This window comes from Rhizobium binxianense (assembly GCF_028994275.1).
Lineage (GTDB): Bacteria > Pseudomonadota > Alphaproteobacteria > Rhizobiales > Rhizobiaceae > Rhizobium > Rhizobium binxianense.
Genome location: NZ_CP118713.1, coordinates 1,295,625 through 1,405,666 on the forward strand (window position 1 = coordinate 1,295,625; position 110,042 = coordinate 1,405,666).

118 protein-coding genes, 4 tRNA genes and 2 pseudogenes (2 of these 124 cut by a window edge) are annotated in these 110,042 nt (G+C 61.1%); 87 read left to right on the forward strand and 37 right to left on the reverse strand.

Going from position 1 to position 110,042, the window contains the following annotated elements; genetic code table 11:
- The 4 genes in view from dprA to PO860_RS06430 are tightly spaced (at most 39 nt apart) and all read right to left on the reverse strand, a layout consistent with a single transcriptional unit that may run on beyond the window.
- Nucleotides 1-922 carry the 5' portion of a DNA-processing protein DprA gene (gene dprA, locus PO860_RS06415; RefSeq protein ID WP_183606553.1) on the reverse strand. 221 nt of this gene lie to the left of the window's left edge, so the window shows 922 of its 1,143 coding nt (coding positions 1-922); its start codon is at nucleotides 920-922; its stop codon lies off the left edge, out of view.
- Complete coding sequence (gene plsY / locus PO860_RS06420; protein ID WP_273884010.1) at nucleotides 922-1,542, reverse strand: glycerol-3-phosphate 1-O-acyltransferase PlsY; 621 nt, start codon at nucleotides 1,540-1,542, stop codon at nucleotides 922-924. Before plsY ends, dprA begins: the two co-directional genes overlap by 1 nt.
- A 39-nt stretch (nucleotides 1,543-1,581) precedes the next feature.
- A complete protein-coding gene (locus PO860_RS06425) occupies nucleotides 1,582-2,871 on the reverse strand; it encodes a dihydroorotase (RefSeq protein WP_273884009.1) in 1,290 nt (429 codons plus the stop codon).
- On the reverse strand, nucleotides 2,868-3,824 hold the full coding sequence (locus PO860_RS06430; RefSeq protein WP_183606556.1) for an aspartate carbamoyltransferase catalytic subunit: 957 nt from the start codon (nucleotides 3,822-3,824) through the stop codon (nucleotides 2,868-2,870). Before PO860_RS06430 ends, PO860_RS06425 begins: the two co-directional genes overlap by 4 nt.
- 178 nt (nucleotides 3,825-4,002) lie before the next feature.
- Here PO860_RS06430 and PO860_RS06435 point away from each other — a divergent pair, with 178 nt between their 5' ends.
- The gene (locus tag PO860_RS06435) at nucleotides 4,003-5,661 is read left to right on the forward strand and encodes an acyl-CoA dehydrogenase family protein (protein WP_273880723.1); all 1,659 of its coding nucleotides are present in this window, start codon (nucleotides 4,003-4,005) and stop codon (nucleotides 5,659-5,661) included.
- A gap of 124 nt (nucleotides 5,662-5,785) precedes the next feature.
- On the opposite strand, the gene PO860_RS06440 is transcribed toward PO860_RS06435, so the two are convergent.
- Nucleotides 5,786-5,878, reverse strand: a complete 93-nt coding sequence (locus PO860_RS06440; protein WP_246718227.1) for a type II toxin-antitoxin system VapB family antitoxin — start codon at nucleotides 5,876-5,878, stop codon at nucleotides 5,786-5,788.
- A 204-nt stretch (nucleotides 5,879-6,082) separates the two neighbouring features.
- On the reverse strand, nucleotides 6,083-8,971 hold the full coding sequence (locus PO860_RS06445) for an Rne/Rng family ribonuclease (RefSeq protein WP_273884008.1): 2,889 nt from the start codon (nucleotides 8,969-8,971) through the stop codon (nucleotides 6,083-6,085).
- Between the two features lie 624 nt (nucleotides 8,972-9,595).
- Between PO860_RS06445 and PO860_RS06450 the strand changes: the two genes are divergently transcribed.
- The 3 genes from PO860_RS06450 (at nucleotide 9,596) to prfB (ending at nucleotide 14,908) form a co-directional block, all read left to right on the forward strand.
- On the forward strand, nucleotides 9,596-10,852 hold the full coding sequence (locus PO860_RS06450) for an N-acetylmuramoyl-L-alanine amidase (RefSeq protein WP_273884007.1): 1,257 nt from the start codon (nucleotides 9,596-9,598) through the stop codon (nucleotides 10,850-10,852).
- A 362-nt stretch (nucleotides 10,853-11,214) separates the two neighbouring features.
- On the forward strand, nucleotides 11,215-13,674 hold the full coding sequence (locus tag PO860_RS06455; protein WP_273884006.1) for a penicillin-binding protein 1A: 2,460 nt from the start codon (nucleotides 11,215-11,217) through the stop codon (nucleotides 13,672-13,674).
- Nucleotides 13,675-13,776: 102 nt separating this feature from the next.
- A protein-coding gene (gene prfB, locus PO860_RS06460) for a peptide chain release factor 2 (protein WP_273884004.1) occupies nucleotides 13,777-14,908 on the forward strand; the annotation gives its coding sequence in 2 pieces (ribosomal slippage) (nucleotides 13,777-13,845 and nucleotides 13,847-14,908; 1,131 coding nt in all).
- A gap of 55 nt (nucleotides 14,909-14,963) precedes the next feature.
- Here prfB and PO860_RS06465 read toward each other — a convergent pair.
- From PO860_RS06465 to PO860_RS06475, 3 genes are read right to left on the reverse strand one after another with little or no spacing between them, the layout of a single operon-like run.
- The gene (locus PO860_RS06465; protein ID WP_183606562.1) at nucleotides 14,964-15,983 is read right to left on the reverse strand and encodes an alpha/beta hydrolase family protein; all 1,020 of its coding nucleotides are present in this window, start codon (nucleotides 15,981-15,983) and stop codon (nucleotides 14,964-14,966) included.
- A 34-nt stretch (nucleotides 15,984-16,017) separates the two neighbouring features.
- Nucleotides 16,018-16,527, reverse strand: coding sequence for a hypothetical protein (locus tag PO860_RS06470; RefSeq protein WP_183606563.1), 510 nt, complete (start codon nucleotides 16,525-16,527; stop codon nucleotides 16,018-16,020).
- 4 nt (nucleotides 16,528-16,531) lie between these two features.
- Nucleotides 16,532-17,305, reverse strand: a complete 774-nt coding sequence (locus PO860_RS06475) for an NAD kinase (RefSeq protein ID WP_183606564.1) — start codon at nucleotides 17,303-17,305, stop codon at nucleotides 16,532-16,534.
- Nucleotides 17,306-17,460: 155 nt separating this feature from the next.
- Here PO860_RS06475 and PO860_RS06480 point away from each other — a divergent pair.
- Nucleotides 17,461-17,536 (forward strand) — tRNA-Thr (locus PO860_RS06480).
- Between the two features lie 142 nt (nucleotides 17,537-17,678).
- A complete protein-coding gene (locus PO860_RS06485) occupies nucleotides 17,679-18,074 on the forward strand; it encodes a hypothetical protein (RefSeq protein ID WP_183606565.1) in 396 nt (131 codons plus the stop codon).
- Between the two features lie 31 nt (nucleotides 18,075-18,105).
- Here PO860_RS06485 and PO860_RS06490 read toward each other — a convergent pair whose 3' ends face one another.
- On the reverse strand, nucleotides 18,106-18,243 hold the full coding sequence (locus tag PO860_RS06490) for a hypothetical protein (RefSeq protein ID WP_183606566.1): 138 nt from the start codon (nucleotides 18,241-18,243) through the stop codon (nucleotides 18,106-18,108).
- A 64-nt stretch (nucleotides 18,244-18,307) separates the two neighbouring features.
- Complete coding sequence (locus PO860_RS06495; RefSeq protein WP_179874082.1) at nucleotides 18,308-18,466, reverse strand: hypothetical protein; 159 nt, start codon at nucleotides 18,464-18,466, stop codon at nucleotides 18,308-18,310.
- A 169-nt stretch (nucleotides 18,467-18,635) separates the two neighbouring features.
- Between PO860_RS06495 and PO860_RS06500 the strand changes: the two genes are divergently transcribed.
- Nucleotides 18,636-19,412 (forward strand): hypothetical protein, encoded by a 777-nt coding sequence (locus PO860_RS06500; protein WP_246718228.1) that lies wholly within the window; start codon nucleotides 18,636-18,638, stop codon nucleotides 19,410-19,412.
- Nucleotides 19,413-19,430: 18 nt separating this feature from the next.
- On the opposite strand, the gene PO860_RS06505 is transcribed toward PO860_RS06500, so the two are convergent.
- The 3 genes from PO860_RS06505 to PO860_RS06515 are packed head-to-tail and all read right to left on the reverse strand — an operon-like array spanning nucleotide 19,431 to nucleotide 21,211.
- The gene (locus PO860_RS06505) at nucleotides 19,431-20,123 is read right to left on the reverse strand and encodes an AprI/Inh family metalloprotease inhibitor (RefSeq protein WP_183606567.1); all 693 of its coding nucleotides are present in this window, start codon (nucleotides 20,121-20,123) and stop codon (nucleotides 19,431-19,433) included.
- Between the two features lie 24 nt (nucleotides 20,124-20,147).
- The gene (gene rlmB / locus PO860_RS06510; protein WP_183606568.1) at nucleotides 20,148-21,038 is read right to left on the reverse strand and encodes a 23S rRNA (guanosine(2251)-2'-O)-methyltransferase RlmB; all 891 of its coding nucleotides are present in this window, start codon (nucleotides 21,036-21,038) and stop codon (nucleotides 20,148-20,150) included.
- Nucleotides 21,035-21,211, reverse strand: a complete 177-nt coding sequence (locus tag PO860_RS06515; protein WP_183606569.1) for a hypothetical protein — start codon at nucleotides 21,209-21,211, stop codon at nucleotides 21,035-21,037. The genes rlmB and PO860_RS06515 overlap by 4 nt, the downstream gene beginning before the upstream one ends.
- A gap of 30 nt (nucleotides 21,212-21,241) precedes the next feature.
- Between PO860_RS06515 and PO860_RS06520 the strand changes: the two genes are divergently transcribed.
- The 14 genes from PO860_RS06520 (at nucleotide 21,242) to rpoC (ending at nucleotide 36,963) form a co-directional block, all read left to right on the forward strand.
- Nucleotides 21,242-21,326: transfer RNA gene (locus PO860_RS06520), tRNA-Tyr, on the forward strand.
- Between the two features lie 24 nt (nucleotides 21,327-21,350).
- Nucleotides 21,351-21,424 (forward strand) — tRNA-Gly (locus PO860_RS06525).
- Between the two features lie 335 nt (nucleotides 21,425-21,759).
- Entirely contained in the window at nucleotides 21,760-22,935 is a 1,176-nt protein-coding gene (gene tuf, locus PO860_RS06530; RefSeq protein WP_003573803.1) for an elongation factor Tu, read from the forward strand.
- A 204-nt stretch (nucleotides 22,936-23,139) separates the two neighbouring features.
- Nucleotides 23,140-23,274 (forward strand): hypothetical protein, encoded by a 135-nt coding sequence (locus tag PO860_RS06535; RefSeq protein WP_272783439.1) that lies wholly within the window; start codon nucleotides 23,140-23,142, stop codon nucleotides 23,272-23,274.
- Between the two features lie 199 nt (nucleotides 23,275-23,473).
- A complete protein-coding gene (locus tag PO860_RS06540; protein WP_183606570.1) occupies nucleotides 23,474-24,367 on the forward strand; it encodes an NAD-dependent epimerase/dehydratase family protein in 894 nt (297 codons plus the stop codon).
- Between the two features lie 179 nt (nucleotides 24,368-24,546).
- Nucleotides 24,547-24,622 (forward strand) — tRNA-Trp (locus PO860_RS06545).
- Between the two features lie 194 nt (nucleotides 24,623-24,816).
- Complete coding sequence (secE, locus tag PO860_RS06550; RefSeq protein ID WP_003547514.1) at nucleotides 24,817-25,017, forward strand: preprotein translocase subunit SecE; 201 nt, start codon at nucleotides 24,817-24,819, stop codon at nucleotides 25,015-25,017.
- Between the two features lie 17 nt (nucleotides 25,018-25,034).
- Nucleotides 25,035-25,565, forward strand: coding sequence for a transcription termination/antitermination protein NusG (nusG, locus tag PO860_RS06555; protein WP_003547516.1), 531 nt, complete (start codon nucleotides 25,035-25,037; stop codon nucleotides 25,563-25,565).
- 176 nt (nucleotides 25,566-25,741) lie between these two features.
- Nucleotides 25,742-26,173, forward strand: coding sequence for a 50S ribosomal protein L11 (gene rplK, locus PO860_RS06560; protein WP_047620024.1), 432 nt, complete (start codon nucleotides 25,742-25,744; stop codon nucleotides 26,171-26,173).
- A 4-nt stretch (nucleotides 26,174-26,177) separates the two neighbouring features.
- Nucleotides 26,178-26,879 (forward strand): 50S ribosomal protein L1, encoded by a 702-nt coding sequence (gene rplA / locus PO860_RS06565; RefSeq protein WP_085736907.1) that lies wholly within the window; start codon nucleotides 26,178-26,180, stop codon nucleotides 26,877-26,879.
- 329 nt (nucleotides 26,880-27,208) lie between these two features.
- Nucleotides 27,209-27,727, forward strand: coding sequence for a 50S ribosomal protein L10 (gene rplJ, locus PO860_RS06570; RefSeq protein WP_028757410.1), 519 nt, complete (start codon nucleotides 27,209-27,211; stop codon nucleotides 27,725-27,727).
- Nucleotides 27,728-27,785: 58 nt separating this feature from the next.
- On the forward strand, nucleotides 27,786-28,163 hold the full coding sequence (rplL, locus tag PO860_RS06575; protein ID WP_028757409.1) for a 50S ribosomal protein L7/L12: 378 nt from the start codon (nucleotides 27,786-27,788) through the stop codon (nucleotides 28,161-28,163).
- A gap of 261 nt (nucleotides 28,164-28,424) precedes the next feature.
- Nucleotides 28,425-32,564, forward strand: coding sequence for a DNA-directed RNA polymerase subunit beta (gene rpoB / locus PO860_RS06580; RefSeq protein ID WP_183606596.1), 4,140 nt, complete (start codon nucleotides 28,425-28,427; stop codon nucleotides 32,562-32,564).
- Nucleotides 32,565-32,754: 190 nt separating this feature from the next.
- Nucleotides 32,755-36,963: a DNA-directed RNA polymerase subunit beta' gene (gene rpoC / locus PO860_RS06585; protein WP_183606597.1), complete on the forward strand. Its 4,209-nt coding sequence runs from the start codon at nucleotides 32,755-32,757 to the stop codon at nucleotides 36,961-36,963.
- Nucleotides 36,964-37,123: 160 nt separating this feature from the next.
- On the opposite strand, the gene PO860_RS06590 is transcribed toward rpoC, so the two are convergent.
- Nucleotides 37,124-37,417 (reverse strand): hypothetical protein, encoded by a 294-nt coding sequence (locus PO860_RS06590; protein ID WP_028757598.1) that lies wholly within the window; start codon nucleotides 37,415-37,417, stop codon nucleotides 37,124-37,126.
- A 498-nt stretch (nucleotides 37,418-37,915) separates the two neighbouring features.
- Between PO860_RS06590 and rpsL the strand changes: the two genes are divergently transcribed.
- From rpsL to PO860_RS06750, 32 genes are all read left to right on the forward strand, one after another.
- A complete protein-coding gene (gene rpsL / locus PO860_RS06595) occupies nucleotides 37,916-38,287 on the forward strand; it encodes a 30S ribosomal protein S12 (protein WP_003547537.1) in 372 nt (123 codons plus the stop codon).
- A gap of 76 nt (nucleotides 38,288-38,363) precedes the next feature.
- A complete protein-coding gene (gene rpsG, locus PO860_RS06600) occupies nucleotides 38,364-38,834 on the forward strand; it encodes a 30S ribosomal protein S7 (RefSeq protein ID WP_003573807.1) in 471 nt (156 codons plus the stop codon).
- A gap of 29 nt (nucleotides 38,835-38,863) precedes the next feature.
- Nucleotides 38,864-40,963, forward strand: coding sequence for an elongation factor G (gene fusA, locus PO860_RS06605; RefSeq protein ID WP_183606598.1), 2,100 nt, complete (start codon nucleotides 38,864-38,866; stop codon nucleotides 40,961-40,963).
- Nucleotides 40,964-41,031: 68 nt separating this feature from the next.
- Nucleotides 41,032-42,207 (forward strand): elongation factor Tu, encoded by a 1,176-nt coding sequence (gene tuf, locus PO860_RS06610; protein ID WP_003573803.1) that lies wholly within the window; start codon nucleotides 41,032-41,034, stop codon nucleotides 42,205-42,207.
- Nucleotides 42,208-42,361: 154 nt separating this feature from the next.
- Nucleotides 42,362-42,670, forward strand: a complete 309-nt coding sequence (gene rpsJ / locus PO860_RS06615) for a 30S ribosomal protein S10 (RefSeq protein ID WP_003547547.1) — start codon at nucleotides 42,362-42,364, stop codon at nucleotides 42,668-42,670.
- 39 nt (nucleotides 42,671-42,709) lie between these two features.
- Nucleotides 42,710-43,351: a 50S ribosomal protein L3 gene (gene rplC, locus PO860_RS06620; RefSeq protein WP_003573801.1), complete on the forward strand. Its 642-nt coding sequence runs from the start codon at nucleotides 42,710-42,712 to the stop codon at nucleotides 43,349-43,351.
- A gap of 13 nt (nucleotides 43,352-43,364) precedes the next feature.
- Nucleotides 43,365-43,985, forward strand: coding sequence for a 50S ribosomal protein L4 (rplD, locus tag PO860_RS06625; RefSeq protein WP_003578669.1), 621 nt, complete (start codon nucleotides 43,365-43,367; stop codon nucleotides 43,983-43,985).
- Nucleotides 43,982-44,275 carry a 50S ribosomal protein L23 gene (locus PO860_RS06630; RefSeq protein ID WP_003547550.1) on the forward strand — a complete coding sequence of 98 codons (294 nt, stop codon included), beginning with the start codon at nucleotides 43,982-43,984 and terminating at the stop codon, nucleotides 44,273-44,275. Before rplD ends, PO860_RS06630 begins: the two co-directional genes overlap by 4 nt.
- 11 nt (nucleotides 44,276-44,286) lie before the next feature.
- Nucleotides 44,287-45,123, forward strand: coding sequence for a 50S ribosomal protein L2 (gene rplB / locus PO860_RS06635; RefSeq protein ID WP_003573799.1), 837 nt, complete (start codon nucleotides 44,287-44,289; stop codon nucleotides 45,121-45,123).
- Nucleotides 45,124-45,138: 15 nt separating this feature from the next.
- Nucleotides 45,139-45,417 carry a 30S ribosomal protein S19 gene (rpsS, locus tag PO860_RS06640; RefSeq protein ID WP_003573797.1) on the forward strand — a complete coding sequence of 93 codons (279 nt, stop codon included), beginning with the start codon at nucleotides 45,139-45,141 and terminating at the stop codon, nucleotides 45,415-45,417.
- A 2-nt stretch (nucleotides 45,418-45,419) separates the two neighbouring features.
- Complete coding sequence (gene rplV, locus PO860_RS06645) at nucleotides 45,420-45,809, forward strand: 50S ribosomal protein L22 (protein WP_003573794.1); 390 nt, start codon at nucleotides 45,420-45,422, stop codon at nucleotides 45,807-45,809.
- A complete protein-coding gene (gene rpsC / locus PO860_RS06650; protein ID WP_003587196.1) occupies nucleotides 45,809-46,540 on the forward strand; it encodes a 30S ribosomal protein S3 in 732 nt (243 codons plus the stop codon). Before rplV ends, rpsC begins: the two co-directional genes overlap by 1 nt.
- A gap of 36 nt (nucleotides 46,541-46,576) precedes the next feature.
- Complete coding sequence (gene rplP, locus PO860_RS06655; protein ID WP_003573792.1) at nucleotides 46,577-46,990, forward strand: 50S ribosomal protein L16; 414 nt, start codon at nucleotides 46,577-46,579, stop codon at nucleotides 46,988-46,990.
- Nucleotides 46,991-47,002: 12 nt separating this feature from the next.
- Entirely contained in the window at nucleotides 47,003-47,203 is a 201-nt protein-coding gene (gene rpmC / locus PO860_RS06660; protein ID WP_003547556.1) for a 50S ribosomal protein L29, read from the forward strand.
- Nucleotides 47,204-47,215: 12 nt separating this feature from the next.
- Entirely contained in the window at nucleotides 47,216-47,455 is a 240-nt protein-coding gene (gene rpsQ / locus PO860_RS06665) for a 30S ribosomal protein S17 (RefSeq protein ID WP_003573791.1), read from the forward strand.
- A gap of 259 nt (nucleotides 47,456-47,714) precedes the next feature.
- Complete coding sequence (gene rplN, locus PO860_RS06670) at nucleotides 47,715-48,083, forward strand: 50S ribosomal protein L14 (protein ID WP_003573790.1); 369 nt, start codon at nucleotides 47,715-47,717, stop codon at nucleotides 48,081-48,083.
- Nucleotides 48,084-48,094: 11 nt separating this feature from the next.
- Nucleotides 48,095-48,403 carry a 50S ribosomal protein L24 gene (rplX, locus tag PO860_RS06675; RefSeq protein WP_097622109.1) on the forward strand — a complete coding sequence of 103 codons (309 nt, stop codon included), beginning with the start codon at nucleotides 48,095-48,097 and terminating at the stop codon, nucleotides 48,401-48,403.
- Entirely contained in the window at nucleotides 48,396-48,953 is a 558-nt protein-coding gene (rplE, locus tag PO860_RS06680; RefSeq protein WP_003573788.1) for a 50S ribosomal protein L5, read from the forward strand. The genes rplX and rplE overlap by 8 nt, the downstream gene beginning before the upstream one ends.
- Before the next feature lie 32 nt (nucleotides 48,954-48,985).
- Nucleotides 48,986-49,291 (forward strand): 30S ribosomal protein S14, encoded by a 306-nt coding sequence (gene rpsN, locus PO860_RS06685; RefSeq protein ID WP_003573787.1) that lies wholly within the window; start codon nucleotides 48,986-48,988, stop codon nucleotides 49,289-49,291.
- A 12-nt stretch (nucleotides 49,292-49,303) separates the two neighbouring features.
- Nucleotides 49,304-49,702 carry a 30S ribosomal protein S8 gene (gene rpsH / locus PO860_RS06690; protein WP_003547562.1) on the forward strand — a complete coding sequence of 133 codons (399 nt, stop codon included), beginning with the start codon at nucleotides 49,304-49,306 and terminating at the stop codon, nucleotides 49,700-49,702.
- A 42-nt stretch (nucleotides 49,703-49,744) separates the two neighbouring features.
- Nucleotides 49,745-50,278 (forward strand): 50S ribosomal protein L6, encoded by a 534-nt coding sequence (gene rplF, locus PO860_RS06695; protein ID WP_003578670.1) that lies wholly within the window; start codon nucleotides 49,745-49,747, stop codon nucleotides 50,276-50,278.
- Between the two features lie 12 nt (nucleotides 50,279-50,290).
- Nucleotides 50,291-50,653: a 50S ribosomal protein L18 gene (gene rplR / locus PO860_RS06700; RefSeq protein WP_097615811.1), complete on the forward strand. Its 363-nt coding sequence runs from the start codon at nucleotides 50,291-50,293 to the stop codon at nucleotides 50,651-50,653.
- A gap of 130 nt (nucleotides 50,654-50,783) precedes the next feature.
- Nucleotides 50,784-51,353 carry a 30S ribosomal protein S5 gene (gene rpsE, locus PO860_RS06705; RefSeq protein WP_003573784.1) on the forward strand — a complete coding sequence of 190 codons (570 nt, stop codon included), beginning with the start codon at nucleotides 50,784-50,786 and terminating at the stop codon, nucleotides 51,351-51,353.
- Between the two features lie 14 nt (nucleotides 51,354-51,367).
- The gene (gene rpmD / locus PO860_RS06710; RefSeq protein ID WP_003547566.1) at nucleotides 51,368-51,577 is read left to right on the forward strand and encodes a 50S ribosomal protein L30; all 210 of its coding nucleotides are present in this window, start codon (nucleotides 51,368-51,370) and stop codon (nucleotides 51,575-51,577) included.
- A 16-nt stretch (nucleotides 51,578-51,593) separates the two neighbouring features.
- Nucleotides 51,594-52,070 (forward strand): 50S ribosomal protein L15, encoded by a 477-nt coding sequence (gene rplO, locus PO860_RS06715; protein ID WP_097622107.1) that lies wholly within the window; start codon nucleotides 51,594-51,596, stop codon nucleotides 52,068-52,070.
- A gap of 233 nt (nucleotides 52,071-52,303) precedes the next feature.
- A complete protein-coding gene (gene secY / locus PO860_RS06720; protein WP_183606600.1) occupies nucleotides 52,304-53,644 on the forward strand; it encodes a preprotein translocase subunit SecY in 1,341 nt (446 codons plus the stop codon).
- Complete coding sequence (locus PO860_RS06725; protein ID WP_273884003.1) at nucleotides 53,641-54,291, forward strand: adenylate kinase; 651 nt, start codon at nucleotides 53,641-53,643, stop codon at nucleotides 54,289-54,291. Before secY ends, PO860_RS06725 begins: the two co-directional genes overlap by 4 nt.
- A 221-nt stretch (nucleotides 54,292-54,512) precedes the next feature.
- Complete coding sequence (rpsM, locus tag PO860_RS06730) at nucleotides 54,513-54,881, forward strand: 30S ribosomal protein S13 (protein WP_003573772.1); 369 nt, start codon at nucleotides 54,513-54,515, stop codon at nucleotides 54,879-54,881.
- A 133-nt stretch (nucleotides 54,882-55,014) separates the two neighbouring features.
- Complete coding sequence (gene rpsK, locus PO860_RS06735) at nucleotides 55,015-55,404, forward strand: 30S ribosomal protein S11 (protein ID WP_003547577.1); 390 nt, start codon at nucleotides 55,015-55,017, stop codon at nucleotides 55,402-55,404.
- 97 nt (nucleotides 55,405-55,501) lie between these two features.
- Nucleotides 55,502-56,512, forward strand: coding sequence for a DNA-directed RNA polymerase subunit alpha (locus PO860_RS06740; protein ID WP_003547579.1), 1,011 nt, complete (start codon nucleotides 55,502-55,504; stop codon nucleotides 56,510-56,512).
- A 177-nt stretch (nucleotides 56,513-56,689) separates the two neighbouring features.
- Complete coding sequence (gene rplQ / locus PO860_RS06745; protein WP_003573769.1) at nucleotides 56,690-57,112, forward strand: 50S ribosomal protein L17; 423 nt, start codon at nucleotides 56,690-56,692, stop codon at nucleotides 57,110-57,112.
- 82 nt (nucleotides 57,113-57,194) lie between these two features.
- Nucleotides 57,195-57,587, forward strand: a complete 393-nt coding sequence (locus tag PO860_RS06750) for a ribosomal maturation YjgA family protein (RefSeq protein ID WP_273884002.1) — start codon at nucleotides 57,195-57,197, stop codon at nucleotides 57,585-57,587.
- A gap of 18 nt (nucleotides 57,588-57,605) precedes the next feature.
- On the opposite strand, the gene msrQ is transcribed toward PO860_RS06750, so the two are convergent.
- Entirely contained in the window at nucleotides 57,606-58,268 is a 663-nt protein-coding gene (gene msrQ, locus PO860_RS06755; protein ID WP_183606602.1) for a protein-methionine-sulfoxide reductase heme-binding subunit MsrQ, read from the reverse strand.
- A complete protein-coding gene (gene msrP, locus PO860_RS06760; protein ID WP_273884000.1) occupies nucleotides 58,268-59,215 on the reverse strand; it encodes a protein-methionine-sulfoxide reductase catalytic subunit MsrP in 948 nt (315 codons plus the stop codon). The genes msrQ and msrP overlap by 1 nt, the downstream gene beginning before the upstream one ends.
- Nucleotides 59,216-59,548: 333 nt before the next feature.
- On the opposite strand from msrP, the gene ilvD reads away from it, so the two are divergent.
- On the forward strand, nucleotides 59,549-61,387 hold the full coding sequence (gene ilvD / locus PO860_RS06765; RefSeq protein WP_273883999.1) for a dihydroxy-acid dehydratase: 1,839 nt from the start codon (nucleotides 59,549-59,551) through the stop codon (nucleotides 61,385-61,387).
- Between the two features lie 58 nt (nucleotides 61,388-61,445).
- Here the strand turns inward: ilvD and PO860_RS06770 are convergent, their stop codons facing one another.
- Both PO860_RS06770 and PO860_RS06775 read right to left on the reverse strand, forming a co-directional pair.
- Nucleotides 61,446-61,799 (reverse strand): lysozyme inhibitor LprI family protein, encoded by a 354-nt coding sequence (locus PO860_RS06770; protein WP_273883998.1) that lies wholly within the window; start codon nucleotides 61,797-61,799, stop codon nucleotides 61,446-61,448.
- Nucleotides 61,800-61,820: 21 nt separating this feature from the next.
- Nucleotides 61,821-62,201: a YkvA family protein gene (locus tag PO860_RS06775; RefSeq protein WP_183606606.1), complete on the reverse strand. Its 381-nt coding sequence runs from the start codon at nucleotides 62,199-62,201 to the stop codon at nucleotides 61,821-61,823.
- A 133-nt stretch (nucleotides 62,202-62,334) separates the two neighbouring features.
- On the opposite strand from PO860_RS06775, the gene PO860_RS06780 reads away from it, so the two are divergent.
- Together PO860_RS06780 and PO860_RS06785 are read left to right on the forward strand one after the other, a co-directional pair.
- Nucleotides 62,335-63,738 carry a DegQ family serine endoprotease gene (locus PO860_RS06780; protein ID WP_183606607.1) on the forward strand — a complete coding sequence of 468 codons (1,404 nt, stop codon included), beginning with the start codon at nucleotides 62,335-62,337 and terminating at the stop codon, nucleotides 63,736-63,738.
- A complete protein-coding gene (locus PO860_RS06785; protein WP_273883996.1) occupies nucleotides 63,735-65,051 on the forward strand; it encodes a replication-associated recombination protein A in 1,317 nt (438 codons plus the stop codon). The genes PO860_RS06780 and PO860_RS06785 overlap by 4 nt, the downstream gene beginning before the upstream one ends.
- A 32-nt stretch (nucleotides 65,052-65,083) precedes the next feature.
- On the opposite strand, the gene PO860_RS06790 is transcribed toward PO860_RS06785, so the two are convergent.
- The 3 genes from PO860_RS06790 to PO860_RS06800 all read right to left on the reverse strand — a co-directional run bounded on the left by PO860_RS06790 (nucleotide 65,084) and on the right by PO860_RS06800 (nucleotide 66,685).
- Nucleotides 65,084-65,758, reverse strand: coding sequence for a VIT1/CCC1 transporter family protein (locus tag PO860_RS06790; RefSeq protein ID WP_183606681.1), 675 nt, complete (start codon nucleotides 65,756-65,758; stop codon nucleotides 65,084-65,086).
- Nucleotides 65,759-66,010: 252 nt separating this feature from the next.
- Nucleotides 66,011-66,322, reverse strand: a complete 312-nt coding sequence (locus tag PO860_RS06795) for a DUF1883 domain-containing protein (RefSeq protein ID WP_183606609.1) — start codon at nucleotides 66,320-66,322, stop codon at nucleotides 66,011-66,013.
- Nucleotides 66,323-66,529: 207 nt separating this feature from the next.
- Nucleotides 66,530-66,685, reverse strand: a complete 156-nt coding sequence (locus PO860_RS06800; protein ID WP_272783442.1) for a hypothetical protein — start codon at nucleotides 66,683-66,685, stop codon at nucleotides 66,530-66,532.
- Between the two features lie 67 nt (nucleotides 66,686-66,752).
- Between PO860_RS06800 and PO860_RS06805 the strand changes: the two are divergent.
- Nucleotides 66,753-66,959 (forward strand): annotated as a pseudogene (locus tag PO860_RS06805) (alpha/beta hydrolase); the annotation flags it as partial.
- 43 nt (nucleotides 66,960-67,002) lie between these two features.
- Here the strand turns inward: PO860_RS06805 and PO860_RS06810 are convergent.
- Complete coding sequence (locus PO860_RS06810) at nucleotides 67,003-68,007, reverse strand: ketopantoate reductase family protein (RefSeq protein WP_273883994.1); 1,005 nt, start codon at nucleotides 68,005-68,007, stop codon at nucleotides 67,003-67,005.
- 148 nt (nucleotides 68,008-68,155) lie between these two features.
- Entirely contained in the window at nucleotides 68,156-69,007 is an 852-nt protein-coding gene (locus PO860_RS06815; RefSeq protein ID WP_273883993.1) for an oxidoreductase, read from the reverse strand.
- 121 nt (nucleotides 69,008-69,128) lie between these two features.
- Here PO860_RS06815 and PO860_RS06820 point away from each other — a divergent pair, with 121 nt between their 5' ends.
- Nucleotides 69,129-70,016 carry a LysR family transcriptional regulator gene (locus PO860_RS06820; protein WP_273883992.1) on the forward strand — a complete coding sequence of 296 codons (888 nt, stop codon included), beginning with the start codon at nucleotides 69,129-69,131 and terminating at the stop codon, nucleotides 70,014-70,016.
- On the opposite strand, the gene PO860_RS06825 is transcribed toward PO860_RS06820, so the two are convergent.
- Nucleotides 69,991-70,581, reverse strand: coding sequence for a nucleoside 2-deoxyribosyltransferase (locus PO860_RS06825; protein ID WP_183606613.1), 591 nt, complete (start codon nucleotides 70,579-70,581; stop codon nucleotides 69,991-69,993). The genes PO860_RS06820 and PO860_RS06825 overlap by 26 nt on opposite strands.
- Before the next feature lie 251 nt (nucleotides 70,582-70,832).
- On the opposite strand from PO860_RS06825, the gene PO860_RS06830 reads away from it, so the two are divergent.
- A complete protein-coding gene (locus PO860_RS06830; RefSeq protein WP_430523300.1) occupies nucleotides 70,833-71,873 on the forward strand; it encodes an alpha/beta hydrolase in 1,041 nt (346 codons plus the stop codon).
- 67 nt (nucleotides 71,874-71,940) lie between these two features.
- Here the strand turns inward: PO860_RS06830 and PO860_RS06835 are convergent, their stop codons facing one another.
- On the reverse strand, nucleotides 71,941-72,564 hold the full coding sequence (locus tag PO860_RS06835) for a carboxymuconolactone decarboxylase family protein (protein ID WP_275038226.1): 624 nt from the start codon (nucleotides 72,562-72,564) through the stop codon (nucleotides 71,941-71,943).
- A gap of 62 nt (nucleotides 72,565-72,626) precedes the next feature.
- A complete protein-coding gene (locus tag PO860_RS06840; protein ID WP_273884176.1) occupies nucleotides 72,627-74,180 on the reverse strand; it encodes a sensor histidine kinase in 1,554 nt (517 codons plus the stop codon).
- 358 nt (nucleotides 74,181-74,538) lie between these two features.
- Here PO860_RS06840 and PO860_RS06845 point away from each other — a divergent pair, with 358 nt between their 5' ends.
- The 12 genes from PO860_RS06845 to PO860_RS06900 all read left to right on the forward strand — a co-directional run bounded on the left by PO860_RS06845 (nucleotide 74,539) and on the right by PO860_RS06900 (nucleotide 90,548).
- Complete coding sequence (locus tag PO860_RS06845; RefSeq protein WP_183606615.1) at nucleotides 74,539-75,612, forward strand: LacI family DNA-binding transcriptional regulator; 1,074 nt, start codon at nucleotides 74,539-74,541, stop codon at nucleotides 75,610-75,612.
- A gap of 5 nt (nucleotides 75,613-75,617) precedes the next feature.
- The gene (locus tag PO860_RS06850; protein ID WP_275038327.1) at nucleotides 75,618-77,231 is read left to right on the forward strand and encodes an acyl CoA:acetate/3-ketoacid CoA transferase; all 1,614 of its coding nucleotides are present in this window, start codon (nucleotides 75,618-75,620) and stop codon (nucleotides 77,229-77,231) included.
- Entirely contained in the window at nucleotides 77,224-78,003 is a 780-nt protein-coding gene (locus PO860_RS06855) for an enoyl-CoA hydratase/isomerase family protein (protein ID WP_275038227.1), read from the forward strand. Before PO860_RS06850 ends, PO860_RS06855 begins: the two co-directional genes overlap by 8 nt.
- Nucleotides 78,003-79,523: an aldehyde dehydrogenase family protein gene (locus PO860_RS06860; RefSeq protein ID WP_183606616.1), complete on the forward strand. Its 1,521-nt coding sequence runs from the start codon at nucleotides 78,003-78,005 to the stop codon at nucleotides 79,521-79,523. The genes PO860_RS06855 and PO860_RS06860 overlap by 1 nt, the downstream gene beginning before the upstream one ends.
- 88 nt (nucleotides 79,524-79,611) lie before the next feature.
- The gene (locus PO860_RS06865; RefSeq protein ID WP_275038228.1) at nucleotides 79,612-80,874 is read left to right on the forward strand and encodes an ABC transporter substrate-binding protein; all 1,263 of its coding nucleotides are present in this window, start codon (nucleotides 79,612-79,614) and stop codon (nucleotides 80,872-80,874) included.
- Between the two features lie 120 nt (nucleotides 80,875-80,994).
- Complete coding sequence (locus PO860_RS06870; RefSeq protein ID WP_275037924.1) at nucleotides 80,995-81,948, forward strand: carbohydrate ABC transporter permease; 954 nt, start codon at nucleotides 80,995-80,997, stop codon at nucleotides 81,946-81,948.
- Nucleotides 81,945-82,925 carry a carbohydrate ABC transporter permease gene (locus tag PO860_RS06875; protein ID WP_273885865.1) on the forward strand — a complete coding sequence of 327 codons (981 nt, stop codon included), beginning with the start codon at nucleotides 81,945-81,947 and terminating at the stop codon, nucleotides 82,923-82,925. The genes PO860_RS06870 and PO860_RS06875 overlap by 4 nt, the downstream gene beginning before the upstream one ends.
- 3 nt (nucleotides 82,926-82,928) lie before the next feature.
- Complete coding sequence (locus PO860_RS06880) at nucleotides 82,929-84,044, forward strand: ABC transporter ATP-binding protein (RefSeq protein ID WP_275038229.1); 1,116 nt, start codon at nucleotides 82,929-82,931, stop codon at nucleotides 84,042-84,044.
- A 15-nt stretch (nucleotides 84,045-84,059) separates the two neighbouring features.
- Entirely contained in the window at nucleotides 84,060-85,610 is a 1,551-nt protein-coding gene (locus PO860_RS06885; RefSeq protein WP_272784389.1) for an FAD-dependent oxidoreductase, read from the forward strand.
- Nucleotide 85,611: 1 nt separating this feature from the next.
- Complete coding sequence (locus PO860_RS06890; RefSeq protein ID WP_272784390.1) at nucleotides 85,612-87,267, forward strand: GMC family oxidoreductase; 1,656 nt, start codon at nucleotides 85,612-85,614, stop codon at nucleotides 87,265-87,267.
- Nucleotides 87,268-87,291: 24 nt separating this feature from the next.
- Complete coding sequence (locus tag PO860_RS06895; RefSeq protein WP_272784391.1) at nucleotides 87,292-88,470, forward strand: Gfo/Idh/MocA family protein; 1,179 nt, start codon at nucleotides 87,292-87,294, stop codon at nucleotides 88,468-88,470.
- Entirely contained in the window at nucleotides 88,467-90,548 is a 2,082-nt protein-coding gene (locus tag PO860_RS06900; RefSeq protein WP_273885238.1) for an FAD-dependent oxidoreductase, read from the forward strand. The genes PO860_RS06895 and PO860_RS06900 overlap by 4 nt, the downstream gene beginning before the upstream one ends.
- Before the next feature lie 31 nt (nucleotides 90,549-90,579).
- Here PO860_RS06900 and PO860_RS06905 read toward each other — a convergent pair whose 3' ends face one another.
- The 3 genes from PO860_RS06905 to PO860_RS06915 all read right to left on the reverse strand — a co-directional run bounded on the left by PO860_RS06905 (nucleotide 90,580) and on the right by PO860_RS06915 (nucleotide 92,169).
- A complete protein-coding gene (locus PO860_RS06905; protein ID WP_183607659.1) occupies nucleotides 90,580-90,762 on the reverse strand; it encodes a hypothetical protein in 183 nt (60 codons plus the stop codon).
- 86 nt (nucleotides 90,763-90,848) lie between these two features.
- On the reverse strand, nucleotides 90,849-91,643 hold the full coding sequence (xth, locus tag PO860_RS06910; protein ID WP_273885239.1) for an exodeoxyribonuclease III: 795 nt from the start codon (nucleotides 91,641-91,643) through the stop codon (nucleotides 90,849-90,851).
- A gap of 28 nt (nucleotides 91,644-91,671) precedes the next feature.
- Entirely contained in the window at nucleotides 91,672-92,169 is a 498-nt protein-coding gene (locus PO860_RS06915; protein ID WP_273885309.1) for a hypothetical protein, read from the reverse strand.
- Between the two features lie 280 nt (nucleotides 92,170-92,449).
- Between PO860_RS06915 and PO860_RS06920 the strand changes: the two genes are divergently transcribed.
- Nucleotides 92,450-92,989, forward strand: coding sequence for a hypothetical protein (locus PO860_RS06920; RefSeq protein WP_272784395.1), 540 nt, complete (start codon nucleotides 92,450-92,452; stop codon nucleotides 92,987-92,989).
- A gap of 108 nt (nucleotides 92,990-93,097) precedes the next feature.
- On the opposite strand, the gene PO860_RS06925 is transcribed toward PO860_RS06920, so the two are convergent.
- The 3 genes from PO860_RS06925 to PO860_RS06935 all read right to left on the reverse strand — a co-directional run bounded on the left by PO860_RS06925 (nucleotide 93,098) and on the right by PO860_RS06935 (nucleotide 95,364).
- Nucleotides 93,098-93,721 carry a response regulator gene (locus tag PO860_RS06925; RefSeq protein WP_272784396.1) on the reverse strand — a complete coding sequence of 208 codons (624 nt, stop codon included), beginning with the start codon at nucleotides 93,719-93,721 and terminating at the stop codon, nucleotides 93,098-93,100.
- Between the two features lie 2 nt (nucleotides 93,722-93,723).
- Nucleotides 93,724-95,112: a sensor histidine kinase gene (locus PO860_RS06930; RefSeq protein WP_272784397.1), complete on the reverse strand. Its 1,389-nt coding sequence runs from the start codon at nucleotides 95,110-95,112 to the stop codon at nucleotides 93,724-93,726.
- A gap of 75 nt (nucleotides 95,113-95,187) precedes the next feature.
- The gene (locus PO860_RS06935; protein ID WP_272784398.1) at nucleotides 95,188-95,364 is read right to left on the reverse strand and encodes a hypothetical protein; all 177 of its coding nucleotides are present in this window, start codon (nucleotides 95,362-95,364) and stop codon (nucleotides 95,188-95,190) included.
- 134 nt (nucleotides 95,365-95,498) lie between these two features.
- Between PO860_RS06935 and PO860_RS06940 the strand changes: the two genes are divergently transcribed.
- Nucleotides 95,499-96,389, forward strand: coding sequence for a class I SAM-dependent methyltransferase (locus PO860_RS06940; protein ID WP_273885241.1), 891 nt, complete (start codon nucleotides 95,499-95,501; stop codon nucleotides 96,387-96,389).
- A gap of 75 nt (nucleotides 96,390-96,464) precedes the next feature.
- Here PO860_RS06940 and PO860_RS06945 read toward each other — a convergent pair whose 3' ends face one another.
- Complete coding sequence (locus tag PO860_RS06945) at nucleotides 96,465-96,734, reverse strand: hypothetical protein (RefSeq protein ID WP_273881964.1); 270 nt, start codon at nucleotides 96,732-96,734, stop codon at nucleotides 96,465-96,467.
- A 199-nt stretch (nucleotides 96,735-96,933) separates the two neighbouring features.
- Between PO860_RS06945 and PO860_RS06950 the strand changes: the two genes are divergently transcribed.
- The 7 genes from PO860_RS06950 to PO860_RS06980 all read left to right on the forward strand — a co-directional run bounded on the left by PO860_RS06950 (nucleotide 96,934) and on the right by PO860_RS06980 (nucleotide 101,529).
- A complete protein-coding gene (locus PO860_RS06950; protein WP_273881963.1) occupies nucleotides 96,934-97,332 on the forward strand; it encodes a DUF1236 domain-containing protein in 399 nt (132 codons plus the stop codon).
- Nucleotides 97,333-97,447: 115 nt separating this feature from the next.
- Nucleotides 97,448-98,269, forward strand: coding sequence for a DUF1236 domain-containing protein (locus PO860_RS06955; RefSeq protein WP_272784400.1), 822 nt, complete (start codon nucleotides 97,448-97,450; stop codon nucleotides 98,267-98,269).
- A gap of 49 nt (nucleotides 98,270-98,318) precedes the next feature.
- The gene (locus PO860_RS06960) at nucleotides 98,319-98,486 is read left to right on the forward strand and encodes a hypothetical protein (RefSeq protein WP_183607649.1); all 168 of its coding nucleotides are present in this window, start codon (nucleotides 98,319-98,321) and stop codon (nucleotides 98,484-98,486) included.
- The gene (locus tag PO860_RS06965) at nucleotides 98,483-99,076 is read left to right on the forward strand and encodes a BA14K family protein (RefSeq protein WP_272784401.1); all 594 of its coding nucleotides are present in this window, start codon (nucleotides 98,483-98,485) and stop codon (nucleotides 99,074-99,076) included. The genes PO860_RS06960 and PO860_RS06965 overlap by 4 nt, the downstream gene beginning before the upstream one ends.
- Before the next feature lie 103 nt (nucleotides 99,077-99,179).
- On the forward strand, nucleotides 99,180-99,494 hold the full coding sequence (locus PO860_RS06970; protein ID WP_273881962.1) for a hypothetical protein: 315 nt from the start codon (nucleotides 99,180-99,182) through the stop codon (nucleotides 99,492-99,494).
- A 107-nt stretch (nucleotides 99,495-99,601) separates the two neighbouring features.
- Nucleotides 99,602-100,483 (forward strand): hypothetical protein, encoded by an 882-nt coding sequence (locus PO860_RS06975; RefSeq protein WP_273881961.1) that lies wholly within the window; start codon nucleotides 99,602-99,604, stop codon nucleotides 100,481-100,483.
- A gap of 44 nt (nucleotides 100,484-100,527) precedes the next feature.
- Nucleotides 100,528-101,529: a L,D-transpeptidase family protein gene (locus PO860_RS06980; protein ID WP_273885242.1), complete on the forward strand. Its 1,002-nt coding sequence runs from the start codon at nucleotides 100,528-100,530 to the stop codon at nucleotides 101,527-101,529.
- 32 nt (nucleotides 101,530-101,561) lie between these two features.
- Here PO860_RS06980 and PO860_RS06985 read toward each other — a convergent pair whose 3' ends face one another.
- Complete coding sequence (locus tag PO860_RS06985) at nucleotides 101,562-102,353, reverse strand: phenylalanine 4-monooxygenase (RefSeq protein WP_273881959.1); 792 nt, start codon at nucleotides 102,351-102,353, stop codon at nucleotides 101,562-101,564.
- Nucleotides 102,354-102,476: 123 nt separating this feature from the next.
- Here PO860_RS06985 and PO860_RS06990 point away from each other — a divergent pair, with 123 nt between their 5' ends.
- A complete protein-coding gene (locus PO860_RS06990) occupies nucleotides 102,477-102,938 on the forward strand; it encodes an Lrp/AsnC family transcriptional regulator (protein ID WP_272784405.1) in 462 nt (153 codons plus the stop codon).
- Between the two features lie 27 nt (nucleotides 102,939-102,965).
- Here the strand turns inward: PO860_RS06990 and PO860_RS06995 are convergent, their stop codons facing one another.
- Nucleotides 102,966-103,466, reverse strand: a complete 501-nt coding sequence (locus PO860_RS06995; RefSeq protein WP_097622179.1) for an Lrp/AsnC family transcriptional regulator — start codon at nucleotides 103,464-103,466, stop codon at nucleotides 102,966-102,968.
- A gap of 129 nt (nucleotides 103,467-103,595) precedes the next feature.
- Between PO860_RS06995 and hppD the strand changes: the two genes are divergently transcribed.
- From hppD to maiA, 4 genes are read left to right on the forward strand one after another with little or no spacing between them, the layout of a single operon-like run.
- On the forward strand, nucleotides 103,596-104,705 hold the full coding sequence (gene hppD / locus PO860_RS07000; RefSeq protein WP_183607644.1) for a 4-hydroxyphenylpyruvate dioxygenase: 1,110 nt from the start codon (nucleotides 103,596-103,598) through the stop codon (nucleotides 104,703-104,705).
- A 41-nt stretch (nucleotides 104,706-104,746) separates the two neighbouring features.
- Nucleotides 104,747-106,108 (forward strand): homogentisate 1,2-dioxygenase, encoded by a 1,362-nt coding sequence (gene hmgA, locus PO860_RS07005; protein WP_272784406.1) that lies wholly within the window; start codon nucleotides 104,747-104,749, stop codon nucleotides 106,106-106,108.
- Nucleotides 106,109-106,148: 40 nt separating this feature from the next.
- Nucleotides 106,149-107,174 (forward strand): fumarylacetoacetate hydrolase family protein, encoded by a 1,026-nt coding sequence (locus PO860_RS07010; RefSeq protein WP_273885243.1) that lies wholly within the window; start codon nucleotides 106,149-106,151, stop codon nucleotides 107,172-107,174.
- Entirely contained in the window at nucleotides 107,171-107,803 is a 633-nt protein-coding gene (maiA, locus tag PO860_RS07015) for a maleylacetoacetate isomerase (RefSeq protein ID WP_273885244.1), read from the forward strand. The genes PO860_RS07010 and maiA overlap by 4 nt, the downstream gene beginning before the upstream one ends.
- Nucleotides 107,804-107,806: 3 nt before the next feature.
- Here the strand turns inward: maiA and PO860_RS07020 are convergent, their stop codons facing one another.
- Entirely contained in the window at nucleotides 107,807-108,277 is a 471-nt protein-coding gene (locus PO860_RS07020; RefSeq protein WP_273881957.1) for an MEKHLA domain-containing protein, read from the reverse strand.
- Nucleotides 108,278-108,669: 392 nt separating this feature from the next.
- Between PO860_RS07020 and PO860_RS07025 the strand changes: the two are divergent.
- Nucleotides 108,670-108,923: pseudogene (locus PO860_RS07025) on the forward strand (hypothetical protein); the annotation flags it as partial.
- Between the two features lie 93 nt (nucleotides 108,924-109,016).
- Nucleotides 109,017-110,042: the 5' portion of a patatin-like phospholipase family protein gene (locus PO860_RS07030; protein ID WP_273881956.1), read on the forward strand. Its footprint extends 243 nt past the window's final position; the window shows 1,026 of its 1,269 coding nt (coding positions 1-1,026); its start codon is at nucleotides 109,017-109,019; its stop codon lies beyond the right edge, outside the window.

The window sequence follows — 110,042 nt, forward strand, 5'->3', positions numbered from 1 at the left end:
CCAACGACGACGGGAAGAGCTCGAATTGCGTCAGCGGCGCCAAAGCCTCGACGACATCGGCGGGTGTGGTGACGATCGAAGCACCGTCCTTCAGCAACCCGTTGGTGCCGTGGCAACGCGGGTCGAGCGGTGAGCCGGGCACGGCAAACACCAGCCGGCCGAACTCGCCGGCAAGCCGTGCGGTGATCAGCGAGCCCGAGCGTGTCGCTGCTTCGATGACCACAAGGCCGAGCGCGATGCCGGCGATCAGCCGGTTCCGGCGCGGAAAATCGCGGGCGCGGGGCTCCCAGCCGAAGGGCATTTCGCTCACCGCCAGGCCGTTGCCGCCGGTGATCTCCTGGAGCAGGCCGATATTCTCCGGCGGATAGGGCTGGTCGAGACCACCGGCAAGGGCGGCGATCGTGCCCGTATCGAGGCTTGCCCGATGCGCCGATGTGTCGATGCCGCGCGCCAGACCCGAGACTACGGTATATCCTGCCCGGCCGCAGTCGCGCGCCACCATTGCCGCGAATTTCGCGCCGGCGGCCGAGGCATTGCGTGAGCCGACGATGCCGACGGCCGGTCGTTTGGTGGCGGCAAGCGCGCCCTTGACGGCCAGAAGTGGCGGCGCCCCGTCGATCTGCTTCAGCGCTTGCGGGTAGTCCGGCTCGCCGATGCCGACGAAGCGGGCGCCGAAGCGATGCGCCGCCTCGAGTTCCCGATGCGCCTCGGCCTCGCTGGCGATGCGGATTGCTCGCGTGGCGCCGCCGCGCGCCGAAAGCTCCGGCAGTGCGGCAAGTGCTGCCTCGGCCGAACCGAAATGATTGATGAGGTCGCGAAAGGTGGCAGGGCCGATATTGTCGGAACGGATGAGGCGCAGCCAGGCAATTCTTTGCCGTTCGGTCAGAACAACGCCTTTTGGTCCGGCGCTCAGCGCATCCATTATCCCTTTGCCCCGATCTTGCTTTCCGTCCCGCTCATCAGGCGCGAAATATTCGCCTTGTGCTTCCAGTAGGAGATGAGGGTCATGATCGCCATCACTGCCGCAACCTTTTCGTTACCCAGTATCCACAGCGCAACCGGAATGACAAGCATGGCAATCAGCGCCGACAGCGAGGAGTAGCGGGTGGTGAAAGCGACCGCCAGCCAGACGGCAGCGAAGAGCACGACCATGATCGGCGCGACGCCGAGCAGGGTGCCGATATAGGTGGCGACACCCTTGCCGCCCTTGAAGCCGATCCAGACCGGGAAGAGATGACCGATGAAGGCGAAGAAGCCGGCGATGATCGCTGCCTCCTCACCGAGGAAATAACCGACGACCCAGGCCGCCGCCGATGCCTTCAGCGCATCGAGCAGCAGCGTCGCAGCCGCGAGTTTCTTGTTGCCGGTTCTCAGCACATTGGTCGCGCCGATATTGCCGGAGCCGATGCTGCGCACGTCGCCAAGGCCGGCGGCGCGCGTCAGGATCAGGCCGAAAGGGATCGAGCCGAAGAGATAGCCGATGACGGCGGCGGCCAGCGCGATCGGCAGTGTGATCTGCCATGACATCAGATTGGATAACATATGCCCCCTCGGCCCTCCGTGACCTAGCCCAGCCGTCTCCTAGAGCGCGTGGACAAGCTTTCCCGAGACGTATGTCGCGACCGCCCGTCCGCTGAAGCGTGCATCTTCGAACGGCGTGTTCTTGGAACGGGAGAGAAGCATGTCTTTGGCGACAAGCCAAGGCTCATCGAGATCAATCAGGGTGATATCGGCCGCCGCACCCGGCTTCAGCGTGCCGGCATCAAGGCCGAAAATCTGCGCCGGGCGGGTGGACATGGCGTCGATCAGGCGCATCAGGCTCACCTGACCGCCATGGTGGAGTCTGAGCGCTGCTGCCAGCATGGTTTCGAGGCCGACCGCGCCATCCTCCGCCTCGCCGAACGGCAGGCGCTTCGTGTCGACGTCCTGCGGGTCATGCGAGGAGACGATGATGTCGATCGCACCGCTGGCAAGGGCCCCGACCATGGCCTTCCGGTCGTCTTCCGGGCGTAGCGGCGGGTAGAGCTTGAAGAAGGTGCGGTATTCGCCGATGTCGTTTTCGTTGAGCGCCAGATTGTTGATCGAGATGCCTGAGGTCACCTTGGCGCCGCGACCGCGGGCGCGTTCGATCGCCTCGACCGATTGCGGCACCGAGATCATCGCGGCGTGATAGCGTCCGCGCGTCAACTCGGCGACCCTGAGATCGCGTTCGAGCGGGATGAGCTCGGCTTCCCTTGGAATGCCGGAGAGCCCGAGCCAGCTGGCGAAAAGCCCCTCATGCATGACGCCGTTGGCGCCGAGATATTTGTCACGCGTTTCACACGAGATGACGGCGCCGAATTCGCGCGCATAGGTCATGATTCGGCGCAGCACCTGCGTGTCGTGAACGCTCGAATGGGCATCGGTGAAGGCGACGGCGCCCGCCTGCATCAACAGGCCGATCTCGGTCATCTCCTCGCCGGCAAGGCCCTTGGTGATGGCGGCTGCCGGATAGACGTTGACAGCGGCGGTATCGCGCGCGGTCTTCTTGACGAATTCGACGAGCGCGATGTCGTCGATGATGGGATCGGTGTCCGGCATCATGATGATCGAGGTGACGCCGCCGGCCGCCGCTGCCCGGCTCGCCGAGGCGATCGTCTCGCGGTGTTCGCCGCCGGGTTCGCCGATATGGACGCGCGCATCGACGAGGCCGGGTGTGGCGACAAGGCCGGTGCAGTCGCGGATGACCGCGCCATCAGGCGCGCCCTGGTTCTGCGCCGCATGGCCGGCTGCCAGGATCACGCCGTTTTCGGTGATGATCGTGCCCACCTCGTCGAGATTGCGCGAGGGATCGACGATGCGGACGTTCTTGAGGACGATCGGGTTGCTCATGCCATCATTCCATCGCTTCGGGGACCCTGGTTCTGCGAGACGAGCAGCGTCTCCATGACGGCCATGCGCACCGCGACCCCCATTTCCACCTGTTCGGCGATCACGCTCTGCGGCCCGTCCGCCACTTCCGAAGCGATTTCGACGCCGCGGTTCATCGGGCCGGGATGCATGACCAGCGCGTCGTCCTTCGCCGCTTTCAGCGTTTCGGCGTCGAGCCCGTAGAAGTGATAGTATTCGCGCACCGAAGGCACGAAGGCGCCGGACATGCGCTCGCGCTGCAGCCGCAGCATCATCACGACGTCGGCGTCCTTCAGCCCTTCCGACATCGAATGAAAGACCTCGACGCCCATCTCGGCGATGCCGGCGGGCAGGAGGGTCGCAGGCGCGACGACACGGACACGGGCGCCCATGGCGTTGAGCAGCAGGATATTGGAGCGCGCCACCCGCGAATGCAGCACGTCGCCGCAGATCGCCACGATGATGCGCGAAAGCTTGCCCTTGGCGCGCCGGATCGTCAGCGCGTCGAGCAGCGCCTGGGTCGGATGTTCATGCTGCCCATCACCGGCATTGACGACCGAGCAGGAGACCTTCTGGGCGAGAAGGGCAGCCGCACCGGCGCTTGAATGGCGGATCACCAGCACATCGGGGCGCATCGCATTCAGCGTCATCGCCGTGTCGATCAGCGTTTCGCCTTTCTTAACCGAGGAATTGCCGACCGACATGTTCATGACGTCGGCGCCGAGCCGCTTGCCGGCAAGCTCGAAGGAGGCCTGCGTGCGGGTCGATGCCTCGAAGAAGAGGTTGATCTGCGTCAGCCCGCGCAGCGTCGACGTCTTCTTTTCTCTCTGGCGGCTGATCTTGACGGCCTCATCCGCCTTGTCGAGAAGATAGGTGATATCCTGCTCGGTGAGGCCCTTGATGCCGATGAGGTGGCGGTGGGGGAAAAAGACCATGACCCTGCCTCTTACTGTCTCTGGCGGGTCTATAAAGAGTGCTGCCCGCCGGGGCAAGCATGCGCTGTGGGCAAAGGCTTATGTCCCCATGCATTTTCGCCCGAATTCCGATAGAGCAGAGTGACCGAATCATAACTTCCGGTTTCCCTTTGCCGGGTTCTTACACTAGAAGCGAATTATGACCTCCGCCAACCGGACTGACGACAAACTCGCAGAACTCAACCAGCCGAGCCTGTGGTCCGGCATCAACGCCTATCGATCCGATCCGCTGATCGTCGATCTGACGGCGGCCCTGCCGCGCGGCATCCGTGAAGACCTGGAAAACATGGGCCGCTATGTCACCTCGCCGGAGGCGCAGGAGCTGGCGCGCATGGCGAACCAGGGCGCGCCGCAGCTGCGCACCCACGGGCCGCGGGGCGAGCGCCTCGACGTTGTCGAATTCCATCCCGCCTGGCATGCGCTGATGCGCCGCTCCATGTCGGTCGGCCTGCATTCCTCCGTCTGGGATCCGCAGGCCGATACCGAAGCCAAGGACGAGGCCCACAAGATTCGCGCCGCGCGCTTCTATCTGACGTCACAGCTGGAATCCGGCCATCTCTGCCCGCTGACGATGACCAGCGCCTCGGTTGCCGCGCTCTCGGCCTCGCCCGCTGTGCAAAAGGACTGGGCGCCGAAAATCCTTTCGCGCAAATATGATTCGTCGAACAAGCCCGCCATGCAGAAATCCGCCGTGACCATCGGCATGGGCATGACGGAAAAGCAGGGCGGCACGGATGTGCGGGCCAATCGCAGCGCTGCCGAAAAGGTCAGCGAAGGCATTTACCGGCTGTCCGGCCACAAATGGTTCATGTCCGCGCCGATGAGCGATGCCTTCATCATGCTGGCGCAGACGAAGGAGGGCATGGGCTGCTTCCTGGTGCCGCGCCTGCTGGAAGATGGTTCCGCCAATGGCCTGCAGTTCCAGCGGCTGAAGGACAAGGTGGGCAACCGCTCCAACGCCTCTTCCGAGGTCGAATTCTCAGACACATTCGGTTTCCTGCTCGGCGGTGCGGATGCCGGCATCCGCACCATCCTCGACATGGTGACGCTGACCCGGCTCGATTGCGCGTTGGCCTCGTCGGGCATGATGCGCGCCTCCCTGGCTGAGGCCGTGCACCACACCCGCGGCCGCAGCGTCTTCGGCAAGATGCTCGTCAACCAGCCGATCATGACGCGCGTGCTCGCCGACATGGCGCTCGATGTCGCCGCCGCGACGGCACTATCCTTCCGCCTAGCCGACGCCTTCGACAAGGCGCGCGGCAATGCCGAGCAAGCGGCCTACGCCCGCGTCATGACGCCGGTCGCCAAATACTGGTGCTGCAAGATCGCGCCTGCGCTGATCTACGAGGCGATGGAATGCATCGGCGGCAATGGTTACGTCGAAGAGCGTCCGATCGCCCGCCATTACCGCGAGGCCCCTGTCAACGCCATCTGGGAGGGCTCCGGCAACGTCATGGCGCTCGACGTGCTGCGCGTGCTCAACCGCGGCAAGGATCTGTTCGAAACGGTCTTTTCAGGCCTTGCGCGCGATCTCGGCCCTGCCGGCAAGAAGACGATCGACGTGCTGCGTGCGGCAATCGCATTGTGTGAACAGGACGAGGGCGCCGCGCGCCTGCTCGTCGAACAGCTGGCGCTGGCCGCCGGTGCCGCCGAACTCTATCGGCTGGGCGCTGGTCGCATCGCCGATGCCTTCATCGAGACGCGCCTTGCCGGCGGCTGGCGCTCCACCTACGGCATGCTCGATTCCCGCTTCGACGCCAGCTACATCGTCGACCTGCTCTATCCTCCGGCGGCCTGATCGCAATCGGGCTCAGAGGATACTTGAGGCCGAGACGCTCGGCCATCGGATTGACCTGTCGACGACGATTACCGTTTACCGTCCGGCCGGTCGCGACGTATCGCGCCGAGGTCGCCTTCCCAGCCTATCCCTGCGAGATCTGCGATCGCATTTTCCGGCGGTGTCTCTCAACGAGACTTCGCAAGGCCTGGTCGACGGTGGCCTCTTTTGTCGCCAATCCCGTGGTGTCATTGCGGCGTCGAGCAAGGCATCATCGATAGCGATAGTCGTCCGCATGATCGCGCCCCATGGGTATGATTATCATAGAGATACGCATCCACATCTCTGCGGTTCAAGCTCGGCGACGATGTCATCGCCATAAACGAAAATCCGGCCGCGTCGCCGCGGCCGGATTTCAGGGTTTACGTCCGAAAATCAGCGTTCAGAAGAAGCCACGGCGCTGCCACCAGCCGGCTTTCTTCGGCTTGCCGTCGTCGCCGTCGGCATTCTCGGCGCGGGTGGTCGATTTCACCGTCGGCTCGGAGGAGGAGATATTGGATTCGCGGTTGGCGCGAACCGGCTTTGCCTCTTCCTGGGCATCTTCCCGAGCGGGCGTTCCGAGATCGGCGGAGGCTTCGACCAACTCCGGTTCGGCCTCGGCCACAGGGGCCGTCTCGGCTACCGGTTCTTCGACCGGCGCTGCGGCCGGTTTGCGGCGGCCGCGGCCGCGGGCGGGCTTCACATCCTCGGTGACGACGGCCACACCCTCGACGGCGGCCGCTGCGGCCTGACCTTCGTCAGCCTGCAGGGCAACCGCTTCGACAGTTTCGGCTTTACCAGCAGCGCCGTCGTTCGAAACGTCCTCGCCTTCGTCCTCGCCGCCGCCATTGCCTTCACCGGCTTCGCCGGCCGTCAGTTCGGAACCATCCTCGGCGCGGTTGCGACGACCGCCGCGCTTGCCGCGACGGCGGCGCTTGCGGCGCTGCGATTCCTCGCTTTCAGCCAGTGTCTCAGGCGTGCCTTCGGCGTTTTCATCGCCTTCGCCGGCCTCGTCGTCACCGTCCTCATCCTCGTCGCCGGCTTCACCTGCAGCCGATACCGGCTGCTCGGCATTGCCGTTGCGGCCGCGGCGGCGCCTGCGGCGCTTGCGCTTGCGGTTGCCTTCACCTTCGCCTTCCGAGCGTGCAGCGACGGGGCGCTCGGTAGCGGCCGGCTTTTCCTCGAGTTCCTCGTCTTCGTCCTCATCCGCCTCGATAACGATGTCGTCATCGTCATCCTCGGGAATGGCAGCGAAGTTGAAGAGCGTTTCGATCTTGACCGGGTTTTCCACCGGCTCACCGCGATCGATCGCGAAATGCTGCGCGCCGACCGAGCCGTCCGCGTCGATGATGATCGCAACGCCGAAGCGGTTCTCGTAATCGACGATCGTCTGGCGCTTGTGATTGAGCAGGTAGAGAGCAATATCGGGCGTCGTGCGCACGGTGATATTGTGCGTGGTGTTCTTGAGCAGATATTCCTCGATGCCGCGCAGGACATGCAGTGCGACGGAGGACTGCGAACGCACATGGCCGCTGCCGCCACAATGCGAGCAGACCTGCGTGGTCGATTCGAGAACCGACGCGCGGATGCGCTGGCGCGACATTTCAAGCAGGCCGAAATGCGAGATCCGGCCGACCTGGATGCGGGCGCGGTCGTTCTTCAGGCATTCCTTCAGCTTTTTCTCGACAGCGCGGTTGTTGCGCTTCTCTTCCATGTCGATGAAGTCGATGACGATCAGGCCGGCAAGGTCGCGCAGGCGAAGCTGGCGGGCGATTTCTTCCGCAGCTTCGAGGTTGGTCTGCAGCGCGGTGTCCTCGATCGAGTGTTCGCGCGTCGAACGGCCGGAGTTGACGTCGATCGAGACCAGCGCTTCCGTCTGGTTCATGATCAGGTAGCCGCCGGAACGCAGGGTCACTTGCGGCTGCAGCATGCGGTCGAGCTGGGCTTCGATGCCCGAGCGCGAGAAGATCGGGTGGATGTCGCGATAGGGCTGAACCACCTTGGCATGGCTCGGCATCAGCATCTTCATGAAGTCTTTCGCTTCACGATAGCCTTCTTCGCCGGCAACGATGATCTCGCTGATATCCTTGTTGTAGAGGTCGCGGATCGAGCGCTTGATCAGCGAGCCTTCCTCATAGACGAGGCAGGGAGCGGTGGACGCCAGCGTCAGCGTGCGCACGTTCTCCCAGAGGCGCATCAGATATTCGAAGTCGCGCTTGACCTCGACCTTGGTGCGATTGGCGCCGGCGGTACGCAGGATGACGCCCATGCCCTGCGGCACTTCGAGCATGCGCGCGATTTCCTTCAGGCGCTTGCGGTCCGCAGGGTTGGTGATCTTGCGGGAAATGCCGCCGCCGCGCGCCGTGTTCGGCATCAGCACCGAATAGCGGCCGGCGAGCGAGAGATAAGTGGTAAGGGCGGCACCCTTGTTGCCGCGCTCCTCCTTGGCGACCTGCACGAGCAGGATCTGGCGGCGCTTGATGACTTCCTGGATGCGGTACTGCTTGCGCGGCTTGCGCTGCACGCGGTCCGGCACTTCTTCCATGGCGTCTTCGGCGCCGACCGATTCGATGACTTCCTCTTCGCCGTGATCGTCATCGTCGTCGTCATCATCGTGGCGACGCTTGCTGGTATCGACGTCCTCGGAAATCTCGTCGGTTTCCACCATGGCGGCCATCGCGCCGCCGGTCGAGCCGTCATCCTCATTGTCGACGCTCGAAGCGCCTTCGGCTTCGACGTCCGTGGGAACGGCGTCTTCGGTCATGGTCGTCTCTGCAACCGGCTCGGCGGCCTTCTTGCGGCTGCGGCGCGGCCTTGCCTTCTTGGCAGGCGCTTCCTCGGTGGCCTCCGGCGATGCCGCGGCTTCGACCGCTGCCGGTTCTTCCGTTATGGCAGCCGTTTCCGGCGCCTCTGCCGGCACGATGCCGACATCCGGCTGATCCTGCTTGGACAGATCGACCATCGGCGCGGTTTCGACATGCTCGACATCTTCGTCGCGGCGATGCTCCTCGGCCTCGGCCCGAAGCAGCGCCTGACGGTCGGCGAGCGGTATCTGATAATAGTCGGGATGGATTTCGGCGAAGGCCAGGAAGCCGTGCCGGTTGCCGCCGTAATCGACGAAGGCGGCTTGCAGCGAGGGCTCGACCCTCGTTACCTTTGCAAGATAGATGTTGCCGCGGATCTGCTTCTTGTGCTGCGACTCGAAGTCAAATTCTTCTATGCGGTTCCCGCGAACGACAACGACGCGCGTTTCTTCCTCGTGAGACGCATCGATAAGCATTTTGTCTGCCATGTAAGCTGTGCTCCTCGGCGTGGCCGCAAGAGCGCATTCCCGACTGCTGTTGAAACAGAAAGAATGCGGTCCACTGTAGCCGCGCCGGATAATGAAAGTCGCGCCTGATGCGAGGGGGAGGGCAGCAGCCAGACCGCAGCCGGAACCATGTCGGTCCGGGGCCTGTACACTTCAGATAAAACCTGCTGCGAAACCATCAACAACCAAGCGTGATCGACAAATACGAAGACCCGTTCGGGTCCGATGAGTTTGCTCCCTGAGAGCGTGGTGGCTGATCCACCAATGAATTCCGACAATAAGCCGGAAAATCAGGATCCAGTTCTAGGGATGAAGCGCATGAGACGGCGGACGATGACCGGTGTGGCGCCAGGTCCTGATCTGGCTGGCAGCCTTTGCGGCGACTCTATCCCGTCAACACTTTACCCTAAAATTCGTTGTATGTTTTCTGTGTCACAATAGCAAGGGAAAAGCCAAATGTGCCATAATATTGATGGATTTCAGAACGCATAGAAGCTGGGGATAAAGTGATCGCGATTCGGCAGGCCGCAACGTGTGTTTCGTCACAGCGACGATCGACGCGGCCGCGGCGGCTCCATCGCAGTACAGATAGGGTGTGGCGGTTTATTGTTTAAGAGGGCTCGGATCACGGCGAAATCTGCGGGTTGGCGATCGACATTCGCAAGGCGGGTTCTGACGGCGTTTCTGGCCGTTAGTCTCCTGCCAGCCGTCGCTGGCTCCGTCGAGGCCAGCGATCCGCTGCTTGCCTATGGCGCGCGCATCGTCGGCGACGACGCACGAACGCGCATCGTCATCGATTTCGATCGCGAGCCGCGCTTCTCCGTCCACTATATCGCCAATCCGGAACGCATCGTCATCGACCTGCCGGCGACCGCCTTCGGCTTTCCGGCCAAGGATCTCGCCGCCCGTGGCCTGTTCAAGGATATCCGTTACGGCAAGATGGACGAGGAAAGCGCCCGCATCGTGCTGACGACGGCAGGGCCGGTGAAGCTGGCGCTCGCCAAGGTGCAGGCCGACGAGGCCGGCAAGGGGCATCGTCTCGTGCTCGATGCGGAGATGATCGACAAGCAGGCCTTTGCCGAACTGGTGAAGACGCAATCCTGGAGCGACCGGACTGAGGCGGCCCAGACGACGAGTGCCATTCCGGCACCCGAGAAAGCCGCCCCCGGCGATTTCGTCATCGCCGTCGACGCCGGCCATGGCGGCATCGATACCGGTGCGATCGGCGTCGACACCAAGACCGAGGAAAAGCAGGTGACGCTCGCCTTCGCCAAGGCTTTGACCCACCGGCTGAACAAGGAGCCGGGGATCAAGGCTTTCCTGACGCGTGAGGATGACGAGTTCCTGTCGCTGTCGCAGCGCGTGCTGATTGCCCGCCAGAACCATGCCGGCCTGTTTATTTCACTGCACGCCGATACGCTGAAGCAGAAGGATATCCGTGGCTCGACCGTCTATACGATCTCTGACAAGGCCTCCGACAAACTTGCAGCCGACCTTGCTGAACGCGAAAATCTCTCCGACCAGATCGCCGGCAAGGAGACGGTCACCGAGCCGCCCGAGGTCGCCGATATCCTGCTCGACCTGACACGGCGCGAGACGCAGGCCTTCTCGATTTCGCTCGCCGAGAGCGTGCTGAATTCCTTCAGGGATCAGGTCGGCACCATCAACAATCCGCATCGCCATGCCGGCTTCCGCGTGCTGCAGGCACCTGATGTGCCGTCGATTCTTCTCGAACTCGGCTTCCTCTCGAACGCCGATGATGAGAAACTGCTGCTCGACGAGACCTGGCGCGGCAAGATCGCCGATCTCCTGACCGACGCCGTGAAGCGATACCGCACGGGCGTCATGGCGAATGGCGGCTGATGCCTGCCGCCCGGAATTCCGAGCGGCCTTGGGACGGTGGTTTACCCAGAAAACAAACACTTAGGCGCGTCGTATGAATCAAGTCCCGAGCAAAGTGCTTCAGATTGGCGGCGGGAAGGGGCGTTGCTTGTATGTGACACTGCTGATGAAACGCTGATATAGCGGTGAATGCGGCGGGGAGGGCCCTATTTTCCTCACATTCGCGCCGTTACTCCGGCTTATGTTTCATAGCCTGAGGCGCGGAAACGGCTTGTGGCGGTAGCGCTCATGGAGTAAGCCGCGCGCAACGTGCAAATTGCCTTGATCTATGCAATCGTTGCGTCCGCGCCGATTGAAGATCGAAGAGACCGGTAGCTGAAAATATGGTTAGACTTCTTGGATATTTCTTCGGAATGGCCTGCGTCCTGTTTCTGGTCGCGGCGGCGGGTATTGCCATCTATCTCGCCAATGTTGCGAAGGATCTTCCGGACTATGCCGTTCTGAACAGCTATGCGCCGCCGGTAACCACCCGTGTCCACGCCGGCAACGGTGCACTGATGGCCGAATATGCCAAGGAAAAGCGCCTCTTCCTGCCGATCCAGGCCATTCCCGACCGCGTGAAGGCCGCTTTCCTTTCGGCCGAAGACAAGAATTTCTACAATCATCCGGGTGTCGACCTAACCGGTCTCGGCCGCGCAATCCTCGTCAACCTGCAGAATTTCGGCTCCGGCCGCCGCCCGGTCGGCGCCTCCACCATCACCCAGCAGGTGGCCAAGAACTTCCTTTTGAGCTCGGACCAGACGATCGACCGCAAGATCAAGGAAGCGATCCTTTCCTTCCGGATCGAGCAGGCCTACAGCAAGGACAAGATCCTCGAACTCTACCTGAACGAGATTTTCTTCGGCATGAATTCCTACGGCATCGCCGGCGCCGCACTCACCTATTTCAACAAATCCGTGACAGAACTGACCGTCGCCGAGGCGGCCTATCTCGCCTCGCTGCCGAAGGGGCCCGCCAATTACCATCCCTTCCGCCATCCGGAGGCTGCGCTCGAGCGCCGCAACTGGGTCATCGACCGCATGGTCGAGAACGGCTATGTCAGCCAGAGCGACGGCGTGGAAGCCAAGAAGCAGCCGCTGGGCGTCACCGCCCGCTCGACCGGCCCCTCGCTTTTCGCTTCGGACTATTTCGCCGAAGCGGTGCGTCGCCAGCTGATCGACCAATATGGCGAAAAGGTCCTCTATGAGGGCGGCCTTTCGGTGCGCACGTCGCTCGATCCGCAGATGCAGCTGGCTGCCCGCAAGGCGCTGCAGGACGGCCTTGTCACCTATGACGAGCGCCGCGGTTTCCACGGCCCGATCAAGCAGATCGATGCAAGCGGTGACTGGGGCAAGGCGCTTGCCGATATTCCCGCACTCTCCGACGTGCCGGAATGGCGGCTTGCCGTCGTGCTCGCCGTGTCCGACACCACCGTCGACATCGGCCTGCAGCCGGCCAAGGATGGAAGCGGCAAGGTTTCAGCCGAGCGTCAACGCGGCACCATCGACGCCAAGAACATGCAGTGGGCTTTCCGTTCGTCCGACGGCGCCCGCAAGACCACGAAATCGCCGGTCGGCGCCGTCGCCCCTGGCGACGTGGTCTACGTCGCAAAGCTCGGCGACGACGCGTCGACCTCCTATCGCCTGCAGCAGCCGCCGAAGGTACAGGGCGGCCTGGTCGCCATGGACCCGAAGACCGGCCGCGTGCTCGCCATGGTCGGCGGCTTCTCCTATTCGCAGTCCGAATTCAACCGCGCCACTCAGGCGATGCGCCAGCCGGGCTCCTCGTTCAAGCCCTTCGTCTATGCCGCGGCGATGGACAATGGCTATACGCCGGCTTCCGTCATCATGGACGCGCCGATCGAGATCGTCTCGGGCGGCCAGGTCTGGAAGCCGGAAAACTACGGCGGCGAAGTCGGTGGCCCGTCGACGCTGCGCTCGGGCATCGAGCATTCGCGCAACCTGATGACGGTGCGCCTCGCCAACGATCTCGGTATGAACATCGTCGCCGAATATGCCGAGCGCTTCGGCATCTACGATCACATGCTGCCGGTTCTCTCCATGTCGCTCGGCGCCGGCGACACGACGGTGTTGCGCATGGTCTCGGCCTATTCGGTCATCGCCAATGGCGGCAAGCAGATCAAGCCGACCTTGATCGACCGCATCCAGGACCGCTACGGCAAGACGATCTTCAAACATGAGGAGCGTCTCTGCGAGGGCTGCAATGCCGGTGACTGGCAGAACCAGGAAGAGCCCAACGTCGTCGACAACCGCGAAACCGTTCTCGACCCGATGACCGCCTACCAGATCACTTCGATGATGCAGGGCGTCATCCAGCGCGGCACGGCTGCCGGCAAGATCGATCTCGGCGGCCGCGACGTCGCCGGTAAGACCGGCACCACCAACGACGAGAAGGATGCCTGGTTCGTTGGCTTCACGCCGGATCTGGTCGCCGGCCTCTATATGGGCTTCGATACGCCGGCCCCGCTCGGCCGCGGCGGCACCGGCGGCGTTCTCTCCGCCCCGATCTTCAACGAATTCATGCAGGCTGCCGTCAAGGATGCGCCGGAATCGAAATTCGTCATCCCGCCGGGCATGAACCTGATTTCGATTGACCGCAAGACCGGCATGGCCGCCGCGGACGGCGATCCGAACACCATTGTCGAGGCCTTCAAGCCCGGCACCGGCCCGGCCGACAGCTTCTCCGTCATCGGCATGGACAGCACCATGGCGCCGGAAGAGATCCTGAAGACCTCGCCGCAGGCCAACCAGGCCGTCCAGACCGGTACGCCGGGCCTGTTCTGACCTTCGCCGAATTTTTCGACGCCCGCCGCGACCCTTTACATCCGCGGCGGGCGTCTCTATGTCACCAGCACCTGAAGAAGACCGAGACAGAGAAGCAGGAAAATGCGAGCCGAAATCGAAAACGTGGTCGATGAAACCAAGCAGGCTATCACCCTGCTGAGGAGGCATCTTTGACTGGGACCAGGCGATAAGACGACTGGACTGGTTGAACAACAAGGCAGAGGACCCGAACCTCTGGAACGACGCTTCCGAAGCGCAGAAGCTGATGCGCGAGCGCCAGCAGCTCGATGACGGCATCAGCGGCGTCAAGCAGCTTGAACAGCAGCTGAACGACAATATCGAGCTGATCGAGCTCGGCGAGGAAGAGGGCGACCAGAGCGTCGTTAAGGAAGCCGAGGACACGCTGAAGGCCTTGAAGGCCGAAGCCGCCCGCCGCCAGGTGGAAGCCATGCTCTCCGGTGAAGCCGATAGCAACGACACCTATCTCGAAGTGCATTCCGGTGCCGGCGGCACCGAAAGCCAGGACTGGGCGAACATGCTGCTGCGCATGTATACCCGCTGGGCCGAACGTCAGCGTTTCAAGGTCGAGCTTCTCGAAGTCCATGACGGCGAAGAGGCGGGAATCAAATCGGCGACCCTGCTCGTCAAGGGCCACAATGCCTATGGCTGGCTGAAGACGGAATCGGGCGTGCACCGGCTGGTGCGCATCTCGCCCTACGACAGCAACGCGCGTCGCCATACCTCCTTCTCGTCGATCTGGGTCTATCCCGTCGTCGACGACTCGATCCAGATCGAGATCAATGAAAGCGACTGCCGCATCGATACCTATCGTTCGTCGGGCGCCGGCGGCCAGCACGTCAACACCACCGACTCGGCCGTGCGGATCACGCATATCCCGACCGGCATTGTCGTGCAGTGCCAGCAGGAGCGTTCGCAGCACAAGAACCGCGCCAAGGCCTGGGACATGCTGCGCGCCCGCATGTACGAAGCGGAATTGAAGAAGCGCGAGGACGCCGCCAACGCCGAAGCCGCCTCCAAGACGGATATCGGCTGGGGCCACCAGATCCGCTCCTACGTGCTGCAGCCCTACCAGTTGGTCAAGGACCTGCGCACCGGTGTCGCCAGCAGCGCCCCGGACGACGTTCTCGACGGCGATCTGAACGAGTTCATGGAAGCAGCCCTTGCCCACCGCATCAGCGGCGCCGCCGACGCGGTCGTCGAGGATGTCGACTGATAAGGTGCCGCAGGATCGAGACGCAAAAGCCCCGGAAACGGGGCTTTTCTTTTGCTCAGACCATTGCGCTGATGTCCATGTCCTCAAACAGCGCTGCCGACAGATCGGCAATCTCGTCATGAACGGCGGCGCGCTCGATCCCCGGAGGATCGGTAAAGAGTTCTGCCGCAAAGGCGAGGCCAAGCGCCGAGCCCTCCGGCACGAAGACATAATGTCCAAGGCCGCCGCCGAAGATTTTAAGTGCGCTGCGCTTGAGCCGCGCATGCAGCCATGCCGAACATTCCTCAGCCGGTGCCGCCCTGTCGGCATCGCCGACCAGGATAAGGGCGGGCGCCTCGACGGCTTTCAGGCTTTCCTCGCTGAATCCGAGAACCGATCGCCCCGGCGCGCAGACGAGCGCGGCCTTGATTCTCTCGTCCCGGTACGATTTCGACATGCGCGACCATGAATCACGAAACACCTCGCTGGTGCGAAGCAGTGTGGGGATATGATCGGCAAGGTCAGGAAATTCCCTTGGTCCGCGTGCGCCACCCGGCTTCATCCTGGACGGTTCGAACTGAGAGAACCGGGCGACGGCGCCAAGCAGCAGCATCACGCTATAGGCTCCGGCCGAAAATCCGGCGGCAAACACACGCGTCGTATCGATATGGCCGGAGAGATCGCCGAGCCAGTCATCATGCCGGTCGAGCATGTAGCTCAGATCCGGCGCCCGCTCCCAAAGACAGGCGAAGCCTTCAGCGCGATAGGGCTCGATGCCGGTATTGCCGTGATGGCTGACGCCGAGCGCGGCAAACCCGCGATCGACCAGGCGTCGCGCCAGCCACTCCAGCCCGGCCGCAGATCCGCCCGTGCCGTGCGACAGAAGTACCAAGGGATAGGGTCTGGCCGCCGGCCGAATGGGTGCATCGCGAGCGATCGCCGCCTTCTGGAACCAGCTTCTTTCCGCCGTATCGCTTTCCCGCGCGTCATCGGCAGTGGGATACCACAGCGACCAGCTGATGGGTCTGGGGCCGTCTGCGTCCCAGTTCGACCTGTTCTCGTCGTAGAGGACGCCGTCGCGAAAGCCGAGTTTCATCGCCTGGATGCCTCTCCGAACAGCTCCCGGCCGTTCAATTCGTCGCCTTCTCCACGGTGATGTCACCGAATTCATCGATCAGCACGGTCCAGCCATCCGGCTCGGCGGCAGGGTCGGTCTTCAGATAGATCGTGGCGAACAGCCCCGGCTCCTTGATGATGCCGTTCGAATTCTCGGGGCGTATATCCGTTACGTAAGGCTTGAGATCGCTGATCTCCTGCAGCTCGACGGTCGAGGTGATCGCCGGGCCGGTGTCGGTCTGGGCAATCTGCTGCAGATAGACCTTCGAGGTCCTGTCCGCCTGGCGGACGGCAAAGAGCTTGTAATAGCCGTGGCGCTGCGTGGCCTTTACCTCGGGGTTGGCAACGCTCTCGGCGCCCCCGGGCGCCCGCTCGACATCAGGTGCGTTGCCGTCGTCCTGCCAGTAGCCGGTGCTGGTCGCGAAAATCACCGATGCCGGCAGGATGGCGTCCTGCGCCGGTAAGGCTGCGGCCGACCACCCGATGAGAAATACGGTGGTCATCAATGTCAGACGCATTGCCATTGTCTCAATCCTTGAACTGCTCGGCAAGAATACGGTCGGACCAGGAGCGGTCGGGATCGGAAAGGATGCGCGCCGTCATATGCTCCGACTGGGCGATGCGGACATGCAGCACCGATTTGACCTCGGTATTGTCGGCCACCGCGTTCACCGGCCGCTTCACCGGTTCGAGGACGTCGATATCGACGGTCACCCTGTTCGGAAGCAGTGCGCCCCTCCAGCGCCGCGGCCGGAAAGCACTGACCGGCGTCATGGCGAGTAGCGGCGCCTCGAGTGGCAGGATCGGGCCATGGGCGGAAAGATTATAGGCCGTCGACCCGGCAGGGGTCGCCACCATCAGCCCGTCGCAGATCAGTTCCTCCAGGCGCACGCGCCCGTCTATCGTGACCCTCAAATTGGCCGCCTGATAGGACTGCCGGAAAAGATAGACCTCGTTGATGGCGAGCGCCGTCGAATTGGTGCCGTCGGCGTTGGCCGTCGTCATCTGCAATGGGTGAAAGACGTTTTCGACGGCGAGGCAGATTCGCTCCTGAAGGTGTTCGCTGCGATAATCGTTCATCAGGAAGCCGACCGAACCGCGATTCATGCCGTAAACCAGCTTGCCGGAGTTCATGGTGTGGTGCAGCGTCTGCAGCATGAAACCGTCGCCGCCGAGCGCGACGATGACATCGGCTTCATCAGCGGGGACGTCGCCATAGATGCGAATCAACTCCTCGCGCGCGGCAAGCGCCTCCGTCGTGGGTGAGGCGAGAAAGGAAAGCGTCTGAAATGAACGGCCCATGCAATGCCCTTTGTGATGCTGCTCTAGCTAAAGGATAAAGGGCTGGCGCGACAAGGCCGTTTTCTCTAGCCAAGCCTTTTGAGGGCCAGCCGACCTCCACACAGACACGAATTTTCCTTTACAGAATCATAGAATCTGCTAGTTGGGCAATTATTGCCCTTGTAGCTCAGTTGGTAGAGCACCTGATTTGTAATCAGGGGGTCCCGGGTTCGAACCCTGGCGGGGGCACCAGCCTACGCTCCGTGAGCTTTGGCTCGGCAAGCCGGAGGGCGCAGCTAAGCGGAGGCACACCGCTTTCTCCAGGTTCGACGTTGTCGCTTGATCGCACTCGGCAGATTTTTTCAAATAGCAAGTATCGCTTGATGAACCGCGCGTGAAGGGTTGCTTCAGCGCCAATTCAGCCGCATCCGCCTATCTTCGCCTCATCATCAATGAGGAAACAGCCATGAAGCTCGCACATCTCTTTCTCGCCGCAACCATATCCGTCGGTGCGGCTTTCGCTTCCGTCGCTCCGGCAGCGGCCATGCCGGCCGAGCGGCCCGCGGTGACGGCGCAGGGCGATATCATTCAAGTTCGTGATGGCTGGCGACGGGATCGCGACCGCGACGACCGTGATGACGGTGGCTGGCGCGATGAGCGCGATTGGCGCCGCTCCGATTGGCGCGATGACCGCCGTCATTGGCGGCGGTGGCGTGCCGAGCGTTGGCAGGAACGTCGCGAGTGGCGTGATTACGATCGCGGCATCCCGTTCTGGCTCTACCGCGGCTGACGATAAAGGCCCGGATCATCCGGGCCTTTTTTCAATGCGTGACGGGTTCGTTGACGCTTGCTTCGATCCTGTCGCCATTGCCGGTCTGTCCGGCGCCCGACGGCGACATCATCGCGATGCTGAGCACAGAGACGATCATGAAGGCGACGACGGCGATCATTATGCGCATAGGCGTTCAATCCTCGTTCGATTCCGGGATTAACGCGTGATTGCGGTCCGCGTTCCTGCCGGGGTTATTGCACTGGTCCCGGCTGCGCGGCGCCGGGCGCCGTCGGCGACAGGGGATCGGGCTGGTGGATGGGATGCGAGGTGTCCACCCAGATGATACTGAGAATAATCACGACGAAGACCGAGACAAAGAGGATACCGAAAATCAGCGGTCGAATGGCCATGATGGGGATGGTTCCTTCTTGCTTCTGACCGGTCGCTGCAACCGTTCATCGCCCGATCATAGTGTTCCGGAAGGTCTTTCCAAGGCAAAAGTGGATTTCTCCGGCATCGGGCAGGCGCTGCGGCGGCTTTGCCGGCACCGGTTTTCCCTCTGTCGCAAGGGATCGAACCATGCCAGAGATACCGAAGGATTCGGAGGCGGGAACTCTCATGAAGCGGACGATCACCACGTCGATTATCCTTGCGGCACTGATTTCCTGCGCCGGAGCGTCCGAAACACCAGCCCCTTTCGACAGGCCGGTGAAAGTGGATGTCGTCGCGCTGCCGAAGGACGAACTCAATCCCGATGCAAAGCCGAAGATCACCTGCAGCCGCTATCCCACCTTCATGGTCAAGGAGGTCGATCTCGGCGAGGTCGGCGCCGAAAGGCTGGCGCTGCTGGCCGCCGATGCGCCCTGTGAGCGCGCCGGCGACCGCGAGCGGGTGATCGACGACGATACTGCCGGTTACCTCATGGGCGTCAGCGGCGGCTTCGTCTTCTTCCGCGCGGCGGATGGATGGAACGGCGGGCTGCCCTTCGTCGTCTACGACGCGGCGACGGGCGAGCGGCTGCTGGATGATTCCTTCGAGGGCGATAATTTTACCGCGATCAGGAGCGGGAAGGGGGAGCTGACTCTCGATTTCCGCCGCGTCTACACCGCTTCGTGTTCGCTCTATCTCGATACTGCCTGCGCCAAGGCGATTGCGGCCGACATCGGCCTGTCACTGACGCAACTGCCGGATTGCGCCGCAGCCTACAAGGCGGAAATGAAGCGCAGCCCCGATCACGCCAGCGAAATCGAGAAACTGCCGAGCGTGATCGTCTACCCTGTCGAGGTTGCCTATGCGGCGGGCGAAACGACTCGCCGGTCCATGGATGGACGAACCACTTGCGGGACGCCCGACTGATCAGAAAAGACTCTGGGATTAGCGGCGCACCAGCGAAAGCGGTTTGCCGCCTTCCTCCTTCGACTTGTCGAAATTGCCGTCGGCGCGCATGGTAAAGCCAAGCGACGAACCGTCCTGACTCATCAGCGTCAGCCCGAAACCGTCGATATGCCAGACCGCGAGCTTCAGCTTAGCGACATTGGCGGCGCAGTCCCCCGAAAGTGACAGCGGCGCATTGCCCTGCGCATCGGCATGGCCATCGAGCGTCACGCCGCAGAGCCTTTCGCCGTCCGGCCTTTGCATCGTCCATGTTCCGGCCAGGCTGTCGAAGCTCGGCAGATGATCGACGCCATCGGGTGCTGATATCAGCAAAAGCGGCGTACCGTCTTGCGTCTTCATCGGCGAGCCCTCGTTCTCAATGAAACGGGCAAGCACCTTGCGCGTCGCATCGATCAGGATGACGCCGCCATTGCCGTCGAAATTCCAGGCATAGGCTTCGGCAAGCGAAGGCAGCGGCTTGCTGCAGGCGTCCTGGCCGGAGAGCGAATAGCCGCCGATCGTCTGATCGGTTTGCAGCGTCATCCGGCATCCGGCTTGGCCGTTTTCCGGGGCAATGAGATAGGTTCCGGCCTGCGCTTTGAGAATATCGGAATCGATATCCTGGCCGTATGCCAGTCCGCAGGTAAGCAACACCGCTGCCGAAGCCGTGAGTCGAGGGATGAGACGGATCATGACATTCCCTTTGCCGCAGCCAGCCTATGCCTTCAGGTGGAGCCGCGCCGCATACAGCGCGATCGCCGCCGCATTCGAGACGTTGAGCGATTTGATCGCGCCCGGCATATCGAGACGGGCAAGGGCGTTGACGGTTTCCCGCGTCTTCTGCCGCAGGCCCTTGCCCTCGGAACCGAGCACCAACGCCAGCTTCTCGCCGGAGAAGGTGCCTTCGAGCGGGGCCGGTCCTTCCGAATCGAGGCCGATGGTGGAGAAGCCGAGCTTATGCAATTCGCCGAGCGCATCGGCGAGATTGGTGACCTGTATATAAGGGATGAGTTCCAGTGCGCCGGAGGCGGATTTGGCGAGCACGCCGGATTCGGTCGGGCTATGTCTCTGAGTGGTGATGACGGCGCCGGCATTGAAGGCAACGGCCGAGCGCATGATCGCGCCGACATTGTGCGGATCGGTGACCTGATCGAGGACGAGCAGGAGAGGGCTGTCCTTCAGCGCTTCGAGCCGGCGGACCGGCAGCGGCCGCGTCTCCAGCATGACGCCCTGATGGATCGCCTCGGGGCCGAGCACCTTATCGATCTCCTGCGGCGAGACGATCTCGAAGGGAATACCGAGCGTTTCCAAGTCGACTTCGAGCCGTGCCAGCGCGTTCTGCGTCGTAAACAGCTTGATCTTCTTGCGCTCGGGATTGTCGAGGGCGGCGCGCACCGTATGCAGGCCGTAGAGATGCACCTGATCGGGCGCCAGCGCCGGCGGCTTCCAGTCCTCGCCCCCACGCCTGCGCTTCTGCGGCTGAGGTGTCGGAATCTCGCCGCGTTCGCGCTTGGCGTCACGGTGCGCGCGCCGCAGCGTGGCGTAATGCGTATCCTTGGCGGATGGGTCTGTCGCGGGCTTGCCGCCGGATTTCTTGTCTTTGCTCATGCGGCTTTATAGCCACGCGGCTCGCCGCCGCATAGGCTTTCTTTCATGTGCCGGCTTTCGGCGAAGAATGAAATTTTTCGTGTTTTTTCCGTTGTCATCGTGTTGACAGACTGAAATGCTCCGGTCATATACGCGGCGCAGACGACAGGCGGCAACGCTTCGAAGTCTGACAAACTTGGTCTTCTAGATCCGGACGAAAAACTGGAGAGATGCCCGAGTGGTTAAAGGGGACGGACTGTAAATCCGTTGGCTCAGCCTACGTTGGTTCAAATCCAACTCTCTCCACCATTCGTCATCGGATCGGACCATCCCGCGGGTATAGCTCAATGGTAGAGCAGCAGCCTTCCAAGCTGAATACGCGGGTTCGATTCCCGCTACCCGCTCCAGTTTTCCCAAGCCCCATTCATACCCGGCGCCGCCGCGACAATTCCGCATGCACCTGTTTTGGAAGAGGCTGGCAATAGCGGCAGGCGAGGGCGCTCGGCCCCGGGGCGCCTGTGGCTCGTCTCCGGCAGTCCACGCGATTTTCTCCAAGGATTTCAGCGTTTTTGAAGGGGGCTTCGGCGAATCGCCTTGCAGGCTGCGAATTGTCCCCCATATGCGCTGTCACACCAAGAATGGCGTCTGCAATTAAGTCTTGCGCAATGTCGCCGAAAGCCTTAAACGGCGGCACTAAACCGGTTCGCCGGGGTCCACTATTTCGTTCACAGGAAGCATTCAAATGGCAAAGAGTAAGTTTGAGCGCAACAAGCCGCACGTCAACATCGGCACGATCGGCCACGTTGACCACGGCAAGACGTCTCTGACGGCAGCGATCACGAAGTACTTCGGTGAGTTCAAGGCGTACGATCAGATCGACGCGGCTCCGGAAGAAAAGGCCCGTGGCATCACCATTTCGACGGCGCACGTCGAATATGAGACACCGGCCCGTCACTATGCGCACGTCGACTGCCCCGGCCACGCCGACTACGTCAAGAACATGATCACCGGTGCTGCCCAGATGGACGGCGCGATCCTGGTGTGCTCGGCCGCCGACGGCCCGATGCCGCAGACGCGCGAACACATTCTGCTGGCCCGCCAGGTTGGCGTTCCGGCGATCGTGGTGTTCCTGAACAAGGTCGACCAGGTTGACGACGCCGAGCTTCTCGAACTGGTCGAGCTCGAAGTTCGCGAACTTCTGTCGTCCTACGACTTCCCGGGCGACGATATCCCGGTCGTCAAGGGTTCGGCGCTTGCTGCTCTTGAAGACAGCGACAAGAAGATCGGCGAAGACGCGATCCGCGAGCTGATGGCTGCGGTCGATGCCTACATCCCGACGCCTGAGCGCCCGATCGACCAGCCGTTCCTGATGCCGATCGAAGACGTGTTCTCGATCTCGGGCCGCGGTACGGTTGTGACCGGCCGCGTCGAGCGTGGCATCGTCAAGGTTGGCGAAGAAGTCGAGATCGTCGGCATCCGTGCGACCTCGAAGACGACGGTGACCGGCGTTGAAATGTTCCGCAAGCTGCTCGATCAGGGCCAGGCCGGCGACAACATCGGCGCTCTGGTTCGCGGTGTGAACCGTGACGGCGTCGAGCGTGGCCAGATCCTGTGCAAGCCGGGCTCTGTCAAGCCGCACAAGAAGTTCATGGCTGAAGCCTACATCCTGACGAAGGAAGAGGGTGGCCGTCATACGCCGTTCTTCACCAACTACCGTCCGCAGTTCTACTTCCGCACGACCGACGTGACGGGCATCGTGACGCTGCCGGAAGGCACGGAAATGGTTATGCCTGGCGACAACGTCACGGTTGCCGTCGAGCTGATCGTTCCGATCGCGATGGAAGAAAAGCTGCGCTTCGCGATCCGCGAAGGCGGCCGCACCGTCGGCGCCGGTATCGTTGCTTCGATCGTCGAGTAATCCTGGATTACCTTCAATTCATGAAAAACCCCGCTGGAAACAGCGGGGTTTTTTCGTTTTGATGCCTCTCGGTTGGCTTAACAGGTGTTGTAAAAATATCGTTAAATGGGCCTGTCACAGTATTTTGTTCATCTAGCGTTCAGAAACCGGTTTGTGAATTGCCCAGTTTAGTCCAGACTCCTTCTTGCAAAGAGGAGAGCCCGGATGATTCCAAAGGCCACATTCGCTGCGACGATATTCGCAATGTATGTTTTCACGATGTTTTTCATCGCTGCAATTCCGCAAGAGGTTGTTCAGGCAGCCGGAGTGCAGATCGACGAGTTAAGCGTCGTCAAGTGACGCCGCTGGAGGTAAGTGTCGTCAAGTGACGACACTCCGGAGCATCGCAGGCTTTTGCGGTGATCGGAACTGATCGGCCAGGTGCTCCGGATAGGGTGCGCCTGGCGATGCGGGGGTGAACCCTTGCCGGACGCTCGCTTGCTCTTCGCGCGGAAGCGTCTAACTATGCCTCCGATGTCATGGCGCGGAGGATTATTCCATGAAGAAGCGAATTCTGTTCACGGGCGGTTCGGGCAAGGCAGGTCGCCATACCGTGCCGTGGCTCGTCAATGCAGGCTACGAGGTTCACAACCTCGATCTCGTGCCGCTGGATAGTCCCGGCGTCACCAATCTCATTGCCGACATCACCGATAGCGGCCAGGTCTTCAACGCGCTCTCGATGCACCGCGATTTTCCCGATCTCGATGCGGGCAGGGGCGTGCAGCCCTTCGACGCCGTCGTACACTTCGCCGCCATCCCGCGCATCCTGATCAAGCCTGACAACGAAACCTTCCGCATCAACACGATGGGCACTTATAATGTCATCGAGGCGGCGGTGAAGCTCGGAATCAGGAAGATCATCGTCGCATCGAGCGAGACGACATACGGCGTCTGCTTCGCCGAAGGCCATCGCGATTTCCACCAGTTCCCGCTGGAGGAGGACTACGACGTCAATCCGATGGATTCCTACGGGCTTTCCAAGGTGGTCAATGAAAAGACGGCCCGCGCCTTTGCCGAACGTTCGGGCTTCGACATCTATGCGTTGCGTATCGGCAACGTCATCGAGCCGCACGAATATGAGCGATTCCCCACCTTTTTCGCCAATCCCGAGATGCGCAAGCGCATTGCCTGGAGCTATATCGACGCCCGCGACCTCGGTCAGATCTGCCATCTCTGCATCGAAAAGGACGGTCTCGGCTATCAGGTCTTCAACGCGGCCAACGACACCGTCTCGGCCAATACCCCGTCGAAGGAGCTTGCGAAGCGATTCTTCCCGAACGTGCCCTTCACCCGCGAGGTCGGCGAATATGAAGGTCTGCTCTCCAATCGCAAGATCCGCGAGGTGTTGGGTTTTAAGGAAGAGCACGATTGGCGGAAATATGTGAAGGTCTGAACGGAGCCCGGTGCGCAATGAGGTGGCGCGATGAAAAGTCGATCGCTCGCATATGCACAGAATGGCTTTGAAAATCGAAAATCGTGCTTGCCAATCCGCTGTCGTCGTCCTAAAGGGAGCGCCATGCTTTTCAACAGCGATTTGCGGGTCTTGGCCCGGACGCTGAATGACCGGTATGAAGGGGTATAGCTCAGTTGGTAGAGCGGCGGTCTCCAAAACCGCAGGTCGTAGGTTCGAGCCCTACTGCCCCTGCCATTTTCCTTGATGCGGGACAGCGCGGACATGCTCGCGGCATTCCGGCCGAGGGATTATGGGTGGTAACTAATTTCGTTAAACTTCGGTTTCCCTCTTGTGTATTCGGAAATCGGTGTTTATTTAGGGTTCAACAGACACGCGGTGCGTGGGGCTGATAGTTTCAGCTTTACGCGCCGTAATTGCGTGGGCAGTCGATGGCATCCAAATCCAATCCGTTTGCGTTTCTGCAGCAGGTTCGCTCCGAGACGTCGAAAGTTACATGGCCGTCGCGCCGCGAGACGATGATCTCGACGGTTATGGTGCTTGTGATGGTGGTTTTCGCTGCGCTGTTTTTCTTTGCCGCTGACCAGCTGATCGGCTGGGCTCTGAGCTTCGTGCTGAATACCGGCAATTGATACGGGTGGAGATGAAAATGGCGGCACGTTGGTACATCGTCCACGCATATTCAAATTTTGAGAAGAAGGTCGCTGAAGACATCGAGAACAAGGCTCGCCAGAAGGGGCTTGAGCACCTGTTCGAGAAGATCCTCGTGCCGACCGAAAAGGTGGTGGAAGTGCGTCGCGGCCGCAAGGTCGATTCCGAGCGCAAGTTCTTCCCGGGCTATGTCATGGTTCGCGCCAATCTGACGGATGAAGCCTATCACCTGATCAAGAATACGCCGAAGGTTACGGGTTTCCTCGGTTCCGACAATAAGCCGGTTCCGATTCCGGATTATGAAGCCGAGCGCATTCTCGGTCAGGTCCAGGAAGGTGTCGAGCGGCCGAAGGCCTCCATTACCTTCGAGATCGGCGAGCAGGTTCGCGTTTCGGATGGCCCGTTCGCTTCGTTCAACGGCACGGTTCAGGATGTGGACGAAGAGCGTTCACGCCTGAAGGTCGAAGTGTCGATCTTCGGCCGCGCAACGCCGGTCGAGTTGGAATACGCTCAGGTCGAGAAGGTCTGATTGCAGAGATTGGAAGCTGGCCCTTGCGGCCTGTTTCCCGCGGACCTTGTCCGCACCCGCGTGGAAGGTGAGGGGTCTTAGCCGGACCCTAATGATCCGCACCACGCAACCGCAGCCGCCGGAGAGATCCGGCATCACGGGCCGGGCGACCGGTCGTTCATGAAAGGCAGAGAGATATGGCTAAGAAAGTTGCAGGCCAGCTCAAGCTTCAGGTCAAGGCAGGATCGGCAAACCCGTCCCCGCCGATTGGTCCGGCGCTTGGTCAGCGTGGCATTAACATCATGGAATTCTGCAAGGCGTTCAATGCCGCCACGCAGGAAATGGAAAAGGGTATGCCGATCCCGGTCGTCATCACCTATTACCAGGACAAGTCCTTCACCTTCGCGATGAAGCAGCCTCCGGTCAGCTACTGGCTGAAGAAGGAAGCGAAGATCACGTCCGGTTCCAAGACGCCTGGCAAGGGCGCCAAGGCCGGCTCCCTCACCAAGGCTCAGATCAAGACGATCGCAGAAGCCAAGATGAAGGATCTGAACGCAGCGGATATCGAAGGTGCAATGGCGATGATCGAGGGCTCTGCCCGCGCCATGGGCCTGGAAGTGGTGGGTTAAGATCATGGCAGGTAAGCGCACGCAGAAGATCAACGAAGGTGTTGATCCCACCAAGCTCTACGCTCTGAGCCTGGCCATCGGCATGGTCAAGGAACGGGCTGTGGCCAAGTTCGACGAAACCATCGAAGTCTCGATGAACCTCGGTGTCGACCCGCGCCATGCGGACCAGATGGTTCGCGGCGTCGTCAACCTGCCGAACGGCACGGGCCGTACGGTTCGCGTTGCGGTCTTTGCTCGTGGCGCCAAGGCTGACGAAGCCAAGGCCGCCGGTGCCGATGTCGTCGGCGCCGAAGACCTCGTCGAGATCGTCCAGGGCGGCAAGATCGAATTCGATCGCTGCATCGCCACCCCCGACATGATGCCGCTCGTCGGCCGTCTCGGTAAGGTGCTCGGCCCGCGCGGCATGATGCCGAACCCGAAGGTCGGCACCGTCACCATGGACGTCGCCGGAGCCGTCAAGGCTTCCAAGGGCGGCGCCGTCGAGTTCCGCGTCGAGAAGGCTGGCATCGTCCATGCCGGCATCGGCAAGGCCTCTTTCGACGCCAAGGCTCTGGAAGAAAACATCCGCGCTTTCGCTGACGCCGTCATCAAGGCGAAGCCGGCTGGCGCCAAGGGCAACTACGTCAAGCGCGTGGCGATTTCCTCGACCATGGGCCCGGGCGTCAAGATCGAAGTCGGCTCGGTCACCGCGGCTCCGACTGCATAAGTTATGGCCGGGCTTTAAAGCCCGGCGACTGAATTTCCGGCCTCGCAAGGGGCCGGAATATTCCGGAGAAATCCGGAATCCTGTCCGAGATTGCAGGTGGTTTTCCCTTAATCACTTTGGCCTGCATGAGACGGGTAAGACCCGAATTGCATGAAGTTCGCTTCTCGTAACTCGGTTCGAGCCTTGGATGCCTTGTGCCTCTTTAGCCTTGATTGGCGCGGAGCGCGGGGGGACAGGATCCTCAAGCGTCGCTTGGGATCTCACATGATCCCAGGAGGCAAAGGCAACCCGGCAGGCCCGTTTTCGGTCCTGCCAACTGGAGATAGGCAGTGGAAAGAGCGGAAAAACGCGAATTCGTCACGGAACTGAACGAAGTCTTCAAGGCTTCGGGCTCGGTTGTCGTGGCCCACTATGCTGGTGCCACAGTCGCGCAGATGAACGATTTTCGTTCGAAGATGCGTGCAGCTGGCGGTACCGTCAAAGTCGCGAAGAACCGCCTGGCCAAAATTGCCCTTCAGGGTACGGAAGCGGAAGGGATTACCAATCTCTTCAAAGGTCAGACGCTGATTGCATACAGCAATGACCCGATCACCGCTCCGAAGGTCGTCATGGATTTCGCCAAGACCAATGACAAGATCATTGTTCTGGGCGGTGCCATGGGAACAACCACGCTCAACGCCGAAGCAGTCAAGTCGCTTGCGACCCTGCCTTCGCTCGACGAGCTGCGTGCGAAGCTGCTGGGCATGATCCAGACACCGGCTACCCGCATCGCTGGGGTTGTTGCAGCACCGGCAAGCCAGCTTGCGCGTGTGTTCGCGGCCTACGCCAAGAAGGACGAAGCCGCTTAAGGCGGTTTTTCGCTGTTTATAATCAACCGGTTCGAACCGAACAAAAGGAACTAGTAAAATGGCTGATCTCGCAAAGATCGTTGACGACCTCTCCTCGCTGACCGTTCTGGAAGCTGCAGAACTGTCGAAGCTTCTCGAAGAAAAGTGGGGCGTTTCCGCTGCTGCTCCGGTAGCTGTTGCTGCCGCTGCCGGCGGCGCTGGCCCGGCTGTCGTTGAAGAAGAAAAGACCGAATTCGACGTCATCCTCGTCGACGCTGGTGCCAACAAGATCAACGTCATCAAGGAAGTCCGCGCCATCACCGGTCTCGGCCTCAAGGAAGCCAAGGACCTCGTCGAGGCCGCTCCGAAGGCTGTCAAGGAAGGCGTCAACAAGGCTGAAGCCGCTGACATCAAGAAGAAGCTTGAAGACGCTGGCGCCAAGGCCGACGTCAAGTAATCTTGAATTGCTTTTGGGAGGCAGTCTCGACTGCCTCCCATTTGCCGTTTTTCTGAACGAATTACCCAAAAGCCGCGTCAAACCGGCTTTTGGGTAATGGGTTCTTCAAAAGGATAGTCTCTCGCCGAGGGCAGCACAGCAATCCGAGCTGAGCGTTTTCGGGAGTCGGACGAGATTGAACTACCCATTGATTGACGGGATCGACTGGCCATCGGTTCCCGTCCGTTGCAGGCCCGGGTGCAAGATTTTGAAGGAGCGACGATGGCTCAGACCCTTTCGTTCAACGGTCGCAGGCGCGTACGCAAGTTTTTTGGTAAGATCCCCGAAGTCGCAGAAATGCCGAACCTCATCGAGGTTCAGAAGGCGTCCTACGACCAGTTTTTGATGGTTGAAGAGCCGAAAGGCGGCCGGCCCGACGAGGGTCTTCAGGCCGTTTTCAAGTCGGTTTTCCCGATCACCGATTTCTCCGGCGCTTCCATGCTGGAATTCGTGTCCTACGAGTTCGAACCGCCGAAGTTCGACGTTGACGAATGCCGTCAGCGCGACCTGACCTATGCAGCGCCCCTGAAGGTGACGCTGCGCCTCATCGTGTTCGATATCGACGAGGATACCGGCGCGAAGTCGATCAAGGACATCAAGGAACAGTCCGTTTACATGGGCGACATGCCGCTCATGACCAATAACGGCACGTTCATCGTCAACGGCACCGAGCGCGTGATCGTCTCCCAGATGCATCGTTCGCCGGGCGTCTTCTTCGACCACGACAAGGGCAAGAGCCATTCTTCCGGCAAGCTGCTCTTTGCTGCCCGCGTCATCCCCTATCGCGGTTCCTGGCTCGACATCGAATTCGACGCCAAGGATATCGTTTACGCCCGTATCGACCGCCGCCGTAAGATCCCTGTTACGTCGCTCCTGATGGCGCTCGGCATGGACGGCGAGGAAATCCTCGATACCTTCTACACGAAGTCGCTCTACAAGCGCGACGGCGAAGGCTGGCGTATTCCCTTCAAGCCGGAAACGCTGAAGGGTGCCAAGGCGATCACCGAGATGGTCGACGCCGATACCGGCGAAGTCGTCGTCGAAGCCGGCAAGAAGCTGACCCCGCGCCTGCTGCGCCAGCTCTCCGACAAGGGCCTGAAGGCGCTGAAAGCCGCCGATGACGATCTCTACGGCAACTACCTTGCCGGCGACATCGTCAACTACTCGACGGGCGAGATCTATCTCGAAGCCGGCGACGAAATCGACGAGAAGACGCTTGGGGTCATCCTGGCAAACGGTTTCGACGAGATCCCGGTTCTCGGCATCGACCACATCAATGTCGGCGCCTACATCCGCAACACGCTGTCTGCCGATAAGAACGAGAACCGCCAGGACGCTCTGTTCGACATCTACCGCGTCATGCGTCCGGGTGAACCGCCGACCATGGAATCGGCCGAAGCCATGTTCAATTCGCTGTTCTTCGATGCGGAGCGTTACGACCTCTCCGCCGTCGGCCGCGTCAAGATGAACATGCGTCTCGACCTGACGGTGGAAGACACCGTCCGCATCCTGCGTAAGGACGACATCCTGGCCGTGGTCAAGATGCTGGTCGAACTGCGCGACGGCAAGGGCGAGATCGACGACATCGACAACCTCGGCAACCGCCGCGTCCGGTCGGTCGGCGAGCTGATGGAAAACCAGTACCGTCTCGGCTTGCTCCGCATGGAGCGCGCGATCAAGGAACGCATGTCCTCGATCGAGATCGACACGGTCATGCCGCAGGACCTGATCAACGCCAAGCCGGCGGCTGCCGCCGTTCGCGAATTCTTCGGTTCCTCGCAGCTCTCGCAGTTCATGGACCAGGTCAACCCGCTCTCGGAAATCACCCACAAGCGCCGTCTTTCGGCGCTTGGCCCGGGTGGTCTGACCCGTGAGCGCGCCGGCTTCGAAGTCCGCGACGTGCATCCGACCCACTACGGCCGTATTTGCCCGATCGAAACGCCTGAGGGACCGAACATCGGTCTCATCAACTCGCTTGCGACCTTTGCCCGCGTCAACAAGTACGGCTTCATCGAAAGCCCATACCGTCGCATCGTCGACGGCAAGGTGACGAGCGACGTGCTCTACCTCTCCGCCATGGAAGAGGCGAAGTACTACGTCGCCCAGGCCAACGCCGAAATGAACGCTGACGGTTCCTTCGTCGACGAGTTCGTCGTCTGCCGTCATGCCGGCGAAGTCATGCTCGCGCCGCGCGACAGCATGAACCTGATGGACGTTTCGCCGAAGCAGGTCGTTTCGGTTGCAGCCGCGCTCATTCCGTTCCTGGAAAACGACGACGCCAACCGCGCGCTCATGGGTTCGAACATGCAGCGTCAGGCTGTGCCGCTGCTGCGTGCCGAAGCCCCGTTCGTCGGGACCGGCATGGAGCCGGTTGTCGCCCGTGACTCGGGCGCTGCCATCGGCGCCCGCCGCGGCGGTGTGGTCGACCAGGTCGACGCGACGCGTATCGTTATCCGCGCCACCGAAGACCTCGAAGCCGGCAAATCCGGCGTCGATATCTACCGCCTGCAGAAGTTCCAGCGCTCGAACCAGAACACCTGCGTCAACCAGCGTCCGCTGGTCACCGTCGGTGACGTCGTCAACCGCGGCGACATCCTCGCCGACGGCCCGTCGACCGATCTCGGCGATCTGGCGCTCGGCCGCAACGCGCTCGTCGCGTTCATGCCCTGGAACGGCTATAACTACGAAGACTCGATCCTGCTCTCCGAGCGCATCGTTGCCGACGACGTGTTCACCTCCATCCACATCGAAGAATTCGAAGTGATGGCACGCGACACCAAGCTCGGGCCTGAGGAAATCACCCGCGATATTCCGAACGTTTCGGAAGAAGCGCTGAAGAACCTCGACGAAGCCGGCATCGTCTATATCGGCGCCGAAGTTCAGCCGGGCGATATCCTCGTCGGCAAGATCACGCCGAAGGGCGAAAGCCCGATGACGCCGGAAGAAAAGCTTCTGCGCGCCATCTTCGGCGAAAAGGCCTCCGACGTGCGCGATACGTCGATGCGCATGCCGCCCGGCACCTACGGCACGATCGTCGAAGTTCGCGTCTTCAACCGCCATGGCGTCGAGAAGGACGAGCGCGCGATGGCGATCGAGCGCGAAGAAATCGAGCGTCTTGCGAAGGACCGCGACGACGAGCAGGCGATCCTCGACCGTAACGTCTACGGCCGTCTGATCGAAATGCTGCGCGGCCAGGCGTCCATCGCCGGCCCGAAGGGCTTCAAGAAGGGCACCGAGCTTTCGAACGCCGTCGTCTCCGAATATCCCCGCTCGCAGTGGTGGATGTTCGCGGTCGAGGACGAGAAGGTCCAGAGCGAACTCGAAGCGCTCCGCGGCCAGTACGACGAATCCAAGTCGCGCCTTGAACAGCGCTTCATGGACAAGGTCGAGAAGGTCCAGCGCGGCGATGAAATGCCTCCTGGCGTCATGAAGATGGTCAAGGTCTTCGTCGCTGTGAAGCGCAAGATCCAGCCGGGCGACAAGATGGCCGGCCGTCACGGGAACAAGGGCGTCGTCTCGCGCATTGTGCCGGTGGAGGACATGCCGTTCCTCGAAGACGGCACGCATGTCGACGTCGTTTTGAACCCGCTCGGCGTGCCTTCGCGCATGAACGTCGGCCAGATCCTCGAAACCCACCTGGGTTGGGCCTGCGCCGGCATGGGTCGCCAGATCGGCGAGCTGATCGAAGCCTACAAGGCCAATGGCAACATCGAGCCGCTGCGCAAGACCATCGGCGATGTCGTCGGTGACGGTCCGAAGGCCGAACAGGTCCACGAGTTCGACGACGAGTCGGTCCTGCGTCTCGCCGACCAGTGGAAGCGCGGCGTTTCGATTGCGACGCCTGTTTTCGACGGTGCGCATGAAGGCGACGTCAACGACATGCTGCGGCTGGCAGGTCTCAAGGATACCGGTCAGTCGACGCTCTATGACGGCCGTACCGGCGAGCAGTTCGACCGTCAGGTGACGGTGGGCTACATCTACATGCTGAAGCTCAACCACCTGGTCGACGACAAGATCCATGCCCGTTCGATCGGTCCTTACTCGCTCGTGACCCAGCAGCCGCTGGGCGGCAAGGCGCAGTTCGGCGGCCAGCGCTTCGGCGAAATGGAAGTCTGGGCGCTCGAAGCATACGGTGCTGCCTACACGCTGCAGGAAATGCTGACGGTGAAGTCGGACGACGTCGCGGGCCGCACCAAGGTCTACGAAGCCATCGTCCGCGGAGACGACACGTTCGAAGCCGGTATTCCGGAAAGCTTCAACGTTCTCGTCAAGGAAATGCGCTCGCTGGGCCTCAGCGTCGAGCTCGAAAACACCAAGCTTGACGAGGCGCAGGCAGCTCAGCTGCCCGACGCGGCCGAGTAAGCACTTGATAGGGCGTGCGCTGCCAATGCAGCGCACGCCGGTCCCGCCGGGCGCCGTATCCATGTCGGCCCGGGAGGGAAGTTTCGCCGCATCTTGCGGTTATTCTCGTTTAAGCGAGGGAGGCGGCTCCCGGGAAATTGCCGCCGACCATCGCATTTTGAGGGCGCTTTAGCCCATGAAGGAGACAGGCATGAACCAAGAGGTCATGAATCTTTTCAATCCGCAGGTGCCTGCACAGAATTTCGATTCCATTCGGATTTCGATCGCGTCTCCGGAGAAGATCCTCTCCTGGTCCTACGGTGAGATCAAGAAGCCGGAAACCATCAACTACCGCACGTTCAAGCCGGAACGCGACGGTCTGTTCTGCGCGCGCATCTTCGGGCCGATCAAGGACTATGAATGCCTGTGCGGCAAGTACAAGCGCATGAAGTACAAGGGCATCATCTGCGAAAAGTGCGGTGTCGAAGTCACGCTGTCGCGCGTTCGCCGTGAGCGCATGGGCCATATCGAGCTCGCCGCTCCCGTTGCCCACATCTGGTTCCTGAAGTCGCTGCCATCACGCATCTCGACGCTGCTCGACATGACGCTGAAGGATGTCGAACGCGTTCTCTACTTCGAAAACTACATCGTCACCGAGCCGGGCCTGACCGCCCTGAAGGAGCACCAGCTCCTCTCGGAAGAAGAGTACATGCTCGCCGTCGACGAATACGGCGAAGACCAGTTCACCGCGATGATCGGCGCTGAGGCGATCTACGAGATGCTGGCCTCGATGAACCTCGAAAAGATCGCCGGCGATCTGCGCTCCGAGCTTGCCGACACCACGTCGGATCTCAAGCAGAAGAAGCTGATGAAGCGCCTGAAGATCGTCGAGAACTTCATGGAGTCGGGCAACCGCCCGGAATGGATGATCATGAAGGTCGTCCCGGTCATTCCGCCGGACCTGCGTCCGCTGGTTCCGCTCGACGGCGGCCGTTTCGCGACGTCGGATCTGAACGATCTCTACCGCCGCGTGATCAACCGCAACAACCGTCTGAAGCGCCTGATCGAGCTTCGTGCGCCTGGCATCATCATCCGCAACGAAAAGCGCATGCTGCAGGAATCGGTTGACGCGCTGTTCGACAACGGTCGTCGCGGTCGCGTCATCACCGGCGCTAACAAGCGTCCGCTGAAGTCGCTGTCCGACATGTTGAAGGGCAAGCAGGGCCGCTTCCGCCAGAACCTGCTCGGCAAGCGCGTCGACTATTCCGGCCGTTCGGTCATCGTCACCGGTCCGGAACTGAAGCTGCACCAGTGCGGCCTGCCGAAGAAGATGGCGCTCGAACTCTTCAAGCCGTTCATCTATGCCCGCCTCGACGCCAAGGGTTACTCCTCGACCGTCAAGCAGGCCAAGAAGCTGGTCGAAAAGGAAAAGCCTGAAGTCTGGGATATCCTCGACGAGGTCATCCGCGAGCATCCGGTTCTCCTGAACCGCGCACCGACGCTGCACCGCCTGGGCATCCAGGCCTTCGAACCTACCCTGGTCGAAGGCAAGGCAATCCAGCTGCATCCGCTCGTCTGCACGGCGTTCAACGCCGACTTCGACGGCGACCAGATGGCCGTTCACGTGCCGCTGTCGCTTGAGGCCCAGCTCGAAGCCCGCGTGCTGATGATGTCGACCAACAACATCCTGCACCCGGCCAACGGCGCGCCGATCATCGTTCCCTCGCAGGACATGGTTCTCGGCCTCTATTACCTGTCGATCCTGAACCAGAACGAGCCGGGCGAAGGCATGGCCTTCTCCGATCTCGGCGAGCTGCATCACGCGCTGGAAAGCAAGGTCGTGACGCTGCACACCAAGATCCGCGGCCGTTTCAAGTCGGTCGACGAGGATGGCAAGCCCTACTCGAAGATCTATGAGACGACGCCTGGCCGTCTGCTCATCGGCGAACTGCTGCCGAAAAACGGCAAGGTGCCCTTCGACATCTGCAACCAGGAAATGACCAAGAAGAACATCTCCAAGATGATCGACACGGTCTACCGTCACTGCGGCCAGAAGGACACGGTCATCTTCTGCGACCGTATCATGCAGCTCGGCTTCTCGCATGCCTGCCGCGCCGGCATTTCGTTCGGCAAGGACGACATGGTCATTCCGGATGCCAAGGCCAAGATCGTGGCCGACACCGAGAGCCTGGTGAAGGAATACGAGCAGCAGTACAATGACGGCCTGATCACCCAGGGCGAAAAGTACAACAAGGTTGTCGACGCCTGGGGCAAGGCGACCGAAAAGGTCGCCGAAGAGATGATGGCCCGCATTAAGGCGGTCGAATTCGACGACAAGACCGGCCGCCAGAAGCCGATGAATTCGATCTACATGATGAGCCATTCCGGCGCCCGCGGTTCTCCGAACCAGATGCGTCAGCTGGGCGGCATGCGCGGCCTCATGGCCAAGCCGTCGGGTGAAATCATCGAGACGCCGATCATCTCGAACTTCAAGGAAGGCCTGACCGTCAACGAGTACTTCAACTCGACGCACGGCGCCCGCAAGGGTCTGGCAGACACCGCCCTGAAGACCGCCAATTCGGGTTACCTCACGCGCCGTCTCGTCGACGTCGCGCAGGATTGCATTGTCACGCATGTCGATTGCGGCACCGAAACCGGCCTCACCATGACCGCCATCGTCGATGCCGGTCAGGTCGTTGCCTCGCTCGGCGCCCGTATCCTCGGCCGCACGGCGCTCGACGATATCGATCATCCGGTCACGGGTGAGCGCATCGTCGATGCCGGCAAGATGATCCTCGAGCCCGATGTCATCGAGATCGAGAAGGCGGGTATCCAGTCGATCCGCATTCGTTCGGCGCTGACCTGCGAAATCCAGACGGGCGTCTGCTCGGTCTGCTACGGCCGCGACCTCGCGCGTGGTACACCTGTCAACATGGGCGAAGCCGTGGGCGTCATCGCTGCTCAGTCGATCGGCGAGCCGGGCACCCAGCTCACCATGCGTACCTTCCACCTTGGCGGTACGGCAACCGTGGTCGACCAGTCGTTCCTGGAAGCGTCGTACGAAGGTACGGTGCAGATCAAGAACCGCAACATCCTGCGCAACTCCGATGGCAACCTCGTTGCTATGGGCCGCAACATGACCGTCCAGATCCTGGACGAGCGTGGCGTCGAACGTTCGTCGCAGCGTGTTGCCTACGGTTCGAAGCTGCATGTCGACGAAGGCGACAAGGTCAAGCGCGGCCAGCGTCTGGCAGAGTGGGACCCCTACACCCGTCCGATGATGACGGAAGTGGCCGGTACCGTTCAGTTCGAAGACCTAGTCGACGGTCTCTCCGTTCTGGAAGCGACCGACGAGTCCACGGGCATCACCAAGCGTCAGGTCATCGACTGGCGTTCGACCCCGCGCGGTTCGGACCTCAAGCCGGCGATCGTCATCAAGGATGCCAGCGGCAATGTCGCGAAGCTGTCCCGCGGCGGTGACGCCCGCTTCCTGCTCTCGGTCGACGCGATCCTGTCGGTCGAACCGGGCACCAAGGTCTCCCAGGGTGACGTGCTTGCGCGTTCGCCGCTGGAAAGCGCCAAGACCAAGGACATCACCGGCGGTTTGCCGCGTGTTGCCGAGCTGTTCGAGGCCCGCCGTCCGAAGGACCACGCCATCATCGCAGAGATCGATGGTACGATCCGCCTCGGCCGCGACTACAAGAACAAGCGCCGTGTCATCATCGAGCCGGCGGAAGACGGTGTCGAGCCGGTCGAATACCTGATCCCGAAGGGCAAGCCCTTCCACCTTCAGGAAGGCGACTATATCGAAAAGGGTGACTACATCCTCGACGGTAACCCGGCTCCGCACGACATCCTGGCGATCAAGGGCGTGGAGGCTCTGGCCTCCTACCTCGTCAACGAGATCCAGGAAGTCTACCGCCTGCAGGGCGTTGTCATCAACGACAAGCACATCGAGGTGATTGTCCGTCAGATGCTGCAGAAGGTGGAAATCACCGATGCAGGCGACTCGACCTATATCGTCGGCGACAATGTCGACCGGATCGAGCTCGAAGACGTCAACGACCATCTGATCGAGCAGGGCAAGAAGCCCGCCTATGGCGATCCGGTTCTTCTCGGCATCACCAAGGCGTCGCTGCAGACCCCGTCCTTCATCTCGGCCGCGTCCTTCCAGGAAACGACCAAGGTGCTGACGGAAGCTGCGATCGCCGGCAAGACCGACGGCCTGCAGGGTCTGAAGGAAAACGTCATCGTCGGCCGCCTCATCCCGGCCGGCACCGGCGGTACCATGACCCAGATCCGCCGTATCGCCACATCGCGCGACGAGCTGATCCTCGAAGAGCGCCGCAAGGGCACCGGTGCTGCCGTTGCCACGCCGATGCTGCAGGACATGGCCGAAAAGGCTCCGGCCGCGGAATAATCCGCGGCTGAAGCCCGCGAATAAAACGCCAATTGAAAAACCGCCCGGAGCGATCCGGGCGGTTTTTGTTTTGGGTCTGATCTGATTGGTCTGGGGGAGGGAAGGCGGCTCGTTCCGCTTAGGCTGCATTGGCGACCGGCAGCGCGAGCGGCGGCCTCCTTCAGTTGAAGCGGATGATCGCAACCTCGCCGTCGACGGCGCCCTGGTAGGCGGAGGCGTGCGGCTCTTCGGCGGGCACTTCGGTCAGCATGCCGATCTGGTCGAGATCGGCTTCGATGAAGCCTTCCTCGGCAAGCGCGTTCAAGGCCTCGCGGACGGCCGTGTCGTCGTCGGGCGCTTTCAGCATGATGTGCAGGTCGATGCCTTCGCTGGCGTCGGACTCGTAGCCCTTGCCGATGATGATGAAGATCATCGGCCCGTCGAAATTATTGTCGTTATCAGGTGTCGTAATCATCGCCTGTCCTTCGGCTCTTTAACGATTCGGTCGCCCGAATCCCGCTGTGAGGGCCGCACGCCGCAATTGCTGATTCCTTAACTGCTTTTGCCGCAATGCCCAAGTTTTTATCTTGGTGCACGGCCGCCATTTCGTCTAGAAGGATGAAATCAGGGCCTCAGGCCCTGAGATCAAGGCGATACGGCGAGTTTATTTCTTAACCGGCCTTGACGAGACAGGTGGAAACCAGTAGTACCCCGGCCATCAGATCCCATGTGAGGCTTGGCTGTTCGGGGCGACGCGCCCTGAAGTTCACCTCAAACAAGGTTCTAAACGCACGTTGAAGTCATGATGCTGCACGCACGACGCATATTTTATGTGTCCTCTGCTCCTTGTGGTCCATCTGCGGAAGCGGATCGGGCCATATTTTGCGCATTGACGGAAAACGTACGTCACTGCCGGAGACGGCGCGAGTTCAAGCCCGCAAGGGTACTGAGATAAAACGTAAGGGATGGTTGAATGCCTACCGTAAACCAGCTGATCCGCAAGCCTCGCCAGGCGAACGTAAAGCGTAACAAGGTTCCCGCACTCCAGGAGAACCCGCAGAAGCGCGGCGTTTGCACGCGCGTCTACACGACGACGCCGAAGAAGCCGAACTCGGCTCTGCGTAAGGTCGCAAAGATCCGCCTGACCAACGGCTTCGAAGTCATTGGTTACATCCCCGGCGAAGGTCACAACCTTCAGGAACACTCCGTCGTCATGATCCGTGGCGGCCGCGTCAAGGACCTTCCGGGTGTCCGTTATCACATCATCCGCGGCGTTCTCGATACTCAGGGTGTCAAGAACCGCAAGCAGCGCCGCTCCAAGTACGGCGCGAAGCGTCCGAAGTAATTCGGTTTTGAATAATCCGGCGCTGCGCGAGGTCCTCCGCGTCATGAAGCGCCTTAACGGTTGAAGAGACAAAAGTATGTCCAGACGTCATAAAGCAGAAAAGCGCGAGATCAATCCGGACCCGAAGTTCGGCGATCTGGTCGTCACCAAGTTCATGAATGCCATCATGCTCGACGGCAAAAAGTCGGTTGCTGAAAACATCGTTTATGGCGCGTTCGACGTCGTCCAGGGCAAGTCCAAGCAGGAGCCGCTTACGGTTTTCCATTCTGCGCTCGACAACATTGCGCCGCACGTTGAAGTTCGCTCGCGCCGTGTCGGTGGTGCGACCTATCAGGTCCCGGTCGACGTTCGCCCGGAGCGCCGCCAGGCTCTCGCCATTCGCTGGCTGATTGCCGCCGCCCGCAAGCGCAACGAAACCACCATGATCGATCGCCTGTCCGGCGAACTGCTCGATGCGTCCAACAACCGCGGCTCCGCCGTCAAGAAGCGCGAAGACACGCACAAGATGGCTGACGCCAACCGCGCGTTCTCGCACTATCGCTGGTAATTCCGAACGGTATCGAAAGGCAGTCCACAATGGCTCGCGAATATAAGATCGAAGACTACCGTAATTTCGGTATCATGGCGCATATCGACGCCGGCAAGACCACGACCACCGAGCGTATCCTTTATTACACCGGCAAGTCGCACAAGATCGGCGAAGTCCACGACGGCGCAGCCACCATGGACTGGATGGAGCAGGAGCAGGAGCGTGGCATCACGATCACCTCCGCTGCCACCACGACCTTCTGGAAGGGTCGTGACGGCAAGATGCGCCGCTTCAACATCATCGACACCCCCGGCCACGTCGACTTCACCATCGAAGTCGAGCGTTCGCTGCGCGTTCTCGACGGCGCCATCGCGCTGCTCGACGCCAATGCTGGTGTCGAGCCGCAGACGGAAACCGTTTGGCGCCAGGCCGAGAAGTACAATGTCCCGCGGATGATCTTCTGCAACAAGATGGACAAGACCGGCGCCGACTTCTACCGCTCCGTCGAGATGATCAAGACCCGTCTCGGCGCAACGGCTGTCGTCATGCAGCTGCCGATCGGTGCTGAAACCGAATTCAAGGGCGTCATCGACCTGATCGAGATGAACGCTCTCATCTGGCGCGACGAGTCGCTCGGCGCCCAGTGGGATGTCGTCGAGATTCCCGAGGACATGAAGGCCAAGGCTGAAGAATATCGCGAAAAGCTGATCGAGACGGTCGTCGACATCGACGAAGCCGCGATGGAAGCTTATCTCGAAGGCATTCTGCCGGACAACGACCAGATCCGTGCGCTGGTTCGCCGCGGCACGATCGACGTCAAGTTCCACCCGATGTTCTGCGGCACTGCCTTCAAGAACAAGGGCGTGCAGCCGCTGCTCGACGCCGTTGTCGACTACCTGCCTTCGCCGATGGACATCCCGGCGATCAAGGGCATCGACTTCAAGACGGAAGCTGAAATCGAGCGTCACGCCGATGACAGCGAGCCGCTCTCCATGCTCGCCTTCAAGATCATGAACGACCCCTTCGTCGGTTCGCTGACCTTCGCCCGCATCTATTCCGGCAAGCTCGAAAAGGGCGCGTCGGTCATGAACACGGTTAAGGACAAGCGCGAGCGCGTCGGCCGCATGCTGCAGATGCACTCCAACTCGCGTGAAGACATCGAAGAAGCTTTTGCAGGCGACATCGTCGCTCTTGCCGGCCTCAAGGAAACCACGACCGGCGATACGCTCTGCGATCCGCTGAAGCCGGTTATCCTCGAGCGCATGGAATTCCCCGAGCCGGTCATCCAGATCGCCATCGAGCCGAAGACCAAGGGCGACCAGGAAAAGATGGGCCTCGCGCTCAACCGCCTGGCTGCTGAGGATCCGTCCTTCCGCGTCAAGACCGACCAGGAATCCGGCCAGACCATCATCGCCGGCATGGGCGAACTGCATCTCGACATCATCGTCGACCGCATGCGTCGTGAATTCAAGGTTGAAGCAACCGTCGGTGCGCCGCAGGTTGCCTACCGCGAAACCATCACCAAGACGCACGAAGAAGACTACACGCACAAGAAGCAGTCCGGCGGTACCGGGCAGTTCGCGCGCGTCAAGATCATCTTCGAACCGAACCCGGAAGGCGACGACTTCAAGTTCGAATCGAAGATCGTCGGCGGTTCCGTTCCGAAGGAATACATCCCCGGCGTCCAGAAGGGCATCGAAAGCGTTCTGTCTTCCGGTCCGCTCGCAGGCTTCCCGATGCTCGGCGTCAAGGCGACCCTCATCGACGGCGCCTTCCACGACGTTGACTCCTCGGTTCTCGCCTTCGAAATCGCATCGCGTGCCTGCTTCCGTGAAGCAGCCAAGAAGGCCGGCGCTCAGCTGCTCGAGCCGATGATGAAGGTCGAAGTCGTTACTCCGGAAGATTATGTCGGCGACGTTATCGGCGACCTGAACTCCCGTCGCGGTCAGATCCAGGGCCAGGAAAGCCGTGGTATCGCCGTCGTCATCAACGCGAACGTCCCGCTCGCGAACATGTTCAAGTACGTCGACAACCTGCGCTCCATGTCCCAGGGCCGCGCCCAGTACACGATGACCTTCGATCACTATTCGCCGGTCCCGTCGAACGTCGCAACAGAAATCCAGGCAAAGTATTCCGGTCAGAAGTGACCGGAATACCAATTGACCGATAACAAGAATTAGATCCCCTCGGGGACTAGCAAAACGGAGAGCCGAAAATGGCAAAGAGTAAGTTTGAGCGCAACAAGCCGCACGTCAACATCGGCACGATCGGCCACGTTGACCACGGCAAGACGTCTCTGACGGCAGCGATCACGAAGTACTTCGGTGAGTTCAAGGCGTACGATCAGATCGACGCGGCTCCGGAAGAAAAGGCCCGTGGCATCACCATTTCGACGGCGCACGTCGAATATGAGACGCCGGCCCGTCACTATGCGCACGTCGACTGCCCCGGCCACGCCGACTACGTCAAGAACATGATCACCGGTGCTGCCCAGATGGACGGCGCGATCCTGGTGTGCTCGGCCGCCGACGGCCCGATGCCGCAGACGCGCGAACACATTCTGCTGGCCCGCCAGGTTGGCGTTCCGGCGATCGTGGTGTTCCTGAACAAGGTCGACCAGGTTGACGACGCCGAGCTTCTCGAACTGGTCGAGCTCGAAGTTCGCGAACTTCTGTCGTCCTACGACTTCCCGGGCGACGATATCCCGGTCGTCAAGGGTTCGGCGCTTGCTGCTCTTGAAGACAGCGACAAGAAGATCGGCGAAGACGCGATCCGCGAGCTGATGGCTGCGGTCGATGCCTACATCCCGACGCCTGAGCGCCCGATCGACCAGCCGTTCCTGATGCCGATCGAAGACGTGTTCTCGATCTCGGGCCGCGGTACGGTTGTGACCGGCCGCGTCGAGCGTGGCATCGTCAAGGTTGGCGAAGAAGTCGAGATCGTCGGCATCCGTGCGACCTCGAAGACGACGGTGACCGGCGTTGAAATGTTCCGCAAGCTGCTCGATCAGGGCCAGGCCGGCGACAACATCGGCGCTCTGGTTCGCGGTGTGAACCGTGACGGCGTCGAGCGTGGCCAGATCCTGTGCAAGCCGGGCTCTGTCAAGCCGCACAAGAAGTTCATGGCTGAAGCCTACATCCTGACGAAGGAAGAGGGTGGCCGTCATACGCCGTTCTTCACCAACTACCGTCCGCAGTTCTACTTCCGCACGACCGACGTGACGGGCATCGTGACGCTGCCGGAAGGCACGGAAATGGTTATGCCTGGCGACAACGTCACGGTTGCCGTCGAGCTGATCGTTCCGATCGCGATGGAAGAAAAGCTGCGCTTCGCAATCCGCGAAGGCGGCCGCACCGTCGGCGCCGGTATCGTTGCTTCGATCGTCGAGTAATGAGCGGCTGGGCCACCAGGCCCAAGGAAAGGATAGGGACGCCGATCTCGGTGTCCCTCTCGATCTTTGAAACCGGTGGCCCGCTAACGTAACTGAAGGTAAGTCGTGTCCCTGAATGGTGACACGCGGATAACAGACACAAGGATAAAGTCGAATGAACGGCCAGAATATCCGCATCCGCCTGAAGGCGTTCGATCACCGGATTCTCGATGCCTCCACGCGCGAGATCGTATCGACGGCTAAGCGCACCGGTGCAAGCGTCCGGGGCCCCGTTCCGCTTCCGACCCGCATCGAGAAGTTTACGGTCAACCGGTCCCCGCACATCGACAAGAAGAGCCGCGAACAGTTCGAGATGCGCACGCACAAGCGCCTTCTCGATATCGTTGACCCGACCCCGCAGACGGTAGACGCGCTGATGAAGCTCGATCTCGCCGCCGGTGTCGATGTTGAGATCAAGCTCTGAGACCTCGGGTCTTCGGGCTGAGTGAGAAGGATTGAACCGATGCGTTCAGGTGTGATTGCACAGAAGGTGGGAATGACCCGCGTCTATAACGACGCCGGTGAGCATGTCCCGGTAACGGTACTGCGCATGGAGGCCGTCCAGGTCGTTGCCACGCGTACTGTCGAAAAGAATGGCTATACCGCAGTTCAGCTCGGTGCCGGCCAGGCGAAGGTGAAGAACACGTCGAAGGCGATGCGCGGCAACTTTGCTGTCGCCAACGTCGAGCCGAAGGCGAAGCTTCAGGAATTTCGTGTCTCCGAAGACAATCTTCTGGAGATCGGTACTGAGCTTAAAGCCGGCCACTTTGCAGCCGGTCAGCTCGTCGACGTGACGGGCACGACGATCGGTAAGGGTTTTGCCGGCGCTATGAAGCGCCATGGTTTCGGCGGTCTGCGCGCCACGCACGGTGTGTCGGTATCGCACCGCTCGCACGGTTCGACCGGCTCGCGCCAGGATCCGGGCAAGGTATTCAAGAACAAGAAGATGGCTGGTCACATGGGCCAGACGCGCGTAACGACTCAGAACCTGGAAGTGGTTTCGACCGATGAAGATCGCGGTCTGATCCTGATCAAGGGTGCAGTGCCCGGTTCCAAGGGTGCCTGGATCATCGTGCGCGATGCCGTCAAGTCGGCAGCGAAGTAAGGGAGCCGGACCAATGGAATTCAACGTCAAGACCCTCGAGGGAAAAGACGCAGGGAAGGTTTCTCTTTCTGATGCGATTTTCGGCCTCGAGCCCCGCGAAGACATTCTCGCCCGCGTCATCCGCTGGCAGCTTGCCAAGAAGCAGCAGGGCACCCACAAGGCAAAGGGCCGCGCTGAAGTTTCGCGCACCGGCGCCAAGATGTACAAGCAGAAGGGTACGGGCCGCGCCCGCCACCATTCGGCTCGCGCTCCGCAGTTCCGCGGCGGCGGCAAGGCTCACGGCCCGGTCGTCCGCAGCCACGAGCACGACCTTCCGAAAAAGGTTCGCGCACTTGGCCTTCGCCACGCCCTTTCGGCCAAGATCAAGGCCGATGACGTCATCGTCATCGACAACCTGGTTGCCGCCGAAGCCAAGACCAAGGCGCTCGCGTCCGTTTTCGAGACGCTCGGCCTGACCAACGCCCTCTTCATCGGCGGCGCAGAACTTGACGGCAACTTCAAGCTCGCAGCTCAGAACATCCCGAACATCGATGTTCTGCCGATCCAGGGCATCAACGTTTACGACATCGTGCGCCGCGGCAAGCTCGTGCTTTCCAAGGCTGCGGTTGAAGCGCTAGAGGAGCGATTCAAGTGACCGATCTTCGCCACTACGATGTGATCGTCTCTCCGGCGATCACCGAAAAGTCCACGCTGGTCTCCGAAAACAACCAGGTTGTTTTCAATGTCGCCAAGCAGGCGACAAAGCCGGAAATCAAGGCTGCTGTCGAGGCGCTGTTCGGCGTCAAGGTCACGGCCGTCAACACTCTGCTGCGCAAGGGCAAGACCAAGCGGTTCCGCGGTTTCGTCGGCAAGCAGAAGGACGTGAAGAAGGCTGTTGTGACCCTGGCTGAAGGCCAGACGATCGACGTCTCCACCGGTCTCTGAGGTATAAGAAAATGGCATTGAAAACATTCAATCCGATCACCCCGAGCCAGCGCCAGCTGGTCATCGTCGACCGTTCGGCCCTCTACAAGGGCAAGCCGGTCAAGGCGCTGACGGAAGGCCTGACCAAGAGCGGCGGTCGTAACAACCTCGGCCGCATCACCGCCCGCTTCATCGGCGGCGGTCACAAGCGCACCTATCGTCTGATCGACTTCAAGCGTCGCAAGTTCGACGTCGAGGGCACAGTCGAGCGTATCGAATACGATCCGAACCGCACGGCTTTCATCGCGCTGGTGACCTATGCTGACGGTGAGAAGGCTTACATTCTCGCTCCTCAGCGTCTCGCTGCCGGTGACAAGGTCATCGCTTCCGAGAAGGCTGTCGACGTCAAGCCCGGCAACACCATGCCGCTGCAGTTCATCCCGGTCGGCTCCATCATCCACAATGTGGAAATGAAGCCGGGCAAGGGTGGTCAGATCGCTCGCTCCGCCGGTGGCTACGCGCAGCTCGTCGGCCGCGACCAGGGCATGGCGATCCTTCGCCTGAACTCCGGTGAACAGCGTCTCGTTCATGGCTCCTGCCTTGCTTCGATCGGCGCCGTGTCCAACCCGGATCACGCCAACATCAACGACGGCAAGGCCGGTCGTACCGTTTGGCGCGGCAAGCGTCCGCACAACCGCGGTGTCGTCATGAACCCGGTCGACCATCCGCACGGCGGTGGTGAAGGCCGCACCTCCGGTGGTCGCCATCCGGTGACACCGTGGGGCAAGCCGACCAAGGGCAAGCGCACCCGGTCGAACAAGTCGACCGACAAGATGATCATGCGCTCGCGTCATCAGCGTAAGAAGTAAGAGAGGAAGTCTCCAATGGCTCGTTCAGTATGGAAAGGTCCGTTCGTTGACGGCTATCTTCTCAAGAAGGCTGAGAAGGTTCGTGAAGGCGGACGTGCAGAAGTGATCAAGATCTGGAGCCGTCGCTCCACGATCCTGCCGCAGTTCGTCGGTCTTACCTTCGGCGTCTACAACGGCAGCAAGCATATCCCGGTCAGCGTCAATGAAGACATGGTCGGTCACAAATTCGGTGAATTCTCTCCGACCCGCACCTACTACGGTCACGGCGCGGACAAGAAGGCGAAGAGGAAGTAACAATGGGCAAGGCAAAAGCCGAACGCCGGCTGAAGGACAACGAGGCGCAAGCAGTCGCCCGCACGCTCCGCGTCAGCCCCCAGAAGCTCAACCTGGTTGCTGCGGCTATCCGCGGCAAGAAGGTCGAGCGCGCACTCGCTGAGCTGGAGTTCTCCCGCAAGCGCATCGCAGGTGCCGTCAAGAAGACGCTCGAATCTGCGATCGCCAACGCCGAGAACAACCACGATCTCGACGTCGACGCTCTCGTCGTCGCCGAGGCCTATGTCGGCAAGTCGATCGTCATGAAGCGTTTCCACGCTCGTGGTCGCGGTCGTGCGTCGCGCATTGAAAAGCCCTTCGCGCACCTGACGATCGTCGTTCGTGAAGTGCAGGCAGTAGAGGAGGCCGCATAATGGGTCAGAAAATCAATCCAATCGGTTTCCGTCTTGGCATCAACCGTACCTGGGATAGCCGCTGGTTTGCGGACAATGCCGAGTACGGCCAGCTGCTGCACGAAGACCTGAAGATGCGCAAGTTCGTCATGAGCGAACTGAAGCAGGCCGGGATCTCCAAGGTGGTCATCGAGCGTCCGCACAAGAAGTGCCGCGTCACGATCCACTCGGCACGTCCGGGCCTGATCATCGGCCGCAAGGGCGCCGACATCGACAAGCTCCGCAAGAAGCTGTCGGACATGACGAATTCGGAAACGCACCTCAACATCGTCGAAGTGCGCAAGCCCGAAGTCGATGCGACGCTGGTCGCTCAGTCGATCGCCCAGCAGCTCGAGCGCCGCGTGGCTTTCCGCCGCGCCATGAAGCGCGCCGTTCAGTCCGCGATGCGTCTTGGCGCCGAAGGCATCAAGATCACCTGCGCCGGTCGTCTCGGCGGCGCTGAAATCGCTCGTACGGAATGGTACCGCGAAGGTCGTGTGCCGCTGCACACGCTGCGCGCCGACATCGACTACGGCACGGCTGAAGCAGAAACCGCATTCGGCATCTGCGGCATCAAGGTCTGGATCTTCAAGGGCGAAATCCTTGAGCACGATCCGATGGCTTCCGAGCGCCGTGCGATGGAAGGTGACGCCCAGGGTCCGGCAAGCCGTGATCGTGACCGCGACAGAGACCGTCGCCGCGACAACGCTTGATAGCGCGCGTGGCAGAGAAGTTCGGAGAATAAGAAAATGTTGCAGCCAAAGCGTACCAAGTACCGCAAGCAGTTCAAGGGCCGCATCAAGGGCGTCGCCAAGGGCGGTTCTGACCTGGCATTCGGCGAATTCGGCCTGAAGGCTCAGGAACCCAACCGCGTCAACGCGCGCGAGATCGAAGCGGCCCGCCGCGCGATCACGCGTTATATGAAGCGCGCCGGCCGTGTATGGATCCGCGTGTTCCCGGACGTTCCGGTAACCGCAAAGCCGACCGAAGTCCGCATGGGTAAGGGTAAGGGCTCCGTTGAATACTGGGCATGCAAGGTCAAGCCCGGCCGTATGATGTTCGAGATCGATGGTGTCAGCGAAGAAATCGCCCGCGAGGCGCTTCGTCTCGGCTCTGCCAAGCTCTCGGTCAAGACGCGCTTCGTTCAGCGCATTGCAGAGTAAGGGATTGAGCTCATGAAAGCCTCAGATGTTCGCGGCTTCACCGCCGACCAACTCAAGGACGAGCTTGCCAAGCTGAAGAAGGAGCAGTTCAACCTGCGCTTCCAGAAGGCGACCGGCCAGCTCGAAAAGTCCTCGCGCATCAACGAGGTCCGCAAGGACATCGCCCGCGTGAAAACCATTGCCCGCCAGAAGGCGGCAGAAGTTAAGGCCTAAAGGAAGAAAAATATGCCGAAGCGCATCCTGCAGGGCGTCGTCGTTGGCGACAAGAACGAGAAGACGGTAGTGGTTCGCGTCGAGCGTCGTTTCGCTCACCCGCTGCTCCAGAAGACCGTTCGTCGTTCCAAGAAGTACAAGGCCCACGACGAGAACAACCAGTACAAGATTGGCGATACCGTATCCATCGAGGAATGCGCGCCGATCTCCAAGGACAAGCGCTGGACGGTGATTTCCGCCCAGGGCCAGTAACAGAATTTTGTGCGAGGCCTTGCGTCTCGCCGAAATATCTGTATGAAGCAGCGTCAGAACGCTCGAATGCCGGGCGTTCTTTTGCTTTGAGCGCACGGAAGGTCCCGTTCGGGAAACCACCCTGGCACGATCGATCCCGCGCTATTCAGCTATTGCCGCGTCTGTGTTGCCGTCATGGCAGCTCGGCCGGCGAAAATTTTCATAAGCCGGAGTAGGGGGCTAGCCCAACCATTCCGGTAAACCAAGAAGGCGACCTGATATGATTCAGATGCAAACAAACCTCGACGTCGCGGATAATTCCGGCGCACGTCGTGTCATGTGCATCAAGGTGCTGGGCGGCTCGAAGCGCAAGTATGCCTCGATCGGCGACGTTATCGTCGTTTCGATCAAGGAAGCGATCCCGCGCGGCCGTGTGAAGAAGGGTGACGTGATGAAGGCGGTTGTCGTTCGCACCGCCAAGGATATCCGTCGTCCGGATGGCTCCGTCATCCGCTTCGACACCAACGCAGCAGTCCTCATCGACAACAAAAAAGAGCCGATCGGCACCCGTATCTTCGGACCGGTTCCGCGCGAACTTCGCGCCAAGAACCACATGAAGATCATCTCGCTGGCTCCCGAAGTACTGTAAGGAGCGAAGCGATGCAGAAGATTCGTAAGGGCGACAAGGTCGTCATGCTCGCTGGCAAGGACAAGGGCCGTACCGGCGAAGTTGTCCAGGTCATGCCGAAGGAAGATCGTGCCGTTGTTCGTGGCGTCAACGTCGTCAAGCGCCATCAGCGCCAGACGCAGACCCAGGAAGCCGGCATCATCAACAAGGAAGCCCCGGTCCACCTGTCCAACGTTGCAATCGTCGACAAGGACGGCAAGCCGACCCGCGTCGGTTTCAAGGTTGTTGACGGCAAGAAGGTCCGTGTGGCCAAGCGTTCTGGAGAAGTGATCGATGGCTGAGGCAAAATACGAGCCGCGGCTCAAGAAGGAATATGTCGAGCGCATCCGCAAGGCGATGCAGGAGCAGTTCTCCTACGCCAACGAGATGATGATCCCGAAGCTCGACAAGATCGTGATCAACATGGGTGTTGGCGAAGCGACCGCTGACTCGAAGAAGCCGACGGTTGCTGCCGCCGACCTCGCAGCGATCGCCGGCCAGAAGCCGGTCATCACCCGCGCACGCAACTCCATCGCAGGCTTCAAGGTCCGCGAACAGATGCCGATCGGCGCGAAGGTCACCCTGCGCGGCGCCCGCATGTACGAGTTCCTGGACCGTCTCGTGAACATCGCGCTCCCGCGCGTTCGCGACTTCCGCGGCCTGAACCCGAAGAGCTTTGACGGCCGTGGCAACTTCGCCATGGGCATCAAGGAGCACATTGTGTTCCCTGAGATCAACTACGACAAGGTTGATCAGATGTGGGGCATGGACATCATCGTTTGCACGACGGCGACGACCGACGACGAAGCACGGGCTCTTCTGAAAGAGTTCAGCTTCCCGTTCCGTCAATAACCGTAACGACGAGCGTAGAAAAGGAACCTGACATGGCGAAGACAAGCGCAGTTGAAAAGAACAAGCGCCGCCGTACTACGGTCGCAAACCAGGCCGCGAAGCGGGCTGCGTTGAAGGCGATCATCATGAACCAGGCTCTTCCGATCGAAGAGCGGTTCAAGGCCTCGATCAAGCTGGCATCCCTGCCGCGTGATGGATCGAAGACCCGTATTCGCAACCGTTGCGAAGTTTCGGGGCGTCCGCGCGCATATTACCGCAAACTGCGCATGTCGCGTATTGCGCTGCGTGAACTGGGCAATCTCGGCAAGGTGCCGGGTATCGTCAAGTCGAGCTGGTAAGGAGCAGGTTACATGACAATGACTGATCCGTTGGGCGATATGCTCACCCGTATCCGTAACGGCGCTTCCCGCCGCAAGTCGTCGGTCTCGACGCCTGCGTCCAAGCTCCGTGCACGTGTTCTCGATGTCCTGCAGTCCGAAGGCTACATCCGTGGCTATTCCGTTGTCGATTTCGGCAATGGCAAGTCGGAACTCAGCATCGAGCTGAAATATTATGAAGGCGCATCGGTGATCCGTGAGATCGGCCGTGTGTCCAAGCCGGGCCGCCGGGTTTATGTCTCGGTCAAGTCCATTCCGCAGGTCGCGAACGGCCTCGGCATCACCATCCTTTCGACTCCGAAAGGTGTGATGGCCGATCACCAGGCTCGCGAACAGAACGTTGGTGGCGAGGTTCTTTGCTCGGTCTTCTAAGGCCGGGCAAGGATTTCCATAGCGAACAGACAGGATTGAAACATGTCTCGTATCGGTAAAAAGCCCGTTCAGGTGCCTGCTGGGATCACGGCTACGGTCGATGGCCAGAAGGTGACTGCAAAGGGCCCGAAGGGCGAGCTGTTTTTCGTTGCAAATGACGAAATCAGCCTCAAGCTCGAAAACAACGCGGTCGTCGTGACGCCCGTAAACCAGACCAAGGATGCACGTTCGAAGTGGGGCATGTCCCGCACGATGATCGAAGGCATCTTCAAGGGCGTCAAGGACGGCTTTGAGCGCAAGCTTGAAATCAACGGCGTCGGTTACCGCGCTTCTCTGCAGGGCAAGAACCTGCAGCTGGCTCTCGGTTTCAGCCATGATGTGATCTATGAGCCGCCGGTCGGCATCACGATCGCCGTTCCGAAGCCGACTGAAATTGTTGTCTCCGGCATCAATAAGCAGCAGGTTGGTCAGGTCGCCGCTGAAATCCGCGAATATCGCGGTCCCGAGCCCTACAAGGGCAAGGGCGTCAAGTACGCTGACGAGCGGATCGTCCGCAAAGAAGGCAAGAAGAAGTAAGGATCACGCGAAATGGCTAGCAGGAAAGAAGCACTTGCACGTCGTGCCAACCGCGTGCGCCGTCATCTCAAGTCGGTGGCCAATGGCCGTCCGCGCCTGTCGGTTCATCGCTCCTCGAAGAACATCTACGCCCAGGTCATCGATGATGTGGCCGGCAAGACGCTTGCGTCTGCCTCCACCCTCGATAAGGATCTGCGCGGTTCTCTGAAGACCGGTGCCGATACCGCCGCCGCTGCCGTTGTCGGCAAGCTCGTTGCCGAGCGCGCCTCCAAGGCCGGTGTTACGGAAGTCGTGTTCGACCGTGGCGCCTTCATCTATCACGGCCGCATCAAGGCTCTCGCCGATGCAGCCCGCGAAGGCGGTCTCACCTTCTGATCAGTTTCCGGCCGGACGCTTTTAGCGCCGGCCGGATTTCACCGGACCGCAGGCACTCTCCGAAAGGGGAGGCTGATGCGGTCCACATTTGTTTGCCGATTGCACCCGGAAAAGAAAAAGGAAGAGGACAATGGCACAGGAAAGAAGGCCGCAGCGGGAAGACCGCCAGAGCCGTGAAGAGCGCGATAGCGAGTTCGTCGACAAGCTGGTCGCGATCAACCGCGTCGCCAAGGTCGTCAAGGGCGGCCGTCGTTTCGGTTTCGCAGCACTCGTCGTCGTCGGCGACCAGAAGGGCCGCGTCGGCTTCGGCCATGGCAAGGCACGCGAAGTGCCGGAAGCCATCCGCAAGGCAACCGAAGCCGCCAAGCGCGAACTGATCTTCGTACCGCTGCGTGACGGCCGTACGCTGCATCACGACGTTCATGGCCGCCACGGCGCCGGCAAGGTTCTGCTGCGCTCGGCCAAGGTCGGTACCGGCATCATCGCCGGCGGTCCGATGCGCGCCGTATTCGAAACCCTCGGCATGCATGACGTCGTCGCCAAGTCGACTGGTTCGTCGAACCCCTACAACATGGTTCGCGCCACCTTCGACGCTCTGAAGCACCAGGTTCACCCGAAGGACATCGCAGCTCAGCGCGGCATCAAGTATGCAACGCTGCAGGCTCGTCGTAGCGCCTCCGGCAACGCCTCTGAAGAATAAGAGGAGTCTGACAGATGGCCAAGGCTACCAAGAAGGCTGAAGCGAAGACTGTCACGATCGAACAGATCGGCAGCCCGATTCGCCGTCCGGATGTTCAGCAGCGCACGCTGATCGGTCTCGGACTGAACAAGATGCACCGTCGCCGCACGCTGGAGGATACTCCTTCCGTTCGTGGCATGATCCGTGCTGTCCAGCATCTCGTTCGCGTCGTCGACGAGAAGTGAGACGGAGGAAACGCTCATGAAACTCAATGAAATTAAAGACAACGAAGGCTCGACTCACAGCCGCAAGCGCCTCGGCCGCGGTATCGGTTCGGGCTCGGGCAAGACCGGCGGTCGCGGTGTGAAGGGTCAGAAGTCCCGTTCGGGCGTCGCCATCAACGGCTTCGAAGGCGGCCAGATGCCGATCTATCGTCGCCTGCCGAAGCGCGGCTTCAACAACATTTTCGCTTCCGATTTTGTTGTCGTGTCGCTCGGCCGTATCCAGGCCGCGATCGACGCCGGCAAGCTCGACGCCAAGGCGACCGTTGACGCAGCTGCCCTCAAGGCCGCTGGCGTCATCCGTCGCCCGAAGGATGGCGTGCGCGTTCTCGCCGACGGCGAGCTCAAGGCCAAGATCACCATCGTCGTTGCAGGCGCTTCCAAGCCTGCCGTCGAGAAGATCGAAAAGGCCGGCGGCGCCGTGACGCTGCTTTCGGCTCCGGCTGCTGCCGAATAATAATCTGATGATATATCGCCCGGGGTGCTTCACACCGGGCGATTTTGCTCCCATATGTGGGCCTCACAAAAACTTGGCTGGCGCGCCCGCGTCATGCCGGTAAGACTAAAACGAGGGTGAGGCATGGGGTTGCATTGCAATCCGTTCTGAACCCGGTTTTGAATAATTTTCATACTGATTCCGGGGCCGGCCTATCCCCCAGAGACGCCGGAATTGGTAGCGCGGAGAATCGCATGGCTTCTGCAGCGGAACAATTGGCATCCAACCTCAATTTTTCGACCTTTGCCAAAGCCGAGGATTTGAAGAAGCGCTTGTGGTTCACACTGGCAGCTCTCCTCGTCTACAGGCTCGGCACCCATATTCCGCTTCCGGGTCTCAATCCCGAAGCCTATGCCCAGGCTTTCCGCGGCCAGGCAGGCGGCATTCTCGGCCTTTTCAACATGTTCTCGGGCGGTGCTGTCCAGCGCATGGCGATCTTCGCGCTCGGCATCATGCCCTATATCTCTGCTTCGATCATCGTGCAGCTCATGACCTCGGTCGTGCCGGCGCTCGAAAACCTCAAGAAGGAGGGCGAGCAGGGCCGCAAGATCATCAACCAGTATACCCGCTATGGCACCGTCATCCTCGGTGCGCTGCAGGCCTACGGCATTGCCGCCGGCCTTGAGAGCGGCCAGGGCCTCGTCGTCGAGCCGGGCTGGTTCTTCCGTGTGTCGACCGTTCTGACGCTGCTCGGCGGCACGATGTTCCTGATGTGGCTCGGCGAGCAGATCACCTCGCGCGGCATCGGCAACGGCATCTCGCTGATCATCTTCGCCGGCATCGCCGCCGGTCTTCCGACAGCTCTTGCCGGCACGCTCGAACTCGGCCGCACCGGCGCACTGTCGACCTTCCTCATCCTGCTCGTCATTATCGTCGCGATCGGCGTCATCGGCGTCATCGTCTTCGTCGAGCGGGCGCAGCGCCGGCTGCTGATCCAGTATCCGAAGCGCCAGGTCGGCAACCGCATGTTCCAGGGCGATACCTCGCACCTGCCGCTGAAGCTCAACACCTCGGGCGTCATTCCGGCGATCTTCGCCTCGTCGCTGCTGCTGCTGCCGGCAACGCTTGCGGGCTTTGCCAACACCACGGCGATGCCCTCCTGGGCGACGTCGATCGTCGCGGCGCTCGGCCACGGCCAGCCGCTCTACATGGTGCTCTATGCAGCGCTGATCGCCTTCTTTGCCTTCTTCTATACGGCCATCGTCTTCAATCCGAAGGACACGGCCGACAATCTGAAGAAGCATGGCGGCTTCATTCCCGGCATCCGCCCGGGCGAGCGCACCGCCGAATATATCGACTACGTGCTGACCCGAATCACGGTGATCGGCGCGCTCTATCTCGTCTTCGTCTGCATCCTTCCGGAGATCTTGGTGTCGCAAACCGGCATCCCATTATCCCTTGGTGGGACTTCGCTTTTGATCGTGGTTAGCGTAACTCTTGATACGGTTGCACAGATCCAGGGTCACCTGATCGCGCAGCAATACGAAGGCCTGATCAAGAAATCGAAGTTGCGTGGAGGAAAGAGGGGGCGATGAGACTTATCCTTTTGGGGCCGCCAGGCGCGGGTAAGGGAACCCAGGCCCAGCGGATCGTGGAAAGGCACGGCATTCCGCAGCTTTCCACGGGGGACATGCTGCGTGCAGCGGTCAACGCCGGTACGGATGTCGGTAAGCGCGCCAAAGCGGTCATGGACGCCGGCAAGCTTGTCTCCGATGAGATCGTTATCGCTATCGTTTCCGAGCGAATCGATCAGCCCGATTGCGCCAATGGCTTCATTCTCGACGGTTTCCCGAGGACGCTCGTCCAGGCGGATGCCACCGAGGCAATGCTGAGGGCAAAGGGCCTCGGCCTGTCCGTCGTCATCGAATTCCGTGTCGATGATGAGGAACTGGTCCGTCGTGTCGCCGGTCGCTACTCCTGCGCACAGTGCGGCGGCGTCTATCACGATACCGACAAGGTTCCTGCTGCCGAAGGCGTCTGCGACAAGTGCGGTTCCACCCACTTCAAGCGCCGTCCGGATGACAATCCGGAGACCATGACGGCGCGGCTGCAGGTCTACTACAAGGAAACCTCGCCGCTGATCGGCTATTACCATGCCAAGGGCAAACTCAGGTCCGTGGACGGCATGGCGGAGATCGATCAGGTGACGGCAGAGGTCGAAAGCATTCTTTCCAAGCTTTAAGGCTTTGAAAATAAACTTGGTGGAACGGTTGCTTTTCAGCAGTGATTCCGCTAAACACCGCGCCAACTCGCGACATTCCATGCGATCGGCGCGGATTTCCCAGGGAAGTCCGGGTGCGGTCGTTTTGACATGTTGCGGACGTAAATCTGAACGAGCGGTTCCAAAGGCCGCGTAACGAAGCCCACTTGCCGGATGGCAACTGGAATGCAAGGAGAACAGGCGTGGCACGTATCGCTGGCGTCAACATCCCGACTGCGAAGCGCGTTGTTATCGCGCTGACCTACATTCACGGGATCGGTCCGAAATTCGCACAGGAAATCGTCGAGAAGGTCGGTATCCCGGCTGAGCGTCGTGTGCATCAGCTGACGGACGCAGAAGTCCTTCAGATCCGCGAAGCCATCGACCGCGACTATCAGGTCGAAGGTGATCTTCGTCGCGATACCGCGATGAACATCAAGCGTCTGATGGACCTCGGCTGCTACCGCGGCCTGCGTCATCGCCGCGGCCTTCCGGTCCGCGGTCAGCGCACGCACACCAATGCCCGCACCCGTAAGGGTCCGGCAAAGGCAATCGCTGGTAAGAAGAAGTAATTTCCGGGAAACCGGGGTAGGGAGGCTGGCGGTCTGCGCCGGCCTCTTTTGAGTTTGGAGCGGGACCATATAGGCGCCGTTCCGGTGTAGCCGCTGGCATTACGGCGGTGAAGAGATCAACGAAAGGAATACCATGGCTAAGGAAGCCGTCCGCGTTCGCCGTCGCGAGCGCAAGAATATCTCGTCGGGTGTCGCCCACGTCAACTCGACCTTCAACAACACGATGATCACCATCACCGATGCGCAGGGCAATGCGATCGCTTGGTCGTCGGCTGGCGCCAAGGGCTTCAAGGGCTCGCGCAAGTCGACCCCGTTCGCTGCCCAGATCGCTGCCGAAGACTGCGCCAAGAAGGCTCAGGAACACGGCATGAAGTCGCTGGAAGTCGAAGTCTGCGGTCCGGGTTCGGGTCGCGAATCGGCTCTGCGTGCGCTCCAGGCTGCAGGTTTCATGATCACGTCCATCCGCGACGTGACCCCGATCCCGCACAATGGCTGCCGTCCGCGCAAGAAGCGCCGCGTCTGATCATCGCTCTCGTCACTGGTGAGCGCCTTGGCGCTCCCGGTGGTTTTCAAGCTCGGTTGCCACGATTGGATGGTGGCAACGAACGGAAGGCAAACTCATGATTCAGAAGAACTGGCAGGAACTGATCAAGCCGAACAAGGTGGAGTTCTCTTCGAGCTCGCGCACCAGGGCGACGCTTGTTGCCGAACCGCTGGAGCGCGGCTTCGGCCTGACCCTCGGCAATGCGCTTCGCCGCGTTCTGCTCTCCTCGCTGCGCGGCGCTGCCGTCACGGCGGTGCAGATCGATGGCGTGCTGCATGAATTCTCCTCGATTCCGGGCGTCCGCGAAGACGTGACGGACATCGTGCTCAACATCAAGGAAATCGCCATCAAGATGGATGGCGACGACGCAAAGCGCATGGTCGTGCGTAAGCAGGGCCCGGGCGTTGTCACGGCTGGCGACATTCAGACGGTCGGCGATATCGAAATCCTCAACCCCGAGCATGTGATCTGCACGCTCGACGAGGGCGCCGAAATCCGCATGGAGTTCACCGTCAACAACGGCAAGGGCTATGTTCCGGCCGAACGCAATCGTGCGGAAGATGCTCCGATCGGTCTCATCCCGGTCGACAGCCTCTATTCGCCGGTCAAGAAGGTGTCCTACAAGGTTGAAAATACCCGCGAAGGACAGGTTCTCGACTACGACAAGCTGAACATGACCATCGAAACCGATGGCTCGATCACCGGCGAAGACGCCGTCGCTTTCGCGGCGCGCATCCTCCAGGATCAGCTTGGCGTCTTCGTCAACTTCGACGAGCCGCAGAAGGAAACCGAAGAGGAAGCAGTCACCGAACTCGCTTTCAACCCGGCTCTCCTCAAGAAGGTGGACGAACTCGAACTGTCGGTCCGTTCGGCAAACTGCCTGAAGAACGACAACATCGTCTACATCGGCGACCTCATTCAGAAGACCGAAGCAGAAATGCTCCGCACGCCGAATTTTGGTCGCAAGTCGCTGAACGAAATCAAGGAAGTTCTCGCTTCCATGGGCCTGCACCTCGGCATGGAAGTGCCGGCATGGCCGCCCGAGAACATCGAAGATCTCGCCAAGCGTTACGAAGACCAATACTGAGCGGCGTGAGGAAAAGTGTGAAGCGGTTTTCCGCCCGCACGCCGATCGCGAGAACATAACAAAAGGCAGGCTCTTTCGGCTGCCTTTCCCCGTCAAACAGCAGGCCGATCGCCTGCATGTGCCAGGAAACGGCAGGCCCACTTAGCGTAAGGGCACCTGCATTAAAGGAGAATAGCAATGCGCCATGGTAAAGCCGGCCGCAAGCTGAATAGAACTGCAAGCCATCGCAAGGCGATGTTCGCCAACATGGCGGCTTCGCTGATTACCCACGAGCAGATCGTCACGACCCTGCCGAAGGCCAAGGAAATCCGTCCGATCGTCGAGAAGCTCGTCACGCTCGGCAAGCGCGGCGACCTGCATGCTCGCCGCCAGGCGATCTCGCAGATCCGCGATGCTGCCGTCGTTTCGAAGCTGTTCGACACGATCGCAACGCGTTACGCCACCCGCAATGGCGGTTACCTGCGCATCATGAAGGCCGGCTTCCGCCAGGGCGACAACGCCGCCATGGCCGTTGTCGAATTCGTTGATCGCGACACCTTTGCCAAGGGCGCAGCCGACAAGGCCCGCGTCGCTGCCGAAGAACAGGCCGTCGCCGCTTAATCTTTCGCTCCGGCGGAACAAAACAGCCGGGCTGCAAAGCCCGGCTTTTTTTGTTTCTGATATAGTGACGGGACCGGCTCCATTGCGCAAAATCATTCAGACTCGCTCTCCGCAGCTCCTTCGTCTGGCCGCCCTGTTTCTCGTTCTCGGGCTGGTGCTCCGCAGGTTTGGCTATGCGGCCGATCTGCCTTTCATCGTCGTCAAATATGGCGGATCGGCGCTCTGGGGAGCGATGGTCTATCTGCTCGTGGCGCTCTTGGTCGCAAGGTCACGGCCGACAGCAATTGCCGTCGCAGCGCTGTTCATAGCGATCTCAGTGGAATTGTTCCGGCTCTATCATACGCCCTGGCTCGACGCCTTTCGGCTGACCACGGCGGGCGCGCTGCTGCTTGGGCGGATATTCTCGCTTTGGAATATGCTGGCTTATGCCATCGGCATCGCCGCGGCCTGGGCCCTTGATCCAGCATATCGGTGATCCATTCTCGCCGGTCGCTTACGCCTCGGATGGCGACGCCACGGCGCGATTGCGTGGCCGTCCTTGGCCCTTCTTTCGGCTGCGTGCGATCGGCCGATAGGAGCGGTAGAGGATGAGCGCGATGATCAGCCCGACATAGATATATTGCTCGAGATCGAGGATCTTGGTCGAGAGCGCGAAATGCAGCGCCCCGCTGGCGGCGATGATGTAGACGAGGCGGTGCAGCCAGATCCAATTCTTGCCGAGGCGGCGGATCGAAAAATTGTTGGATGTCAGCGCCAGCGGAATGAGCATCGCAAGCCCGGCCATGCCGAACATGATGAAGGGGCGCTTCAGCACATCGTTGATGACCGCAGGAATGTCCATCGCCTGGTCGAGCACCATGTAGACGGTGAAGTGCATCAGCGCGTAATAAAAGGTCAGCAGGCCGAGCGCGCGGCGATAGCGCAGATAGTTCCAGCCGAAAAGCTCGCGGGCAGGGGAGACGGCAAGCGTTGCGATCAGGAAACGGATCGTCCAGATGCCGAGGAAGAGCTCGAAGGTCTTGACCGGATCGGCGCCGAGCTGATCGGTCGCCCCGAGATAGAAGGTCCAGGCGGCGGGCGCGAGCCCGACGACATAAAGCAGCCAGATGGAAGCGGGCTGCCAGCGCTTGGGGATGGCGAGCGACAGTTCCGCCATCAGAAATTCGCCTTCAGATCCATGCCGGCATAGAGGCTCGCCACCTCGTCGGCATAGCCGTTGAAGGGTAGGGTGGGATGGCGGCTCGCGCCAAAGAAGCCGCTTTCGCCGATGCGCCGTTCGCTGGCTTGGCTCCAGCGTGGATGGTCGACGGCAGGATTGACGTTGGCGTAGAAGCCGTATTCCTGCGCATTGGTGACCTGCCAGGTATTCTTGGGCTGCTGGTCGGTGAGTGTGATCCTGACGATCGACTTGATGCCCTTGAAGCCGTATTTCCACGGCACGACGAGCCGGATCGGCGCGCCGTTCTGGTTCGGCAGCGTTTCGCCATAAAGCCCGACGGCAAGCAGCGTCAGCGGATGGCGCGCCTCGTCCAGGCGCAGACCCTCGACATAGGGCCAGTCGAGCGACTGGAAGAAGCCCTTCTGCCCCGGCATCTCCTCCGGCCGCACCACGGTTTCGAAGGCGACGTATTTGGCGCTGCCGAGCGGCTCCACCTTTTCGAGCAGCGATGCCAGTGGAAAGCCGTCCCAGGGAATGACCATCGACCAGGCCTCGACGCAGCGCATCCGATAGGTGCGCTCCTCGATCGGGAATTCCTTGATCAGCGCCTCGAGGTCGAAAGTGCCGGGCTTGTTGACCATGCCGTCGACCTTGACCGTCCAGGGCAGCGGCTTGAAATCGCCGGAAAGAGCGGCGGGGTCACCCTTGTCGAGGCCGAATTCATAGAAGTTGTTGTAGGTGGTGACGTCCTTGATCGGCGTCGGCTTCTCGTCGACCTTGTACTTGCTCTCTACGGCGGAAAGCGCCGCAGCACTCGCCTTGCCGGCGCTGTAGAGCGCCATGGCGCCAAGCGCTGCCGCGCCGAGAAATTCACGACGGCGCACATAGACCTGGCGCGGCGTGATCTCCGATGACGCGATCTTCGGCGGGCGATAGCTTGGCATGTCGAAACCTCCTGGGCGGATTTCTGCAATATAGTCTTTAAACGAACCATCCGCATGTTCGGATGAGTCTCTAAGCCTTGAATATTGCTGACGGGAAGCCAATTTTTTGTGTTCGGCCGTGATGGAATAGGCTGTAACGAAACGTCGCGCCGAACCGTATATGAAAGATGGGCCTATGACGCTTGGCCGATGGCGTACCGGATTTGAGCTTCGCGGTAGTGACAGCCCCCGTCGATTGGATTAGGACAATTCCAAAAAGCAGCGTTGCCCGGCCCGCAGGCTCTATGCCGCCCCGCTTCGCCTGACTATTCCGACACATCGAGGAAGACACCGATGCCAGCTTACCGTTCCAGAACCACGACCCACGGCCGCAACATGGCAGGCGCGCGCGGCCTTTGGCGCGCCACGGGCATGAAGGATTCGGATTTCGGCAAGCCGATCATCGCGGTGGTGAATTCCTTCACCCAGTTCGTGCCCGGCCACGTGCACCTGAAGGACCTCGGCCAGCTCGTTGCCCGGGAAATCGAGGCGGCTGGCGGTGTCGCCAAGGAATTCAACACCATCGCGGTCGATGACGGCATCGCCATGGGCCATGACGGCATGCTCTATTCGCTGCCCTCGCGCGAGCTCATCGCCGACAGCGTCGAATACATGGTCAATGCCCATTGCGCCGACGCCATGGTCTGCATCTCCAACTGCGACAAGATCACTCCCGGCATGCTGATGGCGTCGCTGCGCCTCAACATCCCCACAGTCTTCGTCTCCGGTGGCCCGATGGAAGCCGGCAAGGTCGTGCTGCACGGCAAGACGCACGCCCTCGACCTGGTCGATGCCATGGTCGCCGCAGCCGACGACAAGATCAGCGACGAGGACGTCCAGACCATCGAACGCTCGGCCTGTCCGACCTGCGGCTCCTGCTCCGGCATGTTCACTGCTAATTCGATGAACTGCCTGACGGAAGCGCTCGGTCTGTCGCTGCCCGGCAACGGCTCGACGCTCGCCACCCACGCCGACCGCAAGCGGCTGTTCGTCGAGGCCGGCCACCTGATCGTCGATCTCGCCCGCCGTTATTACGAGCAGGACGACCTCAAGGCGCTGCCGCGCACCATCGCCTCCAAGCAGGCCTTCGAGAATGCCATGGCGCTCGACATCGCCATGGGCGGTTCGACCAATACGGTCCTGCACATCCTGGCTGCCGCCCATGAAGGCGAGATCGATTTCACCATGAGCGATATCGACGCGCTGTCGCGCCGCGTGCCGTGCCTGTCGAAGGTCGCACCGGCCAAGAGCGATGTTCATATGGAAGACGTGCACCGCGCCGGCGGCATCATGTCGATCCTCGGCGAACTCGATAAGGGCGGTCTCTTGAACCGCGATTGCCCGACCGTGCATGCCGAGACGCTGGGCGATGCGATCGACCGCTGGGATATCACCCGCACCAACAGCGAAACCGTCCGCAATTTCTATCGCGCCGCACCCGGCGGCATCCCCACCCAGGTCGCTTTCAGCCAAGAGGCCCGCTGGGACGAACTCGACACCGACCGCCAGAACGGCGTCATCCGCTCGGTCGAACATCCCTTCTCCAAGGATGGCGGCCTTGCCGTGCTCAAGGGCAACCTTGCGGTTGACGGCTGCATCGTCAAGACGGCCGGCGTCGATGAATCGATCTTGAAATTCTCCGGCCCCGCCCGCGTCTTCGAAAGCCAGGATGCCTCCGTCAAGGCGATCCTTGCCAACGAGGTGAAGGCCGGCGACGTCGTCGTCATCCGCTACGAGGGCCCGAAGGGCGGCCCGGGCATGCAGGAAATGCTCTATCCGACGAGCTATCTGAAGTCGAAGGGCCTGGGCAAAGCCTGCGCGCTGATCACCGACGGCCGCTTCTCCGGCGGCACCTCCGGCCTGTCGATCGGCCACGTCTCGCCGGAAGCGGCAAATGGCGGCACGATCGGCCTGGTGCGCGAAGGCGACATGATCGACATCGACATCCCCAACCGCACGATCAGCCTGCGTGTCAGCGAGAGCGAACTTGCCGCCCGCCGCGCCGAACAGGACGCCAAGGGCTGGTATCCCACAGAAGTCCGCAAGCGCAACGTCACGACCGCGCTGAAGGCCTACGCCGCCTTCGCAACGAGTGCGGACCGCGGTGCCGTGCGCGATCTGAACGCCCGCTGACTCATCTGAACCGACGACTTACTGATTAAAAGTCAGCTGCTCTTCCAACCGGTCGCTTTCAAAGCGGCCGGTTGATGTTTTTATAAGACTCGCCGAGCTGCTTCAGCCGCTCGTCATAGGCAGCCTTAATGCAAGTTGCATCGGCCCCACATTCCTGCCGTTTCTTCAGCCAGGCCGTCTGTTCGTCCTGCAGGGTTCCGCGCGAACCCATCGCCAGCAGGCCGGAGAGCAGCTCGAAAGTCGTCACCATCTTCACATCGGCGTCGTTGAGCGCGCGGTTGTCGCAGATCGCCTTTTCATCCGACTTCAATTCTTTCGCCTCGCAATCGAAACTGGCCGCCTGTGCCAGATGCGATGTGAGGAGCAGGATCGCCAAACCGAGAGCGGCGGACATTGCGCGTGTTATCATCATCATCATCTTTCTTGCCGCCGATCAGGCCAGCTTGCTGAGTGCCAGAGCCAGGAAGATGATGCAGGCGAGCCAGACGGCAAGGATGAAGATCAATCCGAGACGGCCGGAAGGGCGCTCGATGCGTCTTGCCGCCTCAGCGCGAAGCTCGTTCATCACCTCGGCCGGGACAAGCCGCGTCGCCAGCAGGATGCCGAGCGGCACGATCAGCAGATCGTCGAGATAGCCGAGCACCGGAATGAAATCCGGGATCAGATCGACGGGCGACAGCGCGTAGGCGGCAACGGCGCCGGCCACCGCTTTCGCATACCACGGTACGCGCGCATCACGCGCGGCCAGCCACAGCGCAACGATGTCACGCTTCAGTGACTTCGCCCAGGTTTTGGCTTTTGATATCAGCTGCATGGCCAAACTTCCTGAATCAAATTCACAACGACTTCAAGACATTCCCCTGCCTTGTTCTTCCATGCTTCCGCCCTCTTTCCTTTCTAGCGTCGGGCGCTACAACGTTGCTCAAGAGGATTCAAAAGGGATACCCATGCAAGGCCTGTTCAAGCGCGCGTCCGTCTCGCTATTCGCACTGATACTCGTTCTGCCGGCTGCGGCCGATGCACAGACGGCAAAGTCCGTACCCGAGAGCCAGATGCAGATGCAGCTCTCCTTCGCGCCGCTCGTCAAGCAGACGTCAGGCGCCGTCGTCAATGTCTATGCGGAAAAGATCGTCCAGCGGCAGTCGCCCTTTGCCGGCGATCCCTTCTTCGAGCAGTTTTTCGGCCAGCAGATGCCAAACCGTTCGGAAAAGCAGTCATCGCTCGGCTCGGGCGTCATCGTCGAGGCGAACGGCACCGTCGTCACCAACAATCACGTCGTCGACGGCGCCGACGATATCAAGATCGCGCTGTCGGATGGCCGCGAATTCCCCTGCAAGGTGGTTCTGCGCGATGACCGTGTCGATCTTGCTGTGCTGAAGATCAACACCAAGGAAAGCTTCCCGACATTGCCGATCGGCAATTCCGATTCGGTCGAGGTCGGCGATCTCGTGCTGGCGATCGGCAACCCCTTCGGCGTCGGCCAGACGGTAACGAGCGGCATCGTCTCGGCACTGGCGCGCAACCAGGTGGTCAGGAACGAATTCGGCTTCTTCATCCAGACCGATGCCTCGATCAATCCCGGCAATTCCGGTGGCGCCCTGATGAACATGAAGGGCGAGCTGATCGGCATCAACACCGCGATCTTCTCGCGCGGCGGCGGCTCGAACGGCATCGGCTTTGCCATCCCTGCCAATCTCGTCAAGGTCTTCCTCGCCTCGGCCGATGCCGGCGTCAAATCCTTTGAGCGGCCCTATGTCGGCGCGAGCTTCGATGCCGTGACCTCTGAGGTGGCCGAAGCGCTGGGGCTGAACAAGGCCCGCGGCGCGCTCGTCGTCAAGGTTTCGGAAGGCGGACCGGCCGCCAAGGCCGGTCTAAAGGCCGGCGAAATCGTCACGGCGGTCGATGGCATTTCCGTCGAACATCCGGATGCGCTGCTCTACCGGCTGACGACGGCCGGTCTCGGCAAATCGGTCAAGCTCACCGTCGTCGAGAACGGCCGCGAGCAGCAACTGCCGCTGACGCTGGCCCGTGCCCCGGAAACCTCGCCGCGCGACCAGCGCACGATCGGCGGGCGCACCCCCTTTAGCGGCGCTGTCGTCGAAAACCTGTCGCCGCGGGTGGCCGACGAGCTGCGCATGCCGCCGGAATCGTCCGGCGTCGTCGTATCCGAGGTGAAAGAAGATTCGCCTGCCGCCCGTCTTGGTTTCGAGCCGAAGGATATCATCGTCTCGATCAACGGCACCGATGTGAAGTCGACCAGCGAACTGTCCGAGATCGCCGACAGCGACCCCGGCCTCTGGCGGGTGGAGATCGAGCGCGACGGCCAGCGCATCCGGCAGTTCTTCCGATGAGCAACGATCTCTTCGCGCCGCGTGTTCCGGAGGAGGTCGCCGCCAGGCGGCCGCTTGCCGATCGCTTGCGGCCGAAGACCCTTGCTGATGTCACCGGTCAGGAACATCTGACCGGTGAAGACGGCGTCTTGAAACGGATGATCGAAAGCGGCTCGCTCGGCTCGATGATCTTCTGGGGGCCGCCCGGCACCGGCAAGACGACGGTGGCGCGGCTGCTGTCCGGCGAGGCGGGGCTGGCCTTCGAGCAGATATCGGCGATCTTCTCAGGCGTCGCCGATCTGAAGAAGGTGTTCGAGACGGCCCGCCTGCGCCGCATGGACGGTCGTCAGACGCTGCTCTTCGTCGACGAGATCCATCGTTTCAACCGCGCCCAGCAGGATAGTTTCCTTCCCGTCATGGAGGACGGCACCGTCATTCTCGTCGGCGCCACCACCGAAAACCCGTCCTTCGAGCTCAACGCCGCTCTCTTGTCGCGCGCCCGCGTCCTCACCTTCAAGTCGCATGACGAGGACAGCCTGGAGGAGCTGCTGAAGCGCGCCGAGGCGATCGAGCAGAAGCCGCTGCCGCTGACGGAGCAAGCGCGTGCCAGCCTGATCCGCATGGCCGATGGCGACGGCCGCGCGGTGTTGACGCTCGCCGAAGAGGTCTGGCGCGCCGTGCGCGAGGGCGAGAGCTTCGACACCGAAGGCCTGACCCGCATCGTCCAGCGTCGCGCTCCTGTCTATGACAAGGCGCAGGACGGTCATTACAATCTGATCTCGGCGCTACACAAGTCCGTGCGCGGTTCGGACCCGGATGCCGCTCTTTATTATCTCGCCCGCATGTTCGATGCCGGCGAGGATCCGCTTTATCTCGGCCGGCGGCTGGTGCGCATGGCAGTGGAGGATATCGGCCTTGCCGATCCGCAGGCGCTGGTGATCTGCAATGCCGCCAAGGATGCCTATGAGTATCTCGGCTCTCCGGAAGGGGAGCTGGCGCTGGCCCAAGCCTGCATCTATCTCGCCACCGCGCCGAAATCGAATGCCGTCTACACCGCCTTCAAGGCGGCCAGCCAGGCGGCCAAGCAGAACGGCTCGCTGCTACCGCCGAAGCATATCCTCAACGCGCCGACCAAGCTGATGAAGGGCGAAGGTTATGGCGATGGCTACCGCTACGATCACGACGAGCCGGATGCCTTTTCAGGCCAGGATTATTTCCCGGAGAAGATGGGCCGCCAGACCTTCTACGATCCGCCGGAGCGCGGCTTCGAGCGCGATATCCGCAAGCGGCTGGAATGGTGGGGAAAACTGCGCAAGGAGCGCAATCCCCGCTGACGCGTTTGTGCCTGTTCGGTCGGCGAAAGGGCTCAACCGCCAAGGGCGATTGCTATTGCAACCAGAAGCAATCCGAGACAAGTCATCGTCATCCCGGCATGAAAAGGCCTGCCTCCCGAAAATTCCGCCCACGCATAGCCCGTCACAAACAGCAGTATGATGAGAAACAGGTTGCTGACTCTCAGAGCAAGGTGAGCGTTGTCGATGAGAAGAAAAGGGGTCACTGCTGGAATGGAGGTGACCGAGACCAGAAAGAAAACCGCGATTGCGGCCAAGAGTTCATCTTTCGATAATGACGCCTTCCGAGGATCGGCGCGGGATGCGAGCGTCAGGAGTGATCGATAGAGCGCGTCCGTGTCGGCGGCTTTTGCAGAAAACGGTGCTTCTTCTATCGGGAATTCTTGCGTGAGCATCTTGAGCGCCGCAGTCTCGCTTCTGGCGGCTTTAATTTGCCGAAAAAGGCGCAAGCGCCTGCTTTTGTAAAACGTCGTGCCCAGAATGAACAACACGGCGTCAATGATCCCCCAAGCGACGTTGCATCCGATTGTTGCGACGATCAACTCATGGACATCTAACCCTTCATCTTCAAAAACAAGCCTAGAACCTACCGTCAATGTCAGCGCCATGATCAATCCGAAAAGGACTTCGCCGAGCGCATCGCCGGGATCGATGATGTTGGTGATATGACCGATCGGGTTCGAGGTCATGGACGGCCCCCACGTGATGAAGATCATGGTCTGCTGTTCTTCACTCCCTAGCAGAGCACGAATGAGGAGCCGACTTGCGGCTGGCGGCGCGGGTAAGCTTCGCGACGAAAGAACTGTGACCGACATCGCGGTCTGATTCATTGATCGTAATCAAAGATCAGCACGTTTGGGCGTCTCGTGATCAAGGTTTTTCGACAGAGCACGTTCAGCGCTTGCCTTTGCGCGTCCGAAAGATGCGCGGCGATGCAAAGTTCAGGAGGGCCGCGGCATCTTCTGGTTTGCGGGCGTGGCGATCACCTTGACGGAAGATTCCGCCAGCCCGTGATGGCCTTCCATATCGACGACGATATGCCAGTGACCGCTTTCGGGAACAGCAATCTTGATCGGCGATTTGCGCGCCACACCGCCGATATATTTGAAATCGAGAACCTCGGTGAACCGCTGGAAATTCGGAGCCGTCATCAGGCGGACATTGTTCACCGCATTCAACGACACCTCGACGATCGTTCCGGCGCGCTGTTCTTTGAGATCGTAATGGGTGAAGCGGAAGTTCGGTTTCGGCATCGGTCTCGTGGCGTCTGAAGTCTCTGCGCCAAGATTTTACCAGCATGCCGGTTAAGGAAAAGTTGGAATTGGCCCCCTCGTTCTTCCGGCAGGTGAAAACGGCGGGAGAAGTGCTGGCTTGTCGCGACCGTCATGACGAAACGGCGCAACGAGGGCGGTGATTGCGCCGTCAAGGCGCGGCATCCTCGCTGTTTCCCCGGATGGACCTCAAGCGGAGTAAACGATGTAAAGCTCTATGCAGGCGAGCACGATGCCGAAGACGATCAGCGCCCAGGCGGTGCGTTTCTCGCGGATCTGCCGGTTACCGCGCGTGATCCCATGCGGGCGAAGAGGGTGGAAGGCGGAGGACATAATATTTCGCATGGCGTTTGACCTTTGCAACGATGGCAAAAGCCTACTGCCGTTTGCGATAGGAAATCCATTCGGAGCGCATATGATCGACTTCTACCACAAGCTCGGCGGCGGTCTGCGCGATGCGGGCTGGATGCGGGAAAACATGCCGAAGAACCGGCTGGCGATCCTGCCTGATCTCACCCATTACGAGACCTTCGCCTCGCCCCTCATGGCGAATATGGCAACGACCTTCCTCGATGGCGGCGGCAAGGCGCCGAACTGGGCTGAGCAGGTCGGAAAGTAAGCGAAGACGGCCGGGTTTTTCCCGGCCGCCCTTTCCTCCGCAATCAGCCGCTGCGCTGGTTTTCCCGATCCAACTGCGTCACCAGCGCCAGGATCGTTTCCGAGACCGGCGTCGGCACGGCACTCAGGCGTCCGAGCGCCACCACCATGCCGACCAGCGGCGTGATTTCGAGCGCCTTGCCGCCGATCAGATCTTGCAGCATCGATGTGCGCACGGCGCCGATATGGCGCGATTGTTCGAGCCGCTGCTCGACGGTCATGCTGAAACGCGCACCCAAGGCCTCGCCGACGGCGCGGACCTCGTTCATCACCTTGCCGACCGTGGCTGAAAGTGCCGGATCCGCCATGATGTCGGTCATCAGAGCCCTGGTCAGCGCGCTGATCGGGTTGAAGGCGGCATTGCCCATCAGCTTGCTCCAGATCTCGTTGCGGATAACAGCCGTCGTCGTGATGTTGAGGCCGGCGTCGGTCAGCACCGTGGCGATCGCCTCGAGATCGGGCGAGATCTCGCCCGAGGGCTCGCCGAGCACGAAGCGGCCGTTGTTGGCAAGCTGGATCTCGCCGGGATTGATCACCTCTGCGCCTTGATAAGCGACGCAGCCGATAACCCGTTCCGGTCCGATCAGCCGCCAAAGCCTGCGGCCGGGATCGAGCTCGTTGAACTGCAGCTCGGCATGCCGGCTCTGGCTATCGCGGTGAAAATACCACCACGGAATGCCGTTAAGGATCATGACGACGCGGGTACCTTCCTTGAGGAGTCCTGCAATGCCTTCGGCAGCGGGTGCCAGCTGATGCCCCTTGAGGCCGGTGATGACAAAATCCTGCGGCGGCAATGTCTGGGGATCGTCGGTCGCGGTGAGGCGGACGTTGAGCGCCCTTTCCGCATCGGCTTCGCGCAGGCTGAGACCGTTGTCGCGGATGGCGTCGAGATGGGCTCCACGCGCGACGACGGAGATGGTGACGTCGTTTCCGGCTTGGCTAGCAAGCTTGACGGCGATAGCGCCGCCGAGTGCGCCAGCGCCATAGATGCAGATGGACTTGATGGACATGCTCGCCTCTTCATGGTGGTGATCGACCTAGATCTAGGCCATTCCACAGGTGAGGCGAACGCTAATTTGCCGCATGCCGCACTTTCCCGCAGTCACAGCGGCGCTGCAGCCGCATCCCCGAGTCCTGGGATGCGGCGGGCAGGGCGCTTCAGGCAGAGGCCGTTGCCTCGTTTGGAAAATCCGTGGACAAAGCGAGCTGACGCCAGATAGCAAGTTCCTTTTCGACGCTGGCATGCTGCTCCTCGATCACAGCAACCGTATCGCTGCCGAACGGCATGCGCAGCGGCGGATTGGGCGAATTGACGAGCGTCATGATGCCGGCGGCCAGCTTGGCGGGATTCCCGGGCTGGGCATGGTTGGCGTCGGCAGCGAAACTGCGCATGTTGCCGGCCGGCGTACCCTCGTAGTCCGCAATCGAAGCCGGGCTGATAGCCAGCGATGTGTCGGCGAGGAAGTCGGTGCGGAAGAAGCCAGGCTCGACGATCGTCACCTTGATGCCGAAAGGTTCGAGTTCGGCGGCCATCGATTCCGACAGGCCTTCGACGGCGAACTTCGTCGAGCCGTAGACGCCCCACCCGGGATAGCCGAAATAACCGCCGATCGAGGAAAAGTTCAGGACATGGCCGGAGCGCTGGCGGCGCATATAGGGCAGCACCGCGCGCGTCACCTTCAGCAGGCCGAAGACGTTCGTGGCATAGAGCCTTTCGACCTCTTCGGCCGTGGCTTCCTCGACGGCACCCAGCAAGCCGTAGCCGGCATTGTTGGCAAGGACATCGATGCGGCCGAAGCGGGCGATGCCGGCAGCCGCGGCCTCCTTCGCCTGTGCCTCGTTGGTGACGTCGAGGGCGACGGCAAGCAGGTTCGGATGATCGCCGAACTGCGCGGTCACGGTCTTCGGGTTGCGGGCGGTGGCGATGACGGCATCGCCTGACGCAAGGGCTTCCTTGGTCATCAGCGCGCCGAAGCCGCGGGATGCACCAGTGATGAACCAGACTTTCATGACGAATTCCTTTCTGTTCGGTGGGTGGTGGCATCTCTGTGCCGACGGGGTGAATTTGACCGAAAAACCGTTGCTGTATAAGATTTGTTATTCTTGAAACTATGATGAGTTTAATTCAGCAATGCGCGCCACCGAATTGTCCGAACTCGCGGCCTTTGCCGCCGTCGCGCGGCATAAGAGCTTCCGCAAGGCGGGCGAGGAGCGGGGTGTCACCGCGTCTGCGGTCAGCCATGCCGTGCTCAATCTCGAAGACCGGATCGGCATCCGCCTGCTCAACCGCACGACGCGCAGCGTCTCGCTGACGGAGGCCGGCGACCTGCTGATCTCGCATCTCGACCCGGCTTTCGGCGAGATGACGGCGGCGCTCGATGCACTGAACCGCTATCGCGACACGCCGTTCGGCAAGGTGAGGATCAACGTGCCGAATTCGATCGGCCCCTTCGTTATCGGCCGCGTCATCGGTCCGCTGCTGAAAAAGAACCCCAACTTGCAGCTGGAGATCAACGCGACCGACAGGCTGGTCGATATCGTCGAGGAGGGTTTCGATGCCGGCATCCGCTTCGGGGAGCGCGTCACCGAGGGCATGATCGCGCTGCGCATAAAACCGCGCATCCGCTTGGTCGTCGTCGGTTCGCCTGCCTATTTCGAGACCCGGCCGAAGCCGGCGACACCGCACGAGCTCAAGCGCCATCTCTGCATTCAGAACATGTTTCCGTCAGGCGCGCGTTATGCCTGGGAGTTCGAGAAGGACGGCCAGGCGGTGAGCTTTCAGCCGGCCGGACCGCTGTCGCTCGACGATCACGAGCTGATGATGCAGGCAGCGCTCGGCGGCGTCGGCCTTGCCTACATCTGGGAGCCGCGCGTGGAAAAAGCCGTTGCCGGCGGCGAACTGATCCAGGTCCTGGACGACTGGTGCCAGCCGGAGGAACCGCTCTATCTCTACTATCCGAGCCGCCGCCATATGTCGGCGGGCTTCAGGGCGGTCATCGAGGCGATGAAGGCGGAGTAAAAGAGGCCGGGATGCCGGCGATCGTCTGAAGCGCCTTGAAGTAAACCGTAAGGTCGCGGGCAGGGTCCGCCGGGAGCGTCGCTGCACGAAACACCTTGCCTCCGGTCGCCTCGATCCCTCCGTCGATCATCAGGTTGTCGGCCATGCCGTGATTTTCGATCGCGATGCCATCCGGTCCGCGGGGGCGTCCGCTCGTCTCATCGATCTCGAGCCCCGCATACCAGATCGAGCGAACACGCAGGCCGTAGTCGTCGGGGTGGTTGGAATAGGCAAAGACCGCTTTTCCGAGCGCAATCATGAAGCCGATTTCGTAGACCGTACCCGGATCGGCGCTGACGCCTCGAAAGGGAGTGATGTTGGCAAGGCAGATCTCGGCTCGGCGCATGGCGTCGTCGTTGCGTGCGTAGATCTCTGCGGCGGTCCGCTTCACCGGCGTCTGGTTTTCGTCGCTGCCGGGACCGGTCGGCTCGAAGCCGAACTGGCGCGCCAATCGGCGTTTTTCGGCCATGATGGGCATGGCATCCGGAAGAAAGACTTCCGGGCCGGCAAGGTAAATGGTGGTCATCGACATCCTTCACTCACATGCGAGACGAAGCGCCGGGGTTGGGGGCAGCCAGGCGCGGAGCCCATTTCCGACGGATGCGCGGCAAATGGCAAGCCGTGCCGGCGGGCATTGGCGATTTTTTTGAAAGTAAGACAGCCGTCGAGGCGGTGCGGGAGAAATGAAAAAGCTTGAGGTTCAGTCCCGGCACCTTTTGACTCCGGAGGACGAACCGGCCAAATATGCCGCATGGCCAGCATCGTCGGGAGAAGTTGATGAACGGTGGGATTTTGCCAGCTGGCATTCGAAGAGCGTCCAAGCGGCTCGGATGTCTGTTTTTCGTCTTGGTCGCGTTGACGCCGATGGGATCGGCAGCGGTCGGGCAGGGCATCGGGCCGCAAAGTCAGGCCTCGCGCCAGCAGGTCGAGAAACTCGTCGGCCTCTGGAAGGGTCATTTTGCCGGCGCCGACAGCCTGCAGCAACGCCGCACAGCCTTCAGGACGCTGATGGAGACGATGCCTGGGCCGACACGCATCCAGGTCCGGCAGGTCGATGCCGACGGCGTCGATGCCGAGCTGATGTGGCCCGCCCGTCTTCATCACCCGATCGGCCAAAGGGTGATCCTCTATATCCATGGCGGCGGCTTTTCCAGCGGCTCCATTCGCACACATAGCCTGCTTGCCGGCTCGCTTGCCAAGGCCGCATCCAGCGACATTCTTCTCATTGATTATCGGCTGATGCCCGAATATGCCTATCCCGCGCAGATCAACGACGCGCTGACCGCCTATCGCTGGCTTCTCGACAACGGCTATCGGAGCGAGAACGTCATCGTGGCCGGAGACGGCGCCGGCGGCAATATCGCGATCGAGACGGTGCTGAGGCAGATGCAGGCGGCAAAGCCGTTGCCGGCGGCTGTGATTGCGCTTAGCCCCATCACCGATCTTGCCGCGACAGGCGGATCCATGACATCAAACGCCGGAAGCGATCCGCTGGTCGGCAAGGACTGGATCGAAACCCTGCGCCAGACCTATCTCCGCAGCCGGTCTCCGACCGATCCCCAGGCATCGCCGCTTTATGCCGACATGACCGGCTTTCCGCCGCTGTTGCTGCAGGTCGGCTCCGGCGAAGTCCTGCTGGACGATACGCTGCGGCTCGCCGACAAGGCTCGCCAGGCGGGAGTGGACGTCACCACCGAGGTCTGGCCGGGCATGCCGCATCAGTGGCAGCTGTTTCCCTCTCTGCTCGACGATGCCGATCGGTCGAGCCAGAATATCGCCGAGTTCGCGATCCGACATTTTGCAGACAAACCGGAGTAGGGGGCCTGGAGGGGCCGGAGGAGCAGGACAGCAAAGGCCGCCGCCCAAGCATCCTCCATTTACCCCATCATTGCGATGTGCCGCGGGAGGTTGAAGGCGCCAAAGGCCGTTCGACCTCCCGTCCGACGCTGAGCGCCCTTCGTACATTCGGCTCCAGCCGCTCCATATAGGCGTGGTCGGGAGCGGCACCCAGCGCATCCAGCATTTTCGAGAAGAAACACCGGGCCGCTGCCGCAGCCGTGACGTCGAAGACCTCGGCATCGCTCAGCCCGTGTTTCTTCAGTCCGTCTATATCCTGCTGGGTGACCGATGTCGCGTCGCGCGCCACCTTGGCGGCAAAGGCCATGATGGCGCGTTCGCCGGCATCGATCGGCGCCTTCTCCGTCTCGTTGACAATAGCCGTCAGCCCGTCGCTGGTAAAGCCCTCGCGCAGCAGCACCGAGCCATGCGCCAGCATGCAATAGGAGGATTTCAGCTCCTTGGCCGCCGCCAGCGTCACCAATTCGTAGCGCCGCAGGCTCATATGGCCGCGAATGCTCGAAAGCAGCGCCACCCAGTTCTCCATCACCTCCGGCCGGTGGCCGAAGGCACGATACATGTTCGGTAGATAACCATAGTTCGCCTCCGCCGACGCGTACATCGACGTCGTCTTCTCGCTGGCGGATGCATTGGGGGTGTGAATGAAAGCCATGGCCAGATCCTCCTCTATGCGAGAAGGATAGGGTAGATATGCAGGACAGCAATCCTGAAATATCAGGCAGCGTCGCTGCTCGCAGAAGCGTTACCAGTTCTCTCGATGGGACCAGTTCTCTCGATGGGAAGAGTGACGGTGAATGTCGATCCGCATCCTCTTGCGCTTCGAACCTCTATCGCGCCGTGGTGCAGTTCGACGATCTGCTTCACCAGGTTGAGGCCGATGCCCGTTCCGGCAATCCCGGTCGAGGTCCCGGCACGGAAATAGCGCTGGAACAGCCGGGGTACGTCTTCGGGGTCGATCCCCACCCCGTCATCGCTGATCGAAACTTTGACGTTTCCCGTCTCCTCCCACGCCATGATGCGAATTTCGGAGGTTCCAGGCGCGTATTTGACGGCATTGGACAGCAGGTTGGTAAAAACCTGCGCCAAAGCGCGGGGATCGGCATCGATGACCTCCGGCAGCCGGTCAATGTCCAAAATGAAGCTGTGTGTCTTGGCGATCGTCGACTGCCGCTCGCAACAGGTTCTTATCAATGATCTTAAGGCGCAGGCGTCGTAGCTGATATCGATCTTACCGGTGTCAAGACGCCCGGCCGACAGGATGCTCTCCATGAGATCGACGATCCGGTTCACCGATGCGCGGATTTGGTCGACCTTGTCGCTGAGAAATTCGGGTTCGACGGCCCCTCTCTTACGCAACAGCCGCTGGGCGGCAGCGTCGATGATGGCCAGCGGAGTCCTAAATTCATGGGATGCCATCGCCACGAACTGCCGCTGCAATTCGTTGATGTTCCGCTCCTGCGCCAGCATTCGCTCGAGTTCCCGCGCCTGGCGCTCGACTTCCGCCGTGCGGCTCTGCACCGTCGTTTCGAGCTGATCGTGATGCCGGCGCAGCTCTTCCGCAAGTCGCACCGTCTTGGTGACGTCTTCGTGGGTGGCGACGTAACCACCGTTTTGCATGGGATTGTGGGTGATCTTGATGACGCGACCATCGGTGAGCACGATATTCTGGCTGGCCACCGCACCGAGGACCGTCGCTTCGAAGACGACGTCAAAATAGGTGGCGGTGTCGGCCGGGCCATTTCCCTCGCGGCTGCGAAAGGCCAGGATATCGACAAGTGGCGTTCCTGGTTTCGTCAGCAAATCCGGTAGATTGTACATCCGTGCATAGGACGGGTTGCACAGGATCAGGTTCTTTTTCGAATCGAACATGCACAGCCCATGCGGCATGTTGCTGAGGGCCGCGTCGAACCTGTGATGTTGTTCGGTGAGACTGTCTTCGACGCGGATGAGGGTCGAGATGTCTTCATAGCTCAAGATCCAGCCTCCCTCTTTCGACGGGGCTGAGGTCAATGAGACCATCCGTCCGTCGGAAAGCGCAAACTGGGACGTGCGCGGTCTACCGATCGTCGACGACTGGCATGCCGCTGCGCGGCAATCGGCGGTGCCCGGCAATCCGTCGATATTCATTCCTCTGCTGATGGCTCCATCCGGGAGGCCGAGAATTTCGAGCGTGCGGGCGTTGAAAGCCGTCACCTTATTGGCAGGATCAAGGAGAACAATGCCCTGCGGCAGGTTCTCCAGAATGGATTCAAACGAGTGTGGCATCATCCGGCCCTGCTTCAGATCTGGCGCGTTGCACGTATGCGTAGCATTCGTCAGAAATGATAAAGTTTCGCTAATCCAATCGGCGGGAGTTCCTCGACGGAAACTTGGATAGCGGGGCATCGGTCACATCCCTCAAGGCGGCCGCCGATGCAAAGGCGCGCCTCGTCCACGGCGACAAGCCCCGAATCTTCCCTGATACGCCGTCCAGTTGCGGTTGAAATTTAGATCGTTCCAATTTTCTGGATTGCATTTTGATGCGGGACGAGACTGAATTCTTGGTGACTCATTAGATTTATCTTGACAGAATTGGAACGTTCCAAATATTTAACGATCAATCAACGTTTGGTGGTCGGAGAAAGACGTGACAAAGGCGCGGGTAACCGTCATTGACATCGCAAAGGCCGCCGGCGTCTCCAAGTCGACGGTGTCGCTGGTGCTTCAGGGCTCCTCCCTGGTCAATGAGGTGACGCGCGCCAAGGTCAACTCTGTGATGCGCGAACTCGGCTACGTCTATAATCGCGGCGCCGCCAATCTTCGCCAGGCCGGCGCCAAATCGCGGATCGTCGGGGTCGTCGTCAACGACCTGACGAACAGCTTCTTTGCGGAACTGGCGGTCGGCGTCGATATGGTCGTCCAATCGGCCGGCTTCGTGCAATTCCTGTCGAATACCGGCGAGAGCATCGACCGGCAGCGTGAGGTTGTCGCATCGATGCGCGAGCATGGCATTTCCGGCCTGATCGTCTCGCCGGCGCGCGCCACCGATGCCGCAGACTTCAAGCCGCTCGTCGCAGCCGGCATTCCGGTGGTGGTCGTCGTGCGAAACCTGCCCGGCGCCAAAGTCTCGTCGATCGTCTCCGACAACCGAGCCGGCATGATGTCGGCGGTCAAGCATTTGGTGGGGCTCGGCCACAAGCGTATCGCTTTTCTCGGAGGCTTTCCCGACACCGCCGTCTTCGACGACCGGCTTGCCGGCTACCGGAGCGGTGTGGAGACGGCAGGGCTTGACTATCACGAAGAACTCGTCATCGCGTCGGCACCTTCGCGGGCCGGCGGGGTGGAGGCGATCGGCAAAGCGATTGCTCTTGCCCGTCGGCCGACCGCAGCCGTCTGCTTCAACGATGCAGTCGCCTTCGGTGTCTGTGACGGATTGCGCGCTCGCCGTCTGGAGCCTGGCGCCGACTTCGCCGTGGTGGGTTTCGACGACGTCATCGAGGCTCAGGCGGCGGTTCCCGCGCTGACGACGGTCTCTGTCGATCCGCAGGGCATCGGGCGACGGGGCGCACAGATGCTGCTCAAGCAGATCAATGCGGGCAAGGCCGAGGCGGAGACGGTGACGACAGCCGTTCGGCTGGTCGTTCGCGAAAGCTGCGGCGCCGGCAAGACCGCGCCGGCAAGGACCGGCAAGAGTGTAAAATCGAAACAGGACGCTGAGTAATGCACATGGAGAAGCATCTCACCCCAGCCGAAGCGGCAGCGCTGATCCCGGATGGCGCTGTTGTCACGGTGTCGTCTTCGAGCGGTCTCGGTTGCCCTGATCTCATCCTGAAGGCGATTGGCGAGCGTTTCGATGCGACCGGCCATCCCAAGGATATTACCACTCTTCATCCCATCGCAGCCGGCGACATGAGCGGCATCAAGGGTGTCGATTACATTGCAAAAAAGGGCCTGCTCAAACGCATCATCGGCGGCTCCTATCCCTCAGGTCCGTCGTCATCAGAGCCGCCGCTGATCTGGCAGATGATCACCAACAACGAGATCCCGGCCTACAACATTCCCTCCGGCATCCTCTTCGACATTCATCGCGAAGCCGCTGCCAAGCGGCCGGGCGTGCTGACCAAGATCGGCATCGACACCTTCGTCGATCCGGAGCGGCAGGGTTGCGCGATGAACGGCCTGGCGTCGGAGCATCCGGTGGTCAAGCGCGTCAGCTTCGAGGGCGAGGACTGGCTGTTCTTTCCGGCAATCGTCCCCGAGGTCGCCATCATCCGGGCCACCACCGCCGACGAGCGCGGCAACCTGACCTACGAACACGAAGGCGCCTATCTCGGCGGCCTCGATCAGGCGCTGGCCGCCCGCAACAATGGCGGCATTGTCATCGCCCAGGTCAAGCGGATCACCAAGGAAGGCTCGCTGAAGCCGCATGACGTCCGCGTGCCGGGGATGCTGGTTGATTATGTGGTCGTCGATCCGGAGCAGAAGCAGACGACGCAGACGCAGTATGATCCGGCGATATCAGGGGAGATCTTCCGCCCGCTCGATAGCTTCAGCGTTCCGGAGTTCAATGTTCAGAAGGTCATTGCGCGCCGTGTCGCGCAGGAGCTTCAGGCGGGAAGTTGCGTCAATCTCGGCTTCGGCATCTCGGCCAATGTGCCGCGCATTCTGCTGGAGGAGGGGCTCCACGGCGCGGTCACCTGGGTCATCGAGCAAGGGGCGGTCGGGGGCGTGCCGCTGCTCGACTTCGCCTTCGGCTGCGCATCGAACGCCGACGCCTACATGCCGTCTCCCTATCAGTTCACCTATTTCCAGGGGGCAGGCTTCGATGCGTCGTTGCTCTCCTTCCTCGAGATCGGCAAGGACGGCTCGGTCAACGTCTCCAAGCTCTCCTTCCGGCCGCATGTGACGGCTGGCGCCGGCGGCTTCGTCGACATCACCGCGCGGGCGAAGAAGATCGTCTTCTCCGGCATGTTCAACGCCGGAGCGAAGCTTTCGATCGCCAATGGCGCCCTTCTGATCGAGAGGGAAGGCAGGCTGAAGAAGCTGGTGAACGAGGTCGAACACGTGACCTTCAGCGGCAGGCGCGCGATCGAGCAGGGGCAGGATATCACCTATGTCACCGAGCGGTGCGTGATGAAGCTGACGCCCGACGGCATCGTCCTCACCGAGATTGCCCCCGGTATCGATCTCCAATCCCACATCCTCGATCAGTCGGAGTTTTCATTGATCGTTGCGCCTGATTTGAAGGTCATGGACGCCGCGCTCTTCGCGGAGTCTGCGATCGGTCTGTCGCTTCCGGGAAAAAAGGCACGGACGCTGGAGGGCAGCTTCCATGGCTAGCGGAACCGTCAGAATTGACGTCGATGGACATGTTGCGACGCTGACGATTTCTCGTCCGGAGAAGCTGAACGCGCTCGACCTCGACATGCTGAAAGCGCTGGCAGACGCGGCCGACGCGGTGGAGGCGAACGCCAATGTGCGCGCTGCCGTTCTCACGGGCGAAGGAAAGGGCTTTTCCGCCGGCGGCGATATCAAGGCCTGGGGCGGAATGTCGCCTCAGGAGTTCGGTCATCTCTGGGTTCGCCACGGCCACCGTATCTTCGAGAGACTGGCGACGCTCAGGGTGCCGCTGGTCGCGGCTCTGAACGGCCACGCCCTCGGAGGGGGGCTTGAGCTTGCGGGGGTTGCCGACATTCGCCTCGCCGAGCAGCACATCAAGATCGGCCTGCCGGAGACCGGCTTGGGAATGGTGCCGGGCTGGTCGGGGACACAGCGTCTGGTGCGCCGGTTCGGCGCGCAGGCCGTCCGGCGCATGGCCTTGGGCGGCGAGATATTCACCGCCGAGGAGGCGCGTCTGCTCGGGATCGTCGACGCGGTGGTTCCCTCGGGAAGCTCGCTTGCTGCCGCCAGGGAATACGCTGAGCGGATTGCCGCAAGGGGCCCGGCTGCCGTCGAGATCGCCAAGTTGATGATCGCATCGGCGAACGGCGAAGACAACGGAACCGCGGTCGAAGCCCTGGGCTCGATCCTCGCTGCGAAGACAAGCGATCTGAAGGAGGGCGTCGCATCATTCAGCGAGAAGCGCCCGGCAACATTCAAGGGAGAATGGTAATGACGGTCCTCGTCAACCCCACGGCACTGAGCAATCACAGCGCGCGTGATTTCAAGATGCTCATCGACGGCAAATGGGAGGCCGGCGGCTCCGATCCGATCGAGCGTATCGCGCCGAGCCACGGGGTCGTGGTCAGCCGCTTCCCCACAGGCAGCAGGACGGATGCCGAGCGCGCCATTGCCGCGGCGCGCAAGGCCTTCGATCTCGGGCCGTGGCCGCGGATGACCGCTTCCGAACGCTCCGCCATCCTGCTCAAGGCTGCCGATCTGATTGCGGCGCGCGCGGAGGAGTTGGCATTTCTCGATGCGATCGAGGCGGGAAAGCCGATCACCCAGGTGCGGGGAGAAATTGCAGGCTCCGTCGACATATGGCGCTATGCGGCAGCTCTTGCGCGCGACCTCCACGGTGAGAGCTACAACACACTCGGCGATGGCACCCTCGGCGTCGTCCTGCGCGAAGCGATCGGGGTGGTGTCGATCATCACGCCTTGGAACTTTCCGTTCCTAATCGTCGGCCAGAAGCTGCCATTCGCCTTGGCTGCCGGCTGCACGACCGTCGTCAAGCCCTCGGAACTGACCTCGGGATCGACGCTGGTGCTGGGAGAGATCCTGCAGCAGGCCGGCATTCCGGATGGCGTCGTCAACATTGTCACCGGTAGGGGACCTGAGGTCGGCGCGGTCATGACGTCGCATCCCGACGTCGACATGGTCTCCTTCACCGGCTCGACCGGCGTCGGAAAGCTGACGATGTCGAATGCCGCACAAACGCTGAAGAAAGTCTCGCTGGAACTTGGTGGGAAGAACCCGCAGATCGTGTTTCCGGATGCCGATCTCGATGCATTCATCGATGCCGCGGTCTTCGGCGCCTACTTCAATGCCGGCGAGTGCTGCAATGCCGGCTCGCGGCTGATCCTTCACAAATCAATCGCTTCCGATGTCGTCGAGCGGATTGCCGAATTGTCGAAGGCCGTGAAGGTCGGCGACCCGCTCGATCCCTCGACGCAGGTGGGCGCGATCATCACGCCTGAGCATCTGGAGAAAATCTCGAGATATGTCGCCGGTGCAAGAAGCGGCGGCGCCCTGGTCGCTCATGGCGGCGAGACGCTTGACCTCGGCATGGGGCAATTCATGTCGCCGACGATCCTTGAAGCGGTCACCCCTGATATGGCGGTGGCGCGCGAGGAAGTCTTTGGGCCGGTGCTTTCGGTGCTGACATTCGAGACGTCAGCCGAAGCGATCAGGATTGCCAATTCCATCGACTACGGCCTGTCGGCCGGTATCTGGAGCCGCGATTTCGACACCTGCCTCACGATCGGCCGCTCGGTGCGGGCCGGCACGGTCTGGATGAACACCTTCATGGATGGCGCCTCGGAGCTTCCCTTTGGCGGCTACAAACAGAGCGGCCTCGGCCGCGAGCTCGGCCGCCATGCGGTCGAAGACTACACGGAGACCAAGACGCTCAACATGCATATCGGCAAACGCACCAGCTGGTGGATGCCGCAGACGGAAAAGCCGGCTTAGCCGGCGGCCGAACTACGCTCGATGAGGGCGGGTGATTGGTGCGGGAATGGGTCCCGCATCTTCCAAACTGGAACTGGGAGGTTCTTCGATGAAAAGGTTTTTGACCACGACCGCAATGATCGCATTGGCTCTGGCCGGCGCTCACGTGTCCGCACGAGCTGCCGACGTGAAGGAAGTGCAGATGCTGCACTGGTGGACGTCTGGCGGTGAGGCAGCGGCGCTGAACGTCTTGAAGCAGGATCTGTCGAAAGAAGGTTTTGCCTGGAAGGACGTGCCGGTTGCCGGCGGTGGCGGTGACGCGGCGATGACGGCGCTGAAGGCGATGGTGGCGGCCGGCACCTATCCGACAGCCTCGCAGATGCTGGGTTATACCGTGCTCGATTATGCCCAGGCCGGCGTCATGGGCGATCTGACGGAGACGGCGAAGAAGGAAGGCTGGGACAAGTCGGTTCCGGCAGCGCTGCAGAAGTTCTCGGTCTATGACGGCAAATGGGTTGCAGCCCCTGTTAACGTGCACTCTGTCAACTGGCTGTGGATCAACAAGGCTGTGATGGACAAGATCGGCGGCACGCAGCCGAAGACCTTCGACGATCTGATCGCCCTGCTCGAAAAGGCCAAGGCAGCCGGCGTCATCCCGCTGGCACTCGGCGGCCAGAACTGGCAGGAAGCGACGATGTTCGATTCCATCGTGCTGTCGACCGGCGGTCCGGAGTTCTACAAGAAGGCCTTCAACGACCTCGACGAGGAATCGCTGAAGTCCGACACGATGAAGAAGTCCTTCGACAATCTGGCGACGATCATCAAATATGTCGACCCGAACTTCTCGGGCCGCGACTGGAACCTCGCCACCGCCATGGTCATCAAGGGTGACGCGCTGGTGCAGGTGATGGGCGACTGGGCCAAGGGCGAATTCGTCGCCGCCAAGAAGACGCCGGATACCGACTTCCTGTGCTACCGCTTCCCCGGCACCGACGGCAGCGTGATCTACAACTCCGACATGTTCGGCATGTTCAACGTCCCCGACGACCGCAAGGCGGCGCAGGTGGCGCTGGCAACGGCGACGCTGTCGAAGAGCTTCCAGTCGGCCTTCAACGTCGTCAAGGGTTCGGTGCCGGCTCGTACCGATGTTCCCGATACCGACTTCGACGCCTGCGGCAAGAAGGGCATCGCCGACCTGAAGGCCGCCAATGAGGGCGGCACGCTGTTCGGCTCGCTGGCGCAAGGCTACGGCGCTCCTCCGGCCATCGCCAATGCCTATAAGGATGTCGTCTCGAAGTTCGTCCACGGCCAGATCAAGACCTCCGACGAGGCCGTCAAGCAGCTCGTCCAGGCGATCGACGACGCCCGCTGAGATCACTGTGATGACAAATGCTTCCCCGCCTGCTGGCGGGGAAGCTTCAGGTTCCGCGATCATGCGCGGACGATCATGCAGGGATGATCAGGCCATCATGTGGGAAGGAGATGACATTCCATGAGCACCGTTGCGACCACCGATCCGGTTCTGACGCCGCGGCAATCGACGGGGATCTCACTGCGGGGCCGGCTGCAGGATGCGCTGCCGAAGATCGTGCTGGCGCCGAGCTTCGTCATCACCATCATCTTCGTCTACGGCTTCATCGTCTGGACGGCCTATCTGTCGTTCACCAATTCCAAGACCTTTCCGTCTTATGCGCTGACGGGCGCGCGCGCCTATCAGCGGCTGTGGCGCTGGACCTTCGAGAGCGATCCGCCGTCCTCCTGGTACACCTCGATCACCAATATGGCGATCTTCGGCTTCCTCTATGTCGGCGCCTGCTTAGGCCTCGGCCTGCTGCTTGCCATCCTGCTCGACCAGAAGATCCGCGGCGAGGGGCTGCTCAGGCCGATCTTCCTCTATCCGATGGCGCTCTCCTTCATCGTCACCGGGGTTGCCTGGAAATGGTTCCTCGATCCCGGCCTCGGGCTGGAACAGACGCTGCACCACTTCGGCTGGACGAGCTTCCACTTCGACTGGATCAAGAACAAGGACTTCGTCATCTACACCGTCGTCATCGCCGGCGTCTGGCAGGCGTCGGGCTTCGTCATGGCGATGTTCCTGGCGGGCCTGCGCGGCATCGACGGTGAGATCATGAAGGCCGCCCAGATCGACGGCGCCTCGCCCTTCCAGCTCTACCGCCGCATCGTCATTCCGCTGTTGCGGCCGATCTTTCTCTCCGCCTTCATCGTGCTCGCCCATATGGCGATCAAGTCTTATGACCTGGTGGTGGCGCTGACCTCGGGCGGTCCCGGCGGCTCGGCCTGGCTGCCGTCCAACTTCATGTACGAATACACTTTCAAGCGCAACGAGATGGCCGTCGGTTCGGCCAGCGCCATCATCATGCTGATGACGATCTCGGCGATCATCGTGCCCTATCTCTATTCCGAACTGAAGGAGAAGGCGCGATGAGCAGTCTGACCTCTTCAACAGTAACCTCGGCAGCAACGCTTTCGCAGGCCAGCGACGACAGGAACGACAGCAACAACAATGCCCGCTGGATCGGCCGCATCGTCATCTATGGCCTGCTGCTGGTCTTTGCCGTCCTCTACCTGATGCCGCTCTTCGTCATGCTGACGACCTCGTTCAAGACCATGGACGAGATCCAGAACGGCAACATGCTGGCGCTGCCGCAATCGCCGACCTTCGATCCCTGGATCAAGGCCTGGGGCGAGACCTGTGTGGGGCTCACCTGCGCCGGCATCAAGGGTTACTTCTGGAACTCGATCAAGATGGTGGTGCCGGCTGTCGCGATCTCCACCATCATGGGGGCGCTGAACGGCTATGTCCTGACCAAATGGCGCTTTCCCGGCCACACGCTGGTGTTCGGGCTGATGCTGTTTGCCTGCTTCATCCCGTTCCAGTCGGTGCTGCTGCCGATGGCGACGATCCTCGGCAGCCTCGGCCGCTTCGGCATGACGCTGCAGAATGCCACCGGCTGGAACTTCGGCTTCGGCAATCCGACGGTCAATCTGGTCTTCGTCCATGTCGTCTATGGCTTGGGCTTCACCACCCTGTTCTTCCGCAATTTCTACGAGGCCTTCCCGACCGAACTGGTGCGGGCCGCCCAGGTCGATGGCGCCAGCTTCTTCCAGATCTTCCGCCGCATCATGCTGCCGAACTCGCTGCCGATCATCGTCGTCACCGTCATCTACCAGTTCACCAATATCTGGAACGACTTCCTGTTTGCCTCGGCTTACGCCGGCACCGGTGACTCCATGCCGATGACGGTGGCGCTCAACAATGTCGTCAACACCTCGACCGGGGTGGTCGAATACAATGTCAACATGGCGGCGGCGATGATCGCCGCCGTGCCGACGCTCATCGTCTATATCCTCGCCGGCCGCTACTTCGTGCGTGGCCTGATGGCGGGCGCTGTCAAAGGGTAATCCATGGCCTTCCTCGAAATCTCCGGTCTTAAAAAACGCTTCGGCGCCGTCGACATTCTCAAGGGGATCGACCTCGAACTCGACAAGGGCGGCTTTCTCGTGCTGGTCGGCCCGTCCGGCTGCGGCAAGTCGACCCTGCTCAACACCATTGCCGGGCTGGAGACGATCACCTCTGGCGATATCAGGATCGACGGGCGCGACATCAGCGGTCTGCACCCCTCCAAGCGCGACATCGCCATGGTGTTCCAGTCCTATGCGCTCTATCCGAACATGACGGTGGCGGGAAACATCGCTTTCGGCATGGAGATCCGCGGCGTTCCCAAGGAGGAACGGGAAAAGGCGATCAAACAGGTCTCCGACATGCTGCAGATCGGCCATCTGCTCGACCGCAAGCCGAGCCAGCTGTCGGGCGGCCAGCGCCAGCGTGTCGCCATGGGGAGAGCCTTGGTGCGCAATCCGCAGGTCTTCCTGTTCGACGAGCCGCTCTCCAATCTCGATGCCAAGCTGCGCGTCGACATGCGCACCGAGATCAAGCGGCTGCACCAGCGCATGGGCACCACCTTCGTCTATGTCACCCATGACCAGATCGAGGCGATGACGCTGGCGACCAAGATCGCCGTGCTGAAGGACGGCGTGCTGCAGCAGTTCGGCACGCCGGCCGAGATCTATAACAGCCCCGCCAATATCTTCGTCGCCGACTTCATGGGCTCGCCGGCGATGAACCTGCTCACCGCCACCGTCGAGACCGGCGCCGGCGGGCTTGAGGTCTCGCTGGAGCGGCCGAATGCCGCCCCGCTGAGGCTCCCGGTCATCTCGGGCAATAATGGCCTGAGCGGCTATACCGGCAGGCAGGTGATCTTCGGCATCCGGCCGGAGGCGCTGACCGATCCCGATGGCGCCGACCGCAAGGCGCGCATGCTGAGCGAGGGCGACTGCCTGATCGAGGTGGTCGAACCGGCCGGCTCCGACACCTTCGCCGTCACCAAGCTCGGCGGCAAATCCGTCATCGCCCGCCTGCGCGCCGATACCGGCATCGCTCCAGGACAAAACACCCGCCTCGCCTTCAATCTCGACAAGGCCGTCTTCTTCGATCCGGAAACGCAAGCCAGGATCGTGTGACGGCCAGGTGCTGATATGAGCAATTCACCAGACATCGTCATCATCGGTTCAGGCGTCGGCGGCTCCACCGTCGCGGCCGGCCTGGCTGTATTAGGCGCGCGGATATTGATCCTCGAAGCTGGCGATCATATCGCCGATCTTCCCGTCAATCGGGACCAGCGCGCCATCTTCCAGCGGGGACATTTCCGACCGAAGGAAACCTGGTACGAGGCAGACGGCAGAGGCTTCAATCCGGGCAACTATTACAATGTCGGCGGCAATTCGAAATTCTACGGCGCCGTGCTGTCGCGTTATCGCAGGGAGGATTTCGACGTCATCAAGCACCGCGAGGGTGTGTCGCCGGCCTGGCCGTTCCCCTATGAGGCGCTGGAGCCGTGGTACTCAAAGGCGGAACTGTTGTATCAGGTTCGCGGCAGCCTGGGCGAAGATCCCACCGAACCGTACCACTCGGCTGGCTACGCGTACCCGCCCGTGCCCGACGAGGAGCCGATCGCCGATATCAGGGCGCGCCTCAAACAGAAAGGCCTGCATCCGTTTTCCCTACCGCTCGGCCTGGACCTCGACGCTTGGCTCTCCAAGGCGCAGACACCATGGGATGCCCATCCGAACGCACGCGACGGCAAGATGGATGCCGAGACCGCGGCCCTTGCGGTGGCGCTGAAGCACGAGAACGTGCGGCTCGAAACCAATGCGCGCGTGATAAGGCTCGACACGGGGGCGGGGAACCGGATCGACCGGGTCACCTATGTCAGGAACGGTCAGACGCTGACGGTGTCACCGAAGATCGTCATCCTTTCGGCAGGCGCCGTCCAGTCATCGGTGCTTTTGCTGCGCTCGAAAAACGACCGCTTCCCAAGGGGCCTGGCGAATTCCTCCGATCAGGTGGGCCGCAACTTCATGAACCACAATGCCTCCGCCGTCATCGGCGTCTCGCCAAAGTTCAGGAACACCGCAGTATATCAGAAGACATTTGCCTTCAACGATTTCTATCTCTCGGACGGGGAGGGAGGACCGCCGCTCGGCAATGTGCAGCTCCTCGGCCGCATCTCCGAAAAAGTTCTCAAGGGCTCGCTGCCGCAGGCTCCGGAATGGTTCCTGCGCTTCATCACGAGCCATTCCATCGACTTCTATGCGATGAGCGAGGACGTGCCTAATCCCGAAAGCCGCGTCACGGTCGATGGAGACCGGATTATTCTCCAATGGCAGCGAACCAACTGGGATGCGCATCTGGCCCTTGTCGCCAAGCTGAAGCTCATCCTGAAATCGATCGGATTTCCGATCGTGCTGTCACGGCCCTTCGACAAGCGCACGCCTTCCCATCAGTGCGGAACGATCCGCATCGGCAACGATCCCGCCACCGCGCCGTTGGACCCGTATTGCCGTTCCTACGATCACGAAAACCTCTTCGTCGTCGACGCCGGTTTCCTCCCCACCTCGGCTGCGGTCAATCCTGCGCTCACCGTCGCCGCCCAGGCGCTGCGAGTGGCAGATCACATTGCGTCGAAGGACTTTGCAGGCATGACACAGGCGCTGGCGGTCGCCCGGCCGGATGCAACAGGACAGTAACATGGGATTTGATTACATCATCACCGGCGCCGGTCCGGCAGGTTGCGTTCTGGCAAGCCGCCTGAGCGAAGATCCCGATGTCAACGTGCTCCTGCTCGAGGCGGGTGGCGGTGATTGGAATCCGCTTTTTCATATGCCGGCCGGCTTCGCCAAGATGACCAAAGGTGTCGCCAGCTGGGGATGGGAAACCGTTCCCCAGAAGCACATGAAAGGCCGGGTGCTTCGTTATACGCAGGCAAAGGTCATCGGCGGCGGCTCGTCGATCAACGCGCAGCTCTATACCCGCGGAAACGCCGCGGATTATGACCTCTGGGCGCGAGAAGACGGTTGCGAGGGCTGGGACTACCGTTCGATCCTACCCTATTTCAAACGCGCCGAGGACAATCAACGCTTCGCCGATGACTACCACGCCTATGGCGGTCCGCTCGGCGTCTCGATGCCGGCAGCGGCGCTGCCGATCTGCGACGCCTATATCCGCGCAGGGCAGGAGCTCGGCATTCCCTATAATCACGATTTCAACGGCCGTCAGCAGGCCGGAGTGGGATTTTACCAGCTGACGCAGCGCAACCGCCGCCGGTCGTCGGCTTCGCTCGCCTATCTCTCGCCGATCAAGGACCGCAAGAACCTGACGGTCCGGACGGGCGCGCGCGTCGCACGCATCATCGTGGAAGGAGGCCGTGCGACAGGCGTCGAGATCGTGAGCGCGCGCGGCCAGGAGATCGTCCGCGCTGATCGCGAAGTGCTGGTCTCATCGGGCGCGATCGGATCGCCGAAGCTGCTTCTGCAGTCCGGCATCGGACCGGCCGACCATCTGCGCTCGGTGGGCGTCAAGGTGCTGCACGATCTGCCGGGTGTCGGCGGCAACCTGCAGGATCACCTGGATCTATTCGTCATTTCCGAATGCACCGGCGATCACACCTATGACGGTGTCGCGAAGCTCCACCGCACACTTTGGGCCGGGCTTCAATATGTCCTGTTCCGCACCGGTCCGGTCGCCTCGTCGCTCTTCGAGACCGGCGGCTTCTGGTACGCCGATCCTGAAGCCCGTTCTCCCGATATCCAGTTCCACCTTGGCCTGGGATCGGGCATCGAAGCAGGCGTCGAGCGCCTGAAAAACGCGGGCGTGACGCTCAACTCCGCCTATCTGCATCCGCGCTCGCGTGGGACGGTGCGTCTGTCATCCCCCGACCCGGCTGCCGCTCCCTTGATCGACCCCAACTACTGGTCCGATCCCCATGACAGGACGATGTCGCTGGAGGGGCTCAAGCTCGCACGCGAGATCATGCAGCAGGCGGCGCTGAAGCCCTATGTCATGGCCGAACGGCTTCCCGGACCGAAGGTCATGACCGACGAGCAGCTTTTCGATTATGGCTGCGCCAACGCCAAGACCGACCATCATCCGGTCGGCACCTGCAAGATGGGGAGGGGACCGGACGCGGTTGTCGGGCTTGATCTCAAGGTCCATGGCCTGGAAGGCCTGAGGGTCTGCGATTCATCCGTCATGCCGCGCGTGCCGTCCTGCAACACCAACGCTCCGACAATCATGGTCGGCGAAAAGGGATCGGACCTCATTCGCGGCCTGCCGGCACTTGCCCCCACCATCTTCGCCTATGAACGCAACGATGCGAGGCCTCGGGCCCGCGCCGAAATCCGGTAAGTCCTGTCGAGAGGAGAGACGACAATGTCTGAAGTCAGAGTTGCAGTGCTTGGCGCCTCGGGCTGGATGGGAAAGGTCCACACGATGGCCTATCAGGCCTTTCCCCATTTCTTCGGAGTGTCGGACGGAACGGCACGGATCGTCGCTCTCGTCGAAGGCCCCTCGACGGCAGCCGAGGATCTCGCCCACAGGGCGCCGGGTGCAAAGATTCTTCAGGATTGGAAACTGGCGGTCGCTGATCCTGATGTCGATCTGATCGATATCTGCCTGCCTGATCATCTTCACTACGAGGTGGCCAAGGCCGCGCTGCTGGCCGGCAAACATGTCTATTGCGAGAAGCCATTGGCAAACACCGCTGCCGAAGCGCGGGAACTGGCCGACATCGCCAGGGAAAAGGGTGTGATTACCCGTGTCGGACACGCCTTTCCCCGAAACCCCGTCCATGATCTGGCGAAAGACATCATTCAATCCGACGAAATCGGCGACATCAAGCTGTTCCGCGGCTGCCAGCATGTCGACATGTATGGCGATCCCTACGCCCCCTTCATGTGGCGGGCCGATGGAGAGCTGGCGCCGACCGGGATCGTCGGTGACACCGGCTCGCACATCTTCAGCTTCATGGATTTCCTGGTCGGCCGCGTCAGCTCGTTGATCGCCGACAACCTCATCGTCACGCCGCGCCGGCCCGTCGTCGGGGGCCTTGCCTATGGCGAGCAGGTGAAACTGACAGGCGATGAGTCCTGGGCAGACATTACCAATCCTGACGCCACGAACCTGCTTTGCCGGTTCGAAAACGGCGCCGGCGGGATCGTCGATTTCAGCCGTGTCGCGACCGGCCGCAAGTTCATGCAGACCTACGAAATCTACGGAACGAAAGGCAGCATCGCCTATAGCTATGACGAGATAAACCGGCTGCGCTTCTATTCCAACGACGACCGGACGGGTCGGCGCGGCTTCCGGGAGATCGATGTAGGGCCCGAGAACCCGACCTTTCGGGCTTTTCTTCCGCTGCCGAATTTCGGCTTGGGCTACAATGAAAGCAAGATCATCGAAGCGGCCGAGGTGATCCGCTCGATCGTTGCCAACAGGCCGATGTGGCCGACATTCGAGACCGGCCACCACATCTGCCAGATCGTCGACGCATGCATGCAGTCTTCCCGCGAGAGGCGTTGGGTCGACATCCCGCTGGCTGAACGCCAATGACCATAGACGTTCCGCAGGAAATTCTTGACGCACTGACCGATGTCGACATGCCGCGGCTGCCGCCCGAGGCCGCCTCTTGGGAAATGGTCCCGCTCGCCGGCATCGAGGTGCCGGTCTATCGCGCCGGTTGCGTCGTCGTCGGATCGGGTGCTGCAGGTCTGCGGGCGGCGGTGGAATTGAAGCGGCGCGGCGATGACGTCGTCATCGTCAGCCAAAGCGCCTGGGGTGGAACTTCGGCCTGTTCGGGATCCGACAAGCAGACCCTGCACACGGCAAACACCGCCGATCAGGGTGACAGTTACAAGGCGATGGCCCGCGCCATCCGCAGCGGCGGCGCGATGGACGAGGACACGGCTTACGTCGAGGCCGTCGGCTCGTCCCGGATGATGGCGTCGCTGCAGTTTTTAGGCCTGCCGCTGCCTCAGGATCCGCTTGGTGGGACGCTGAGATACCAGACCGATCACGATGAGGTCGGCCGCGCCACCAGCTGCGGCCCGCGCACCTCGCGCCTGATGGTCAAGGTGCTGGCCGAGGAGGCGATCCGGCTGGGCGTGCCGTTCTACAACCAGACCACGGCGGTCAAGATCCTCACTGTGGGTGAGGGGGTTGGCCGTCATGTTGTTGGCATACTTGTCATGCGCGCCGGCGACCGTACGGAGCAGAATCCGCTGGGTATCGCGCTGTTCGTCAGCGGCGTGATCGTCCTCGCGGCCGGCGGGCCGGGCGAACTCTATCGCGACAGCGTTTATCCCAACGGCTGCTTCGGCTGTCTTGGATTGGCGCTGGAAGCCGGCGTCGAGCTGGTGAACCTCACCGAAAGCCAGTTCGGCATCGGAACGCGCCGGGAAGGCTTCCCATGGAACCTGTCTGGCACCTATGTCCAGGCAATCCCGCATATCTACTCGCTCGATAGCAAAGGCGTGGAGCATCACTTCCTGGGAGAATATTACCGCAGCACTCAGGAGCTGGCATCGAACGTCTTCCGTAAAGGCTATCAATGGCCCTTTCATGCGACGCGCATGCTCGAATTCGGCTCAAGCCTGGTGGATCTCGCCATATCGAGCGAAACCGCCGCCGGGCGGCGCGTCTTTATGGATTTCAATCGCAATCCGCTGCCGGTGCCGGGCGACCTGCCGTTCAGTCTGGAAAGGCTTGATGAAGACGTCGGCGTCTATCTCGGCAAGGCCGGTGCCGGCCAGGATAGGCCGATCGATCGTTTGAAGCATATGAACCCGCTCGCGATCGAGCTCTACCGCCGCTATAAGATCGATATTGCCGAAGAGCCGCTGGAATTTGCGGTCAACAACCAGCACATGAACGGCGGCATCATGGTCGACACCTGGGGTCGCAGCAATCTCGGCGGCTGTTACGCGGTCGGGGAGTCAGCGGGCACTCACGGAGTGACGAGACCGGGTGGAGCGGCGCTGAACGCCGGGCAGGTCTTCGGCACCCGCGCGGCCGAGCACATCAGCGCGAGCGGCAGGGCCAAGCGGACGGCCACAGAGGATATAACCGGTACGGCAGAGGCAGGCATTATTGACGTCCTTGCCGCCCTTCGCACCGCGAGCCCACTCACCGTCAAATCGATCCGCTCGGAGGTGCAGGCACGAATGAGCGAGAAGGCCGGCATCCTCTGCGATCAGCAGAGCGTCGCCCAAGCCTTGAACGAGGCGCGGCAGCTGAATGCTGACATTCGCGCTCGCGGGGTCGCCTACGGTCGCGCAGCCGAGGCGGTCCGAGGCGTGCAATGGCGGCATATGGCGCTCGCCTCGGAAGCCGTGCTCAGCGCGCTCGACTTCTTCATTCGCAATGGCGGCGGCAGCCGTGGGGCACGCGCCATATGCGATGCCGAGGGCGGATCCTTGCCGCTGGCGAGCGCAGGTCCGTTGGAGGAATATCGTTTCCGGAGAGAACGCGAAGCAGATCGGGACAAGCAGATCGTCGTTCGCCTCGAAGGTGATGAGATCAGGCTGTCGACGCGGGCAAACCGCACGTTCGATGAAAGCGCCAGGTCCTTCTTCGAGCGGGATTGGCCGGCTTGGCTGACGGGCCGCATCTATGATCTCGCCGACGACTGAGGCGGCCACGCGCGGGGTGCAGGTCTGCCGATCAATCGGGGTTCGGAACCGGGGGCGGAACCCGGACGCGCTCGGTATCGTCGGACCCTTCGGCGATGGCTTCCTCGCTTCTCTGCACCCGCCTTGGCGGGTCCTTTCCTTCGACCGGCTTGGGCGACAACTGGTCGTCGGCCTGGATTTCGTCGGTGTTCAGGTAGTTTTTGCTCTCGTTCATTGCGGTCAGCTCCCTTTACAAGAAAACTCCCGGCGATATGGCCGGGTTCCCCCGCTCCTCTGCGGACCGCGCCCGAGCACCGCGGCTCATAGATTGGTCTGAGCTTCGGGAACGTCGAGTTCGATCATGACGGGGGCATGGTCGCTCGTGTGCTCCCAGCCTCGCGGCTTTCTCCGAACGGTTGCCGATCGAAGCCATGGCGCGATGGCTGGACTGAGCAGGACGTGGTCGATCCGCAGCCCCGCATCACGTTCGAAGCTGTTCCGCCAGTATTTCCAGAAAGTGTAGACGCGCTCTCCCGGATGCAGATGTCTGACGGCGTCGGTCCAGCCCTGGGCGACGAGATCAGTATAGGCCGCGCGGACCTCCGGCCTGAAGAGCGCATCGTCCAGCCAGCGCTCCGGTTTGTAGACGTCGATCTCCGTCGGCATGACGTTGAAGTCACCGGCCAGGATCGCAGGCACCTCGAGTTCGAGGAGTTCGGCGGCGTAGCCGTGCAGCCGCCGGAACCAGCTAAGCTTGTAGTCGAACTTGACACTCGGGAACGGATTGCCGTTCGGCAGATATAGGCATCCGATGACGATACCGTCGATGACGGCTTCGATATACCGGCGATGGGTGTCATGAGGATCGCCGGGAAGACCGCGCCGCGTCAGGATCGGAGTCTTGCCCCTCGCCAGGATGGCGACCCCGTTCCAGGATCTCTGTCCGTGCCAGACGGCGCCGTAGCCGGCCCGTTCGATCTCCTTTCGCGGAAACCCGGCATCGTCGGTCTTCAGTTCCTGGAGGCAGGCCACATCGGGAGCGTCCTCCTTCAGCCAGCGCAACAGAATGGCCAACCGCCCATTGATCCCATTGACGTTGTAGGTCGCGATTTTCACTGCAATCCCGGACGTCGAGGCTGGCTCCTCAACGCTTCGCACCGAAGACGAAGGCGATGCCGGCGACGATCGCGACTGATGTCAGCGGCTGCCGGCGTATGCGATCCTCGATCTCGTGGACGAAGCTGCGCGCTTCCGCCTTTGCCAGGCGGGCTGTTCCGGAAGCCAGTTCCGAAGCCGACTCCGCGATCCGGCCAGCGTCCTTCTGAAGTGCGCGCATGTCCTTGCGATCGCCATCGAATCCTTCGGAGGAGCCGGTAGTTTCGCCGGTCGAGCGCAGGGCTCGATCGACGAACGGAAACTCTTCGTCCAGCTTGGTTGGGTCGGGCTCCCGCTTCACCCGCTCAGCCGCCTCGACGTCGCTGCGGCCGGCAGGAATTGAGGTGTGGGTGGCCGACACCGGGTCAGAGGCGGGAAAGGTATCCTCGATTGCTTGAGTGAGATCGCTTCTTCGCCCCTGCTTCCGCTGCTCTGCCTGCTCTTTCCGCATGGACTGAACTGCGGGGGATTCGTTCGGGTTTGCCATTGGGGTTTCCTCTCGTTGCTCTTGGACAATCAAATCGGCGACAAGGAAAGAAGTTCCAGAAAAATGCGTCATCGCTCCATGCGGCGCTGTGCAATCCGGCGCTCGCGATGACATCGTTTGCGCTTTGCTGGCGCATCCACCCCGGCAATCGGTAGCCGGACCAAAGTCCTGTCTTTGCTAGTACCTAGGTCCCGTTGCATTCTGCCTACTAAACAGCGAAAATTGTCACGCGCCTCTATTGCATAGGTAACGGCGAAAAACGGACGGACGAGGCTACGGCATGACTCTCTCGAAACGCGATTTTCTGAGACTGGGCGGCAGCGCGGCCGTCGCCGTCTTCGCTGCCGCATCACCGGTGACATTGAACCTCGACGGCCCTCTTCCTGTTCTGGCGGCAGGATGCGCGTTGGCAAAGGACGGCAATAACGGGAATGGAAATGGTGGCGGCAACGGTAATGGAAACGGCAATGGGGGAGGGAGTGGCAACGGCAATGGTGGCGGGAACGGCGGGGGGAACGGCGGCGGGAACGGCAATGGTGGCGGGAATGGCAACGGTGGCGGCGGCGGCAGTAACGGTTCAGGAAATGGGAACTCCAGCAGCAGCACCGGATCCTCTTCCGCTTCCACAGGGTCGACACAAGGGTCGGGGGCAAGAGCAACCGAAGCTTCCGATGGCTCGATCGACGTCCGGCACGCGAACGGCATTACCGAAACCCTGCGCAGTGGCCGCTACGTCATGAAGGACGGAAAAGGCAGGACGATCATAAGCCGGCAAGCGACGGCAAACGATGCCCGCCGGTTAAGCCGCTACCTTCGCTAAAACATGAGCCGCAAAGTCAGTGGTGCGGACGATGTTCTGCCCCACTGCCTGTCGCCCGGAAGGGTGCCGCAGTTCCGGGAACACGACAGTCATAAAATCAAAGAGTTTTTAGCGCCGTTCGCGCCATTGGAGAGCCGCTTCAGTCCTGTTCGAGACGCCGAGCTTGCTTAAAATCTGGGTCATATGGTGCTTCACGGTTTTTTCCTGCAGGTTGAGACGCAAACCGATATGCTTGTTTGACAAGCCTTGCGAGACCAGATCCATCACCTCGCGTTCCCGGGGCGTCAGACTGTTTTTTTCGGACGCGCCGCCCTGCAGCGAACTCTCCATGACCTTCGTCGACATCGTCGGCGAGATATAGCGTGATCCGCTCAGCACTGTTTGGATGGCTTCCGCGAGACCACGCGAGCCGACACCTTTGAGAACATAGCCCATCGCGCCCTGTTGCAAAGCGGCCAGCAGCGTGTCCACCTCCTCGGACACCGTCAACATCAGCACTTTCGTTGTCGGGCTGCGCGTCAACACGTTGCCGATCGCCGACAGGCCGCCGCCGGGCATCGAGACATCGAGGAGCATGATGTCCGGGCGGCTGGTCGAAGCGATCATTCCCGCATCGTCGCTGCTCGCGCCTTCGCCAACGACGGCAAAGCCTGTGATTTCCGACAGGCTGCGCGTTACGCCTTCGCGAAAAAGCGGGTGGTCGTCAACGACGCCGATGGTGATGGATGTCATCTCTAATCTCCCACTTCCATAGGCTCGAATGTCATGGTCACCGTCGTCCCTCCTTCGCCTGTCTTGACGTCAAAGGATCCTCCCAAGCTGTCGATGCGTTCGCGAAGCCCCACCAAGCCGAGGCTTGTCGGCCCCACCTCGCTCAGGTCGAAGCCATCGCCGCGGTCGCTGACCTCGACATGAACGTGACCATTGTGCGAGACGGCTCTTACCGCCTGCTGAATACCCCCACCATGACGATAGGCGTTGTTCAAGGCTTCCTGAACGAAACGGTAAATGCAGATCTTTACGGCAGGAGCGAGTTCAGGTCCATCATCGTCGATAACAGTTTCGACACGGGTTTCGGTCTTGTGCTGATGCGCTTCGACCACCCGTGTGACGATCTCGGTGATCGAGGACTTCTCGATCTGCGGGAGCACCAGTCCGCTGCAGATATTGCGGATCTCGGTCATCGCCTCGGCAAGGCTCGAGCGTATCCAGGCAAGCTCCTTTTCGCGCGTTTCGGGTTGGGTCGACGCGTTGATCAAGAGGTCGCTGTCCAGGCGCAGAGAGGCATAGGCGATGTGCTGGGCCGGACCGTCGTGCAGATCGGCGCCGATGCTGCGCAGATATGTTTCGTTCAGCGCCGCTGCTCGCTGTGAGGCGCGCTGCAGCCGCCGCTGAAGCCCGCGGTTTTCCGAAAGCAGCGCAGACAGCTCGTTGACCCGCTCTTTGAGATCCCTGCGTTGCGCTTCTATTGTGCGGCTAACCCGAAACACCAGGACGGAGAGAATAAGGAAAAAGATTGCCGTGAGAGCGGCGACGGCGGCCCAGCTGCGCAGCCTGGCATGGGCCAGACTGTCGCTCAATCCTTCCGCCGTCTCGTAGAATTCGATGACGGCGACCGCCTGTCCGGACCATGGCTGGAGCACCGGGTTGTATATTTCCATCAGCGGCTTGCCGAGTGCACGCTCCTCGCTGCTTTCCGGATCGCTGGCGATCTCGTAGCGCGCGACCAGCGACCCCGCGAATGCGCTACGGAGCTTGTCGTTGACCGCAAACGTCCTGCCCACCAGCCCCTTCTCATTCGAATAGAGGATGGTGCCGTCGCTTCGCCACAACTTGAACGAAACAAGACGCCTGCCGAGCGCGCCCTGACCGAGCGTTTCGTCCAGAGCCTGAGCGCTGCCTTCGTCCAGCAATGACGCCTTTTGCATGTCGGGAAGCAGCGGCGCGACCACGCTGTCCACATAGAGCGCCGTCGCCGCGCCGGAATTGTGGATGACCGCCTCCTCTATGAGGTGGGTAACGAGAATGCCTACCAGAAACATGGCGGCGATTGATATGAGCCCACCCGCGATGAAGAATTGGGAGGCGAGTGAGCGGGCATTCCAGCGGCGAAGCCAATTCATTTTGATACCGGTAAGAGCCTTGCCGAGTAACCTATCGCTTCCTCGAATTTTTTCCAGACAGTATCCCAGACAGCATCAGGGTACATCCCTCGTATCGAAGATTTCAGCGCCTCTTATGCTTTTGGTCAATTGGAGCGTATCGCCCGACATGGCTGCGCCGAAGACGTACAAAAGGGCGGCAAGAACGACGACAAGGGCGATGACGGACACATTGCAAGCGTCATTCACTCGGGATCTGTTGCTCTGGGTCATATCAGGATCTCCTTCGTCCCTTGAAACGGCACGGTCCTGTGCACGTTCCACTCTCGGGACTTCGGTCCGACGAGTCTGGGACCTAGGTCCGACCCCCGTAGACGTCGGCGGATTCAGTCATATTTCAGGACTGAATGGCCCGGGGCTTTGGAGATTTGCACGTGACAATTTCTGCCGACGTCAAAGACAGTGCCCAGGCGGCATTTGCCAGTTCTCCATTTGATGCCAGTTCTTCATTTGACGAAGCTGTCGCCGGTCTTTACCAGGCCCTTCTCGTGCCGATCCTCTTCGAGCCCTATGCGGCGGAGATGGCGATCCTCGCCGACCGATCGAAACCTGGCAGTGTTCTTGAGGTTGCGGCGGGGACGGGTGCCTTGACGCGTGCTCTGCGCGCGACGCTTGATCCGCCGACGGAGATCGTTGCTACCGATCTCAGCCAGGCGATGATCGACGTCGGTGCGCCATCGGTGACGATGTCGCGGACTCATTGGATGCACGCCGATGCACAAAATCTCCCATTCGCGCCCGAGATGTTCGATCTCGTCATCTGCCAGTTCGGCGCAATGTTCTTTCCTGATAAGGTGAAAGCCTATGGAGAGGCTGAAAGAGTGTTGCGCAGCAAAGGCCGTTTTCTGTTCTCGACGTGGGATTCAATCGAGGCCAACGACTTTGCACGATGTGTGGACGACTGTCTGGCGAGCCTCTTCCCGTCGGATCCCCCGGATTTTCTGAGGCGCTTGCCATATTCCTACTTCGACCCCGGCCCGATCAAGGCGCAAATGTCTTCGGCGGGATTTAAGGCGGTGACCTGCGATCGGCTCGAATTGACATCGGTCGCGGCCAGCGCGCACGACGTCGCAGCCGCGTTTTGCCAGGGAACGCTGCTCCGCGGAGAGATCGAATGGCGGGCGCCGGAGCGCATGTCCGAGATCGTCGACGCGGTGGCCGAGCGACTGGAAGCGCGGCATGGAGCTTGTCCCAGCGGCAGCATGAGCGCACTGGTGGTTGCCGGCCGCGCTGCGTAATCGGCTTCGGCGAGGCTGGTGGGCCAAACACCGGGTTCCTTCAAATGAAATGGTGAGAAAGGTCTGCCCGGCGAGCTATGACGGCTCGCCGGCCTTCTGCTCGTTCGCGTGAGAAGGTTCGTGGATCGCACGGATGACGTGCTGCTCGATTTCGAAACAGGTCTTGTCATATTCCCGCACAATGTTCGCATTGACCCGTCGCCTTTGAACAGCGTCGCGCACCTCGAGGGCCATCTGATAGGCCTCGAAGAGCTCGAGCTGCCACGGGCCGCGCGCTTCCATGATCAGCGGCAGACGCATCGCCAGGCGCCTGCGGCCAGCTTCCCGGCGATTGGATCTTGCCATCACATTCAGCCTCCTGCCTGTGCCCCTCGATGACGCGGCCTTCCGATCCTGAAATAGCGGCGGCAACGGACATTGAAATGCGTTTAGGACCAAAGGCTGGGATCCATCGGACTGAGGTCCGGGGCGTGGAACGACCGCGCCTCCACCTAGTTGGTTTGGCAGCGGTCACCAAGGCCGCTCCAACAGAAGGAGGAAAACAATGCTCTCCAAACTTATCGTAGCTGCGGCAACCGCCGTGACTCTGATGTCGGGCGCCGCATTCGCCCAGTCATCGACTGTCAACGGTGCGGCCGGTGGCGCGGTCACCGGGGCAATCGTCGGCGGTCCCGTCGGAGCTGCCGTCGGCGGCGTTGCCGGTGCAATCGTCGGCACCGCGATCGATCCGCCGCCGCAAAAGGTCGTCACCTATGTCCGCGAGGCTCCGGCACCGTCGACCCGGGTGGTCGTGAAGGAAAAGATTGTCGTCGGCCAGCCGCTTCCGGAGACGGTCGTCGTCACGCCTATTCCCGATGATCCGACTTATGCCTATGCGGTGGTCAATGATCAACGTATCATCGTCGAACCGTCGTCACGCAAGGTGATCCAGGTCATCAAGTGACCTGACCTCCACGCGGCCCTGCCGCGTCTTTCTTCCCCAGATCATCGTACAGAGTCTGATAACCGCCGCACGACGGCCGGCAGTGTCGTCGTGCGGCCAAAGCAGAGAGATTATTATGAAAACCAAGACATTTACCGTCCTGATGACAGCACTCTCGATCGGCGTTTCACCGGTCGGCATCATCTCCGCCTCGGCGCAGGATGCGCCGATCCTTCCCAAGAAAGGTGCTGCCCAAAGCGGCCAGTCCAGCGGCGGTGCGACGACCCAGCAGCCGGATGCGAGCGGTGCCGCCTCGGGTGGCGCGGGAGCCTCGACCGGTCAGGGCACGCAGCAGCCTTCGGGTTCCGACGACAGCGCGTCGGGCGCATCCTCCGGAACCGCCACGGAGGGATCTTCCGGGCAGACGGCACCCGAGCCAGGCGCCAAGACGCCGTCCGGCTCTGACAGCTCGAAGACATCCAAGCCGGGACAAACCTCGACGGAAAGCCAGAAGCCTGGCGGCAGCCAGGACACCGGCACATCGACCGGCGAGACTGAAAAATCCGGCGCCGCCGCCAAGTCCTCCGGCGGTTCGACCGAAACCCAGTCGAACAGCAAGACCAACGTCGAAACCAACAACACATCGGTCGACAGCAACACGAAAAACACCACGAAGACCGAGACGAACACCACGACCAACGTGAACATCTCCGTCGAGCAGCAGACGGAAATCCGCAGCGTCGTGAAGGAAGTTCATGTCGAGCCGGTTCGGGAAGCGGACTTCACGGTCTCGGTCGGCACGACCATCCCGAAGAAGATCCGGCTCGAGCCGCTGCCGCCGCGCATCATCAAGATCGTACCGCAGTACAAGGCCTACCGCTTCTTCATTCTCGCGGACGGCCGGATCGTCATCGTCGATCCTTCCGCCTTCACGATCGTCTACATCATTTCGGCATGACAGCCGGCGCCCTCGGCGGCCTCCGCCACCGAGGGCGAGGAGAGGAAACATGATCTATTCAGAAGAGAAATCCGCTGGTCTGGCGATGCCTCTGATCGCCATCCTGCTGGCCATCGCCGGCATTCTCGCCATGCTCGTTGTGACCGGCGGCCGGGATAGCCACGCTGCCGGCCGCGTCTGGGTTCCGCAGGCTCAACAGCAGGGGGCGGGAAAATGAACGCGCTCGCATCCGTCGCCTTCGGCATTGTCAGCTCGGTCGGGGCCTGTATCGCCGCCGCATCGGTTGCCTCCCACGTCGTGGCGGATCCCAAATCTCATGCCTTCCACGATCTTGCAGAGCCCGATCTCTGGACGACGAATCCGGTGAAAGTCGACCATCAGCGGCAGGGTTATGAACGAATTGCGCCTCTCTATTCCAGCTATGTCACCGAGGCGCCGGCCATCACGACGGCAAGCATGACGGCCGGGGCGAAGCCGGCGTATACCGGCCCGTCAACCGCACGTCAGACACCGCAGCCGAAATTTTCGACCGAGCATCTTGCCTGGTGCGCGCAGCGCTATCGCTCCTTCGATCCTGCGGCCAACAGCTATCGATCCTTTAGCGGCGAGATCCGCACCTGCTCTTCGCCGTATCAGCAGACTGTCGCCGAGGCCGATGGGAGCGTCGGCGTGAAAGTGAATGCACAGGCGGCGACCTGGTGCGCTGCTCGTTACCGGTCGTATCGACCGGAAGACAATAGCTATCAGCCATGGGACGGGCCGCGGCGCACCTGCGAAGCACCGGTTATCATCGCCACGAATAATTGATCGTAGCCGGTGTTTGCCAACGCGCTGAGTTGCAGTCAGACCAAAGTCCGTATTACAAACGCTGCGGTTGTGATATTCGGTTTCGTTGGGTCGGAGAGCAGGGATGGCGACGACGCTGATAACGGAAATTCAACGGGCGCAGACAAGGCTCCGGTTCTTGAGCCGGGCCGAGCGCGGAGCCCTGATCATTCGGATCCTCCGCGAGCTGAAGACGCATCGACAGGAGGCTCTCGGCAATGTGCCGGCCGACCGTTGCGTTTGGATCGACAGGCTTATCGCATCCGTTTCCTCGACGATTTCGGAAATCGCCAACATGCAGGACGTTGAATTCAATCGTGTCCTGACCGAATTCGAAAAGCTTATGGCGACGCTCCAGGACATCTCGCATGCGGAAAAGTTGCCGAAGACTATCCACTGAGGAGAGATCGCCCGCGATCTTATCGGGGCTGCGGCCTCGGCGTCGTCTGATCCGTGCACCGAATGCCTCAGCGGAAACCGTTCCCGTCGCGAGAGCGTTCTCTTTCCATGACCGAAACGAAATCCCGCGCTGACCATGACGAGGCGCCCGCCGAAGATGACCCGAAGCCCGGCGCCGACATTGCCTTCCCTTACGACAGGATGACCGTCGAACAGTTCCGCAAGCGCTTTCCCCGTGCCCGCTGGAACGATGTCCGCAAGGCCTGGTTCGTTCCCGGGCGGACGGCGTCTCGCCGCATCGGGCGATGGCTTGCCGAGCTGGAGGCCGAGGCCGACGCCCATGCGGATGCGAAGGGACGCGACGCTTTCACCTTCGATCCGATCGATAGTCCATACCTTGAACTCGGTAAGGCAGGCTTTCGCATCCGCACGCCCTATTCAAAAACCGTCGTCGACGAACTGCGCGAAGTGCCATTCTCACGCTGGGACGGCGATCTCAGGATTTGGCACGTTCCCTTCCGATCCTATGAGGACCTCAGACGTCGATGGCCTGAAATCGAAGCGGCTGCCCGCAGAAACGAGCCGGAGGAGAGACGGCGGCGGGCCGAGGAGCGGAAAGGGACCGAGCAGGAGATCCGCAGCCGGCTCCGCTCTGCGGAACGAAAGCGCCATCGTTACCCGCTTCCAAGCGACGATTTGCCGCCGATCGGCCGGCCGGTGGCCGTCGCCTATGGAATTGTCGTCCTTACTGAAATATCCGGCGAACTGGTCGATCCGGACGTTGTTGCCGACTTCTATCCGGGCGCGACCGAAGATCACGTCTGGGGACATTGGCGGGTGCCGACGCTTGAAGAACTCGTCCGCACTTGGCCTGCGAAGATGCCTCCGGCTGAGGACGCCGAGTGGTGGCTGCCGACGATCGAGGAACTCAGACCCGCCCGTCGGACGGCAAGATCGCGCGAAGCCAGGAGGCGCGCCAAGACGTCGTGACCGCGGCACTCTTGCTCAGTGGAACAAGTTGCGCGGCTGGCCATTTGTTGTCCATGAAAACACCACTGCCGATGTCGCTGCTCGCCCTGGCCATCTCCGTTGGCGGTGCCGCCGCGCGGGAGCTCCGATCCGAAGCCATCAATGGTGCTTCGATTGCCGCTCTTGGGGCGGAGATGCCTTCATCCACAGATCCAGACCCCGCGATCGTCCGCCTTCAGGTCCTGCTCGACCGCGCCGGCGCGTCTCCCGGCGTGATCGATGGCCTCTCCGGCGAGAACGTCAATAAGGCGGTGGCCGGTTTCGAGGCCATGAACAAGCTTCCTGTTGATGGCAGGGTGGATCCGGAAGTCGTCTCCCGCCTGGAAGGCAATGCCCCGATCGTCGAGAGCTATGTCGTTTCGGCAGAGGACGCCAAGGGTCTCGTCGACAGGATCCCTGAAGATTATGGCGAGAAGGCAAAGATGCAGAGCTTGGGATATACCAGCGTTGCGGAAAAACTATCGGAGCGCTTCCACATGGGTATCGATCTTGTGAACGCGCTCAACCCGGCTTCGCAGTTTGCTCCTGGCGATACGGTGTGGGTCGTGAAACCCGGCGTTCCGAGGGAGGGAAAGGTCAAGAGGATCGAGGCCGACAAGCAGATGGGACAGGTGCTCGCCTATGCCGACAACGGATCGCTGCTTGCGGTCTATCCCGCGACGATCGGAAGCGAAGACAATCCGGCGCCGTCGGGAAAACACAAGGTCAAGGGCGTCGCGCGAATGCCGGTCTACCGGTATGACCCGAAGCGCAATTTCAAGCAGGGAAAGAACAACAAGGTTCTGACGATCCCGAAAGGGCCGAACGGCCCGGTCGGCACGGTCTGGATCGACCTGACCGAACCGACTTATGGAATCCATGGGACACCGGAGCCGAAGTTCATCGACAAGGTTGGATCGCACGGTTGCGTGCGGCTGACGAACTGGGATGCCGAAGAACTGGCCGGCATGGTCAAGCCCGGCGTCCTGGTGGACTTCGTCAACCGAAGTGCGGCCACGCCGAAGTGAGGGTTCGGCGTCGCCGCTTTATCACCAGCGGTTCACGACGCTTTGGCCTCGAAAGCGGGGGCGAAATCACCGAGCGATTTTGCCTTGAGGATCGTGCTCTCGATATCCTGCTCCACGATCGCTTCGAGATCGGCGAAGCTGTCGATGACGTAATAGATCGGCTGGAGGATGTCGATGCGGTAGGGGGTTCTGAGCACGCTCAGCAAATCGAACGGCCGGAATTCGCACGCCTTGCCTTCCATCGCCGCTTTCGCTTCGCTGGGTGACGAGACGATGCCGGCGCCGAAGCAGCGGCGGCCTTGCGGTGTGTTGATCAGGCCGAATTCGACGGTGAACCAGAATATCCGGAACAGGTGCCAGGAATAGCCCTTGCCGAGGCGGACGGCGGTTTCGCCGAAATGCCTGACGAAATTGGCATAGCTCTGGTTGGTGAGCATGGGGCAGTGACCGAAGACCTCGTGGAACAGATCCGGCTCTTCGATATAGTCGATATGCTCGCGGCGGCGCAGGAAGGTGGCGAGCGGGAATTTGCCTTGCGACAGAAGTTCATAAAAGCGCGAGGGCGGAATGAGCGCCGGCACGCCTTCGACGCCGAAGCCGGTGGTCTCGTTCAGGCGTCTGTTCACATCGATCAGCTGAGGTACCTTGTCCGGCCTGAGCCCCAGCATGTCGACGCCGTCGAGATATTCGCGGCAGGCCGTATCGGCCAGGATCATCATCTGACGCCGGTAGAGTTCGCCCCAGATCGCATCTTCATCAGGGGTGTAGTCGTAGAGACCGTCCGGTCCGGGCAGTTTGGCGGTGTAGCTGCTTTCCTTGGTCATTTGCTGATCCTCCCAGGCACGGCGCTATTCCTGTCATTATGATCCAGGTTTGAAGGATTTTCTTTTCTTTCGTGCTGGCTATCGCCATACTGTTGGCAAGTCTTCCCGAAAGTGACGCTAAAAATGAAAGAACCTGGGAACTTCCGCCGTACCCTTCTGAAGCTCGTCCAGGCCGACGGCAGTCTGTCGCTGGCAGACCTGGCGGAAAGGGCCGGCATGTCGCAGAGTTCGGCCTGGCGGAAGATCCAGGAACTGGAAGCCGACGGCGTCATCCGCAAGCGGGTGACGCTGCTCGATCCGGGAAAACTCGATCTCAAGCTCTGCGTGATCGCCCATGTGACGCTGGAGGATCACCACGAAGAGGCGGTTGCCTCTTTCGCGTCCGTTGTGCTGGCTCAGCCGGAGATCATGGAGTGTTACGCCCTGTCAGGCGCCTTCGATTACATGCTGAAGATCAGGGTGAGGGACGTGGAAAGCTACGAGGCCTTCATGACCCGCTACCTCATGCGCAATCCGCATGTGCGCACGGTCGTCTCGAGCTTCGTGCTGCGCGAGCTGAAATTCTCGACCGAACTACCGCTCTGACCCTTGCCGCCAAACGAGGCGGCGGTATCACCGCGTGCTGTCGCCATGCCAGCTGCCCGGCATGTGCACCGGAAAGCCTTCGAATGTCTTCAGTGTGTCGAGCACGATCGACGTCTTCACATGCTGCACCGACTCGTGCGGCAACAGAACGTCGTTGACGAATTTCGAGAGATCGGCGAGCCCACGGGTCGCCACCTTCAGGTGATAATCCATTTCACCGGTGAGCGCATAGGCTTCGAGAACTTCCGGCAGTCCGTTGATCAGCTGCGAAAACCGGCGGGCATTGTCGCGGTTGTGGGTGGCAAGCGTCACCGAAATGACCACCAGCATATCGAGGCCCAGCTTCTGCTGATCGAGATAGGCGCGGTAGCTGCGAATATATCCCTCGGCCTCCAATCTCGTCCGCCGGCGCGAGCATTGCGACGGTGAAAGCGCGATCCGCTCGCCCAGCTCATTGTTCGTCAACCGCCCATCTTTTTGAAGTTCCTGGAGCAGGCGCAAATCCAATTTATCGAGCTGTTCATCCATTGCGCAAAATCTCAAAAATACTCACGAACCGTGCATAATATCTTCCTGTAGCATGAAGAATGCAAGAACTTTGCACGCGTTTTGGGCCACACTTTGCATCAATCAAGGTTCAATCCCCAGGAGGAGAAAATGGGCCCTTTTCCGCATGATGCGCCGCCTTCGGAAATCACCGCCGACAACCCGGCCGGCACCGACGGTTTTGAATTCGTCGAATTCGCCCATCCCGAGCCGGAGAAGCTCCGCGAGCTCTTCACACGCATGGGCTACGTCGCGGTCGCCAGGCACAAGACGAAAGACATCACCGTCTGGCGCCAGGGCGATATCAACTATGTCCTCAACGCCGAATCCGGCAGCCATGCGGCGCGTTTCGTCGCAGAACATGGCCCCTGCGCCCCGTCGATGGCGTGGCGCGTCGTCGACGCCCGGCACGCCTTCGATCACGCGGTTTCGAAAGGTGCCATTCCCTATGATGGCGACGACAAGATGCTCGACGTGCCGGCGATTGTCGGCATCGGCGGTTCGCTGCTTTATTTCGTCGAGACCTATGGCGCGAAGGGATCGGCTTACGATGCCGAGTTCGATTGGCTCGGCGAGCGCAACCCGCATCCTCAGGGGATCGGTTTCTATTACCTCGACCATCTCACCCACAATGTCTTCCGCGGCAACATGGACAAGTGGTGGGATTTTTACCGCAACCTGTTCAATTTCAAGCAGATCCACTTCTTCGATATTGATGGCCGCATCACCGGCCTGGTCAGCCGCGCCATCACCTCACCCTGCGGCAAGATCCGCATTCCGCTGAATGAATCGAAGGACGATACCAGCCAGATCGAGGAATATCTGAAGAAGTATCGGGGCGAGGGCATCCAGCACATCGCCGTTGGAACGGAGGACATCTACGACGCCACCGACCGGCTGGCCGACAATGGCCTGCGCTTCATGCCGGGGCCGCCGGAGACCTATTACGACATGTCCTATGAACGGGTGAACGGCCATAGCGAACCGATCGACCGCATGAAGAAACACGGCATCCTCATCGACGGCGAAGGCGTGGTGAATGGCGGCATGACGAAAATTCTGCTGCAGATTTTCTCCAAAACCGTCATCGGTCCGATCTTCTTCGAATTCATCCAGCGCAAGGGCGACGAGGGTTTCGGCGAAGGCAACTTCCGTGCTCTGTTCGAGTCGATCGAGGCCGATCAGATCAAGCGTGGTGTCATCGGCACGGCAGCGGAGTAAACTCCGGAGCGCTCTGGAGTTCTCGGGGAGAGGAGTTGAGCATGGACCAGACATCGATCCAGACGTCGGACGGTGAAGCCGCGACGGCAAACACGCTGAAATATATGCCGGGCTTCGGCAACGACTTCGAAACCGAGTCGCTGCCCGGCGCCTTGCCGCAGGGCCAGAACAGCCCGCAGAAATGCAATTACGGTCTCTATGCCGAGCAGCTTTCCGGCTCGCCCTTCACCGCGCCGCGCGGCACGAATGAACGGTCCTGGCTGTATCGCATTCGCCCGAGCGTGCGCCACACAAGCCGCTTCTCCAACGCCTCCTATCCGCTCTGGAAAACCGCGCCTTGCCTGGACGAGCATTCGCTGCCGCTCGGCCAGCTTCGCTGGGACCCCATCCCTGCACCCGCGGAGAGACTGACCTTTCTCGAGGGAGTGCGGACCATCACGACGGCAGGCGATGCCACCACCCAGGTCGGCATGTCGGCCCATGCCTACCTCTTCAACGAAGACATGGTCGACGACTACTTCTTCAATGCCGATGGTGAACTGCTGATCGTGCCGCAGCTCGGCGCCATCAGAGTGTTCACCGAAATGGGCATCATGGATGTCGAGCCGCTGGAAATTTGCCTCATCCCCCGCGGCATGATGTTCAAGATTTTGACGAGTGGCGAGCAGACGGTCTGGCGCGGCTATATCTGCGAGAACTACGGCGCCAAATTCACCCTGCCGGATCGCGGCCCGATCGGCGCCAACTGCCTGGCAAACCCGCGCGACTTCAAGACACCGGTCGCCGCTTTCGAGGATAAGGAAAGGCCTTGCCGCGTCCATGTGAAGTGGTGCGGAAAATTCTATGTCACTGACATCGGCCACTCGCCGCTCGATGTGGTCGCCTGGCATGGCAATTACGCCCCCTACAAATACGACTTGCGGACGTTTTCGCCTGTGGGCGCCATCAGCTTCGACCATCCCGATCCGTCGATTTTCTCGGTGCTGACCGCGCCCACCGAAGATGCCGGCACGGCCAATGTCGACTTCGTGATCTTTCCGCCGCGCTGGCTGGTCGCCGAGCACACCTTCCGTCCGCCGTGGTACCACCGCAACATCATGAGCGAATTCATGGGCCTGATCCACGGCCAGTATGACGCCAAGGAGGAGGGCTTCGTGCCGGGCGGCATGAGCCTGCACAACATGATGCTTCCCCACGGGCCGGATGCGCTGGCCTTCGAAAAGGCATCCAATACCGACCTCAAACCGGTGAAGCTCGATCACACCATGGCCTTCATGTTCGAGACCCGATACCCGCAGCAGCTGACGAAATACGCAGCCGAGCTCGAGGGGCTGCAGGACAATTACCTCGAATGCTGGGACGGTCTCGAACGCAAGTTCGACGGAACCCCCGGCATCAAATGACGTATCAAGCGAAGACATCCTACGGCACGGGAATTCGGATATGAAACTTGCGACGTTGAAGGACTCCACCCGGGACGGCCGGCTGGTCGTCGTTTCCCGCGACCTGACCCGCTGTTCCGAGGTCGGCCACATCGCCCGCACCCTGCAGGCAGCGCTTGATGACTGGGCGCATGTGGCGCCGAGGCTTGCATTGATTGCCGAAGGCATCGAGACCGGAGCCCAGCCGACGATCCGCTTTCACGAACATGACTCTACGTCACCGTTGCCGCGAGCCTACCAATGGGCCGATGGTTCCGCTTACGTCAACCACGTCCAACTGGTGCGCAAGGCGCGCGGCGCCGAGATGCCGGCGAGCTTCTGGACCGATCCGCTGATCTATCAAGGCGGCTCGGACGCTTTCCTCGCGCCGCGCGATCCCATCCTGGCGGCGGACGAGGCCTTTGGCATCGACATGGAGGGTGAGGTCGCCGTCATAACAGGCGACGTGGCCATGGGTTCCAGCCCGGAGGCCGCGCGCAGCGCCATCCGGCTGCTGATGCTCGTCAACGACGTGTCGCTGCGCGGCCTGATCCCGGACGAGTTGGCGAAGGGATTTGGTTTCTTCCAGTCCAAGCCGGCCTCGGCATTTTCCCCGGTCGCGGTGACGCCGGACGAGCTCGGGGATGCCTGGGATGGCGGCAAGCTGCATCTGCCGCTGCTGGTGAGCTTGAACGGCACGGCATTCGGCAAGGCCAACGCCGGCATCGACATGACATTCGATTTCGGCGAGCTGATCGCCCATGCCGCCAAAACCCGCCATCTCCTGGCCGGAACGATCATCGGCTCCGGCACTGTTTCCAACAAGCGCGACGGCGGCCCCGGCAAGCCGGTGGAAGGGGGAGGAGACGGCTACTCCTGCATTGCTGAACTCCGGATGATCGAGGCGATCGAGACCGGATCGCCGAAAACGCCTTTCATGAAATTCGGTGATCGGGTGCGCATCGAGATGAAGGATCAAGCCGGCCATTCGATTTTCGGGGCGATCGAGCAGACGGTCGAAAAATACGAAGGAGCCGACCTGCGATGAATGAGGTGGTTCTCTACGACTACTGGCGATCATCGGCGAGCTACCGCGTCCGTATCGCGCTCAATCTCCTGGGCGTCAACTATAAGGCGGTCCCGATCAACCTGTTGGAGGGCGCGCACAGGAAGCCGGACTATCTCGCGCTCAACCCGCAGGGGCTCGTGCCGACGCTGGTAATCGATGGGAAAACACTGACGCAGTCGTTGGCGATCATCGAATATCTCGCCGAAACCAGGCCGGAATGCGGATTGCTGCCATCCGACATTGCCGATCGCCAGCAAGTGCGGGCGCTTGCATATGCGGTTGCCATGGACATCCATCCGATCTGCAACATGCATGTCGTTACCCACCTCATGACCATCACCGACAAGGTCGACGCCCGCGAGGAATGGATGAAGCATTTCATCGCCGACGGACTGCGCAAACTGGAAGCCATGATCGGCGAATTTGATGGAGCGTTCAGCTTTGGCGACAGGCCGACGATGGCGGATCTCTGTCTGGTTCCACAGGTCTACAACGCCCGCCGCTGGGGATTAAATATGACCGCTTTCAGGCGCATCGCCGATATCGACACCAGATGCGCCGACATAGCCGCTTTCCAGGCGGCGCATCCTGACCGGGTGAAACCGTAGAAACTACGCGTCCCGCCATGAAGAGAATATCGCAGCCTGGCCCAATCGCTTGCCCGCTTCATCGATGAGCTGCCAGACGGTCACATCCTCGATCCAGAAACGGCGCCCCGATTTCGCGATCCTTAGACCGCGCGCATTGTCGACAAAACCATCGCGCGTGACGGCGTCCAGCAGCCGCTGGCGCTCGGCGCGATCAGGCTGCTCGGCCGAAAGCCGCGACGGCAGCGCGGTAAATTCATCCCAGCTATATTCGAAGCAGTTCTGCGCGGTGCGGTTGGCGTAGATGAAGCGCGGATCAGGCGCGGTATTGTGAGCAAGGACCACGAAAGGTGCGTCGTTGTAGAGCCAGTTCGGCCCTTGCCCGTCCTGGACAAGACGACGGCCGGTGATGCGCAGATAGCTTCCGGCAAGGAGGGAGAAAAAATCGGCATCGCTCCTCAGATCGAGGGCGTGATTGTCATAGGCAAAAGTCACGAAGTGCCTCGTTGGTCGAATGCTTGGATGCAGGTGACATAGCCGATATTCATTGCACGCGTCTATGATGCCTTGTGAACCGTGATCCTCCCCGGCGAGGACCGTCGTTTACCGTATTCATCACTTCTGATTGTGCCGCTTGCCAGAAGATCGCCCCTTGTGCATTGATCGGATACTGCAGGCGTCGGTATCAACATTCTCTGCGAAGCTATTGTTCTTCTGACCGTAATCGGCGTCGGCGGTCGCCGATGAGGTCCGGCTTCACGGGCAGGTGATTTCATCATCCGGCTATACAGAGCTGCCAAGCTATGCTGCGAATGACGACAGGAGAAATACAGGTGCTCGAGGGCTGGGTCAGAAGGCGCAAATTCGTCTCGTTCATATCACTGCTGACCGGAAGGGTGCTCGCCACGGACAAGGGGCCAAGGCGCCGGATCGGTTGATCCATCAGTGGACAGGACTGGACGACATCTGCCGCACGAGTGTCGATCGCACTGGACCCGAAACGCTGCGGGCATGCAGACGGCGCGACGAACTCGGTCCGCTGCTCAATCGCGCCGACTGGTGCTATGGCGAAAGGGACGAAGCCGAAATAAACTGGGAGTGGCACAAATGCGATGCCAACTCCCGGAAGTACGCAGAGTAGATATTGCCGGTCCGCAGGCAATGACCGCAAAGTTCGGCAGCTTGCCTGAAGGAAGAGATCGGTGAAAACTCATCTTCCTGAGTGAGGCCGAGCATGTCGGAAGACGAGCATGCCCCATCGAATGCCGTCTCTTCGGGATCCGACGATCCCGAGAAGCCGGCGGAGCGTTATAAACTCGGCCTCTGCCTTTCGGGCGGTGGCTATCGGGCCATGCTTTTCCATGCGGGATCGCTTGCGAGGCTCAACGAGGCCGGTCTTCTGGCGAAGCTCGATATGATCTCGTCGGTCTCGGGGGGATCCATCGCCTCCGGCCTGCTCGCCTATATCTGGCCGCGGCTGGTGTTCAAGAACGAGGTCGCCGTCAATTTCAAGACGGAATACCTGGATCGCATTCTCGCCCTCAGTCAGGTATTCGCGGATGGGCCGAGCTTCCTGAAGGGCGTGTTCAATCCCTTCTCAAGCGCGGCCGAGGAAGCCGCCAAACTATACGAGCGGCATCTGTTCGATGGACGATCGCCAAGCCTGCGCGATCTTCCGAGATCGCCTTGGTTCGTATTTTGCGCCAGCAATCTCAGCACCGGTTCGCTCTTCCGGATGTCAAACCGCTATATCGCGGATTACCGGATCGGCGTGTCGTTCCATCCGACACTTTCGCTCGCGACCGCGGTCGCCGCTTCGGCCGCATTTCCGCCAGTGCTGTCGCCGCTGCGATTGGACCTGTCGCAGTTTTCCTGGAAGAGGGAAAAACTCGATGATACCGTTGGCGAACCCGTTGCTCCGGGCAGGGCGATATTAAGCGACGGCGGCGTCTACGACAATCACGGCATCGAGCCGGCGCTGAAACGCTGCGACTGCCTGCTCGTCAGCGATGCCGGCGCGCCTTGGCGCTCCTCGACCCGCGGATACTGGAACTATCTCTCCCAGCTGAAGCGCGTTCTCGATACGACAGACAATCAGGTGCGGTCGTTGCGGCGCCGAGACCTGATTAGCGGCTTCAGGGCTGCAAAACAGGCCGATATGCTTGGCCTCGACGATCTCGCGAAATCGGCGCTGCGCGCAAGAACCCATGGCGTTTATTGGTCGATCGACAGCAAGGACGCCGAACTCAAACCCTACGCC

Bases quoted from the DNA above. Each gene is read 5' to 3' on its own strand.
- plsY (WP_273884010.1), bottom strand. From the start codon at position 1,542: ATGTTATCCAATCTGATGTCATGGCAGATCACACTGCCGATCGCGCTG.
- PO860_RS06425 (WP_273884009.1), bottom strand. From the start codon at position 2,871: ATGAGCAACCCGATCGTCCTCAAGAACGTCCGCATCGTCGATCCCTCG.
- PO860_RS06430 (WP_183606556.1), bottom strand. From the start codon at position 3,824: ATGGTCTTTTTCCCCCACCGCCACCTCATCGGCATCAAGGGCCTCACC.
- PO860_RS06435 (WP_273880723.1), top strand. From the start codon at position 4,003: ATGACCTCCGCCAACCGGACTGACGACAAACTCGCAGAACTCAACCAG.
- PO860_RS06445 (WP_273884008.1), bottom strand. From the start codon at position 8,971: ATGGCAGACAAAATGCTTATCGATGCGTCTCACGAGGAAGAAACGCGC.
- PO860_RS06455 (WP_273884006.1), top strand. From the start codon at position 11,215: ATGGTTAGACTTCTTGGATATTTCTTCGGAATGGCCTGCGTCCTGTTT.
- PO860_RS06465 (WP_183606562.1), bottom strand. From the start codon at position 15,983: ATGAAACTCGGCTTTCGCGACGGCGTCCTCTACGACGAGAACAGGTCG.
- PO860_RS06470 (WP_183606563.1), bottom strand. From the start codon at position 16,527: ATGGCAATGCGTCTGACATTGATGACCACCGTATTTCTCATCGGGTGG.
- PO860_RS06475 (WP_183606564.1), bottom strand. From the start codon at position 17,305: ATGGGCCGTTCATTTCAGACGCTTTCCTTTCTCGCCTCACCCACGACG.
- PO860_RS06490 (WP_183606566.1), bottom strand. From the start codon at position 18,243: ATGCGCATAATGATCGCCGTCGTCGCCTTCATGATCGTCTCTGTGCTC.
- PO860_RS06495 (WP_179874082.1), bottom strand. From the start codon at position 18,466: ATGGCCATTCGACCGCTGATTTTCGGTATCCTCTTTGTCTCGGTCTTC.
- PO860_RS06500 (WP_246718228.1), top strand. From the start codon at position 18,636: ATGCCAGAGATACCGAAGGATTCGGAGGCGGGAACTCTCATGAAGCGG.
- PO860_RS06505 (WP_183606567.1), bottom strand. From the start codon at position 20,123: ATGATCCGTCTCATCCCTCGACTCACGGCTTCGGCAGCGGTGTTGCTT.
- rlmB (WP_183606568.1), bottom strand. From the start codon at position 21,038: ATGAGCAAAGACAAGAAATCCGGCGGCAAGCCCGCGACAGACCCATCC.
- tuf (WP_003573803.1), top strand. From the start codon at position 21,760: ATGGCAAAGAGTAAGTTTGAGCGCAACAAGCCGCACGTCAACATCGGC.
- PO860_RS06535 (WP_272783439.1), top strand. From the start codon at position 23,140: ATGATTCCAAAGGCCACATTCGCTGCGACGATATTCGCAATGTATGTT.
- PO860_RS06540 (WP_183606570.1), top strand. From the start codon at position 23,474: ATGAAGAAGCGAATTCTGTTCACGGGCGGTTCGGGCAAGGCAGGTCGC.
- secE (WP_003547514.1), top strand. From the start codon at position 24,817: ATGGCATCCAAATCCAATCCGTTTGCGTTTCTGCAGCAGGTTCGCTCC.
- nusG (WP_003547516.1), top strand. From the start codon at position 25,035: ATGGCGGCACGTTGGTACATCGTCCACGCATATTCAAATTTTGAGAAG.
- rplK (WP_047620024.1), top strand. From the start codon at position 25,742: ATGGCTAAGAAAGTTGCAGGCCAGCTCAAGCTTCAGGTCAAGGCAGGA.
- rplA (WP_085736907.1), top strand. From the start codon at position 26,178: ATGGCAGGTAAGCGCACGCAGAAGATCAACGAAGGTGTTGATCCCACC.
- rplL (WP_028757409.1), top strand. From the start codon at position 27,786: ATGGCTGATCTCGCAAAGATCGTTGACGACCTCTCCTCGCTGACCGTT.
- rpoB (WP_183606596.1), top strand. From the start codon at position 28,425: ATGGCTCAGACCCTTTCGTTCAACGGTCGCAGGCGCGTACGCAAGTTT.
- rpoC (WP_183606597.1), top strand. From the start codon at position 32,755: ATGAACCAAGAGGTCATGAATCTTTTCAATCCGCAGGTGCCTGCACAG.
- PO860_RS06590 (WP_028757598.1), bottom strand. From the start codon at position 37,417: ATGATTACGACACCTGATAACGACAATAATTTCGACGGGCCGATGATC.
- rpsL (WP_003547537.1), top strand. From the start codon at position 37,916: ATGCCTACCGTAAACCAGCTGATCCGCAAGCCTCGCCAGGCGAACGTA.
- rpsG (WP_003573807.1), top strand. From the start codon at position 38,364: ATGTCCAGACGTCATAAAGCAGAAAAGCGCGAGATCAATCCGGACCCG.
- fusA (WP_183606598.1), top strand. From the start codon at position 38,864: ATGGCTCGCGAATATAAGATCGAAGACTACCGTAATTTCGGTATCATG.
- tuf (WP_003573803.1), top strand. From the start codon at position 41,032: ATGGCAAAGAGTAAGTTTGAGCGCAACAAGCCGCACGTCAACATCGGC.
- rpsJ (WP_003547547.1), top strand. From the start codon at position 42,362: ATGAACGGCCAGAATATCCGCATCCGCCTGAAGGCGTTCGATCACCGG.
- rplC (WP_003573801.1), top strand. From the start codon at position 42,710: ATGCGTTCAGGTGTGATTGCACAGAAGGTGGGAATGACCCGCGTCTAT.
- rplD (WP_003578669.1), top strand. From the start codon at position 43,365: ATGGAATTCAACGTCAAGACCCTCGAGGGAAAAGACGCAGGGAAGGTT.
- rplB (WP_003573799.1), top strand. From the start codon at position 44,287: ATGGCATTGAAAACATTCAATCCGATCACCCCGAGCCAGCGCCAGCTG.
- rpsS (WP_003573797.1), top strand. From the start codon at position 45,139: ATGGCTCGTTCAGTATGGAAAGGTCCGTTCGTTGACGGCTATCTTCTC.
- rplV (WP_003573794.1), top strand. From the start codon at position 45,420: ATGGGCAAGGCAAAAGCCGAACGCCGGCTGAAGGACAACGAGGCGCAA.
- rpsC (WP_003587196.1), top strand. From the start codon at position 45,809: ATGGGTCAGAAAATCAATCCAATCGGTTTCCGTCTTGGCATCAACCGT.
- rplP (WP_003573792.1), top strand. From the start codon at position 46,577: ATGTTGCAGCCAAAGCGTACCAAGTACCGCAAGCAGTTCAAGGGCCGC.
- rpmC (WP_003547556.1), top strand. From the start codon at position 47,003: ATGAAAGCCTCAGATGTTCGCGGCTTCACCGCCGACCAACTCAAGGAC.
- rpsQ (WP_003573791.1), top strand. From the start codon at position 47,216: ATGCCGAAGCGCATCCTGCAGGGCGTCGTCGTTGGCGACAAGAACGAG.
- rplN (WP_003573790.1), top strand. From the start codon at position 47,715: ATGATTCAGATGCAAACAAACCTCGACGTCGCGGATAATTCCGGCGCA.
- rplX (WP_097622109.1), top strand. From the start codon at position 48,095: ATGCAGAAGATTCGTAAGGGCGACAAGGTCGTCATGCTCGCTGGCAAG.
- rplE (WP_003573788.1), top strand. From the start codon at position 48,396: ATGGCTGAGGCAAAATACGAGCCGCGGCTCAAGAAGGAATATGTCGAG.
- rpsN (WP_003573787.1), top strand. From the start codon at position 48,986: ATGGCGAAGACAAGCGCAGTTGAAAAGAACAAGCGCCGCCGTACTACG.
- rpsH (WP_003547562.1), top strand. From the start codon at position 49,304: ATGACAATGACTGATCCGTTGGGCGATATGCTCACCCGTATCCGTAAC.
- rplF (WP_003578670.1), top strand. From the start codon at position 49,745: ATGTCTCGTATCGGTAAAAAGCCCGTTCAGGTGCCTGCTGGGATCACG.
- rplR (WP_097615811.1), top strand. From the start codon at position 50,291: ATGGCTAGCAGGAAAGAAGCACTTGCACGTCGTGCCAACCGCGTGCGC.
- rpsE (WP_003573784.1), top strand. From the start codon at position 50,784: ATGGCACAGGAAAGAAGGCCGCAGCGGGAAGACCGCCAGAGCCGTGAA.
- rpmD (WP_003547566.1), top strand. From the start codon at position 51,368: ATGGCCAAGGCTACCAAGAAGGCTGAAGCGAAGACTGTCACGATCGAA.
- rplO (WP_097622107.1), top strand. From the start codon at position 51,594: ATGAAACTCAATGAAATTAAAGACAACGAAGGCTCGACTCACAGCCGC.
- secY (WP_183606600.1), top strand. From the start codon at position 52,304: ATGGCTTCTGCAGCGGAACAATTGGCATCCAACCTCAATTTTTCGACC.
- PO860_RS06725 (WP_273884003.1), top strand. From the start codon at position 53,641: ATGAGACTTATCCTTTTGGGGCCGCCAGGCGCGGGTAAGGGAACCCAG.
- rpsK (WP_003547577.1), top strand. From the start codon at position 55,015: ATGGCTAAGGAAGCCGTCCGCGTTCGCCGTCGCGAGCGCAAGAATATC.
- PO860_RS06740 (WP_003547579.1), top strand. From the start codon at position 55,502: ATGATTCAGAAGAACTGGCAGGAACTGATCAAGCCGAACAAGGTGGAG.
- rplQ (WP_003573769.1), top strand. From the start codon at position 56,690: ATGCGCCATGGTAAAGCCGGCCGCAAGCTGAATAGAACTGCAAGCCAT.
- msrQ (WP_183606602.1), bottom strand. From the start codon at position 58,268: ATGGCGGAACTGTCGCTCGCCATCCCCAAGCGCTGGCAGCCCGCTTCC.
- msrP (WP_273884000.1), bottom strand. From the start codon at position 59,215: ATGCCAAGCTATCGCCCGCCGAAGATCGCGTCATCGGAGATCACGCCG.
- ilvD (WP_273883999.1), top strand. From the start codon at position 59,549: ATGCCAGCTTACCGTTCCAGAACCACGACCCACGGCCGCAACATGGCA.
- PO860_RS06770 (WP_273883998.1), bottom strand. From the start codon at position 61,799: ATGATGATAACACGCGCAATGTCCGCCGCTCTCGGTTTGGCGATCCTG.
- PO860_RS06775 (WP_183606606.1), bottom strand. From the start codon at position 62,201: ATGCAGCTGATATCAAAAGCCAAAACCTGGGCGAAGTCACTGAAGCGT.
- PO860_RS06780 (WP_183606607.1), top strand. From the start codon at position 62,335: ATGCAAGGCCTGTTCAAGCGCGCGTCCGTCTCGCTATTCGCACTGATA.
- PO860_RS06785 (WP_273883996.1), top strand. From the start codon at position 63,735: ATGAGCAACGATCTCTTCGCGCCGCGTGTTCCGGAGGAGGTCGCCGCC.
- PO860_RS06790 (WP_183606681.1), bottom strand. From the start codon at position 65,758: ATGACCTCGAACCCGATCGGTCATATCACCAACATCATCGATCCCGGC.
- PO860_RS06795 (WP_183606609.1), bottom strand. From the start codon at position 66,322: ATGCCGAAACCGAACTTCCGCTTCACCCATTACGATCTCAAAGAACAG.
- PO860_RS06800 (WP_272783442.1), bottom strand. From the start codon at position 66,685: ATGCGAAATATTATGTCCTCCGCCTTCCACCCTCTTCGCCCGCATGGG.
- PO860_RS06810 (WP_273883994.1), bottom strand. From the start codon at position 68,007: ATGTCCATCAAGTCCATCTGCATCTATGGCGCTGGCGCACTCGGCGGC.
- PO860_RS06815 (WP_273883993.1), bottom strand. From the start codon at position 69,007: ATGAAAGTCTGGTTCATCACTGGTGCATCCCGCGGCTTCGGCGCGCTG.
- PO860_RS06820 (WP_273883992.1), top strand. From the start codon at position 69,129: ATGCGCGCCACCGAATTGTCCGAACTCGCGGCCTTTGCCGCCGTCGCG.
- PO860_RS06825 (WP_183606613.1), bottom strand. From the start codon at position 70,581: ATGACCACCATTTACCTTGCCGGCCCGGAAGTCTTTCTTCCGGATGCC.
- PO860_RS06830 (WP_430523300.1), top strand. From the start codon at position 70,833: ATGAACGGTGGGATTTTGCCAGCTGGCATTCGAAGAGCGTCCAAGCGG.
- PO860_RS06835 (WP_275038226.1), bottom strand. From the start codon at position 72,564: ATGGCTTTCATTCACACCCCCAATGCATCCGCCAGCGAGAAGACGACG.
- PO860_RS06840 (WP_273884176.1), bottom strand. From the start codon at position 74,180: ATGATGCCACACTCGTTTGAATCCATTCTGGAGAACCTGCCGCAGGGC.
- PO860_RS06850 (WP_275038327.1), top strand. From the start codon at position 75,618: ATGGAGAAGCATCTCACCCCAGCCGAAGCGGCAGCGCTGATCCCGGAT.
- PO860_RS06855 (WP_275038227.1), top strand. From the start codon at position 77,224: ATGGCTAGCGGAACCGTCAGAATTGACGTCGATGGACATGTTGCGACG.
- PO860_RS06860 (WP_183606616.1), top strand. From the start codon at position 78,003: ATGACGGTCCTCGTCAACCCCACGGCACTGAGCAATCACAGCGCGCGT.
- PO860_RS06865 (WP_275038228.1), top strand. From the start codon at position 79,612: ATGAAAAGGTTTTTGACCACGACCGCAATGATCGCATTGGCTCTGGCC.
- PO860_RS06870 (WP_275037924.1), top strand. From the start codon at position 80,995: ATGAGCACCGTTGCGACCACCGATCCGGTTCTGACGCCGCGGCAATCG.
- PO860_RS06875 (WP_273885865.1), top strand. From the start codon at position 81,945: ATGAGCAGTCTGACCTCTTCAACAGTAACCTCGGCAGCAACGCTTTCG.
- PO860_RS06880 (WP_275038229.1), top strand. From the start codon at position 82,929: ATGGCCTTCCTCGAAATCTCCGGTCTTAAAAAACGCTTCGGCGCCGTC.
- PO860_RS06885 (WP_272784389.1), top strand. From the start codon at position 84,060: ATGAGCAATTCACCAGACATCGTCATCATCGGTTCAGGCGTCGGCGGC.
- PO860_RS06890 (WP_272784390.1), top strand. From the start codon at position 85,612: ATGGGATTTGATTACATCATCACCGGCGCCGGTCCGGCAGGTTGCGTT.
- PO860_RS06895 (WP_272784391.1), top strand. From the start codon at position 87,292: ATGTCTGAAGTCAGAGTTGCAGTGCTTGGCGCCTCGGGCTGGATGGGA.
- PO860_RS06900 (WP_273885238.1), top strand. From the start codon at position 88,467: ATGACCATAGACGTTCCGCAGGAAATTCTTGACGCACTGACCGATGTC.
- PO860_RS06905 (WP_183607659.1), bottom strand. From the start codon at position 90,762: ATGAACGAGAGCAAAAACTACCTGAACACCGACGAAATCCAGGCCGAC.
- PO860_RS06915 (WP_273885309.1), bottom strand. From the start codon at position 92,169: ATGGCAAACCCGAACGAATCCCCCGCAGTTCAGTCCATGCGGAAAGAG.
- PO860_RS06920 (WP_272784395.1), top strand. From the start codon at position 92,450: ATGACTCTCTCGAAACGCGATTTTCTGAGACTGGGCGGCAGCGCGGCC.
- PO860_RS06925 (WP_272784396.1), bottom strand. From the start codon at position 93,721: ATGACATCCATCACCATCGGCGTCGTTGACGACCACCCGCTTTTTCGC.
- PO860_RS06930 (WP_272784397.1), bottom strand. From the start codon at position 95,112: ATGAATTGGCTTCGCCGCTGGAATGCCCGCTCACTCGCCTCCCAATTC.
- PO860_RS06935 (WP_272784398.1), bottom strand. From the start codon at position 95,364: ATGACCCAGAGCAACAGATCCCGAGTGAATGACGCTTGCAATGTGTCC.
- PO860_RS06940 (WP_273885241.1), top strand. From the start codon at position 95,499: ATGGCCCGGGGCTTTGGAGATTTGCACGTGACAATTTCTGCCGACGTC.
- PO860_RS06945 (WP_273881964.1), bottom strand. From the start codon at position 96,734: ATGGCAAGATCCAATCGCCGGGAAGCTGGCCGCAGGCGCCTGGCGATG.
- PO860_RS06950 (WP_273881963.1), top strand. From the start codon at position 96,934: ATGCTCTCCAAACTTATCGTAGCTGCGGCAACCGCCGTGACTCTGATG.
- PO860_RS06955 (WP_272784400.1), top strand. From the start codon at position 97,448: ATGAAAACCAAGACATTTACCGTCCTGATGACAGCACTCTCGATCGGC.
- PO860_RS06960 (WP_183607649.1), top strand. From the start codon at position 98,319: ATGATCTATTCAGAAGAGAAATCCGCTGGTCTGGCGATGCCTCTGATC.
- PO860_RS06965 (WP_272784401.1), top strand. From the start codon at position 98,483: ATGAACGCGCTCGCATCCGTCGCCTTCGGCATTGTCAGCTCGGTCGGG.
- PO860_RS06970 (WP_273881962.1), top strand. From the start codon at position 99,180: ATGGCGACGACGCTGATAACGGAAATTCAACGGGCGCAGACAAGGCTC.
- PO860_RS06975 (WP_273881961.1), top strand. From the start codon at position 99,602: ATGACCGAAACGAAATCCCGCGCTGACCATGACGAGGCGCCCGCCGAA.
- PO860_RS06985 (WP_273881959.1), bottom strand. From the start codon at position 102,353: ATGACCAAGGAAAGCAGCTACACCGCCAAACTGCCCGGACCGGACGGT.
- PO860_RS06990 (WP_272784405.1), top strand. From the start codon at position 102,477: ATGAAAGAACCTGGGAACTTCCGCCGTACCCTTCTGAAGCTCGTCCAG.
- PO860_RS06995 (WP_097622179.1), bottom strand. From the start codon at position 103,466: ATGGATGAACAGCTCGATAAATTGGATTTGCGCCTGCTCCAGGAACTT.
- hppD (WP_183607644.1), top strand. From the start codon at position 103,596: ATGGGCCCTTTTCCGCATGATGCGCCGCCTTCGGAAATCACCGCCGAC.
- hmgA (WP_272784406.1), top strand. From the start codon at position 104,747: ATGGACCAGACATCGATCCAGACGTCGGACGGTGAAGCCGCGACGGCA.
- PO860_RS07010 (WP_273885243.1), top strand. From the start codon at position 106,149: ATGAAACTTGCGACGTTGAAGGACTCCACCCGGGACGGCCGGCTGGTC.
- maiA (WP_273885244.1), top strand. From the start codon at position 107,171: ATGAATGAGGTGGTTCTCTACGACTACTGGCGATCATCGGCGAGCTAC.